This is a genomic window from Sphingobacterium sp. WM (assembly GCF_029542465.1).
In the GTDB taxonomy this organism is placed as follows: Bacteria; Bacteroidota; Bacteroidia; order Sphingobacteriales; family Sphingobacteriaceae; genus Sphingobacterium; species Sphingobacterium cellulitidis.
This window is the reverse complement of record NZ_CP120709.1, coordinates 4,094,681-4,210,023: the sequence shown is the minus strand read 5'-3', so window position 1 is coordinate 4,210,023 and position 115,343 is coordinate 4,094,681. Positions and strand designations below refer to the sequence as shown.

Annotated in this window: 93 protein-coding genes, 1 tRNA gene and 2 pseudogenes (2 of these 96 running past the window's edge); 63 read left to right on the top strand and 33 right to left on the bottom strand. The window is 36.9% G+C overall.

Annotation, left to right across the window (positions count from 1 at the left end; genetic code table 11):
* The 4 genes from PZ892_RS17850 to PZ892_RS17835 form a co-directional block, all read left to right on the top strand.
* Positions 1-242: the 3' end of a calcineurin-like phosphoesterase C-terminal domain-containing protein gene (locus tag PZ892_RS17850; protein WP_277711774.1), read on the top strand. Its footprint begins 1,321 nt before the window's first position; the window shows 242 of its 1,563 coding nt (coding positions 1,322-1,563); its start codon lies off the left edge, out of view; its stop codon occupies positions 240-242.
* A 530-nt stretch (positions 243-772) separates the two neighbouring features.
* Complete coding sequence (locus PZ892_RS17845; protein WP_277711773.1) at positions 773-1,456, top strand: acyltransferase; 684 nt, start codon at positions 773-775, stop codon at positions 1,454-1,456.
* 156 nt (positions 1,457-1,612) lie between these two features.
* The gene (locus PZ892_RS17840) at positions 1,613-2,758 is read left to right on the top strand and encodes a S41 family peptidase (protein ID WP_277711772.1); all 1,146 of its coding nucleotides are present in this window, start codon (positions 1,613-1,615) and stop codon (positions 2,756-2,758) included.
* Positions 2,759-2,823: 65 nt separating this feature from the next.
* The gene (locus PZ892_RS17835; RefSeq protein WP_277711770.1) at positions 2,824-4,191 is read left to right on the top strand and encodes a Gfo/Idh/MocA family oxidoreductase; all 1,368 of its coding nucleotides are present in this window, start codon (positions 2,824-2,826) and stop codon (positions 4,189-4,191) included.
* Positions 4,192-4,203: 12 nt separating this feature from the next.
* Here the strand turns inward: PZ892_RS17835 and PZ892_RS17830 are convergent, their stop codons facing one another.
* On the bottom strand, positions 4,204-5,241 hold the full coding sequence (locus tag PZ892_RS17830; protein WP_182497734.1) for a hypothetical protein: 1,038 nt from the start codon (positions 5,239-5,241) through the stop codon (positions 4,204-4,206).
* 614 nt (positions 5,242-5,855) lie between these two features.
* Here PZ892_RS17830 and PZ892_RS17825 point away from each other — a divergent pair.
* From PZ892_RS17825 to PZ892_RS17815, 3 genes are all read left to right on the top strand, one after another.
* Positions 5,856-5,928: transfer RNA gene (locus PZ892_RS17825), tRNA-Lys, on the top strand.
* Between the two features lie 186 nt (positions 5,929-6,114).
* Positions 6,115-7,419, top strand: coding sequence for a site-specific integrase (locus PZ892_RS17820; RefSeq protein WP_094258361.1), 1,305 nt, complete (start codon positions 6,115-6,117; stop codon positions 7,417-7,419).
* A gap of 402 nt (positions 7,420-7,821) precedes the next feature.
* Positions 7,822-8,202 carry a hypothetical protein gene (locus PZ892_RS17815; protein WP_277711767.1) on the top strand — a complete coding sequence of 127 codons (381 nt, stop codon included), beginning with the start codon at positions 7,822-7,824 and terminating at the stop codon, positions 8,200-8,202.
* Positions 8,203-8,321: 119 nt separating this feature from the next.
* On the opposite strand, the gene PZ892_RS17810 is transcribed toward PZ892_RS17815, so the two are convergent.
* From PZ892_RS17810 to PZ892_RS17775, 8 genes and pseudogenes are all read right to left on the bottom strand, one after another.
* Positions 8,322-8,771 carry a PhzF family phenazine biosynthesis protein gene (locus tag PZ892_RS17810; RefSeq protein ID WP_256962586.1) on the bottom strand — a complete coding sequence of 150 codons (450 nt, stop codon included), beginning with the start codon at positions 8,769-8,771 and terminating at the stop codon, positions 8,322-8,324.
* 221 nt (positions 8,772-8,992) lie between these two features.
* Positions 8,993-10,786 (bottom strand): heavy metal translocating P-type ATPase, encoded by a 1,794-nt coding sequence (locus tag PZ892_RS17805; RefSeq protein ID WP_093099843.1) that lies wholly within the window; start codon positions 10,784-10,786, stop codon positions 8,993-8,995.
* Positions 10,787-10,796: 10 nt separating this feature from the next.
* Positions 10,797-11,558 (bottom strand): phosphatase PAP2 family protein, encoded by a 762-nt coding sequence (locus PZ892_RS17800; RefSeq protein ID WP_093099842.1) that lies wholly within the window; start codon positions 11,556-11,558, stop codon positions 10,797-10,799.
* Between the two features lie 11 nt (positions 11,559-11,569).
* Complete coding sequence (locus PZ892_RS17795) at positions 11,570-12,139, bottom strand: cytochrome b/b6 domain-containing protein (protein WP_094258358.1); 570 nt, start codon at positions 12,137-12,139, stop codon at positions 11,570-11,572.
* A 35-nt stretch (positions 12,140-12,174) separates the two neighbouring features.
* Entirely contained in the window at positions 12,175-13,332 is a 1,158-nt protein-coding gene (locus PZ892_RS17790) for an efflux RND transporter periplasmic adaptor subunit (RefSeq protein ID WP_086946604.1), read from the bottom strand.
* A 66-nt stretch (positions 13,333-13,398) separates the two neighbouring features.
* Positions 13,399-17,739 (bottom strand): CusA/CzcA family heavy metal efflux RND transporter, encoded by a 4,341-nt coding sequence (locus tag PZ892_RS17785; protein WP_094258357.1) that lies wholly within the window; start codon positions 17,737-17,739, stop codon positions 13,399-13,401.
* Between the two features lie 160 nt (positions 17,740-17,899).
* The gene (locus PZ892_RS17780) at positions 17,900-18,295 is read right to left on the bottom strand and encodes a hypothetical protein (RefSeq protein WP_066852706.1); all 396 of its coding nucleotides are present in this window, start codon (positions 18,293-18,295) and stop codon (positions 17,900-17,902) included.
* 87 nt (positions 18,296-18,382) lie between these two features.
* A pseudogene (locus tag PZ892_RS17775) lies at positions 18,383-19,027 on the bottom strand (TraM recognition domain-containing protein); the annotation flags it as partial.
* A gap of 14 nt (positions 19,028-19,041) precedes the next feature.
* Here PZ892_RS17775 and PZ892_RS17770 point away from each other — a divergent pair.
* Entirely contained in the window at positions 19,042-19,302 is a 261-nt protein-coding gene (locus tag PZ892_RS17770; protein ID WP_045754276.1) for a hypothetical protein, read from the top strand.
* A 445-nt stretch (positions 19,303-19,747) separates the two neighbouring features.
* Here the strand turns inward: PZ892_RS17770 and PZ892_RS17765 are convergent, their stop codons facing one another.
* Both PZ892_RS17765 and PZ892_RS17760 read right to left on the bottom strand, forming a co-directional pair.
* Positions 19,748-20,593 (bottom strand): AraC family transcriptional regulator, encoded by an 846-nt coding sequence (locus tag PZ892_RS17765; RefSeq protein ID WP_045754275.1) that lies wholly within the window; start codon positions 20,591-20,593, stop codon positions 19,748-19,750.
* 18 nt (positions 20,594-20,611) lie between these two features.
* Positions 20,612-21,136 (bottom strand): FUSC family protein, encoded by a 525-nt coding sequence (locus PZ892_RS17760; protein WP_045754274.1) that lies wholly within the window; start codon positions 21,134-21,136, stop codon positions 20,612-20,614.
* A 116-nt stretch (positions 21,137-21,252) separates the two neighbouring features.
* Between PZ892_RS17760 and PZ892_RS17755 the strand changes: the two genes are divergently transcribed.
* From PZ892_RS17755 to PZ892_RS17695, 13 genes are all read left to right on the top strand, one after another.
* Positions 21,253-22,167: an AEC family transporter gene (locus PZ892_RS17755; RefSeq protein ID WP_045754273.1), complete on the top strand. Its 915-nt coding sequence runs from the start codon at positions 21,253-21,255 to the stop codon at positions 22,165-22,167.
* 123 nt (positions 22,168-22,290) lie between these two features.
* The gene (locus PZ892_RS17750) at positions 22,291-23,070 is read left to right on the top strand and encodes an SDR family NAD(P)-dependent oxidoreductase (protein ID WP_093099832.1); all 780 of its coding nucleotides are present in this window, start codon (positions 22,291-22,293) and stop codon (positions 23,068-23,070) included.
* Between the two features lie 33 nt (positions 23,071-23,103).
* Positions 23,104-23,577, top strand: a complete 474-nt coding sequence (locus PZ892_RS17745; protein ID WP_093099830.1) for a DNA starvation/stationary phase protection protein — start codon at positions 23,104-23,106, stop codon at positions 23,575-23,577.
* Positions 23,578-24,678: 1,101 nt separating this feature from the next.
* Positions 24,679-25,005, top strand: coding sequence for a metalloregulator ArsR/SmtB family transcription factor (locus tag PZ892_RS17740; RefSeq protein WP_093099816.1), 327 nt, complete (start codon positions 24,679-24,681; stop codon positions 25,003-25,005).
* On the top strand, positions 25,005-25,574 hold the full coding sequence (locus PZ892_RS17735) for a hypothetical protein (RefSeq protein ID WP_139185507.1): 570 nt from the start codon (positions 25,005-25,007) through the stop codon (positions 25,572-25,574). The genes PZ892_RS17740 and PZ892_RS17735 overlap by 1 nt, the downstream gene beginning before the upstream one ends.
* 54 nt (positions 25,575-25,628) lie before the next feature.
* Positions 25,629-26,102 carry a DUF6428 family protein gene (locus PZ892_RS17730; protein WP_045754520.1) on the top strand — a complete coding sequence of 158 codons (474 nt, stop codon included), beginning with the start codon at positions 25,629-25,631 and terminating at the stop codon, positions 26,100-26,102.
* A 53-nt stretch (positions 26,103-26,155) separates the two neighbouring features.
* Positions 26,156-27,217, top strand: a complete 1,062-nt coding sequence (locus PZ892_RS17725) for an ArsO family NAD(P)H-dependent flavin-containing monooxygenase (RefSeq protein WP_093099813.1) — start codon at positions 26,156-26,158, stop codon at positions 27,215-27,217.
* A 143-nt stretch (positions 27,218-27,360) separates the two neighbouring features.
* Complete coding sequence (locus PZ892_RS17720) at positions 27,361-27,906, top strand: metallophosphoesterase family protein (RefSeq protein WP_229678254.1); 546 nt, start codon at positions 27,361-27,363, stop codon at positions 27,904-27,906.
* Positions 27,907-28,011: 105 nt separating this feature from the next.
* Positions 28,012-28,623, top strand: a complete 612-nt coding sequence (locus tag PZ892_RS17715; protein WP_093099812.1) for a protein-tyrosine-phosphatase — start codon at positions 28,012-28,014, stop codon at positions 28,621-28,623.
* Position 28,624: 1 nt separating this feature from the next.
* Positions 28,625-29,116: a GNAT family N-acetyltransferase gene (locus PZ892_RS17710; RefSeq protein ID WP_093099810.1), complete on the top strand. Its 492-nt coding sequence runs from the start codon at positions 28,625-28,627 to the stop codon at positions 29,114-29,116.
* A 6-nt stretch (positions 29,117-29,122) separates the two neighbouring features.
* A complete protein-coding gene (gene arsB / locus PZ892_RS17705; protein ID WP_093099809.1) occupies positions 29,123-30,154 on the top strand; it encodes an ACR3 family arsenite efflux transporter in 1,032 nt (343 codons plus the stop codon).
* 531 nt (positions 30,155-30,685) lie between these two features.
* Positions 30,686-32,857, top strand: a complete 2,172-nt coding sequence (locus PZ892_RS17700; RefSeq protein ID WP_277711758.1) for a TonB-dependent receptor — start codon at positions 30,686-30,688, stop codon at positions 32,855-32,857.
* A 4-nt stretch (positions 32,858-32,861) separates the two neighbouring features.
* Complete coding sequence (locus PZ892_RS17695) at positions 32,862-33,656, top strand: cation transporter (protein WP_093099804.1); 795 nt, start codon at positions 32,862-32,864, stop codon at positions 33,654-33,656.
* Positions 33,657-34,552: 896 nt separating this feature from the next.
* Here the strand turns inward: PZ892_RS17695 and PZ892_RS17690 are convergent.
* Both PZ892_RS17690 and PZ892_RS17685 read right to left on the bottom strand, forming a co-directional pair.
* Positions 34,553-34,840 (bottom strand): hypothetical protein, encoded by a 288-nt coding sequence (locus tag PZ892_RS17690; protein WP_277711757.1) that lies wholly within the window; start codon positions 34,838-34,840, stop codon positions 34,553-34,555.
* 93 nt (positions 34,841-34,933) lie between these two features.
* On the bottom strand, positions 34,934-35,824 hold the full coding sequence (locus PZ892_RS17685) for a DMT family transporter (protein WP_277711756.1): 891 nt from the start codon (positions 35,822-35,824) through the stop codon (positions 34,934-34,936).
* 92 nt (positions 35,825-35,916) lie between these two features.
* Here PZ892_RS17685 and PZ892_RS17680 point away from each other — a divergent pair, with 92 nt between their 5' ends.
* Positions 35,917-37,335 carry a PLP-dependent aminotransferase family protein gene (locus PZ892_RS17680; RefSeq protein ID WP_094258356.1) on the top strand — a complete coding sequence of 473 codons (1,419 nt, stop codon included), beginning with the start codon at positions 35,917-35,919 and terminating at the stop codon, positions 37,333-37,335.
* 996 nt (positions 37,336-38,331) lie between these two features.
* Here PZ892_RS17680 and PZ892_RS17675 read toward each other — a convergent pair.
* Both PZ892_RS17675 and map read right to left on the bottom strand, forming a co-directional pair.
* Positions 38,332-38,442: pseudogene (locus PZ892_RS17675) on the bottom strand (tetracycline regulation of excision, RteC); the annotation flags it as partial.
* 159 nt (positions 38,443-38,601) lie between these two features.
* Positions 38,602-39,366 (bottom strand): type I methionyl aminopeptidase, encoded by a 765-nt coding sequence (map, locus tag PZ892_RS17670; protein WP_094258355.1) that lies wholly within the window; start codon positions 39,364-39,366, stop codon positions 38,602-38,604.
* Between the two features lie 112 nt (positions 39,367-39,478).
* On the opposite strand from map, the gene PZ892_RS17665 reads away from it, so the two are divergent.
* Positions 39,479-40,321, top strand: a complete 843-nt coding sequence (locus tag PZ892_RS17665) for an AraC family transcriptional regulator (RefSeq protein ID WP_277711755.1) — start codon at positions 39,479-39,481, stop codon at positions 40,319-40,321.
* Positions 40,322-40,604: 283 nt separating this feature from the next.
* Here PZ892_RS17665 and PZ892_RS17660 read toward each other — a convergent pair whose 3' ends face one another.
* The 5 genes from PZ892_RS17660 to PZ892_RS17640 all read right to left on the bottom strand — a co-directional run bounded on the left by PZ892_RS17660 (position 40,605) and on the right by PZ892_RS17640 (position 45,631).
* Positions 40,605-41,000 carry a RidA family protein gene (locus tag PZ892_RS17660; RefSeq protein ID WP_094258353.1) on the bottom strand — a complete coding sequence of 132 codons (396 nt, stop codon included), beginning with the start codon at positions 40,998-41,000 and terminating at the stop codon, positions 40,605-40,607.
* 345 nt (positions 41,001-41,345) lie between these two features.
* On the bottom strand, positions 41,346-42,329 hold the full coding sequence (locus PZ892_RS17655; protein WP_182497696.1) for an arginine deiminase family protein: 984 nt from the start codon (positions 42,327-42,329) through the stop codon (positions 41,346-41,348).
* 50 nt (positions 42,330-42,379) lie between these two features.
* Positions 42,380-43,585 (bottom strand): MFS transporter, encoded by a 1,206-nt coding sequence (locus tag PZ892_RS17650; RefSeq protein ID WP_182497695.1) that lies wholly within the window; start codon positions 43,583-43,585, stop codon positions 42,380-42,382.
* An 88-nt stretch (positions 43,586-43,673) separates the two neighbouring features.
* Positions 43,674-44,471 (bottom strand): AraC family transcriptional regulator, encoded by a 798-nt coding sequence (locus PZ892_RS17645; protein ID WP_182497694.1) that lies wholly within the window; start codon positions 44,469-44,471, stop codon positions 43,674-43,676.
* 437 nt (positions 44,472-44,908) lie between these two features.
* A complete protein-coding gene (locus PZ892_RS17640; RefSeq protein WP_277711754.1) occupies positions 44,909-45,631 on the bottom strand; it encodes an SUMF1/EgtB/PvdO family nonheme iron enzyme in 723 nt (240 codons plus the stop codon).
* A 1,262-nt stretch (positions 45,632-46,893) separates the two neighbouring features.
* Between PZ892_RS17640 and PZ892_RS17635 the strand changes: the two genes are divergently transcribed.
* The 4 genes from PZ892_RS17635 to PZ892_RS17620 all read left to right on the top strand — a co-directional run bounded on the left by PZ892_RS17635 (position 46,894) and on the right by PZ892_RS17620 (position 51,905).
* On the top strand, positions 46,894-48,423 hold the full coding sequence (locus PZ892_RS17635) for a hypothetical protein (protein WP_094258349.1): 1,530 nt from the start codon (positions 46,894-46,896) through the stop codon (positions 48,421-48,423).
* A gap of 728 nt (positions 48,424-49,151) precedes the next feature.
* Complete coding sequence (locus PZ892_RS17630) at positions 49,152-49,559, top strand: DUF4345 domain-containing protein (protein ID WP_094258348.1); 408 nt, start codon at positions 49,152-49,154, stop codon at positions 49,557-49,559.
* A 1,125-nt stretch (positions 49,560-50,684) separates the two neighbouring features.
* Complete coding sequence (locus PZ892_RS17625) at positions 50,685-51,038, top strand: DUF3024 domain-containing protein (protein WP_277711752.1); 354 nt, start codon at positions 50,685-50,687, stop codon at positions 51,036-51,038.
* 558 nt (positions 51,039-51,596) lie between these two features.
* Positions 51,597-51,905, top strand: a complete 309-nt coding sequence (locus PZ892_RS17620; protein ID WP_182497691.1) for a hypothetical protein — start codon at positions 51,597-51,599, stop codon at positions 51,903-51,905.
* A gap of 223 nt (positions 51,906-52,128) precedes the next feature.
* On the opposite strand, the gene phnD is transcribed toward PZ892_RS17620, so the two are convergent.
* Positions 52,129-53,001: a phosphate/phosphite/phosphonate ABC transporter substrate-binding protein gene (gene phnD, locus PZ892_RS17615; protein WP_277711751.1), complete on the bottom strand. Its 873-nt coding sequence runs from the start codon at positions 52,999-53,001 to the stop codon at positions 52,129-52,131.
* A 404-nt stretch (positions 53,002-53,405) separates the two neighbouring features.
* On the opposite strand from phnD, the gene PZ892_RS17610 reads away from it, so the two are divergent.
* Positions 53,406-54,704, top strand: a complete 1,299-nt coding sequence (locus PZ892_RS17610; protein ID WP_182497690.1) for a hypothetical protein — start codon at positions 53,406-53,408, stop codon at positions 54,702-54,704.
* A gap of 52 nt (positions 54,705-54,756) precedes the next feature.
* Here PZ892_RS17610 and PZ892_RS17605 read toward each other — a convergent pair whose 3' ends face one another.
* Positions 54,757-55,458 (bottom strand): LytTR family DNA-binding domain-containing protein, encoded by a 702-nt coding sequence (locus PZ892_RS17605; RefSeq protein ID WP_277711750.1) that lies wholly within the window; start codon positions 55,456-55,458, stop codon positions 54,757-54,759.
* Positions 55,459-55,601: 143 nt separating this feature from the next.
* On the opposite strand from PZ892_RS17605, the gene PZ892_RS17600 reads away from it, so the two are divergent.
* Together PZ892_RS17600 and PZ892_RS17595 are read left to right on the top strand one after the other, a co-directional pair.
* Entirely contained in the window at positions 55,602-57,497 is a 1,896-nt protein-coding gene (locus tag PZ892_RS17600) for an ATP-binding protein (RefSeq protein ID WP_277711749.1), read from the top strand.
* Between the two features lie 100 nt (positions 57,498-57,597).
* Entirely contained in the window at positions 57,598-58,227 is a 630-nt protein-coding gene (locus PZ892_RS17595) for a response regulator transcription factor (RefSeq protein ID WP_277711748.1), read from the top strand.
* On the opposite strand, the gene PZ892_RS17590 is transcribed toward PZ892_RS17595, so the two are convergent.
* The gene (locus PZ892_RS17590) at positions 58,206-58,826 is read right to left on the bottom strand and encodes a cyclic nucleotide-binding domain-containing protein (protein WP_094258340.1); all 621 of its coding nucleotides are present in this window, start codon (positions 58,824-58,826) and stop codon (positions 58,206-58,208) included. The genes PZ892_RS17595 and PZ892_RS17590 overlap by 22 nt on opposite strands.
* Before the next feature lie 133 nt (positions 58,827-58,959).
* Between PZ892_RS17590 and PZ892_RS17585 the strand changes: the two genes are divergently transcribed.
* Both PZ892_RS17585 and PZ892_RS17580 read left to right on the top strand, forming a co-directional pair.
* The gene (locus tag PZ892_RS17585; RefSeq protein WP_094258339.1) at positions 58,960-59,679 is read left to right on the top strand and encodes a LytTR family DNA-binding domain-containing protein; all 720 of its coding nucleotides are present in this window, start codon (positions 58,960-58,962) and stop codon (positions 59,677-59,679) included.
* A gap of 122 nt (positions 59,680-59,801) precedes the next feature.
* Positions 59,802-60,596: a hypothetical protein gene (locus PZ892_RS17580; protein ID WP_094258338.1), complete on the top strand. Its 795-nt coding sequence runs from the start codon at positions 59,802-59,804 to the stop codon at positions 60,594-60,596.
* Positions 60,597-60,756: 160 nt separating this feature from the next.
* Here PZ892_RS17580 and PZ892_RS17575 read toward each other — a convergent pair whose 3' ends face one another.
* From PZ892_RS17575 to PZ892_RS17565, 3 genes are all read right to left on the bottom strand, one after another.
* Positions 60,757-63,183 (bottom strand): outer membrane beta-barrel protein, encoded by a 2,427-nt coding sequence (locus PZ892_RS17575; protein ID WP_094258337.1) that lies wholly within the window; start codon positions 63,181-63,183, stop codon positions 60,757-60,759.
* Between the two features lie 131 nt (positions 63,184-63,314).
* Entirely contained in the window at positions 63,315-64,100 is a 786-nt protein-coding gene (locus tag PZ892_RS17570; protein ID WP_094258336.1) for a hypothetical protein, read from the bottom strand.
* Positions 64,097-64,666, bottom strand: coding sequence for a carboxypeptidase regulatory-like domain-containing protein (locus PZ892_RS17565; RefSeq protein ID WP_182497687.1), 570 nt, complete (start codon positions 64,664-64,666; stop codon positions 64,097-64,099). The genes PZ892_RS17570 and PZ892_RS17565 overlap by 4 nt, the downstream gene beginning before the upstream one ends.
* A gap of 386 nt (positions 64,667-65,052) precedes the next feature.
* On the opposite strand from PZ892_RS17565, the gene PZ892_RS17560 reads away from it, so the two are divergent.
* The 11 genes from PZ892_RS17560 to PZ892_RS17510 all read left to right on the top strand — a co-directional run bounded on the left by PZ892_RS17560 (position 65,053) and on the right by PZ892_RS17510 (position 75,944).
* A complete protein-coding gene (locus tag PZ892_RS17560; protein ID WP_141202140.1) occupies positions 65,053-65,559 on the top strand; it encodes a hypothetical protein in 507 nt (168 codons plus the stop codon).
* Between the two features lie 121 nt (positions 65,560-65,680).
* A complete protein-coding gene (locus PZ892_RS17555) occupies positions 65,681-66,997 on the top strand; it encodes an OmpA family protein (RefSeq protein ID WP_094258333.1) in 1,317 nt (438 codons plus the stop codon).
* Positions 66,978-68,135: a hypothetical protein gene (locus tag PZ892_RS17550; RefSeq protein ID WP_277711747.1), complete on the top strand. Its 1,158-nt coding sequence runs from the start codon at positions 66,978-66,980 to the stop codon at positions 68,133-68,135. Before PZ892_RS17555 ends, PZ892_RS17550 begins: the two co-directional genes overlap by 20 nt.
* Positions 68,136-68,145: 10 nt before the next feature.
* Positions 68,146-68,544 carry a nuclear transport factor 2 family protein gene (locus PZ892_RS17545; protein WP_094258331.1) on the top strand — a complete coding sequence of 133 codons (399 nt, stop codon included), beginning with the start codon at positions 68,146-68,148 and terminating at the stop codon, positions 68,542-68,544.
* 27 nt (positions 68,545-68,571) lie between these two features.
* Positions 68,572-70,971 (top strand): ABC transporter permease, encoded by a 2,400-nt coding sequence (locus PZ892_RS17540; RefSeq protein WP_094258330.1) that lies wholly within the window; start codon positions 68,572-68,574, stop codon positions 70,969-70,971.
* A gap of 554 nt (positions 70,972-71,525) precedes the next feature.
* Positions 71,526-71,879, top strand: coding sequence for a transposase (locus PZ892_RS17535; protein WP_094258934.1), 354 nt, complete (start codon positions 71,526-71,528; stop codon positions 71,877-71,879).
* Positions 71,872-72,855 carry a transposase gene (locus PZ892_RS17530; protein WP_233449869.1) on the top strand — a complete coding sequence of 328 codons (984 nt, stop codon included), beginning with the start codon at positions 71,872-71,874 and terminating at the stop codon, positions 72,853-72,855. Before PZ892_RS17535 ends, PZ892_RS17530 begins: the two co-directional genes overlap by 8 nt.
* Before the next feature lie 454 nt (positions 72,856-73,309).
* A complete protein-coding gene (locus tag PZ892_RS17525; RefSeq protein WP_277711745.1) occupies positions 73,310-73,546 on the top strand; it encodes a glycoside hydrolase family protein in 237 nt (78 codons plus the stop codon).
* Positions 73,547-73,687: 141 nt separating this feature from the next.
* The gene (locus PZ892_RS17520; protein WP_141202138.1) at positions 73,688-73,966 is read left to right on the top strand and encodes a hypothetical protein; all 279 of its coding nucleotides are present in this window, start codon (positions 73,688-73,690) and stop codon (positions 73,964-73,966) included.
* Between the two features lie 407 nt (positions 73,967-74,373).
* Positions 74,374-74,649: a hypothetical protein gene (locus PZ892_RS17515; RefSeq protein WP_182497685.1), complete on the top strand. Its 276-nt coding sequence runs from the start codon at positions 74,374-74,376 to the stop codon at positions 74,647-74,649.
* 1,118 nt (positions 74,650-75,767) lie between these two features.
* Positions 75,768-75,944 (top strand): hypothetical protein, encoded by a 177-nt coding sequence (locus PZ892_RS17510; protein WP_157739574.1) that lies wholly within the window; start codon positions 75,768-75,770, stop codon positions 75,942-75,944.
* Positions 75,945-79,179: 3,235 nt separating this feature from the next.
* On the opposite strand, the gene PZ892_RS17505 is transcribed toward PZ892_RS17510, so the two are convergent.
* Entirely contained in the window at positions 79,180-79,806 is a 627-nt protein-coding gene (locus PZ892_RS17505) for a hypothetical protein (RefSeq protein WP_182497684.1), read from the bottom strand.
* 536 nt (positions 79,807-80,342) lie between these two features.
* Between PZ892_RS17505 and PZ892_RS17500 the strand changes: the two genes are divergently transcribed.
* From PZ892_RS17500 to PZ892_RS17480, 4 genes are all read left to right on the top strand, one after another.
* The gene (locus tag PZ892_RS17500) at positions 80,343-80,792 is read left to right on the top strand and encodes a ferritin-like domain-containing protein (RefSeq protein ID WP_306427059.1); all 450 of its coding nucleotides are present in this window, start codon (positions 80,343-80,345) and stop codon (positions 80,790-80,792) included.
* A 2,029-nt stretch (positions 80,793-82,821) separates the two neighbouring features.
* Complete coding sequence (locus PZ892_RS17490) at positions 82,822-83,811, top strand: NAD(P)H-dependent glycerol-3-phosphate dehydrogenase (protein WP_277711740.1); 990 nt, start codon at positions 82,822-82,824, stop codon at positions 83,809-83,811.
* Positions 83,808-86,078, top strand: coding sequence for a glucosylglycerol-phosphate synthase (gene ggpS, locus PZ892_RS17485; protein WP_277711739.1), 2,271 nt, complete (start codon positions 83,808-83,810; stop codon positions 86,076-86,078). Before PZ892_RS17490 ends, ggpS begins: the two co-directional genes overlap by 4 nt.
* A 384-nt stretch (positions 86,079-86,462) precedes the next feature.
* Complete coding sequence (locus PZ892_RS17480; protein WP_256962580.1) at positions 86,463-86,786, top strand: BCCT family transporter; 324 nt, start codon at positions 86,463-86,465, stop codon at positions 86,784-86,786.
* Between the two features lie 413 nt (positions 86,787-87,199).
* On the opposite strand, the gene PZ892_RS17475 is transcribed toward PZ892_RS17480, so the two are convergent.
* Positions 87,200-87,397, bottom strand: coding sequence for a CsbD family protein (locus PZ892_RS17475; protein WP_094258696.1), 198 nt, complete (start codon positions 87,395-87,397; stop codon positions 87,200-87,202).
* Positions 87,398-88,038: 641 nt separating this feature from the next.
* On the opposite strand from PZ892_RS17475, the gene PZ892_RS17470 reads away from it, so the two are divergent.
* From PZ892_RS17470 to PZ892_RS17435, 8 genes are read left to right on the top strand one after another with little or no spacing between them, the layout of a single operon-like run.
* Positions 88,039-88,719, top strand: a complete 681-nt coding sequence (locus PZ892_RS17470; RefSeq protein ID WP_256962579.1) for a helix-turn-helix domain-containing protein — start codon at positions 88,039-88,041, stop codon at positions 88,717-88,719.
* The gene (gene crtI / locus PZ892_RS17465) at positions 88,716-90,188 is read left to right on the top strand and encodes a phytoene desaturase family protein (protein ID WP_277711735.1); all 1,473 of its coding nucleotides are present in this window, start codon (positions 88,716-88,718) and stop codon (positions 90,186-90,188) included. The genes PZ892_RS17470 and crtI overlap by 4 nt, the downstream gene beginning before the upstream one ends.
* 4 nt (positions 90,189-90,192) lie before the next feature.
* Positions 90,193-91,029 (top strand): phytoene/squalene synthase family protein, encoded by an 837-nt coding sequence (locus tag PZ892_RS17460; protein WP_277711733.1) that lies wholly within the window; start codon positions 90,193-90,195, stop codon positions 91,027-91,029.
* Complete coding sequence (locus PZ892_RS17455; RefSeq protein WP_094258700.1) at positions 91,026-91,484, top strand: hypothetical protein; 459 nt, start codon at positions 91,026-91,028, stop codon at positions 91,482-91,484. Before PZ892_RS17460 ends, PZ892_RS17455 begins: the two co-directional genes overlap by 4 nt.
* A gap of 3 nt (positions 91,485-91,487) precedes the next feature.
* Positions 91,488-91,955 (top strand): SRPBCC family protein, encoded by a 468-nt coding sequence (locus PZ892_RS17450; protein WP_277711732.1) that lies wholly within the window; start codon positions 91,488-91,490, stop codon positions 91,953-91,955.
* A 1-nt stretch (position 91,956) separates the two neighbouring features.
* Positions 91,957-92,415: a sterol desaturase family protein gene (locus PZ892_RS17445; RefSeq protein ID WP_094258702.1), complete on the top strand. Its 459-nt coding sequence runs from the start codon at positions 91,957-91,959 to the stop codon at positions 92,413-92,415.
* Positions 92,412-93,095 carry a lycopene cyclase domain-containing protein gene (locus tag PZ892_RS17440; RefSeq protein ID WP_094258703.1) on the top strand — a complete coding sequence of 228 codons (684 nt, stop codon included), beginning with the start codon at positions 92,412-92,414 and terminating at the stop codon, positions 93,093-93,095. The genes PZ892_RS17445 and PZ892_RS17440 overlap by 4 nt, the downstream gene beginning before the upstream one ends.
* Positions 93,095-93,658 (top strand): lipocalin family protein, encoded by a 564-nt coding sequence (locus PZ892_RS17435; RefSeq protein ID WP_277711730.1) that lies wholly within the window; start codon positions 93,095-93,097, stop codon positions 93,656-93,658. Before PZ892_RS17440 ends, PZ892_RS17435 begins: the two co-directional genes overlap by 1 nt.
* Positions 93,659-93,917: 259 nt before the next feature.
* Here the strand turns inward: PZ892_RS17435 and PZ892_RS17430 are convergent, their stop codons facing one another.
* The 3 genes from PZ892_RS17430 to PZ892_RS17420 form a co-directional block, all read right to left on the bottom strand.
* The gene (locus tag PZ892_RS17430) at positions 93,918-94,466 is read right to left on the bottom strand and encodes a biliverdin-producing heme oxygenase (RefSeq protein ID WP_277711729.1); all 549 of its coding nucleotides are present in this window, start codon (positions 94,464-94,466) and stop codon (positions 93,918-93,920) included.
* A 57-nt stretch (positions 94,467-94,523) separates the two neighbouring features.
* Positions 94,524-96,716 (bottom strand): ATP-binding protein, encoded by a 2,193-nt coding sequence (locus tag PZ892_RS17425; RefSeq protein WP_277711727.1) that lies wholly within the window; start codon positions 96,714-96,716, stop codon positions 94,524-94,526.
* Positions 96,717-97,311: 595 nt separating this feature from the next.
* Complete coding sequence (locus tag PZ892_RS17420) at positions 97,312-97,818, bottom strand: pyridoxamine 5'-phosphate oxidase family protein (protein ID WP_094258707.1); 507 nt, start codon at positions 97,816-97,818, stop codon at positions 97,312-97,314.
* A 150-nt stretch (positions 97,819-97,968) separates the two neighbouring features.
* On the opposite strand from PZ892_RS17420, the gene PZ892_RS17415 reads away from it, so the two are divergent.
* Positions 97,969-100,083 (top strand): catalase, encoded by a 2,115-nt coding sequence (locus tag PZ892_RS17415; RefSeq protein WP_277711725.1) that lies wholly within the window; start codon positions 97,969-97,971, stop codon positions 100,081-100,083.
* Between the two features lie 330 nt (positions 100,084-100,413).
* On the opposite strand, the gene PZ892_RS17410 is transcribed toward PZ892_RS17415, so the two are convergent.
* Entirely contained in the window at positions 100,414-100,989 is a 576-nt protein-coding gene (locus PZ892_RS17410) for a DUF417 family protein (RefSeq protein WP_094281925.1), read from the bottom strand.
* 73 nt (positions 100,990-101,062) lie between these two features.
* Positions 101,063-101,953 carry a helix-turn-helix domain-containing protein gene (locus PZ892_RS17405; protein WP_277711723.1) on the bottom strand — a complete coding sequence of 297 codons (891 nt, stop codon included), beginning with the start codon at positions 101,951-101,953 and terminating at the stop codon, positions 101,063-101,065.
* Positions 101,954-103,976: 2,023 nt separating this feature from the next.
* Between PZ892_RS17405 and PZ892_RS17400 the strand changes: the two genes are divergently transcribed.
* The 7 genes in view from PZ892_RS17400 to PZ892_RS17370 are tightly spaced (at most 18 nt apart) and all read left to right on the top strand, a layout consistent with a single transcriptional unit that may run on beyond the window.
* Positions 103,977-106,925 carry a SusC/RagA family TonB-linked outer membrane protein gene (locus tag PZ892_RS17400; protein WP_277711722.1) on the top strand — a complete coding sequence of 983 codons (2,949 nt, stop codon included), beginning with the start codon at positions 103,977-103,979 and terminating at the stop codon, positions 106,923-106,925.
* Positions 106,926-106,943: 18 nt separating this feature from the next.
* Positions 106,944-108,467: a RagB/SusD family nutrient uptake outer membrane protein gene (locus PZ892_RS17395; protein WP_094258713.1), complete on the top strand. Its 1,524-nt coding sequence runs from the start codon at positions 106,944-106,946 to the stop codon at positions 108,465-108,467.
* Positions 108,468-108,481: 14 nt separating this feature from the next.
* The gene (locus tag PZ892_RS17390; RefSeq protein WP_094258714.1) at positions 108,482-109,153 is read left to right on the top strand and encodes a fasciclin domain-containing protein; all 672 of its coding nucleotides are present in this window, start codon (positions 108,482-108,484) and stop codon (positions 109,151-109,153) included.
* Positions 109,154-109,167: 14 nt separating this feature from the next.
* Positions 109,168-110,211: a DUF5007 domain-containing protein gene (locus tag PZ892_RS17385; protein ID WP_094258715.1), complete on the top strand. Its 1,044-nt coding sequence runs from the start codon at positions 109,168-109,170 to the stop codon at positions 110,209-110,211.
* 17 nt (positions 110,212-110,228) lie between these two features.
* The gene (locus PZ892_RS17380) at positions 110,229-113,378 is read left to right on the top strand and encodes a SusC/RagA family TonB-linked outer membrane protein (RefSeq protein ID WP_229678260.1); all 3,150 of its coding nucleotides are present in this window, start codon (positions 110,229-110,231) and stop codon (positions 113,376-113,378) included.
* A gap of 10 nt (positions 113,379-113,388) precedes the next feature.
* Positions 113,389-114,888, top strand: coding sequence for a RagB/SusD family nutrient uptake outer membrane protein (locus PZ892_RS17375; RefSeq protein ID WP_229678261.1), 1,500 nt, complete (start codon positions 113,389-113,391; stop codon positions 114,886-114,888).
* 17 nt (positions 114,889-114,905) lie between these two features.
* Positions 114,906-115,343: the 5' portion of a fasciclin domain-containing protein gene (locus PZ892_RS17370; protein ID WP_094258717.1), read on the top strand. Its footprint extends 312 nt past the window's final position; only the first 438 of its 750 coding nucleotides appear in the window; the start codon lies at positions 114,906-114,908; the stop codon falls past the right edge of the window.

The following is a 115,343-nucleotide window of genomic DNA, read 5'->3' as shown; positions in this document are numbered from 1 at the left end:
ATTGGGTTATTATGGACAAGGTTGAAGGCGAGGATCCGGCTTATATGAAAGAATTATTGGCCTATGATGGTGCGAGCAGTTTAATTGCTGGTAGAAGACCAAGTGATCCGGTTCAATCGGCGCATTTATGGAAATTCAAACTTCCAAAACTTAAAGCAGGTAAACATCTTGTGGAGGTTGAAGCGGTAGATATGTTCGGTAGAACACATGCTGCGCAAAAAGAAATCGAAGTCGTTGAATAAGACGGATTTATAAGATGGCTAGATTGTAACAATTTGTTTTGCAGTATGTTCTGAAGTATGTTCCACGGGGAGCAAAATATGCAATGACCTAATATTTCATAAATAAACCTTAAAATATTGAGGCTGACAGGCCTTGATAATAATATTAGCCCTAATGCACTGTATTGGGGCTTTTTTTATGAATATGCTGAATTCAGGATAATTTATTTAGGGGAACCCCTTTATTATAGACTCTATTTGTTCTATTTTCGGTCTTAAATTGGGGGTGGGGGCTTTTATAAAGATTTGTCTGACTTGATTCTAAAAAGAATATTTTAGTTTTAATAGATATTAACTATAATTATCAAAACTGATTTTAAACTTGATATTAAGATATGCCGATAGAAGAATATTATTTAAACTGTAGTTCATACGAATTGACTTTTGAACGAAATAAAGGTAGCTTGGATACTTTTCTTATATCGAAGGAAATGGTTTACACTTTAGTTGCCATTTCTTTCCCATCAATCGTTTAATAATGTGAGATAATTATGAGAAATAAACTAAGAAATTTTGTTGGCAAGTTTCCAGTCCTGGAGCACAACCTAAAAGCAATAAAGAACTGGACGGAAAATAAAAACACAAAACCTAAGATGTCAATAGTTGGCGAGGCGAACAATATTGATGTAAATAGGACCTCCGTATTAATTGATTGTGAAATTGATATTGATGGAAATAATAATACTATTATAGTAGCGAGCGGGTGCGTATTACAGTCTGTATCATTTTACATTCGGGGAGACAACAATACGATAATTGTTGGTGAGAAAGTGAAATATAATGGGGTCTTATGGGAAACCTGCAATAATGGAAGGATAGAAATAGGTGATGGCACGACTACCGAAGTAAATGTGAATATGCAAATCTCTGAAGATTCGCTAGAAATTGTGGTTGGAAGTGATTGTATGTTCAGTAGTAATATTTTTATCTGGCCTCAAGACTGGCACCCTATATTTGATGAAAATGATCAACAGATCAATCCTGGAAAAAGTATCTATATTAAGGACCATGTTTGGGTTGGTTTTGATGCAAAGATTCTTAAATCAGTAACTATTGGATCCAATAATATCATCGGAACAAATGCCATTGTAACTAAGAGTATTTTAGAAGAAAATGTTGTTATAGCGGGTAATCCCGGAAAAATTGTCAAGCGAGGGGTTCATTGGAAACGATAAAGACTTCTGGCTGAAAATTTTGACGAACTAAAAAAAAATCCATAATTTAATTAAAGCATTACCAATTAGCCTGTTATGATAAAGAGCTTAGCTTTAATTCTTTTATTTTTTTTTTTTACTCCTACATTTTGCCAAAAAATCCAAACTCAAGAATATTTGGATGATCTTAAATTTATATATGAAAATTTAAAAAAATCAGCTTCATATCAAACACAAAAAGGTAGACATATTCAAGTTGAGGAAAAATATAATTTACTTCTCGAAGAGGCTGAAGATGACCTTTACCTAATTGAGGCTTTATCTAATTATTACAGCCTTATTGATATAATAAAGGATTATCACAATAGAATTTATTCTTTTGGCAATCCTTTTACCAAGGAAGATTTAACTGATAGTCTCAAAGTAAAAAGCTTGCTTCAAGAGAGCGAATACAATACTCCTCAAACAGTTTTGAATCTGGATAGTTTAGAAAATGCATTAAAGAAAAAGTCAGCTCTTGATTTGGAAGGAATTTATTTTAACTCCTTGGTTAGAGTCGCATTAGTACAGGCTGAGCCTAAACATATTGGTATTATTCTAGAATCCAAGATTGCTAGCTGGAAAAGAGGGGATGAAATTTTTTATTTATTTTCTAATGATGACAATCATAAGAGAATAATTATGGGAGAATGGTACAGTAAAAGATTAATTGGAGGAGTGGATTATTTCAAGGAAGGGAATTTCTTAGGCTATTCTTTATTAAAAGAGCATGCTGTCAAGCAGAACTTTAGTCAAAAACAAGAGAAAGGAAATTATGTGTTTAAGGAGATTTCACCCGAAGTTGATTATATCTCTATTTCAACTTTTTCAGGTTGGAATCCTATCTACCAAGAAGCTATTACCTTTTACAATGGAATTGATATGAAAGGATTAGCGAAAAGTCTGATCTTAGATTTACGAAATCATGTTGGTGGTGGGGATCGGAACTCACTTGTATTACTGAAGAAATTAAGAAAGTATAAAGGCAATATTTATGTTTTGGTGAATCATCAAACGGTAAGTAATGCTGAACAATTTGTTGTAAGATTGAAGAAATTTCCAAAGGTTAGGGTTCTTGGGGATCGTACTTATGGAGTATTAACCTATGGGATTAATTATGATAGACCATTGACTACTCCTTCAGGACGATTTAAGGTTGCTTTTACGGACTTAAAGGATAGTTGGAAGCAGTTTTTGCCGTATGAAGGAGTTGGAATTGAGCCTGATATCTATCTCAGAAATGATTCGGATTGGATAAGACAAGTGTTGGACCGATATAATTAATATTAAGATCAAAAAGCTTAACCCATAAAATTTCCTTATCTTAATACAACCAAAACCTCAAGATTATGAATAAACCTAGCTTCACATCACGCCGTAATTTTATTCGGACCATGACCACTGCGGCGATTACTGCGCCTTTTTTTATTGATAAAGCTTTTGCTGGTACTCCGGTCAAGAAGTTGAATCATGCTTGTATTGGTGTTGGAGGAATGGGAGCTTATGATCTTCAAAATTTCAAATCTCACCCCGATGTTGAAATTGTTGCATTATGTGATGTCGATGAGAACAATTTAAGGAAAGCAGCGGAGTTAATTCCTGGAGCAAGGTTGTATAGTGATTGGCGGGAACTTTTGGAAAAGGAGAAGAATCATATTGATTCCTTAAACGTTACTGTTCCAGATCATAATCATTTTGTTATTGCGATGTCAGCGATTCAATTGAAAAAACATGTGTATTGTCAAAAGCCGATGTGCCATGATGTTGCAGAGGTTCGGGAATTGACGGAGGCGGCAGTAAAAGCGGGATTGGTGACGCAATTAGGAACTCAGATTGCATCTTCAAAAGGGGATAGGACCGCAGTTCAATGGATCAAACAAGGCATTATTGGCAAAGTGAAGCATGCCTATTTATGTTCCAATCGCTCTGGTATTGCTGGATATCGATTGGAAGGGCCAAGACCCGAGAAAGCGGAGGAAATACCTACTACCTTGGATTGGGATAAATGGATTGGGACTGCTCCAATGCGTCCATTTATAAAAAGTATTTATCATCCGGGAATCTGGCGTGCATGGCAAGATTTCGGAACCGGTTGGTCAGGAGATATTGGCTGTCATATTTTTGATGCGGTTTGGAAGGGGTTGGGCCTGAAAGCTCCATTGACTGTTGTTGCGGAGGTTCAACATTCATGGCAAGATTCTAGCGAACGCAGAGCTGATACCTGGCCACAAGGGAATCATATCAGTTGGACTTTTCCAGGAAATGATAAGATAGAATCTGAGGTTCTGCCATTGGAGTGGTTCGATGGAGAATTTTATCCACCAGAAGAGGTTAGGGATTTATTTAATAATGGGGAAAAATATCCAGAGGAAGCCGCGATGTTGGTTGGTACTGAAGGGGCGCTGCTTATTCCACATGGAGGCACACCGGTGCTCCTGCCAGAAAGTAAATTCAAAGACTACAAATATCCTGATCTAGAGGAACGAAATCATTATCATCATTTTGTAGATGCCTGTTTGGAGAAAGCAAAAACGGAATCACATTTTGCTCAATCTGGTCCAATGACCGAAGCAATCCTACTGGGAACCGTGGCAATTCGGGTTCCTGGAATATTATTGCAATGGGATCCGGTTAATCTAAAGTTTCCGAATTATCCTAAGGCAGAAAAGTATCTGAAAAGGAAATATCGAAAAGGCTGGGATTTGGATGCAAAATAATTGTAAGAAGGGTTAGGCTTTAATAAATATGCTTTTTATGGATTTAATAAAATTAGGTTCCAGATTGATAATTTTTTCTCTGAATCCCCTAAAATCGCCAATAATTTGATCATAATCTAATAGCATTTGTTTTATTTTCGAGGCAATGAATTCTATATCATCTGCATCCTCGATTTTATATTTATCGGGAATGGCAATGTCGAATGAATTAACCGATGCATTTCTCTTGCCTACCAGAAGCATTGTCCCATTTAATACCGTTTCTTTAGGAAGACGTTCAGGACCACCAAAAAAGCCGAAGTCAATATATAATTTAGAATTCCTAAATAAATCCACGAGTTCAAAATCTTGGTAGCCTGAAATAGGCTTAAAAATAATATCGGTTCGTTTAAGTAATTTCTGTAGGGTCTTGGAGTTTTTTGAAGGATTATAGAGGACCGAATCTGACCTATTTTTACTGCTTAGATCAACATTATTTTCGCCGAGGAAGCCCAGTCCCAAAGGTTCGACCAATAGGGTTACATTTTTAAAATTTGATTTAGCAAATTCATAGGCAAACATGGACCCGCAGAGGATATTATCTTTTTTACTAACCAAATAAGGTTGCTTATCAAATTTTTGTTTAAAGAACGACTGTAGGATTTTCTGCCTTGTTTTTAGGAAAAAATTTGGTGTTAATTTTACGATTTTTGTTTTCAGCTGTAAGAACTTTGAATCGGATAAAGTTTCAAAGCCGTCATATAGTTGAACTCCTAAAAACCAGATACACTTCCTTATTTTACTGTAATTCTTTAAAATGCTGGTGTTAATTTCGGGAACAATGAGAATGTTATCGGGGCTATCTTGAATTTCAGCGATATCAATGACTTTAGGTTCATATATAAGAAACTGTGGATGTACAACAGGGTCTGAATAATAGCTGATTCTGCTTTTATATCCTAATGTGGTGAGGTAATAATGTAATTGATGGAGTGCTTCAGGACCTCCGGAAGGAACATTACCCGGAGCTAAAATGTATATTTTCGAAGATTTAGTTATGGTTATTCGCATTTATCTCTGGTCGTTGTATAGTGTTATTCCTAATAGGGTAATTTTTGTCTCTCAAAACTAATATTATTGTTAATAGTTTGAATTTTCATAAATAAAGTGCAAATATGATACCGAAGTGGACTATTTATGAGTGTTAAAATATTGAAAATATACCCTTCAAGGTTTGGCAATTAACCTATAGGCCGAGTAATAATCTTTAACATATGCTGAAGCGAAGAAAAATTAGGCTTTTAGTTGTTTGTGAATTATTCTATGAATGTCAGAACTATATTTTTTTCAGTACCCTATACCTAAATTTCTATTAAATTAGATTTAAGTTGACTAAAAAGGAAAACCAATTACCCGGATATTTTTATAGAAAGTAAAGTCTATTTCAAAATAAATTTTTATTTACATTTTGTATTTTTAGTTTTTTTGAATTAATGTTTAGGATTTTGTCTTAACTTGAATTTTAGTAAAAGAATTATTTTGGAACAAATTTAATTGTTTGTGTACTTTATAAAAAGTCTGGCTTTTCAACAACTTTAAAAGTTATTTAAATGTCAGGATCTCAAAAAAATCAATAATAATTATTTGATTTTTTTGAGATGACTATTAACTTTGATGTTTCAAAAGACTTCGTAGCTCAGTTGGTAGAGCAACAGACTCTTAATCTGTGGGTCCTGAGTTCGAGCCTCAGCGGGGTCACTATCTAAAAAAGCCGTTTTTACTTGCGTAAAACGGCTTTTTTGCTTTCCTTAGGGTGGTTTTGGAACATCCTCCCTACACGTTTTGAAAAACCTCAAAACGGTGTGTTTTGCATAGTTTTTTGTTGAACTTCACGTAAAACCGTCACAAATACGTCACAAAGGTTTTCGTGGTAATGAAAAGATTATGGCAACCGTAAGCGCAAAGGTTTATGAACACCACAAAAAAGCAGATGGAACCTACAATGTGAAAATTAGGGTCTATCACAAAGAGGAAAAAAAAATTATAGACACTCCTCATTTCCTTTCCCTAAAACAACTCACCAAGGTGAAAGGAAAAAAAGAATTTAGTATTAAAGATCCTTTTGTCCTTGAAATAGTTGACAAGAAACTAAAGGACTACCGTAAAACGATCAGCGAGCTCGAGGAGAAGCTTGACTTTTTCACCGCGGGTTCATTAAGGGATTATCTCAAAAATATAGATGAAGAAATTGATTTTATCAAGTTCTGTGCGAACTGTATTCAACAAGAGAAGGATGACGGTCGTGATGGTTCTGCCGCTAACCATCGATCAGTCCGTAACCACCTCATTGATTTTTTTAATCGGGAAACTGTCTCAATAAATGAAATACATTTTAATATGCTCGTTCAGTTTGAACGTTACTTGAAATCTGAACGGACAATAACAAGAATAAACCAGTTGGGAAAGCCCGTTTCTACTGTTTCAAAGCCTGTTTCGGATAATAGTTTATATAATTATATGAGAGATCTTCGTACATTATTTAATGAAGCGTTGAACCATTACAATAATGAAGATCTGGGCATTATATTGATTAAACACTATCCCTTCAAAAAATATAAGGTAGGTTCAGCTCCTCTTACCGAAAATAGAAATAATAATCTTGAAGAGGTTATTAGAATTCGAGATTGTAAAGTGTTACCTAACACTAGGGCTGAACTCGCTCGGGACTTATATATGCTCTCATTCTATTTGTGCGGGATGAATGCTGTTGATTTATTTAAAATATCTACTGACAATGTTCGAAATGGTCGGGTTGACTACAATCGATCTAAAACTAAGGGGAAACGAAAAGACAGAGCATTTATTAGTATAAGGATAATTGATGAAGCTAAACCTTTATTGGAGAAATATATTGGAAAGTTATCACAAAGACATTCAAGCCTGACCACTTTCAATTCCTCATTAAAACATGGAATGAAGAAACTCCGAGAACTTTCGGGTGTACAGGTAGTAACGCTTTATGGTGCGCGCCATACCTTCGCAAATACAGCTAGAAATGACTGTAGGATGAGTAAAGATGATGTTGCTTTAGCACTCAACCATGTCGATAATGGAAATCGTGTTACAGATATTTATATCGCCAAGGATTGGAGAATTATAGATGACGTCCAAAATAAAGTAATGCAGTTCTTGAGGAAATCAGAGCCTAAAATTTTGGAACTGATTAGGAAGAAAGAAATAAGCAGGTAAAGCTGCTTAACTTGATTTGTATCCAACGATTACAATTCGTTGGATACAGACTTAATTTTTTAATATTTAAACTTTTACTCATGAAAAATTTACTTTTATTCTTTTTAACGTGTTTCTTGTCAACAATCGGGTTCTTTGCTGCGATCAGCATGAAGTCTCCTTGGATCGGATTCAGTGTAGCTTTTGGTGTATGGTTCTTATTCCTTTGGATTACAACAAAACCCCATAGAAAACATTGATTTTTATGATGATTGTGTGGTTAAAAAAGTCAAAACATCCTCTGTAAACTTCGAAAAGTCATCCTCCGAATAAGCAATATGGCACATTCCTTGCGGCATTATACACTCAACGTGAGAATTTGACTATTAGTGATTTCGATTTTGACCAATGCTCCAATTCGTTATGAAAATAATAAAAATACTGTCTCTAATTACTGTACTATTTTTGATTACACCGGGATTAAAGAGCCAAGAGCGATCTGTTGAGGATATCCTTGATGTACTTGATATGAACTCCAGGTACTTGCCTTCCGCTGATTCAAAAGCAAAACTTTACGTAACATCCATTGGACATGGTGATACCGTGGTTTCCCTTCATGGTGGACCGGGAAACAACTTCTATTATCTTGTAGATGCATTTCGAAATAATACGCATTCGAATAGTTTTCTACTGTATGACCAGAGGGGAAGTCTGCTCTCGAGAGTGCCCGATTCGATTGCCAACACTTTGAATCTTATGGTACTAGTCGAGGATCTGGAACAGCTGAGAATAGAGACGGGATAAAACAAATTAACCTTGTTTGGGCATTCTTTTGGTTCAATGGTAGTTCTTTTTTATTATATCAAATATTCCATTTGCTTAAATGTTTTTTAGCTGATTCTATACTCATTCCACCATTTTTATCAGATGAATATTTCGCCTTTCAAATACAGTACGGCTGTTCCTCCCAGCTCAACTCTGTCACCCAATATCTTACAATGTACTTCGCCTGTTTTTTCTGAAAGTTGAAAAGCGAGTAATTCAGTTTTGCCTAATTGTCCAGCCCAATAAGGAGTGAGCGTTGTATGTGCAGAACCGCATACGGCATCTTCGTTAACGCCACATGCCGGAGCAAAAAAGCGGGAAACGAAATCATATTGATTACCTTTGGCGGTTACAATAATTCCTCGTGCATTTATTTTGGCAATTTTCGCTAAATCAGGGAGTAGAGAAGCAACATCCTCTTCCTTTTCAAATACCAGCATATAATCTGTCTTTCCTTTAAATGCGGCTATAGGTTTTTTGTCGGTAGCTGTTAACAGCTCGTCAGTCAATGATACTTCAGTGTACTCGTCTACTGGAAAATTTAGTATATAATTACCGTCCTGAACGGATACGGGCAGCTCTCCGCTGCGTGGCGAATAAAAAGGAATGACAATCCCCTTTTAAAATTGCTTAATTAGAAGCGATTCTTTTTAACAACCCTTTATGCCTTTCAACAGGTCATTATCGACCCTTCGGTCTTTATGGACGTTTTTATTTTGCTTGAACAGCGACCTTTGAAGGTTTTCCTGACAATTAACAAATGTTGTGGTTACGTTCTGTCCTTCAAAGCCCTTAATGCCGAGGTAATGGAAATCAGATCCACCACTTCCTGCAATCCTGCACCAATCAATGCCGGTAAAACACCGAAGGCTGCAATCAGCATAAGCACGGTACAAACGGCAATGCCAATGAAAACGGATTGACGGGCAATCTTCATCGTTTCTTTGGAAATGAGAATAGTATCACTCACTTTTTGCAGATTGTCTCTTAAAATCACCACATCAGCCGAATCGCTGGCGGCACTCGATCCTTTAGCACCCATCGCAATGCCTACATCGGCAACGGTTAACGACGGTGCATCGTTCACGCCATCACCCACCATTACAACCGGGCGAAATTCGTCGGGCATACTTTTCAGGATTTTCAGTTTGTCTTCCGGCAAACAGCCACCGTGCACTTCCGTAATGCCAATTTCTTTGGCAATGTTTTCAGAAATACTTTGCTTGTCGCCGGAAATCATCATAATTTTTTGGATACCCATTTTTATTAATTGGGCAATGGTTTGCCGGGCTTCGGGGCGCACTTCATCGGTAAAGGTGATTTCCCCTGCATATTTGTCATTCACCGAAACAAATAACGAGGTTTTTTCCGTTTTAATTGAAATGGGTTCGGTCGTTACAAAATTCAGTTTACCCACTTTCACCAGTTTGCCGTTTACTTTTCCTTCAATACCATTTCCTTCTATTTCCTTTAAATCTGTTGCCAGAGGAATCGGTTTATCCCCGATATATTTCATCACCGAAACCGCCAAAACGTGGGAAGACTGCTGTTCTACGCTGGCTACAAAATCAATCAGTTCGTCTTGCGAATAAGAATTTTCCGGGATGATGTCGTCCACAGTAAGATCGCCTTTGGTTAAGGTTCCGGTTTTATCGAAGGCGATGGCTTTCATTCTGTCCAGTTTTTCGATGACAGTCCCGGATTTTATCACCACCCCATTTCTGCTGGAACGGCTCATTCCGGCTATCAGGGCAATGGGAGCCGCCAGAATCAGCGGGCAGGGCGAAGCCACCACCAACACTTCGGCAATGCGGTTGGGATCTTTGGTAATCAAATAAGCAATTCCGGCAATTAAAAAAGCAACGATGGTAAAAGGCAAAGCGTACCGATCCGCCATTCGCACAAAATGTGCCGGCTCTTTTTCGGAATTATGCACCAATTGCACGAGTTGCTGGTACTGGCTGTCTTTGGCGAGTTTGGAAACCTGAATGGTAATGGCTCCCGAACCATTCACCGAACCCGACCATAAGCTGTTGCCTTTGGTTTTGTTGACGGGTTTGGATTCGCCCGTGAGCGAAGATTCGTCCAGCAGCACCTCTGCACTCAGTAAAATTCCGTCCACGGGAATAATTTCCTTGGGTTTTACGATGATGATGTCACCGATTTTAATATCCTCCACAGGAACATCATGTAAATCGTTTCCTGTTTTTTTATGAGCAATTCGGGGTGTATTATCAAGCAATGATTTTAAATCTTTCCGGGCTTTTTTCTGGGCATAATCTTCCAACGAATCACCTCCGGTAATCATAATGAGGATAATGAGTGCCGCCCAATAATTACCAACAGCTAAGGTTGCAGCAATGGCAGAAATCGCCAAAATATCCACGCCAAAATTCCCGGAACGAAGCACGTCGATCATTCCTTTCAGAAGAACAATGGACATCAAAATGCCGGTTGCCGTAATTAAGATTTTAGCATAATGCGGTTCTTTCAGGATAAATTCCAGAACAAGTGCCACTAAGGCAATGCTGAGAACGATAATGAATTTATATATATTTTTCATTTTTATAATTTTAAAAGTTTAAAGACAAACCTAATCCCATTGTTTTATTTTGATAAAACGGATATACAAGAGCACTATTTTTGCTATGATCTTTTGAAAATAATTGACTGACTTTTGGGAACAACCAATAGGCAACTTCTGTGGAGAGAATTCCAATACCGGCACCTGCAACCACATCACCCACCCAATGTTTATCATTCAAAATGCGATAAACTCCCGTAAAAACAGCAATTGGATAACCAGACAAACTTAACCAAATATTTTCATCCTGATATTCACGGAACATAAAATGTGCTGTTGTAAAAGCAGTTGTAGTATGTCCCGAAGGAAACGACAAATTATTAGAACCATCTGGTCGTTCTTCTCTCACCAAATGCTTGGTAGGTAATACGACAGCACTTGAAATCAGCAACGATGTGCCTAAAATAATACTTCGGTCTTTCAAATTATGTTTTCCTTTAAGTCCAATAGCATTTAATCCATAAACCAATATTGCAGGTACGTATTGGGTATAATTATCCAGTTTTATTTTATCCGGCTGATGCTCCCCAATTTCATATTGGGTGGAACGGTTCAGCTGTTTCAGATCATCAGACGTCAGGCTTAGGATTCCGTATCCGATAAAAACAGAAGGTACAATCAGCTTTTTATATTTAAATTGATAGGCGTGGTCAAATGATTGATCCATCTTTTGACCTGTTACCAAACTATCCGTTTGTGCTATTCCCAATTGATAAACGCACAATATGAGTATCAATAATAAATGTCTCATTCTTAAATTTATTAATCATCTCCGCCAATCATTTTGGAAACAATTCCCTTTTGAGCTGTTTTTTCTGCCAGCCAAATCCCGCCAAAATGCAAAATAATAAAAATCGGAAACCAGTAAATTGCCCATTTATGAATGGTTTCCATTGCATCTTTCAGGTCTCCATTCCACCATTTCAGGTAGGCTCCGGTGATGGATGAAACAATCACAAACAAGTAAAATAGCAGATAAATAAATCCCTGAAATTTTTCTTTTGCTGATGTATTTGCCGAAAAAGGATTTGGAAAACGAATGCCCTTTACCAACATATAAATGATGCGAACCGCAATGATTACAAAGAAAACATACGCTGCATATACGTGCCATTGCCACATAGGGTCCAGAATGCTTTTTACTGTTACGATGGTTTGTTCATTGGTTAAATCAATGCCTTGCATATTTTTTTCAATAGCTCCCAGAATGGCTTTTTTACCCATCCAGTTGATCCGAAGAAATCCGGTGATAAACAAAACCGTCATTAGTAGAGCTGTGCCCCAGTGTAAACCACGATGAAGCGGGGTAAATATTTTTGTTGAATTTCTCATTATTTTAAATTTTTATATCAGATTTTATCTGACTGTTATTCTTCATCTTCACTGGTATTTTTCAACTTCATCAATATGGTATAGGCGTTTTTGACCACGATTTTCTTACCTTGAAAATCAGCAAAGTTGAGGATTTCAACAAAGCCATTTTCGGAAATTCCCAATGTGACCGGGACCATCTTCCAGGTCTGTTTCCCGGTTTCTGTAAAGACATAACTTTTCCCTTCAAAATCCACCACGCTTTCTTCCGGAATAGCATTGGCAAAAGAATTTTCTGTTTTCACTTCGGCATTCATATACATTCCGGGAATGAGTGCAGGATCGTATTTTTCAAAATGACAATTAACCTCAGCCATGCCGCTTCCGTCCACGTCTTTACTCGTCAGCAAAATTTCACCGGCATATTTTTTTGAAGGATCTACATTGGTATAAGCCACAATCTGTTGCCCGGTTTTCAGCATTTCCAAATCCTTTTCATACACTTTTAAATTGAGGTGAATATCAGAAGGATTGATGAGTTTAAACAGCACATCCGAAGACGTTACATATTTGCCTACATTCACATTCACCTTGCTCACAAAACCGTTGATGGTACTATAGACAGGTACGCTCTGCTGAATATTTCCGGCAGATATCTTAGCCGGATTTATGTTGACCAACTTCAGTTGCTGGGCAATGGAATTCATCAGAATTTTCTGATCGCTCATAATGGATTGTGCCTGCTGCATCACTTTATCACTACTTGCCTGGCTTTGGTTGAGCTTAGTTTGTCGGTTATAATCCAGTTGGGCAAAGTGGTATTTGGATTTTGCCATCAGATAATCCTGCTGCAACTGTACAAACTGCGGATTTTCAATAACGGCAATTACCTGACCTTTAACTACTTTCATCCCTGGCAAAAGGCGGGTGCTTTTCAGATAGCCGCCCAGCGGTGTACTTACGGAAACCAGATTTTGCGGTGGTACATCAATTTTACCGTTGAGTTTCAATACGGTGGAAATATGCTGCATCGACAGTTCCGCGGTTTCAATGGGGGTATTGTGTAACTGTGCATCGGTGAAAATAACCGTGTTTTCGTCTTTCGGATTTGCAGTTTTGGTGGCGGTGGTTTCTTGTTTTTGTTGACATTGAACTGCGGAAAGCAGTACTATCAAGACCAAAAAATAAGAACCGTATAATTTTAATATTTTCATTTTCTTGTCTAATTATATATTGATTTGAAAAATTCTGTTTACTGTTTAAAATATCCTGTTCATCAACTACTGAATCGTGATATAATTCAGTTCAACCACGCTTTCGTTTAGTTTCAATAGGGCATCTGCATAATTGCTTTTGAGCAAAACTGCCTGATTGACGAGCATTACAAATTCCAGATAATTGATTTCTCCGTTAATGAATTGTTGCTGTGCTGTTTTGGTAATGATGTCTGCATTTTTCAGTTCATCAGTTTCGTAACGGTTGATGATTTCGAGATTCGTTTGATACATTTGCTTGAGCTGTTGCTGTTTTTTCTCTAATGCAAATTCCGTATTATGCCAATCGTTTTCCGCAATGCTTTCCGCCACTTTAGAAGCGTGAATTCTTGCCTTTTGTCCGCCTGAAAATATTGGAATGCCAACACCTACCATCACCGAATGAAACTGTGGTGTAGCAGAATACAGTTTATCATCAGGTCCCATACCTTTGAACGAATTGAGATTATAACCGATTTGCAAATCCGGAAGAAGTCTGGATTTTTCCACTTCGGTTTGTTTGCCGGCAACCGTTTTTTGCTGTTCCAATACATGTAACAAGGGATGCGAAGCATTTTCCTGAAGCAAAAGAACCGGTCTGGAATTTTCCAAAGGAAGATATTCCGTTTCGGAATTGAGCAACCAACTGAACTGCAACTGCAAGGTTTTTATTTCCTGCTGCACTTGTTTCAACTGAATCTCAATTGCCGATTTTTGGTTGGAAGCCGTTGTTTTTTCCAGAATATTGCTTTCTCCAGCTTTTAAACGCAAACTGGCTTTGTCTAAAAATTGGGTGTACAGTTGCAACGTTTCATTCAGCAATTTTTCCTTATCTTTCCAATACACCATCTGGAAATAACTTTGGCTGACGGCTTTTTTCAGTTCAAATTCTTTAAGCGAAACATTAAACTGGCTTTTTTTCCATTCTTCGGAATGCAAATTTTTCTGTTTCTGATACACAGTTGGAAAAGCGATGCTCTGTGAAATCCCGAATTTCATATCGTTGTATGCACTATTTATTTGTCCGTAATCTGCTGTAACTGCGGTTTGCGGAATATCGGCATTAGAAGTTTTAATCAATGCTTTGGCATAATCCGAACGCAGTTTTTCATTTTTCAGGTTGCGATTGTTTTGCAACGCTGTTTGCACGGCTTCATCTAAAGAAATTATGGTTTGTGCCTTCATTTTTATTCCTGAAAACAGCATAAAAATCAACAGAACAGAGGCGACATGTTTGGATTTTGGTTTTTTCATTTTAAATCCATTTTCGATATTGACATATAAAAGCGGTAGGACAAAAAGGGTGAGCAAAGTGGCCAATATCAGTCCGCCAATTACCACGGTCGCCAAAGGTCGCTGCACTTCTGCTCCAGCACCTGTGCTTATTGCCATCGGGATAAAGCCGAGGGAGGCAACGGCTGCGGTCATCAATACCGGACGCAATCGGCTTTCGCCGCCATCAATCACAATTCTGACGATATTTCTAATGCCGTTTTTATGCAGTCGGTTAAATTCTGAAATCAATACAATACCGTTCAAAACCGCTACGCCAAAAAGAGCGATAAAACCAACGGCAGCACTGATGCTGAAAGGCATTCCGCGTAAATTCAACATAAATACACCTCCGATGACCGACAACGGAATGGCGGTGTAAATCAGAAGACTTTCTTTAATCGACTTGAACGCCATAAACAACAGGACAAATATCAATGCCAATGCCAGCGGAACGGCAATCATCAACCGTTGTTTGGCGTTGTTCAGATTTTCAAAAGAACCGCCATACGTAATAGAATAGCCGGCCGGAAGTTTAATCTGTTTGTCCACTTTACCCTGCAATTCTTCCACAATGCTTTGCACATCACGGTCTTTGATGTTGAAGCCGACGACAATACGGCGTTGTGCATTTTCACGTTGAATTTGATTGGGACCTTCCACCACATCTACGGTTGCCAGCTGATTGAGCGGGATCTGATTGCCTGCAGGTGTTGGAACCAATAGATTTTGAATATCATTGATGTTTTTTCGGTCACTGGCATTCAGGCGTACTACCATATCAAAGCGTTTTTCGCCTTCAAAAACCAAACCTGTACTCTGTCCGGCAAATGCGGTATTAATCACCCGATTGACATCTGCAACAGAAAGATGATACTGAGCAATCACGGGACGATTGTATTTTACCACCACCTGCGGAAGCCCGGAAACCGGTTCTATATAAAGGTTTTGTGTACCTTTTACCGTTTCAATGATTTTACCGAGTTGGTTGGCATTTTGCACCAAAGAATCCAGATTATCGCCAAAGATTTTGATGACCACATCCTGTCTTGCACCAGTCATCAGTTCATTAAAACGCATCGCTACCGGATACTGAAAACCAACTGTAATACCGGGCACATCTTCCAGTGCTTTGCTCATTTTTTCTGATAATTCGGAAAACGTTTTGGCGGAAGTCCATTCTTTTTTGTCTTTCAGAATGACCATCATATCCGAAGCATCCATTGGCATCGGATCGGTAGGCACTTCTCCACTTCCTATCTTGGTGACCACTTTTTCCACTTCGGGGAAACGGGTTTTTAAGATATGGGCTGCTTTTTGCGTACTTTCAATCGTGGTGGTAAGGTTGCTGCCCGGTAAAACGCGGGTATCCACCGCAAAATCACCTTCTTCCAAAGACGGAATAAATTCGCCGCCCATTCTGCTTAGCAGAATTATTGCCGTGATGAACAATATCCCGATTATGGTAAAAATGGTTTTCGGAATGCGTAAAACTTTCAGCAAGGTTTTCAAATAAAGCGCTTCTACTTTCTTCATTACCCTGTCCGACCACGAAGGTTTTAAACTTCTTTTCTTCAACAAAACCGAACTCATCATCGGAATGTAGGTTAGGGAAAGCAGAAATGCACCTAATAATGCAAACGCCACCGTTTCTGCCATCGGGCGGAACATTTTCCCTTCAATCCCCTGCAATGTTAGGATCGGAATGTACACAATGAAGATGATAATTTGTCCGAAAACTGCACTGTTCATCATTCTTCCGGCAGATTCTGTAACTACACTATCCATATCATTGGACGGAATTTTCAGCAGGCTCTTGAACTTAGGATTGAGGGATAACTGATGCAGGACGGCTTCTACAATAATGACCGCTCCGTCGATGATTAATCCAAAATCCAGTGCACCCAAACTCATCAGATTGCCGCTCACCCCGAAAAGGTTCATCATACAAATGGCAAAAAGCATTGCTAGTGGAATCACCGAAGCCACGAGTAAGCCGGCTCTGAAATTTCCGAGAAATAAAACGAGGACAAATACCACGATTAAAGCACCTTCCATAAGGTTTCTCTCTACCGTGCTGATGGCATTATTCACCATTTTGGTACGGTCAAGAAAGGGTTCTATCACCACGCCTTCGGGCAGGGTTTTCTGGATTTGAGCCACTTTGGCTTTTACATCTTTGATGACCTGACTACTGTTGGCACCTTTCAGCATCATCACCACCGCACCCGAAACTTCGCCCTGATCGTTGTAAGTCATCGCTCCGTAACGGGTGGCAAAACCAATTTTGACATCAGCTACATCTTGGATAAACAGCGGTACATCGTTGTTTTTATTGGTAATGGAAATGTTTTGAATATCCTCAATATTGCCCACCAAACCTTCGCTCCGAATGTAGAGAACGGTTGGCCCTTTTTCGATATAAGCACCGCCGGTGTTCTGGTTATTGGCATTCAGTGCATCAAAAACATCATTGATGGTAATGCCGTAAGCATTAAGTCGGTCGGGATTCACGGCAATCTCGTATTGCTTCAATTTACCGCCAAAACTGCTGACTTCCGCTACGCCTTTGACCTGAAGTAGCTGTCGACGCACAATCCAATCCTGAATGGTACGGAGTTCCGTAACGTCGTATTTTTGTTCAAAACCTTCTTTAGGACGAACGACATATTGATAGATTTCGCCCAAACCGGTAGAAATCGGCCCTAATTGCGGTGTTCCGATACCTTGCGGAATTTCATTCTGAACCTGTTGCAGCCGCTCTGCCACTTGTTGTCTTGCCCAATACACATCAATACCATCATCAAAAACAATGGTAACCAAGGACAATCCGAAACGGGAGAAACTGCGGATTTCTTTGAGTCCGGAAATATTGGAGTTCGCCTGTTCAATTGGGAAAGTAACCAGACGTTCGATATCGGTTGCCCCAAAAGACGGAGCGATTGTAATAACCTGCACCTGATTATTGGTAATGTCCGGCACAGCATCAATCGGTAATTTGCTTACCTGATAAGAGCCAATGCCGATTAAACCAAGAACCAATAATGCTATAATGAGTTTGTTCTTTACAGAAAACTCAATGATTTTTGTAAGCATAATTTATTCTGTTAATCGTAAATGATAAATAAAGAGATTTGACGTTTCCAATACATGATCAATCCTACAGGCGGACACAAAATACACCGACTGCCCGAATGAAAGTATTATCAAACAGCAAATGCACGATGAAAGGATTCATCGTGGAAATCAAAAAAGATTAACAGAATTTCGGAGGTTGCCAGATGGCAGAACGGTAATTGTTATCAGAAAATGTATCGTCCAAAGGCAAGGTTTTGGGTTCTTTGCCTACAAGTTTTTTGGTTTCTATATCAAAACTAAAAGGGGGGACAAGTACAAAACTGATATTCAAAACATCGATATGTACGATAAACGGTAATTGTTTGTCTTGTTCATAATCGTCATCGTGTGGATGGTTTTCCAGATGGCTCCCGGCGTAATGAACTTCCAAAAATTGCAAAACAGTAACCTCCGGATTTTTTTCTTTGTGATCGAAATAATGCTCTATAAGTATAGGAAACTTCAATAACTGACCTAATTCAGTTGTCGAAATTAAATACACAGACAATAATAATATTGAAAACATTTTTTTCACTTAACAAAGTTAATAAAAAAGTCTGCTCTCTTTTATAAGACGCTGTAATTTAAAATATTTCAAAATAAATGATTTAAAAATTCAATATTATCCCTCCTGTATCAAATGCTGTAAATTCGGGTCGTTCTTTATACGCTCCATTTCACTTTCCACGATATGAACAATGTCTAATTTTATCTGACGATAATTGTTCTCAATATCCCGTTTCATATTATCTTCTCCCCTTTCATCGACAAAGGATAAAATTTCCGGTATCTTCTGGTACGCTTTTGTTTCGGCAGCAACTTTCTCGTTATCTACTACAATTTCTGCGTGAAATATCTTTTGTTCTATACGTTCGTCAAAGTTATCGGACACTGAACCGACAAACATACCTTGTGTAAGTGTACTGATTTTTGAAGCTGGAATAAGACTGTCTAATTGGGTAGAAATTGAAGTTGATTTGTCATTTCGGTTAATCGTCATACTTTGGCGTTTCTGTAATACTTTCCCAAAGCGTTCTGACAGGCTCTTTGCCGTTTCGCCCACGACCTGACCGCTAAAAATATTACCGACCGTGTTCTGAATTACCTTAGCTTCCTTATCTCCATAGTCACGAATTAATTGGGAAAAATCCTGAAAGCCTAAGCAAACCGCTACCTTATTACTTCTCGCCGTTGCAATAAGATTGTCCAAGCCTCTAAAATAAATTGTCGGTAACTCGTCTATAATGACAGGTGCTCTTTGGAGGCCATAACTATCTATATATGGAGCTGGAGTTGGCAAATTCATGGAAACAGGGCCTGGGATATGGCCTGGGGGGAGTCGGTGGAGCTGCCATTGCACAGAACGCCATAAAGGGAAAAGGCATCGTATGGAACATCCACGACAAGCAGTTCAATATTTTCAGGAGCTGTAAGGATTTCAATGAATTCATCTTAGAGAGATATCCCGAGGGCGTTCAGGAATGCATAGATAGACAGCCCGATCTTCAGCAGGTTCGAGCAGCTGTTGAAAAGATCAAGTAGACATTGACAATTCATTTTGTGTGTTATTTTGTTTTCATTCTCTATCGATTATCCCTAATTTTATTTTAGGGTCATATCGCTTTTTTATTAAAATCCTCATTGATAATGTAAAACGAACGTACCATACCGGTGCTATAAAATTCAAAAGGAAATTCATTATTATTGCACATTTGATTAGAGCATGGATGGTCACAGGATATTTTCCAGAGTTCTTTATTTTATGAACTGAAAACACTAATACAGTTTATCACAAATTTTTCTAGATTGTCTTTTTTTGGAGGGTTACAATTACTTCCATAATTGTTCTTCATTTTGCTGTGAACAGTGAATTTAATAAGGATAATTACTCTTATACTTTTGGCAGGTTTGTTTGGCTATGAGAAGTAGATTTTGACCGATTAATGAACTCATTTTGTAATAAAATTATTTTTTATAATTCCTTGTGTCATTTCTTTTTTTTAGAAAGATCATAAAGAGATGGACTGTGACCTGTGTTGTTCTTATAAAAATGAGAAAAATGGCTTTCATCATTAAATCCAAATTCTTCAGCAATTTGGCTCATGTTAAATTGTCCAGATTTCAGTCTTTTATTAATAAGCATCAAACGGTAATGATTAAGGTATTCTCGGTAATTTATATCAAAATTACGTTTGAAATAGGCACTGAAATACGTAGTGGCAATGTTGAAATGTGAAGCAATATTCTTTATTTTTACTTTGTCAGGAATGTAAATGTGCTGATGGATATATGAAATCAATTGTTCCCTTGCTGGAAAATGGTCATTTCCGTTAAGCGACATATCCTGCATAGCTTCCTTTATAATGCCGAAAACAGAAAGCACCTGATGAAAAACGACAGGTGATGTAACAACATTATGCGAGTTGTTGTAAAGAAGTATATTATCAATTGTATTTCGTAGTATTTGATGAATTTCCGGGCTAAATTCTAATTTAACTTCCTTCAAGATTTTGTTGTTCATAATGCTTTCAGGATTGTTATTCATATAATCTTGAAATTTCCAGTGCTCTTTACTGCTAAAATAGTCATCTGTAAATTTAATGCAGATGACCCTGGTTTTTGTATCCATTTTAAAATTATGCTCATCCTCCGGAGAAATCACAAATAAGTCTCCTGAACAATATGAAAGATGATTTTGATTAATCTGATGAATCCCCATTCCATCATAAATATACACCAGCTCAAAATAATTTTGACCGTGAATCGTAAGGTGAAACGAAGCTTCTTCAAAATCTAATATTTCTAACGGGAAAAACTGTTTTAGTTTAGTCATGCTTTGCTCTCTCAAAAATTACTTGTTCGTTTTTATTTTTATTTGCTCTATGACGATAGTAGCGACAAGAGAGAGAGTACATCCGGCAACAGATTCAAGAAAACGCATTAATCCTGACCGCCAGACAATTTCAAAAGCTTTGTCATGGGTGCTCAATCCAACAATAATAACAGTAATACATCCAATTTTTAACGCTCCTGTCCATTTAAAAACAGAAATAAAAATACAGGTACAGAACAATGCAATGCCAATTGACAAAAAAAGATTTGTAGTAAAGTAAACTATTATTGTTGTCAGCAAAACTCCTACAAATGTGCCCAAAAGTCGGTCTTTCATCAGACTTTTAGCATTTTTTGGGAGGTCATCAAAGACCACAATAGCGGATACGGCACACCATATACCACTTAAATAATCATCAGAAAGTTGTAGTAACTTATTAATCCCAAGACCTAAAAAATAAGAAATTAGGATAACAAGCGTAAGTAAAGAAGCTTTTACAACAATACCGGCATCTGGGGGGTCTTTAAAAATTTCAAATTTCACAAATTATTTTTCAGATAGGTTAATATAACACAAATATACAAACCTTTATTTATTTTATACATACATGGCGGTATTCCAATCTGCTAATTTTGCATAGTTAAAATATTATTGAAATTATGGTCAATTTTGTGATGATAGCATTCTGCATAATTGCCGGAATGATATTTCGAAAAGCAAAATTAATTCCGCAAGATGCACATAAGGGAATCAACACATGGATTTTATATCTGGCACTCCCTGCTGTTTCTTTTAAATATATTCCTAAGATTGAATGGAGCAGCCAAATGTTATTTCCTGCTCTTTCTCCTATATTGGTTTGGGCTGGATGCTGGATTTTTATGGAATTTTATTCCCGGTACAAAGGGTATGGTCAACGCTCCCGAAGTACACTTGAGCTTGCTGGAGGTTACAGCAATACGTCTTTTATAGGGTTTCCATTGATTATGGCATATTATGGCGAACAAGATTTAAGCATAGCCATCATTTGCGACCAAGTGATGTTTGTACTTTTATCCACTGTAGGTATAATTTCAGCAATTAAAGGAAACCGTTCAGATAAAGAAGGAATAAAAGCATCAGTTTTGGTTAAAAGATTGCTGACTTTTCCGCCCTTTATAGGTTGTATGGGTGCACTTATCTTATCTAAGGTGACAGATTTGAGCATAGCTGAACCTTTCTTTGATAAATTGGCAGCTACGGTAGGACCATTAGCTCTTTTTTCCGTAGGGTTACAATTGAAATTTAAGGGATGGAAACAGGAAATCTCCCAGATTTCAATGTCCATGTTATACAAATTAATGATTGCTCCGGCATTGGTTTTAATTGCTTCAATTTTGTTAGGAATTAAAGGAGATATTGCACGTATAAGCGTATTTGAAGCAGCAATGCCCACCCTTATTACTTCCAGTATTATTGCAGAACAATTCAGGCTTAATGCGAGGTTAATTAACCTGATTATCGGAGTTAGCATTTTAGTTGGTTTTATTACTACAGCATTCTGGAACAGCATTATGCAGTTATTGGTTATCTGACAGATTTTAGAATGATTAAATCTTTTCTACATCATTTTGTCATCGTTCTACAAATAGACTTGGCTGATAATAAAGTAAATTTGTAATATAAAGAACAGATAGCTAACCTTAGAAAGATGAAATATGGACAATTTCAAAGATAAAACAGTATTTGTAACCGGAGCAGGTGGCGGAATTGGAAAAGCAATTGCTTTGACTTTTGCTAAGAAAGGTGCCCATGTAGCTTTGGCAGATGTAAAAAAAGAATTCGTAGAAAAAGTGGCTAAAGAAATCAAATCAATTGGAGGTAAAGCTTTGGCCTTGGCTGTAGACGTAACAGATTATGCTTCCGTAAAAAGTGCAGTAAGTGAAACAATAAATACCTTTGGAAGTTTAGACGTAGCCGTAAATAACGCTGGTGTAGTGGGTATAGGAAGTATCGAGGAAATAGACGAACATGAATGGGACAGAGTACTTTCGGTAAATGCAAAAGGTGTTTTTATATGTACTAAAGCGGTGTTAGAAGTCATGAAACCACAAAAAAGCGGAGCCATTATCAATACGGCCTCTATAGCCGGCAAAATGGGTATGGCACATTTATCACACTATGTAGCTTCTAAATTTGCGGTGATTGGTTTTACCAATAGTATTGCAAAAGAGGTTGCCGAAACGGGAATTACCGTAAATGCTATTTGCCCTGGTATCATTGGTACAGGGATGTGGCGTGGTGAAGGTGGTATCGCAGACCGCTGGAAACAAGCCGGAGAAACCGAAAGTCAGTCATGGGAACGTAACAAGAAAACACTGATACCGCAAGGTGTGGATCAGAGTGCAGGGGATATTGCTGATGCGGTTTTATTCATCGCTTCTGCTCCCCATATCACAGGGCAAGCCATAGCTGTTGATGGTGGGATGACTATGTAAAAAAGTATTATTAATAAATAAATAAATCAAGAAATGAAAACGCAAATTGGAATTAAAAGCGAAAACAGACAGGCAGTAGCCGAAATTCTTTGTAAATTATTGGCAGATGAATTTGTATTGTACACCAAAACAAGAAATGCACACTGGAATGTTGAAGGACCTGACTTTCATTCTATGCACATTTTCTTCGAAGGTCAGTATCAACAATTGGCAGACTTGATGGATGGTGTAGCTGAACGTATCCGTACGATAGGTCATTATGCCCCCGGAACATTAAAAGAATTTTTGGAACTTACGCATCTTAGCGAAGTCTCTAACCAAAAAAATGACAGTGCTGGTTTTATAACAGAACTCTTGGCTGATCATGATACTATAATCGATTTTATCAGGGGTAGTATTGATGCGGTTCAGGAAAAATATAACGATGCCGGTACCAGCGATTACATCACCGGATTTATTGAAACCCACGAAAAAATGGCGTGGATGTTAAGAGCACATTTGAAGTAGTAATCTATTAAAATCTCTTATATTATTGAACAAATGCAACAAATGCAACGTTTAGTTAAACAAGTTGCATTTATTTATTATAGCTTATTAGGATAGATCTCAATTTCTATTTTTTAGTAAATTCTGATTTCGCCAAATGTTTTTAAAATTTAGCATTATTCCGCTTAATAACCTAATCTTGTTGTATACGTTAAAATCTTAGGTAGGTCTGAATATCAAGTTATTGTGGTTTCCATATGACAATTTCTTATAAATATTTGAAAAGAATTAATGAAATTTATTAGAATTAATCGATAAAAAGGTATAAATGAAGTAATTAACTTGCAATTTGGTTGATTTCCATAAATTGGTGGGAAAGTTTCCTAAACCCCATCTGTGATAAGTTTATCCAAAAACTCAAAGTAGTTTTAGGAAATTTTTTTGCTTCTTTTTGTATATTTCTTGTTCTGTTTTTTCAGTTGGTCCAACGTAAATATATGGTTTAGTAAATTTTCATTCAAGTATAAAATTTAATATTATGAATTAATACTTTAGCATGTAATGAACTTATCGACAATTAGACTCCCTAAAAACATTAATCAAAAATCCAACCTGTAATCCTTCATTATGGGAAATTAGAGGTCTCAAAGCTTTCTTGGAGGACCCTTTGAAATAACTTACTGTTTCCTTTAAATCAACCGTCACAAATACGTCACAGCTGTAAATTTTAAATAATAAAAAGAAGTTCATAAATTGTTATAGTAAACAGGAAACAAAGATTTTTAACTTTGTTGACGAACGCTGACCTGTGTACTCAAAATCTGTGGGTCCATGATAAACAAAATTGCCAAAATTGCACTTGCTTTCGATTCCTGTTGAATGCTGTATTAAAAGATGGTGAAAACGGCACAAAAACATTCACGGAAAAAAAGTAGAAAATAAACAGTATATATCTCGAAAACTCACGCATCAACTCATACAATTTTTTGACCCAAAGTGTCTTCCATTTTTTAACATTTTTCCCTATACGGCCTAGTTTTATGATCATGGCAAAATAAAATTGCATTTATTATTTTTTTGTTTCATTATTATATCGTAATATTGCAATATAATAATTTAAAAATGGGAGCAACAAAGACAGATCATTTTACGGACCGCCAAAACCAGATTGCGGTTATTGCTAAAGCATTGGGCCATCCTGCAAGGGTTGCTATTATAGAATATCTGCTAAAAGTCAATACCTGTATCACCGGAGATATTGTCAATGAGCTGCCACTAGCACAGCCAACCGTATCACAGCATTTGAGAGAATTAAAAAATGCGGGATTAATACAAGGGAGCATTGAGGGAACATCTGTATGCTACTGTATTGACGAAAATACTTTCAATATATTGAAAGAGTATTTTTCAAAAATAATTTCTACAGTAACCAATCAAAAATGTTGTTAATGATGGAAACTGCTTTCATTGTATCTTCGGTATTCCTGATCAGCTATTCATTATTGGCAGTATTTGATGGTGTATTTTTGCATCTTTACAAATATCGCCTCTATGAACATAAGGAAAGCCGTTTTGAACATCTTATTCATACGATGCGGGCCTTTTTATTTACAGGTATACTTGTCTCTTTATTTATAAATATCGAAAACAACAACCTGTTTGTATTCGGATGCCTTTTGATTGTTGCGGATATCATTACATTGGTGTTGGATGCTTATGTGGAAAAAGACAGCAGACAATTTATGGGTGGACTTCCCCGTTGGGAATATATTATCCATCTGCTGGTGAACGGCTTACATTTTGCCGCTATTGCCATATTTTTAGTGATCAAACTCGATTTTCAATCTAGCGGTATATCGTTAGTAAATAAGTTTAGCCATAGCGCAGGCTATGATACTTTCCAAATTATAGCTAAAAATCTACTGCCGGGAGCGATTATCATAAGCCTCTTACATGTGCTGCTTTACATTCCCAGATTCAGTAAGTATTTTAATAAATTACAGCTAAAGTGCTGTTAAAAAATTTGCTTGAATTTATCGCAATATTGCATTATAACTATAAAATATAAAACAATGAAATTATCAGAAATCAAAGAAATCCTTCCAACATTGAAGAATGTTGAATTTCAATTAGAAAACGGAACATTTGTACCAGAGCATTTCCATGTGACCGAAGTCGGCCAGATCAATAAAAGATTCATTGACTGCGGTGGTGTAATACGTGATGAAAAGGCCGTGAACTTTCAGCTATGGAACGCCGATGATTATGAACACCGATTAAAACCCGGAAAATTATTGCATATTATCAGCCTTTCGGAGGAAAAATTAGGCATGGAAGATGCCGAGATCGAAGTGGAATATCAAAGTGACACAATTGGGAAATATGATCTGGAATTCAATGGCAAAACTTTTATATTGAAAAGTAAGACTACTGCCTGTCTTGCACAGGATGCATGCGGGATACCTTCCGAAAAGCAAAAGATAAATCTTTCTGTAGTTACAGGTACTGAAAATAATTCGTGTACACCGGGTGGAGGATGTTGCTAATTCGCTGTAGAATGTCAGATGTCTTTTAAATAACATGTATTAAAGCTAAATCAATGGATGAGATCTTTGATGTTATTGTTATTGGCGGAGGCCAAAGTGCGCTAGCATGTGGATATTATCTAAGGCGGGCAAAACTGAAATATCTTATACTGGATAAACAGGATATTCCTGGTGGTGCCTGGCTCCATAGCTGGGATAGCCTGACCCTATTCTCTCCAGCAGATTACAGCTCTTTACCGGGATGGCTGATGCCAAAATCTGAGCATCGGTTTCCGCTCAGACAAGAAGCAATTGACTATTTGCGTAAGTACGAAGAGCATTATCAACTGAATGTGAGGAGGGGTGTTGAAGTTGTTGAAATTAAAAAGGATGGGATTGTTTTTAAGGTCCTTACCCATCAGGGGGCTTTAAAAGCTAAAACAGTTATTTCGGCAACTGGGACATGGGGCAATCCGGCTATTCCAAAGCTAGCAGGAATAGAAGATTTTAAGGGGCTTCAAATTCATTCAGGAAAGTATAAAAATCCAAAAGACTTTACTGGACGGAAAACGCTGGTGGTAGGCGAAGGTAACTCCGGTGCCCAGATTGTCGCAGAGGTCTCAAAAGTTACCGCTGTAAAATGGTCAACCAAAAAGGAACCTGAATTTTTGCCTGATGAAGTAGACGGATATTATCTGTTTAACGTAGCCTCGGCGCGATACAAGGCCGAAAAAGAAGGCAAACCCTTCGATGCATCGCAGTATAATCTAGGAAATATCGTCATGGTTCCATCTGTTAAAGAGGCCCAAAGCAGAGGCGTATTAGTGTCAAGCGGCACATTCGATAAGTTATATGATAAGGGGGTGATTTGGCATAGTGGGGACAAGGAGGAATTTGATGCTATTATTTGGTGTACAGGATTCGGTTATGATACTTCTTATCTGAAATCATTGATACACATAGACGAAAAGGGCGTTGCAAAGACCAGTGAAAGTAAATCATTAGAAATGCCCGGATTGTGGCTCGTCGGATACGGCAATTGGACCGGTTATGCATCCGCCACAATCATAGGTGTAAATAAAACAGCAAAACAAACAATACTTGAGATTGAAGAATTTTTAAAAAATAGTAACTAATATAGTATGAAAATTGCATTATTCAGCGATATACACGCCAATTTACCCGCTTTGTAAGCTTTCTTTGAAGATGTCGATAAAAGAAATCCAGATAGTATCTATTGTTTGGGTGACCTGGTAGGTTACAATAATGGCCAAACGAAGTGATTAACGAAATCCGTAAGCGGAAAATTCCAACCATTGCAGGAAATTACGACTTCGGTATCGGACGTATGAGCAATGAATGTGGCTGTGCCTATAAAACCAATAGTGAAAAAGACAATGGCAATATCTCCAATTCTTTTACAAATTCTATCATGAAGGACGACGAACGTGCCTATTTGCGCACGCTCCCTGCCCACATCAAAGTTGAGTTTCAGTTGAATGAAGATAAACTCAATTTGCTTCTGGTGCATGGCAGCCCAAGAAAGATTAATGAATATCTTTTTGAAGACCGTGAGGAAAAGAGTATGCTCAGGATTATGGAGCAGGCTGATGCAGATATTATGTGTTTCGGCCATACGCACAAACCTTACCACCGCATTTTAAATTCTGGATCCGAAGACCAGGCTCATTATCGTCATGCGGTCAATATCGGTTCGGTTGGTAAGCCCAAGGATACTGATGTCCGCGGTGCTTATGTCATGCTGACCATCAATGAAAACAGCTCTATACTGAACAAAGAAAGTATCGGTGTCGAGTTTATATGATTTGATTATGACGTTGGAAAAGCAGCTAAGGCAGTAGAAGAAAGCCCCCTGCCCAATGAATATGCAGAAAATCTAAGAAGAGGCTATTAATCTTAAACCATAAAAATGAACCACAAAATTATAACGACCATTGAGTCTATTTTAACAAATAGTATTTCAGAAGAAAGAAAAACAGTTTTACAGCCCCTGGCAGACTACATACAGAGGAAGGTAAGAGAGAACCAGACAATCCGGTTAAATTTCATCTGTACGCATAACAGCCGCCGGAGCCATTTATCACAGATCTGGGCCCAGACAATGGCCTATCATTTTGGAATTACTAATGTGTTTTGCTATTCAGGTGGTACTGAGGCAACAGCAATGTTTCCCAAAGTGGCAGAAACATTGAGCGATCAGGGGTTTCAGATTCAGAAGCTCAGCGGAACAGAAAACCCTGTCTATGCAATTAAATATGCCGAAAATGAGGCCGCGGTTATCTGCTTTTCCAAAGAGTATAACAGCGAATTTAATCCAAAAAATGAATTCGGTGCCATTATGACCTGTAACAATGCAGATGAAGGCTGTCCTTTGGTTTTCGGAGCAGAGGCAAGATTCCCGATAAAATACGATGATCCTAAAGTCTCAGATAACACTCCACAGCAAACAGAGGTGTACGCGGAAAGAAGCTTACAGATTGCAGCAGAAATGTTTTATGTTTTTTCACTGGTAAACAAATAGCATGGAAATAACAGCAATCGGTAAGGAGCATTATTCGAATATCTCCAGAATATACAAAGAAGGCATTGAAACAGGCCATGCCACTTTTGAAACAACAGCCCCAGCGTGGGAAGATTGGGATAAAAGTAAACTAAAACACAGCAGGTTTGCAGCAGTAGTTGATGGTATCATCGTTGGCTGGGCAGCCCTTTCGGCAGTGAGCGACCGTTGCGTTTACGGAGGTGTTGCAGAAGTAAGTATTTACGTTACTAATTCTCATAAAGGAAAAGGAGTCGGAAAGACTTTGATGGCCAAGCTAATTGAAGAAAGCGAAGCTTATGGAATTTGGATGCTTCAAAGTGGAATGTTTCCTGAAAATGAAGGAACAGTAGCGCTTCATCAGCGCTATGGTTTTAGAATAGTCGGTTTCCGTGAAAAAATAGGAAAACTGGGAGACACCTGGCGCGACACGATCATTATGGAAAGAAGAAGTAAAACAATAGGAATAAATTAAAATAATATGCAGCCAAAATTAAAATTTCTCGACAGATACTTAACACTTTGGATATTTCTCGCTATGGCAGTTGGCGTAGGCCTGGGCTTTTTATTTCCCGGCACTTCAAAAGTAATGGATTCACTATCTATAGGTACAACTAACATTCCATTAGCCATTGGACTAATCTTAATGATGTACCCGCCACTCGCTAAAGTTGATTATTCCCTTTTACCTACTGCTTTTAGGGATAAAAAGGTAATCAGTCTATCTCTATTATTGAATTGGGTCATAGGCCCTATTTTAATGTTTATCCTTGCCATTTTGTTTTTAAGAGATGAGCCGGATTATATGATCGGATTAATTCTTATTGGTTTGGCCAGATGTATTGCAATGGTGATTGTATGGAATGATCTCGCTAAAGGAAACCGTGAATACGCAGCCTTATTAGTCGCCTTAAACAGTATCTTTCAGGTATTTACTTATAGCTTCTTTGTATGGTTATTTATCAATGTACTGCCAGGTAAATTAGGACTAGCCAACTTCGATGTCAGTGTTTCAATGAAGGATGTCACAGAAAGTGTATTGATTTATTTGGGTATTCCTTTTCTTGCGGGCTTTTTGAGCCGATATATCTTAGTGAAGTCAAACGGGATAGAATGGTACAATAGAAAGTTTATTCCCACAATATCACCCATAACATTGTATGCCCTATTGTTCACGATTGTCTTAATGTTTAGCCTCAAGGGTGAAAAAATAGTGGAACTGCCGATGGATGTAGTAAAAGTAGCGATACCACTGATAATATATTTCGTACTGATGTTTTTTGTGAGTTTCTTTGTAAACAGATCAATGAAGGTTCCCTACGATAAAAATGCATCCATTGCATTTACGGCTACTGGAAACAATTTTGAGCTGGCAATTGCTGTCGCCATCGCAGTATTTGGCATCAATTCTCCTCAGGCATTTGTTGGTGTTATTGGTCCCTTAGTCGAGGTTCCTGTTTTAATACTTTTGGTTCGGGCCAGCCTTTGGTTAAAGAAAAAATACTATACCTAGAACATTCGGGGGCATAGTTTTAGTTCGATCACCTGAAATAATTTTGTGTCCCTGTTGTTCTATTACCTATGATTAAAAAAAGGCTTATTCCCCCTTATTTTTAATCAATTAATTCAACATAATTTAATAAATTTGCGCAATGAGGTATTTATCGTTCATCATGGCAATAATGGTCTTGGTCTTATCGGCCTCACCTTGCTTTATTGAGGATAAATGTCTTGAACAAACATGCATGTCAACAGAAGATCAACACCAAAATGACGATGATTGTGGAATGTCCTGTTGTTCTCCTTTTTCCAAGTGCAATACCTGTACAGGCTTTGTTGTAACTTCTTTTTGTTTTTCATTAGTTTCGCCCGGAAAATTACAGATAATAAAATTGGGTTCATTATCTGCTCCGACGATTTTAGATTTTCCCTACTCTACTTGGCATCCGCCACAGTTAGCTTAATATACCGTGCTCTGCACAAAAAGGTAGGAACAGCACTTTCCAACTATATTTCTCCTTTACAATAATATTAAGCATATTTCATGAAAAATATATTCATCGTGTCATTATTCATGACATTCAATCTTTGTGGTTACGCCCAAAGTATTTTTAAGGCCGTAGTTAAAGACGGTGAACACAAGGAAGTTTTAATTGGCGTTACTTCGGAGGTAGTAGGAACCGAAATTGCGGCAACTTCAGATCAAAGTGGGAAAATTACGTTGATCGATATTCCCGATGGATCGCAAACTATAAAGTTCAGCTATGTTGGTTTTAATGAGCGTATTGATACATTTCAATTTCCGTTAGAGGACACAAGCTTTATTGAGATCTTACTGGAGGAAGCCAGCGAAAAGTTGGAGGAAGTCGTAATTTCATCTACAAGAAGTACGAGGACCATACAAAATACGCCGACCCGTATTGAGGTTATCGGAAGTGAGGAACTGGACGAAAAGGGCAATATGAAAGCGGGGGATATCCGCATGCTTTTGAGTGAAAGCACAGGTATTCACGTACAAACAACTTCACCCATCAGTGCCAACGCAAGTATTCGTATTCAAGGGCTCGTCGGACGATATACACAAATTTTAAAAGACGGCTTCTCTCTTTATTCGGGTGCTTCAAGCGGATTGGGCTTGTTGCAAATTCCACCGCTTGACTTAAAGCAGGTCGAAGTTATCAAAGGTTCAACCTCTACCTTATATGGTGGCGGCGCAATAGCAGGTTTGGTAAATCTCATATCCAAAACACCAACGGAAGAACGGGATATGCGTTTTCACTTAAACGGTACGTCGGGCAGAGGATTGGACATTAACGGTTTTTATGGACAGAAGTTTAAGAAGATTGGAACAACCATTTTCGCTTCGCATAATCGCAACGGGGCTTATGATCCCGCAAAAATAGGACTTTCGGCAATCCCTAAGTTTGAAAGGTATGTACTGAACCCTAAGTTATTTGTTTACTTCAATGATAAAACAAAAATGAACTTTGGTATTAATACCACCATTGAAAACCGCTTGGGTGGCGATATGCTTTACATCAAAGGAAACGGAGATAACATCCATCAATATTTTGAAGAAAACAAAACACAGCGTTATTCTACTCAATTTGTTTTTGACCATACTGTAAACGAAAACAGTTCTGTAAAATTAAAAAACAGCGTAAGTTATTTTAACCGGAATACGGCTATTCCGAATTACGAATTTGAGGGAACGCAAACCGCTACTTTTACGGAAGCAAGCTATAGCCACTGCAAAGAAAAATCAGAGTGGGTAACAGGCTTTAATATTTGGACGGACAATTTTAAAGAAAAACAGATTACCCCATTTCCGTTGAGGGATTATAACCAAACCACATTCGGGGCTTTCGTTCAAAATTCTTTTAAGGTCACGGATTGGCTTCAATTGGAAACGGGCTTAAGGGCAGACTATGTTATAGATTATGGCGCTGTGTTCTTACCAAGAGTATCGGCATTGTTTAAGATTGCAAACGGATTGACTTCACGTGTCGGTGGTGGATTTGGCTACAAGACGCCAACCATTTTTACAGAAGAAATTGAACGCATACAATATCGCAAAGCAATGCCAATTGACGACGAGATCAATAAATTGGAAAAAAGTTATGGAGCAAATGCAGACATCAATTACCGCACTAATATTGGCGAGGATTGGACTTTCAGCATAAATCAATTGTTTTTTTATACTTATCTGGATAATCCTCTGTTGCTTCAAAATGCATTGCCAGATCTTTATCAGTTCGTCAATTCACCGGGTTACATCCATACAAAAGGGACCGAAACAAACGTAAAGATCGGCTATGATGATTTAAAGATGTTCTTGGGCTATACTTATACCGATACACGTTTGCTTGAAAACGGAAGAAATACAGATAATCCTCTGACACCAAAACACCGAATCAACTCTGTTTTGATGTATGAAGTAGAGGATAAATGGAAGATTGGCTTGGAAGCTTATTATTTCAGTCCCCAAATACTGAACGGCGGAACAACCGGAAAGGACTATTGGACCTGTGGCTTTATGGCTGAAAAGATCTGGGAACGGTTCTCCCTGTATCTTAATTTTGAGAACTTCCTTGACACAAGGCAGACACGTTTTGATACTATTTATACTGGTACAATTACAAATCCTGTCTTTAATGACATTTACGCACCATTGGACGGATTCGTGATCAACGGCGGTATAAAAGTTAAACTTTAAACTGATGAATAAAACAATATTTAATATCACTAAAATGGACTGCCCGAGCGAGGAGCAGTTAATCCGTATGAAGTTGCAGAACTTCGACATGGTAAAATCATTGGAATTTGATATTCCAAACAGAAAATTGAGTGTTTTTCACAATGGAGGCCCGGAACCTGTTTTCTCGGCTTTGGAAACCCTAAACCTGAATACCACATTGATTTCAACCGAGGAAACTGATGTAGTTAATGGAATAGATACTGGCAATAACCAACGGAAGCTATTATTCACAGTATTGGTTATTAATTTTCTCTTCTTTGGATTAGAAATGCTGTTCGGTATTTTTTCCAACTCAATGGGATTGATAGCAGATAGTCTGGATATGCTTGCAGATAGCATAGTTTATGCATTGGCTTTGTTTGCAGTTGGTGGCACGATTGTACGAAAAAACAACATTGCTAAATTTGCTGGTTACTTTCAAATCGTTTTAGCAGTTATCGGCTTTGTAGAAGTAGTCAGGCGTTTTGTTGGTTTGGGAGAAATGCCCGATTTTAAAACCATGATTATTGTTTCTGTGTTAGCACTGATGGCTAACGTACTTTGTCTTTATTTATTACAAAAGAATAAAAGCAAAGAAGCACATATGCAAGCGTCTATGATTTTTACGTCAAATGATGTAATAATAAACTCGGGAGTTATTGTCGCGGGATTATTAGTTAATTGGCTGGATTCAGGGTATCCTGACTTGATTATTGGTGCAATTGTATTTGTTATCGTAGCCAGAGGAGCATATCGTATTTTAAATATCGCGAAATAAATTTGTAAACTTCAGACGCAAATACTGACGAAAGATCTTTAGCGATATTCTCTTCAGAACTCAGAGTTGGTAACAATAGAATATTAAACTATCTGAAAACCGTCACAAATAAGTCACAGCGCTAAATTTTGATTACTGAAAAAAAACACATAAATTGCTCTAGCAAGCAGGAAACAAAGATTTTTAACCTTGTTGACGAATGCAGACCTATAGGCTCTTAATCTGTGGGTCCTGAGTTCGAGCCTCAGCGGGGTCACCTATAGGGACAAGTCTAAAAAAGAAAGACCTGTCCCATTTTTTTTGCTCTGTAACTTGCTGTTATTCAGATAAATAAGAGCAATCTTTGAATTTATCTTCGGGGTTCGATGTTGTGTCTGCAAAATGACAGGAATTTAGGGAACATCGAACCCGTTTTTACTTGTTCTTCTCTGATATCATTGTTTATCAGCTATTTGACAATTTTTATTAAAAAAATCGGTATGCTATTCGTTCCATTATCAATGCCAAAGGTAAATCAGTGTTTTTACGCTTTACAATGTCGAACCTTCGGTTTGCTAAAAAATCTCTAAGCTGCGGATATTATTTTTCGGTCAAAACCTTGTTTCAGCTAAACACTGACCTTCTTAGCCCATGAAACGAAACATAGCATACTCCGACCTTTGAACGAATAAATAAATGACCAATTAAAGGTAGTGATAGAGAGACGAAGCACCACCACCTCTCATTACCGAATAAATAAAAAGAAGTTGTCAGGTTGATATATTGAAAACCGTCACTCCCTCCGGTAATCTTGCTCTCTATTTATCAACGAAGTTGTATGGCTTGAACGCAAGTAAGCTCAATTGACAGCCATCTCAATGACTAAGAAAATTTCCTGTCCATCAGAACATAGCAAGTTATGTTTTGAGATGCTCGAAATTCATTCTGTGCCTCAAAACTACTTGTCTTTGCAGATGGATAAAAACACCCTCCGAAGTCGGTTGTGTAACTATTGTAGGATCCATTAAAATGACAGTTTTCTGATATTTGAAAAAACGGATTTCTTCATCAGTGTTCTTTAATCCCTCTTTTAGCACATACCCTTTTACGTTGGACAGGCATTCAAGAATGTGGTGGATAACTACTTCTATCCGTTGTGTGGAGTAATCAGCTTCAACCTCTAATTCGGAGATCGTTTTTTCCAATGTATGTAACGTCTCATTTATATATTTATTGATTCACTTTCTTTGAAATTTTGATGTTAGATTATTTCAATCATACTGTCTACCATTATGGAATTATCTTGAAAATTTCTTTGTTCCTACCACACACAGGATTACCCCGACAGTAACCGCTAACATTCCAGCACTTACTCTTTCGTTAAGCAAAAAAGAGGCTAATGCCAAACCAAAAAACGGCTGTAACAACTGTAATTGTCCTACGGTCGCTGTTCCGCCCTGTGCCAAACCTTTATACCAAAAAATGAAAGCAATGAACATACTGAACAATGAAACATAAGCCAAGCTAATCCAAGCCCCTGTACTAATGCCCTCAAAAGATGCCGGCATATAGATAAATGTAAGTGGCAAAATTACAGGCAGGGAAAGCACTAAAGACCAAGATATAACCTGCCAACCACCTAGCGTCTTTGTTAGTTTTGCTCCCTCTGCATAACCTAATCCACAAAGGATGACAGCCCCAAGCATTAGAATGTCACCCACAGGCGAGGCTGTAAGCCCTTGTGCTACCGCATATCCTACGACCAAAACACTACCAATAATTGAAAAAATCCAAAATATTGGTCGTGGGCGTTCGCCTCCACGAATGATACCAAATATAGCCGTTGCCACAGGTAATATCCCTATAAAAACAATGGAATGAGCCGAAGTAACGTATTTTAATGCCAAAGCACTTAATAAAGGAAAACCAACTACAACGCCAAGAGCTACAACAGCCAAAGGAAAAATCTGCTTTCGATTGGGGCGTTTTTCTTTAAAGAGCAATAAGGCAATAAGGGCAAGTATTCCTGCAATTGAAGCACGGGCAACCGTCAGGAAAACGGGGTTAAATTCTAAAACCGCTACTCTCGTTGCAGGTAACGAACCGCTGAATAATACCACACCTATAAAGCCGTTTAACCAACCCTGTGGTGTATTCTCTTTAACTTTATTCATACTCAATTCTGACATGATAAACTGTTTTGATGCAAAATTCGGTATTCGACACAAATAAACACAGTCACAGTTTTTGTTATTTCAATAGACACAGTTAGATTTGCAAAGTGAAGAAAGATTTTCTATATAATGAGATAGCGAGTAATATTGCCAATAAAATCAAAACAGGTGTTTTGAAAGCCGGAGAACGTTTGCCGTCTGTAAGAATATTAAGCAAAGAACACGGAATAAGTGTAAATACTGCTAAAAGGATTTTTCTTGAATTGGAAGCCCAATCGCTTGTGCAGTCGAAACCCCAATCGGGTTATTTTGTAAGTCCGTTGAATTATTTGAAACTTCCATTACCCGAAGTAAGTCAGCCCTTGCCTTTTGCTAATAATATAGAACCCGATGAGTTGATAAGCGGTGTTTATTCCACTATGGGGCGTAACGATTTAACGCTTTTTTCTATTGGCGTACCGTCTGGTAATCTTTTACCATTGGCAAAACTGAAAAAAGAAATTGTGCTTGCCACAAGGGAACTGAAAGAAGGTGGAACAGAATACGAACCTTTACCGGGTAATGTCAAACTCCGCAGAATGATATCGGCTCGTTCATTGGCTTGGGAAGGGCATTTAAAGGAAAGTGATGTGGTAACTACGAATGGTTGTATGAATGCTTTGGCATTGTGTCTCATGGCACTAACCAAACCGGGCGACACCATAGCCTTGGAAAGTCCCTGTTATCCGGGCATTCTGCAACTTGCTGTTAGTTTAGGTTTAAACGTATTGGAAATTGCAACACACCCTGTTACCGGAATAGATATTGATGCACTGAAGAAATTATTGCCTAAAATAAACGTCTGTCTTTTAGTACCTAATTTCAACACGCCTTTGGGATATTGTATGCCCGTTGAAAGTAAAAAAGCTGTGGTAACCCTTTTGTCAAAGCACAATATTCCGCTTATTGAGGATGATACTTATGGGGATATTCACTTCGGTGCTGAACGTCCTAAATGTTGTAAATCCTTTGATACAGACGGAAATGTTTTGTGGTGCGGTTCTGTATCTAAAACACTCGCCCCGGGCTATCGTGTAGGTTGGATTGCTCCGGGCAGGTACAAAGACCAAATATTAAAGTTGAAACTTGTACACGCATTGTCTGCTACCTCTGTAATCCACGAAGCCGTTGGCAATTTCCTGATGACAGGAAGATATGAAAATCATCTCCGTCATTTCCGCAAAACTTTGCAGGAAAACTATCAGCATTATGCACTTGCCATTGCGGATTATTTCCCTCAAGGAACTAAAATAAGCAGACCACAAGGTGGGCTTGCCTTGTGGGTAGAATTTCCGAAAGAAATTGACACAACAGAACTATACAATTATGCTCTTAAAAAACAAATAGGTATTGCTCCGGGCAGAATGTTTACTTTACAAAATCAATTTCAAAATTGTATGCGCCTTTGTATCGGTTTGCCGTGGTCTAACGAGTTGAGGCTAAAACTAAAACAGCTTGGAAGTCTTGCTAAGATGCTTGGACATTGATATACCTTTTGCCGTATCAAATGCCGTAAATTGGGGACATTCTTAATCCACTCCATCTCGCTTTATAAAATATGCACAACGTCCGCTTTGATCTGCCTGTAATTGGCTTCAATGACCTGTTTAATATTGTCATTGCCATGTTCATCAGTAAAGGAATAAGTGCGGTATCTTTTTAAGGCTTTGGTTTCTCTATATCCAAATTGTGCTTATATAGACAATCTTTTAAGTTAGTTCAATAATCATAAATTTTCCAAGAAAGAGTTTGAGTTCCGTACCAACAGGTTCACATCTTGGGACAAGTCTTAAAAAGTTAGACTTGTCCTATTTTTTTTTGCTCTGTAACTTATTGTTGTTCTTATAAATAAGAGAAATTGCGGAATTTAGTCTCGGAGTTTGATGTGTTGTTCCATTAAAATCTAAAAAATCAGGGAACATCGAACTCACTATCAGTCTTTTTTCCTTAATATCATTACCTCTTTATAGTTCTTTCTTAAAAGTCATACACTATTTGTTTCATTTTCAAGGGCAAAGGTAAATCTGTGTTTATTTTAGCTTAACAAGGTCAAGCCTTTGGTTTGCTGAAAAACCTCCAACCTTGTGGGTAGTTTTTTTCAGTCAAATACCTTGTTTCAGCTAAACACTGACCTTTTTAGCCCATGAAACGAAACATAGCATACTCCGAACCTTTGAACGAATAAATAAAAAAAAGTAATGAGGTCAGTCTGATATATTGAAAGCCGTCATGTCTTCCTGCAATCCTGTATTCTATCTTTCAAGACAGTTATGAGGTTAGAATGCAGTCAATCTCGACTACACATCCCAAATGAATATGATTCTTATATCTCTACAATACTTGCTGTTCATTAGAACTTGGCAAGTTGTGTTTTGAGGCACTTGAAACTCACTCCGTGTCTCAAAACTACTTGCCTTTAAAGGTAATAATAACGTCCTCCGAAGTTGGTTGTATAACTATTGTAAAATTTATTAAACCAAACTTTACTTCCCGTCTTGCTCGTCAGTTCTCCGTATAAGTTCCTCCCGAAGCGCATAAAGGAATTTAGTGCGGTTCATCTTTTGGTTTCTCAACTCCAAATAGTTCTGACAAAAATTTCCATAGGCATTTTTGTCTCGATTTTGAAAATGGTATTATAGTAAATGAATTTTGCTACAACGGCAGGTTTCTGATATCTAGCTACGTAGTGTTCCATTGTGAAAATTATCCATTAGAATAACACTAAATTTTTTTAGTATAAAACACCACATGTGTTATTCCCAAATCCCATTAATTTCTGTCAATATTATTGGTTCTTCGCCTGTTATAAGGATTGTATGTTCATGTTGTGCCATATAGCCTCCTCTGTCACCAACCATTGTCCAACCGTCACCAAGTTCTATTGCATAAGAAGAATTTGTTGAAATAAAAGTTTCAATAGCTATGACAGATTTTTTTTTAAACCGTCTTTGATCAAATCGGTTTCTATAATTCATTAACTCGTCTGGGTATTCGTGCAAACTTCTACCCACACCGTGTCCTCCAAGATTTTTAATCACCTTAAACCCTCTTTTTTTTGCTTCGGTTTCCATTATGTGTCCAATATCTGAAATCTTCACCCCACCTCTAATATTATAGATTGCTTTTTGTAAAATCTGTTTTGAAGCATCAATAAGTTTTTGGTGTTGGTGTACATCTTCCCCAAGTACAAACGAACAACCATTATCAGACCAAAACCCATTAACTTCGGCTGAAACATCTATATTGATTAGGTCGCCCTCTTGCAATATTCTACTTTCAGAGGGGATACCGTGACAAAATTCATTATTAACGCTGATACAAGTTGAACCGGGAAAACCATAAGTAAGGTTTGGTGCAGACCTTGCGCCAAACTTTGCAAGTATCTTTGCTCCGTAATCGTCTAATTGCTTTGTGGACATTCCTAACTTGACATAGTTTCTCATTTCTCTCAAGGTGTATGCAACGACCTCACTTGCCTTCTTAATTCCAATTATATCTTTTTCTTCAGATATTAACATAGCTATATTTACATTTATACAATATTAGGATTTAAATAAGGCTCGTAAAAGTAAAAAGCGGACACTTCAATAATATATTAGGCAGGTTTCTTTATATATTTGTTTTTTTGCTATGCCAATAAATTTTTTGCAAAATATTAAAATGTCAATGTCTACGAAATCAAAATTGATTACGGGACAAGAGGTGCTATATAATGAACTCAAAACAGCGAAAACATGGAGAATTCACGTTTTTTCTTGTAAGGATTTGAAGCCTAATCAGTCTTTATTCAATGATGGTTTGCCATCACTTATTTTCCTGCCTCAAAAATCAGATATCGTTCAGCTAAGTGATAAAGGAGAAACGGTAAAATTCAACTCTGCTTGGGTCTGTTGTGGGGAGATTAAAAACATATATTGGAAAATGCCCATCGATCTAGACTATATAATGGTGCTACGTTTCAAACCGTCTACTTTTTATTCTTTATTTAATGTTAACTCATCGGTTTTCCATTCCAATCCAATATGTAACTTGGAAGATATTATAAGCGAAAACTGGATGCGGATCTTTGATAAAATGTATGAAAAGAAAACAATATTCGAAAGGATTTCCTTTTTAGAAAAAGCTCTTTCTTCATTTCAACCCAACGATTGTTTTCCCCATATATTAAGTAATGCTATTGAATATATCGAATATAAAAAAGGAAATACTTCTGTGTCAGATGTGCTTAATCAGTTAGGCAAAAAAGTCAATCCAAAATGGTTACATAGGAATTTTGTAAAGTATATTGGGATTTCCCCAAAAAGATATATTTTACTCCAGCGATTTATTTATACCTACGGGCAGTGTAAAAAAAGCAACTTGGAAGATTTACTTGATATAGCAATGCTTTCGGGGTATTATGACTACAACCATTTCTTTAAAGATTTTAAAAGGTATATCGGTATTTCACCATCTCAATACGCTTGGGAGTAAATAATTCCAAACATAGGCTGAAAGATTACTCTTGTTGTATCAAATGCTGTAAATTGGAGTTTATTTTTAATAAGTTCCATTTCCGCCTTCTATTATCTGAATAACATACGATTTAATCGCCTCAAATCCTCCAATAAAAGGTTCGAGTTTTGTACCAATGGGCACAAGAAAGCTAGTCGAAAGACTGGCTTTCTTGTGTTTTTGGAGGGGAGGTGGACTAAGTACCTCGGATCAAACCCCGAGGCATAAAAATACTCTCATGATGCGACCAATCCTCTTGTTTTTATTTGCTAGCCCAAATTTCAATTTCAATTTTCAATTCAGGAAGCCCTAAAGCTGTTATATAAGCTATGGTCATTGAAGGATACTTTTTTCCAAATACATTCTCCCATTCGTTATCAAAAAAATCCCAGTCTATTTCTTCAGTTGCCCAAATGTTTACTTTTATAACATTATCCGCAACCAAATCTTGACTACTCAAAAGTTGTTGAATATTCTTAAATGTTAAAATGACCTGCTCATTAAAGTTATCAGGGACAATACCATTAATATCTATACCAATTTGACCTGAAAAAGTATATAGACTGGCATTTTTAGGGATTATTGTAACATGTGAATAGTTTCCGACAGGAGCAGGAACATTATCGGGGTTTAGTCTAATTATTTTATCGGTATCCATTTTACATTTTTCTTATTAAAGTTTTCTGACATATTTCGTTACTTTCCGTATCGCTTATTTAATTAAGCGTGAAAAGTCGAACAAAAACACGTTTAGCGGGAACAATTATCAATTAAATAGTTAGAAAAATGGCACTTTCTGCAAAAACAGTATATCATTACGAGTTGCTGTTAATCACTTTTTTTATGAGTGTATAAAATAAAAAGTTCGTTGTTGGCAAAACAGCATACGAAATTTCCAATTATTAAGGATAATTCGCGATCTAATTGATTTACCGACCTGATTAAAATAGTAATACTGAGCTTTTATTTAATAGTATAATAAGCAAAATTAGAGTTATTAGTATTACTCAAATCGCAACAAGGGCTGCGTGCTACAACGGAACGATCCGCCAAAGCTTCGTGTTATTTTAAAATCAACATACTCAACTTTTACGCCATATTGCTCAATCTGATCCCCAATGTGTTTAAATACCGGATCGGTGACGTAAACTTCGGTCGAAAGTGGTAAACCGTTTGTCGCCAAATTTCCTGCTTCTTCTAATGTTACGGGAATGGTATTCCAATTTTTGATTACGGATGGAATTCCATCTAAAAAAGCTTCTTCACAAACGACCATTAGGTTGGGTTTAATAAATCCTAGAGCACAATCCAAATGCAAAATATTAGGATGTAAACGCACTTGTTCTACAATATAACCCAAGGGTGTGATCAGTTTTGATAACCACTGAAAACCACGCTTATTTGATGCTAAGCCAGAACACCCCACCAGGACATGATTGTTCAATACCAATACATCGCCGCCCTCGATAAAGGGTCCAATTTCTAAGGTGAGATCATCGTCTGGAGCCACTTGTGGAAATGGAGCTGAAACGTAGGTGCAGTCGGCATTGTGAACCGCCTCCCACAGCAAATCGCGCAATGGCCAAACCTCGTGACGACGGTGTAAAAAGCGCATTGCCGCTTCGATAACATAATTTCCTACCACAAAAAACGGATCTCTGGTAAAAAAATTAGCGTATCCATCTTTCGGATTAACCTGTTTTTCAGCCTCAGTCAATTTACGGGCTTCTACCACTTCCACACCGTGTTTTTCGAGTGTTTTTTTGAAATTAGAGCGTTCCATTTCCCATTGTGCCTGAATGTCAGGGTGCGCTGCACTATAATCCTTTCCACGATTGATCTCAGAGTCAACGACAGAAGATTCGCCCAAAAAACGAAGATCTTCTACTCGTACCTCCATGGGGTATCCAAATTCAGAAGCCGCCAAAACCACTTTCTTTAAAGGAGCGAATTCGTTCTGAACAAATATACTATTTGAAGTTGTCATTATTTTATCTTATTAAATAGAATATTTTTCTATTCTATAATTGCTTGAATTTAATGTTTTTTCCCGAATCGGATGTGTGCAAACAACACCAAAAAGGTACAAAAGAATCCTAGGCCAACCACTCCTTCCCACTGAAAATATTTCGAGGCTTGTGAAGCAATGTAAGTACCAAAAGAACCGCCGACAAAGTAACTGAACATATAAACTGTATTCAATCGATTGGTAGCCCCAATATTTAAGGCAAAAAACGAGGATTGGTTACTAATATGAGAGGATTGTAACCCTAAATCTAATAAAATAACGCCAATAGTTAATCCTATATAAGTGTAACCCGCAATAAAGAAAATAATCCAACTGATGATCATCATATAAATGGATATTGAAATTACGTTGTGAAGAGGAATTCTTTTTTGAACTTTACTTACCATCGACGCTGCTAAAGCACCCGCGGCACCTACTACTCCGAAGGCTCCGGCAACAGATGCTCCTGCATTAAAAGGTTCTTTTTCTAAGTGAAAGACCAAAGCAATCCATAATCCACTAAAGCCTGCAAAAGCCATTGCGCCACGAAAGGCAGCTAGTCTTAAAACAGGTTGTGTACGTACAAAATGCGCTATAGACCTCATTAATTGTCCGTAACTCCCTGTAAAGTTAGGTTTTACATCAGGGAGCTTAATCGCCATTAAAGTCATTAAAATGAACATGGCGGCAATAGCCATATAATAGATCATTTTCCAACCCCACAACTCACCAATGAAGCCTGCTATGACACGAGATAGTAAAATTCCTAAAAGTAATCCACTCATGACCACTCCAATGGCAGCGCTTCGCTTTTCGTCTGTTGCTAATTCAGCTGTTAAAGGCACAAACATTTGTGGTACCACCGAACTAAAACCTATCAAAAAACTTGCAACATAAAGTAAAGGTAAATTAGGGGCTAAGACCATTCCGAAAAGCGATAAAATCATTGCTACAAAAATGTAAAGGATTAACTTTTTTCGTCGAACCATGTCACCTAATGGTACGATAAATAGCAGGCCTAATGCAAAACCAATTTGTGTCAACATAGCAATCATACTGATTTGCGTTGCAGTAACGGCAAAATCCTTAGCCATTAATCCAAGCAGCGGTTGATTGTAATAATTATTTCCAACTACAATACCAGTCGTGATGGTCATTAACCAAAGTAAACCACGGGTTAATGTTGGTTTTGACTCTGTTTCGATTGATTGTTCAATTTCTATGTCTAACTTCATTTTCTATTCTTAAATTATTTTGCAAAAATAGAATATAAGCCAGTTCAGAATATTGGGACATTGACGCATTCAGTTGTAAATTCCGTCATTATGATCTGAAATCGCTGGGATTCATTCCCGTATTCTTCTTGAAAAAGTTAGTGAAATACGGTGCGTCCGCAAAACCTAATTGAAAGGCAATTTCTTTGATCGACTGGTCAGTTGATTTTAATAAACGTTTTGCTTCGAGTACAAGTCGTTGATGGATGAGCTGTGCAGGGGAAGCTGAAAGGTATTTGCGACAGATTTTGGATAGCTGACTCGCAAAAATATGCAGTTCATCAGCGTAAAATTCAACTTTTTTTTCTTCCCGAAAATAGATTTCTAACAACTCTTGAAGTTGAATCAGCCTTAAACTATAAGGGTTATTATCTTCGTTCAGCATGTTTATTTCAACCTCTTTGCTCAGTATTGAAGCAATAACCGAGACTCTAGAATGTATCAAATCAGCAAGTCCGTTGCTGTCATTTAATTCTTCCTGAATAGCTTTGAACTCATACCTTAATTTTCTTAATACTTTAGGTGAAAGTGAGATTACGGGATGTTGTTGGTAGTAGGCAAAGGAATGCCTAAAGTGCAGCGAAAGTTTTTCGAAAAACACTTTGTCTATCATCAGATGGTAAGCCTTACTAGGAATTTCTATATTCCATGTATGCACCTGATTGGGAAATAAAACATGAATCTGATTATCAGAAATAGGGTAGGTTTTAAAATCGATCGTATGCTCGCCACTTCCTTTTTCAAAAAGCACTAGTAAGAAAAAAAAAGTGCTGATGCGGTTTATCGATACGATGTGCTCCATACAAATCCGAAAATAAAAATCCGTTTTTACATACTGATTTTTCATCCACAAAATGCTGTATGTCGATAATTGGAAAGTCTGTCATTATCTTTTTATGCTAATGTATGATTTTGGATAAAAGTCTACTACATACCTTTTTTATTTTTAGATTGAGTATTATTTTCCACGAATGGATCAGATTGATAATAAATGCCTTTAATTTGATTTATTCGTCTCAAATCTTATAAAAAAGAGTTCAAGTTCTATACTTCGGAGTTCACTTCGAAAACCGATCTAGGCAAAATTAACAGATTTTATTTTTTTACCGCCATTATTGCCGCTTTGACCTGCAATTGAATAAAATATTGGATTATCGCAAAACATGAAGCTATTTCTTGAAATCTAGAATTATTAAAAAAATTAAATAATACCAAATCCACCCAGAACACTGCATCATTTTAACGAAGGAATTTCTCTGTCTTAAAAGGGATGATTCCACTTTTTTATTTTAGTTTGTCACGTATTGATTTAGTCTTGCTTCTAGCAATTCTAAACCCGAGATCATCAATTTTAAAGCTAGAAGGGTGACTTCTTCTACGAGTAGTTGCCATCACGCTTCTTTCTTCATCACACCAACCTCCTCCTCTAAAAATACGGTATGAACCATACACTTCAGTATCGTATAAATCTGAGCACCACTCCCAAACATTGCCCAACATGTCGAATAGTCCCCAAGCATTCGGCTCTTTTTTTCCTACACGATGGGTTGTATCCCCTGAATTATTCTTATACCAAGCAATCGAGTCTAATTCCCCATATCTAATAGCTGATGTGCCTGCTTTACAAGCATACTCCCATTCTGCCTCGGTTGGTAATCGATAGCCGTTAGCAGCTGGATCGAAATCCACATCTTCTTGATTTTGACATAAAACATAACAAGGTGTTAATTTCAATTTTATAGATAAGGAATTACAAAAGATCACCGCTTCCTTCCAGCTAACTGTTTCAACAGGTCGTTGGCCACCATGATGAGTACTGGGTGTTTGTCCTGTAATCTGAAAATATAAATCTTGAGTTACAGCATATTTTGAAAGTAAAAACGCATCAATATTCACCGTCCATTTTTCTTTCTTTCGATCATCTCGTAACCCTATCTTACCTTTTGGGATCTCTACCAGAAGGTTATTTATAATAGTCTCGAATTTAGTCTCGCTCATGGGCATCATCATATTTTCTTCAGTGAATTTTCGTACTTAACCCTAATCATTTCTAGTATGATCATGCTAAAGATAACAAACATATCAAAAGTGTTCACAAACCTATACATGCTTGCCTAAAACTCTGTATTATTGATCTTGCAATCGGTGTTAGATTTGTACTGCGGTTTTACACTGATAAACCATTAAAGCTAAATCTTCTTATTATTATTTCTCTAAAATAGCTTTATAAAATACCCTAACTTTGAAATATTAGAACTATTAATTAATTAGTATAATAGTGTGTTTGATTAACTTCCTATCAGTGGAATAAACAGCGATTATCCAAAATTTACTTATCCTAAGTTTAAATAATATTACTAAAAAATCATTTGATAATTACTAAAGAATACTAACCATAAATGCCTTTCATGAAGCATAAATGTTAAATATGCTGATCCGACTGTCTAACTCTGACATTATTAAGCTTATTTCTAACAAAAAAATATTCAACAACACTCTAAAGATTCCTATGTGTACAATTTTGATGTCGCATTTAATCCTGCTTGTTTATGGAAAATTCAGAAACTAAACAATCATTAATGCTTGATTCGAGTTGAGAGATTTTCAAGCCCCTGATGATTTCTCTTGAACCTTTTTTATTGGGATTATTAATTGATTACAAAAACTATATTCTTATTGTTTTAAATGGCAATTGAAGAATTGCTAGAAATTATTAATAAATGAAAAACAATCATACTCTTTAAAGGAGGATCCGTGCTCTGATTTGAGTGGAGAATAATTCGATCGAAGAGGAATAGGATTTTTCAAAGGTATTTAGATGGTTGTAAAATTAACTTTTGGATGAAATATTATTAACTGTCCAAGCCCTCACAATACTTTTCCGGAGAAAAATTGTCGACATGGAAGCCGCCATTTATTTCAATGTGCCTTTAAAACTATAAAAAAAATGTTTGATTTCAGATGGTCCTATTATATGGAAATCACTGATGTATTGGTATGTATTCTCCTCAAAACATATAAGTTAACTTGGAAATTTCAATCAAATAAATTTAAGATGGAAATTAACGGACAGCCGGTTAAGGAGAGGATTAATGATTTCTTGAAGAATAAAATTTAACTACATTATTGATAAATTATCTACGGATTTATTAATAATGGTTTTACCTTTCCTCTATTATTACGCTCTTTATCGATTTATATGGAGGTTGGTAGAAAAAAAAGTATTCAAACTGCAACTACGTATTACATTTGTCGAAATTTAATTAGTTATGATTAAAATTAATGCTGTTTATAATAGACATGCAACTCAAAATCATGCAAACAGAAAAGCTTCATACATTTCATACGAATATACTTCGATTTCTACTCAAATGGGAAAAGGAAAACAAAGGATTATAAAGGCGATTATCTTCGTGATTATGTTATCATTAGCACACAAAAATAGTTTGGCCCAACCACAAGATACAATCCATGCATATCCCTTGCAGTTGGATTTACCACTATTGGATTATCCGTACTTAAAAGAATCTAGTAGAACAAGGCAGTTTTTTAATAGTTTTTCTATGGAACAGTCCCTGGCTATTACCCATGACCTTCATAGAGTAAATTATTATTTAAACAACCGTCTTTGGCATAAGATCATCCCACCAGATACTAAGCGAGGCAAGGTTTTTAATCGTATTGCTTCAAATGCAACTTCGGGATTATTAGATTATGTTTTTACTTATTATGGAGTTGTTTTTTCTGTCCAATGGTTACATGAGGAGTATCATCGTAATGGATTAACTATCAGGGGTATTCCATCTTATAACGAAACATACAATATTTTTAATGGGGGGGATGCCAATGGTTCTGTCAGTAAAGTTAGGGACGAAGATTTGATTCGATTAAAAAGGGAATCACCACAAGAATTAATTAGGAGTTTTTCGGCAGGGATAGAGAGTGAGTTATTGCTTTTAAGAGGTTTGCAAAAAGATAATTTCTATAGAGGATCTCAATATGCGAATATCTTATTGAATGTATTAATAACTAAACATACTATTGACTATGTCAATCAGTTTAAAAGAGACGATTATAATGCGAGCATTGATAGCATGAATACACACGGTCAAGCAATTCATGAGAGAGATTTTGTGGGTTGGGATTTTACACCGTGGGTCTATGATCTACACCGACCAAAGGAACCTTATGAAGAAAGAGGACTTCACCCAAGTGGGTTGGGGATTGATCGAGCTATTAAAACCACATCCCTTAGTCCTCAGGAGTATAGATATCTAAAAAAAATGGGCAATATGCAATATTTAAATTTCATTTCTCCTTTTATGGTAGGAATTAACCGTATAAATATAAATAAACACATGGATTTCAACTTTGCTATAAGGCATTATCTTAACTCTTTTGGATATGATATAACAACCGATTTTTTTATTAATTTCAGGGGCAAGAGCTATTTGCTTGCTTTACATGGATATAGTAATAAAAATTTGTTCCTGCCTGGCGTTGAAGCGGAGTTGCCAGCATTTGAAATAAAAAAGAAAGCAAATAATAATTATTGGACATTGCACCCTAGTGCGATGTTATGGATGCAACCTGATAATTTTTATTCAACAGCAGGCGAACTTGGCGGATTGATTAGACTTCGTACCTCCTATTCTTTGAATAGTAAATGGAAAGTTTTCGCTTCATGGGAAACAAAAACGAAAGGTTGGGTCGCGGGACAACCTTATTTGGAACCTTATTTTGGAATTAAAGGAGGAGTTTATGCCCAATTTGGTAATTTTATTAATAAACAAAACTAAAGCAATCGAGAAATAGCTGATATCGATCTATTAATCAATCAAAATTAAATGATCATTTTAATCTATAAAAGGTAATTAATTACATTCCTTGATATAATATCTAGGATACTTTGGGTGAAACAAATAATTTTGTTTTTTCTTGATAAATTCTATTAAGATGTTAACCTTTTAAGGTAAATGTACAATTAATTCATATAAATCAATTGGCAGTAATTTATTCTCTATGCTTTTTAATTACGAAAAAGCATGAATAAGATTTTTTATCAAATGTTTAAGTCCAAGTATACTCTATGACAACTATAAATTGAGTATTGTGATCAACTGAAATCTCCTACTGTGGTTTACCGTTTTGAACTAGGATTATATAAGGTACAATACTGCTATAACCTTTCGCTGAGAAACTGCCTTTCTTTTGAATTAAAACTTAAATATTTTTCTATGGCAAACTCTAAAGATTCATTTTAAAAGGGATTAAAAAGTAATCTTTGAAATTATTTTAAGGAACTTTTACAGCAGAATGACCCTTTTAGAAATAAAGTTCATCCCTAAAAAGATTAGTTTGTCTACTTAATATATTCTTCGGTCGAAAAAAAATATTTCTGTTCCCTTTATTTAAGAATTTTGATTCTGTTTGATGGTAATTAGTTATGAGATGTTCATTGTTGAAGATCAATTGGACATTTGACATGCTTTCTCTTTCTATTTAACAATGAAAAATTTAATAAATAATGAAAACAATAAAATTTCTTGGGTACCTCATTGTGTGCTTATCCTTATTGAGTTTAATGTATGTATCTTGCTTAGCTTGGATTGATCCTAGTGCGGTTATGCAACTTGTAGGAGTAGAACTCAATAACAACGATGCATTAAGTTCCATTCGCGGTGTTTATGGTGGAGTAGGCTTTACGTTGATTGCTGTTATTATTTTTTTTACGTTAAAAAACTTGAGACATAGCTTACTTTTACTAGCTGGATTCTGGATAATGTATGCTTTATCTCGATTGATTACAATAGGAATAGATGGAAGGCTAGGAGATTTTGGTACCAAATGGCTTACAATAGAATTGTTGTTTTTTGGAATTTCATTAGCACTTTATCTTCTTCTTTCCAAAAATCTAAAAATTATTAAGGCATAATTTATATAATTGACCAAGTGATTACGATATGAGTACGGATCTATGAATACTTTGTTTTTCGAAGGGGTTTTGTGAAAATGGTCCTATCCTCAACTTTGTTATGAGAACCATCTCCAATGATTATGCAGAATTGAACTCAGTTTTAATTCCCTTAATTAACATGTGTAGTTTCGAAAATCTAAAGCTCACTGAAGCTAAATTAGATCGTTTGTCAGAATATTTGCGAGACTGAAACAGCGCCTCTTGCTGGTGTCAAACTATCCACAGTTTATGCCTGTAAAACAAGTGGCGCTATGCCTATATGTGGATTGAATTTTCCTTATATATCGGCTTGCTGAGCTTATCGAATCTCTGACTAACAGCAGGTGGTTTGCTGAAGGAGTCATCAAATTAAAAATGGGTTCAGATTTAAATAGATAAGGGTTTAGGAGAATTAAACATTCCTAGCGGCTTAGAGGTACTTGGTCAGTTCAAAATTTGTCGATTTGTCCATTAAGTTTTAAAAAATCTAAGAAGAATTACAATATCTTAAAGCAGTACGCTCATCAATAAGTTATCGAAGCATTGTTGTTTAAGATTACTATTTTTATCTAACCAAAACGATAGTTTGCGGTATTTCTTTTAATAATTTACGATCAAGATAAATAGATATTTTTTCATGTCGATTTTTATGGCAGAAAATCATGACTTCTTCTTTGAACAGGACGATTCTGATGAAATATCCTTTATAAACCCAGATAGATTCGTTTATATGAATGATTATTTTGGGAAAATATATGGTATCATATATTGAGGATCACATATTACTCAGTAGTTCAACATTTGGGCTTTTAACGCTATTGGCGGAACAAGATCAAAAAGTAATGGGCTTTGATTTCTTGTATTACTGATATTTTGATTATACATGGTCCTTCTTTGGGTATTTGAATGAAACAAGTTTTGTTAATCTGACAGGAAGTGAAGAATTGTTTTGGCATATTTGTTTTTTCAAGCCCAAGTTTTATATTTTAGACAAATACACGAAGATTTTGGTAATTTCACGTAGGAAGAAACAACATTTATTAATTCAAGGGTGCTGGCTGATTGGTGCAAGTTGAAAAATAAGGCGTTAGTTTTAGATTTTTAATGATGACAGATAAAAAAGAACCTATTTCTATAGTTGAAGTTCAGTTAAAGAATTTTATTAATTCTAAGCGACCCAAAGATGAAGAGGTGCGCAAACAATTGGATTTTGGTTATTCTTGGGATGAGCAAACGGTTTTATTGTTTGAAATTAGACCACAATGGAATGATCCAAAGAATATTATAAATTTGCCATTTGCAAAGCTTCGGTTTATGAAAGCATCTAAAATTTGGAAGCTCTATTGGATGCGAGGATCGGGCAAATGGGAGGCTTATGAACCGAAACCCGAGAGTACTAATCTGCAATTATTGTTGAATGAAATCAATGATGATGAATATGGATGTTTTTTCGGATAATAAACTCTAGGAAAAACATTTCCTTCGCTTTTTGTCATGTTTTTCTGTTTCAGCAATAAAAATTCCGAATATTTCACTTTTTATGAATGATCCAAGCATCACGGTGTTATTATTAATTTAAAAAAATGTGGGAATGCAAAGATAGGTTTGCTGATTTCTAATAAATTTCATTCAAAAAAATTAATCTCAAATATTATTTTTTCAGTAACAAATCGTCTTTTAAGTTATTAAAGATTAGCGATTTTTTGCGACCGCAAACTGCTAAAAAATAAAATTATTAGCAAGTGTTTTAGATCGCCTCGTTGTGAGTTGTTGTTCGCTGATAACTTAAAGAGTTTTGGTACACCAAAAAATATCTGACTGGTACTTTTCTGTGCAGAGGATGATGGTCTTTTTGTAAGATTGGCTCATGGTAACTATATCAAACCAAATATATATCCATTGCTGGGCATGCGATATCCTAATTATCGAGGAGGACGCAAAATTATCAAATCAGATAAAGCTCGAATTGCTCCAGCAGGTCCGATGGAATAGTAATTACTAAGGCTAACGGCACAAGTGCAATATGAAGAGAAAATAGGAAATGGAACCAACAAATTTGATCGAACTGTTCCTGGTATCTTTGCTTTAAAAGATGACCTAATGCATCTTGTTGTACAGGTTTTTTTAAGGAGAAGGAGGAGACAAAAGATTATTAAAGGAATTTTAGAAACCGACAAGAAAACTGTAAAAAACCTAGTTGAAATAGTGATGAAAAATCAAGCAGTCTATACCCCCGTATATATTCAGAAAACACATCAAAATACTTTATCAGCCTTGACCTATATGTATAAAAGTAAGAGATGGGCAAATGCTTCAAGTTATTGAAATTCAATGTGTATGATTTTTTTATCTTATATTCGACAACAGATGTTTTAGTTCACAATAAAAAAGGTAGATAATAGTGTTTAATTTTTTATTTTCTCGCCATCATTCTAGCAAGATAAGTTGAACCATTAAAATTAATTTTTATTGAATTCTTACAATAAAAAATATTTGATTTAGCTGAATAAGTAGTATTCATTATCTATAATTCAAACATAATCTATTTTCATTCTTTGAATTGATCTTTGCCAATTTCTTGGGAATCTTTTGAGTTTCCAAGAAATCCTTGATAGTAAGATAAATTTACTGGGACAAATCTTTGCGCGCCGATTGCTTCGATCCAACCTTTCTTAATCTTTGAAAAAACGATTGGATTCTCGATATGGAGCGATGTCAATAACTGTTTCAGCATCTCTTGAAAATCTTTATCAAGTGATTTATTAAACAGTACGGGTCCTAGGGGGATCGGATCGGACATCTGGATAAGTCTTATTTTACTGTTATTACCATTTTTTTCTATATAATCAGTATATTCTGAACTTCCAAACGCCGCCATTTCAGCACGACCATCAATCACATGTTCTAGTGCTGACCTGTGAGACCCCGCATAATATACCTTACCAAAATGAGATTCAACTGTTTTAATTCCTTTTTTGCCCAAAACTGATCTTGGGATCAAATTTCCCGAGGTAGACTCTGGATTGACCAATGCAAGGCTAATTCCTTTATACATATTAATATCTGTTAAGGAAACAATCTTGGAACCAAGGGGAACAACAAAAGCGGTCCTGTACTTCACAGAAGAATTTTCTGTCGAAAGAGTTAGGACTTCCATCATGTGGTGCTTATGGAGCCCATTATTCAGCAGTAAGTTTCCCATAGTGCTAATGAATGATATATCGACGCTATCTTGGGAAATAGCTACAATAAGATCATTTATATTTTTATAACTTATGAGCTGAACCTTCCTGCCAAATTTTGTTTCAATAAGGTCGGCCAAAGGACGTAGGTTTTCTATTCTCGAGTTTTCCCCATAGGTATAAGTTGCTATTCTGATTGGTTCAGATATTTGATTGCTTGCCAAAACTTTTAAAGTCATGAAAGAGATCAAAAGGTACAGAAAAATTATTTTGTATTTAGTCCCGATCTGATTTGAACAAAAATTCATATTGCTAATTTTTGTTTTAAAGATCACCGAATTTTTGACAGTTAAATCATTAAATCGACAAACGGTCCGATTTGATAGATTAAACAATCTTTTGGACCAACGACTAGCTCTGGCAAGTTATTCGGACATATTGTGCAAAGAATTTCTCTTTTTGAAAATAGGGTACTTAATATCACTTTTCTGACAATTTTAGACTTTGGGGAAGCCTTTCATAAATGCTCGGGCTTCACTTTGTCTGGCTCCTATTGACTTTGTCGCCCTAATTGGTCCGTTGGTCGAAAGTAGGTTTTAAGAATGAGCTTTGAAATTTATAATTGTGTAAAAATCATTAAGCAATGAAGTATTTATCCTTCTTACTTATTTTTCTTGTTCTTTCATGTACGAAAGAAAAGGATCCTTCTAGGGAAGAACCTGTACCAATTGTTTCAGATCCCATAAAGCGGGAAAAAGGAACCGTTTTAGGAGACGGCGTCACTAAGAACATCGGAGCAACAGGAGGATTTCTGGAACTGGGGGGACAGGTACATCTTGAGGTGCCACCAGGGGCTGTAGAGGAACCAACACAATTTAGTATACAACCCATTAGCAATACCCATGACGAACTTTCTGAAAAGCCTGCCTTTAGACTTTTACCTGAAGGTCAAATTTTTAAGAAGCCTGTCAAGATAACCTTTAACCACGATCCTCTAGGTTTTGGCAATCCAATTTCCAGAATGATCGCTTTCCAAAGTAATGATGGTGTTTGGTGCGGGGTTTCAACAGCTCTTGATAGTAAGACCAAAAACGTCAGTACGACTACCACTCATTTCAGTGACTGGGTATGGTTTGATCAGGTCACACTTCGAAAGGACAAAGAATCTGTGGGAAGTGGGGGAGAAGTTAAACTGAAACTGATGGAGCAGATACTTGGGGCATTGAATGCGAACAACCACATCGACAGTGTTCCTCTAGCTGCATTGGAGGATATCGGTAGATCAAAGGATATTCTGGTGAAGAACTGGAAAATTATTTCAGGTGCCGGAATGCTTTCCCCTAAGATCAATTCCAGTATGGTCCTGGGAGATGCGATTTATTATGCGCCCCATAATATAGTCAAAACTGAAGATGTCGAAATCCAGGTGGAAGTAGAAAGTAAAAATGGATATATCAGGGATCCAAAAGCACCTAATGGCAAACGGAAATTCGGGAAATTAATTTTATTGACCAAGATCCGTCTGGAGAAGGAAACGTATTTCTATCTAAATATTGGAGGTAAGCTTCTAGATCTTTCTGAAGGATTGAGTGGCGCGGTCATGGGCGGACAGATATCAGTGGGGTCCCAGGACGAAAAAGGAAATCATCAGGTGACATTGTTCTGCTTTGGTACAGAGACAGGAAGTTATCCTGGTGGAAACGCAGCAGGTCAATCATTTCTTGGAGTTTCTATTTTAGAAGGCGGAACACCAAAGATGTTTACCAATGTGTACTTGGAATGTGGCACCGGGGAACATAAATACGGAGGAAACACGCGGATAACCAGCACGAGAGGGTTTATCACGGGCACCTATAACGGACCTGTGTACTATAGCAACAAGGGGTGTGGGATTACCGAAAGAAGGGATGTAATGATCGATTTCAAAATAAAATCCATCTGATAATGAGGTAAATGTCGCCTTGGTTCGGATGATGTGGATTAATCCATACTGGTTAGAGAATAAAAGGTTTGATTCTTGGAAGGTACGACCTCCCTATGATAATCTCAGGTCCATCTTCCATAAAAAGAGAGGTGCTGGATCCTGTCTTCACTAAGCGTTCGATTTTCGAGAGGTTGACAATAAAGGACCTATGTACTCGTAAGAAAAGGAAGGGGTCAAGTTTCTGAATGATCTTGCTGATTCCTAAAGAACTGATCCACTCCCGATCTTCTGTATATAGTACCGTATAGTCCCGGGCGGCCTTGATGTACCGGATCTGGGAACTTTCTATTCGGGAGAATCCGTTTGCGCAAGGCACAAAAAGATAAGGATGTTGTGGAACAGAATCCTTTTCGCCAGGTAGATGTAAATCGATGAGCTTTCTGATGGTCCGTTCCAAACGTTCCTTCTCCATGGGTTTGCACAGAAAGTCCAAGGCGTCGAGGTCATATGCGTCTTGGGCATGTAATCTGTTGGATGAGGTAATAATTATCTGCGGAGAATTATATCTATCCTTGCGCATTTCAAAAGGATTAGATCCCCAGAGATTAAGATCGAGAAAGATGACATCGGGTAATATGCTGTCTATCAATATGGTGGTTTCCCTCCAGCAGGCGGTTTCTACAATATTATTTATTCCAGGGACCTGGGCTAACCTCTCTCGGACCATTATTTTTGTAGAAGGATCAGGATCTGCAATAAGGATTGTGTACATAAAAAAATAATAAGTTCAATTAACAAATATATCCCAAGTTAACGATGCATATCCTCGAACAAATGCCTAGATCTGCAGATTACGTACAATCACGTAGAAACCATTTATAACATTGCTGGACGAACCATTTTACCTTGTTTGAAATGATACTTAGTAAACCTTTATTCATTTTTATGACCTTAATGATGATGTTATCACAAGGCAGTGTCTTCGCCAGGGATACCACTGCGGTATTGAATTTTATTGATCAGGCAAAAGAAATGCAGAGGGTTGGAAGGACGGATTCAGCTGAATATTATTTCAACCAGGCAAACAAGCTTTCCAAGCTAATAAATTATGATACTGGCAGGCTATTGGCTTTGGGTAATTACAGCGTCTTTTTGTATGAACAACTTCGCTATATTGAAGCGTTATCTTTTGCCCAACAATCGCTAGGTTTAAGCTTGAAAATGAAGAACAAGGCAAGGGCTGCGGCAGCCTATAACAACATTTCTCTGCAGTATCAGGCAATGGGGAAATTGGAAAATGCAGCTGAAAACTTGGTAAAGGGATTAGAAATATCCTCTGGAATCAAACATCCAAGCCATCGGGACTTATCCGATCGTCGGAAATATTATAACAACCTAAGTTCTCTTATGCTTGATCTGAATGATGTTAAAAAGGGGCTTGAATATGCTTGGGAATCACATAAGCTCGCTCAAAAGTTAAATGACACATTAGCTATGGGCAGGAGTCTGGTCAACATCGTGGTGGCCGAGGCAATGTCCAGGGATTTTGATTCTGCAGAGCGGCATGCCCTTCGATTAATGGAAATCGCGTTGAAACATGGTGATATACAGATGGAGATTAAAGCCCATAATAATCTTGGTGATATCTACCGTATGCAGAAAAAGTATAATAAATCTTTGCAGAGTTTCAGGAAAGCGGGAGCCCTTTTGTCCAATGAATTTCCAGGAAATGAGGTTTATGTTCTGTCAGGAATGTCCTTGGTCAACAAAGACATGGGAAATTTCGCCCTAGCGGAAAGCTATTATCACAAAGCAATAGAACTTGGCAAGGAACAATTACCTAAATCACAGCTCCTTGAGCTTTACCTTTCAGGTTCTGAAATCAAAGAAGGAATAGGGAAATTTAGAGAGGCACTTGAATTGCTCAAGATGTACCGATCCTTGGCCGATTCCCTCAAGGATAGGGAGACTCATCGCTCGATTCAGGAACTTGAACTGAAATACAGAACCATGGAAAACCGTAAGATTATTGCCGAAAGGGATCTTGTGATTGCTAAGCAAAATACGGTTATTGAGCGAAATAGCAAGTGGGTTACTATTTCCATTTCTATAGCTGTTTTACTTTCCTGGGGCTTAATATTTATGCGCTTAGTGGGAATCCAAAAGCGAAAGAGGTTGAAATTAAATTACGAGAGACATCTGCTGGAAGCACAGCTTAATGGCGAGGAAATGGAGAGGGAACGAACCGCAAAGGAATTACATGATGGAGTTGCCAGTATACTTTCCGCGACGAAAATAAAGGTTCACAATGCGAACGTAACTGGCCAGGAGAAAAGGGCACTGTTTGAAATCGGTGAGCTGATAGAAGTGGCCGTCCGGGAGATCAGAAACATATCCCACAATCTCGCACCCGAATTTCTACTTAGAGAAGGACTTGCTTGTGCAATAGAATCTTTCTGCCAACGAGTAAAAGGCGGTGAACTTTCCATAGATTTTTATCTTATTGGCGATGTTCCCAAGTTTGACCGAACCGTAGAATTGACGCTGTATAGAACTGTTCAAGAGGCTGTCACCAATATTATCAAACATTCAGGAGCAACCGAAGGGATTGTGCAGCTTGAGGGAAGCAGCAATATCTTGAGGATAACGGTTGAGGACAATGGCATAGGTTTTAACAAAAATACGCTCTCGGGGAAGGGATTGGGATTAAGCGGCCTTACGTGCAGGGTTTCAAACGTTGGCGGAACAATTGAAATCCATTCTTCGCCTGGTCAGGGTACAACAATCTATATTGAGATCACTTCCCAATAATATATATGGAATGAGGTAACATACGGTAATTTCTTTTCTGGGTAGAAGTACGGTATAAAGAAATTTGGAAGATAATTTACTTTGTAGAAAAATAAAATATATGACAACAATTGGAATTGTGGATGACCACCCCCTAATCATAGAAGGTCTTGTGCAGATGTTGGACACATTCGGGCAGTTTGAGGTTGTGCTAAAAGCCCATAATGGAGAAGACCTTCTTTCTGCATTGGGAACAACCGTTCCAGATGTACTTTTGCTCGATATTGAGCTCCCTGACATCGAAGGTACAGCACTCTGTTCAAGTGTGCTTGAGAAATGTCCTGAGTTACCTATTATTGCCCTTACAAATCATGACGAGGTCCTTTACGTAAGGAAGATGATGAGGAATGGTGCAATGGGCTATCTTTTGAAGGGAACTGATCAGCAGGGGCTTGTTGAAGCAATTAATAGCGTAATATCCGGCAAACAGTTTATTGATAGGGAGATCGAGCGATCAATAATAAATCTAGCTATTACGGGAAGGAATGCTGCGTTGAACGTGAAGCTAACAAACCGCGAATGTGAAATATTAGCACTGATCGCTCACGAACATTCCAATCAGGAAATCGCTGACAGGCTCTTTCTCAGTGTGCGTACTGTAGAGTCACACCGTCATAGCCTGAACCAAAAGCTCAACATCAAAACTGCTGCAGGATTGGTCAGGGAGGCCTACTTGAGGGGGCTTATCTGATCTGACCCTCTTTGCCCAAGTCCCTTCCTTATACGGCTCAGACTGTCCTGATGGATGCCCAAAAGGGAAGCTATGTATTTCTGGGGTACACATTGGATCACTTTTGGTTGAGTTTCCATCAATTTGTAGTAGCGCTCTTCGGCGGTCATACACCTTGATTCTACCTGATTGTCTTGGAGCCAATTTAGGAGGCGGTCCATGATGGCCATTTCCATGGCTATCATTCTGGGGATTTCTTCCTTGAGTAACGTAACGCTGGTTAGATCCCAGACAAGGACTTCCATTTCGCTGAGTGATTCTAGGGCACATGTGGATTCTTGTCCATTCTGTAGTAGAAGTGGGGTGGAGAGAAAATAATTGGTCGATTCGATTCCCAGAGTATGGTCCACACCATCTTGGACACGGAAAAGACGGGCAATGCCCTTGATCATGAAATACATTTTTTTAACTAATTTTCCTTGTTCCATCAAGACAGTGTGAGGTGGAAATACCATGTGTTGTGTGTTTTTCCTAATGATTTCAAACTCATCACGGGTGAAGGAAATGTTATATTGCTGTGCAAAATAACATGCTTGATTGAAATGTTTTCTGTCAACCATATTGTTAGTAATATCAAAGAGAAAATAATAATACAATATAACAAAAATGCTCAAGCCGGCCAATTCCTGACATTTGTCAGGTCCATACGCCTATTATGTTCACTACTTTTATAGTTTATTAAAGCTTAGAATAATGGTAAAGCAATCAGTACTCATCGCAGATAGGGATGTCTCATTTAGGCAGGAGCTTCGCAAAATGATCGTTTCTTTGGATTATCCTGCTATATTTCATGAAACTTGCAATGGTCTGGAATCTGTACGATTTATTGACTGTTTACAGCCTTCGGTTGTATTCATCAATGCATCACTACCCGGTTTAGCAGGATTCGATGTTCTTAAGAAGATCAATCACGATCCAATTTCTGTAATAATTTCTGACAATCCAGAGGATGCCGTCAGGGCAATTGATCATGGGGCCTCGGGGTACCTTCACCGACCTATCTGTACTGAAAATCTTAAACGGACTTTGGTTCGTATTGGTTCTTCCGAAGTGGCAAGACCAATTTCTTCGGGCAATGGAAATGGATACCCGGGGAGCATATTTTTGGAAAAAGGTGGCAGATTAAAAAAAGTGAATGTATCTGAAATCACCTATTTGCGAGCGGACCGAGACTATACCTGGATCTATACTGCCGACGATAACGCTTATCTCAGTAACCATGGTATTGGTGTTCTAAGTCAAAAGCTTGATCCGGATAAGTTTTTGAGGGTTCACCGATCCTATATGGTTAATCTGGAACATGTGAATGAACTTTATAAGGATATTCGGAGATTATATCTCTTAGTGACCGGCGAGATCGAGATTGGGGTAGGCAAACAGTATATCCCAAGGGTCCGTGAGCTCATTTTCTGATAAAGTCAAATGTACAACATACATAATATCCGTAGTTTTACGCATTATAAATTTGTGGTAGATCAACGGTAAAGAGTTCCATCCAATTGTGGGAAATTTGGGTAGAATTTTTTCACCTAAACATGACAAAACTAAAATTGCTCGTTATTCTGGGTAGCCTGATCCTGGTATTTGAATCTTGTCGCACGGATCTTCCTACCCTTTCCTATTTTCAATCTCTGCCAAATGGTTATACTATTTTCGAAAAAGGAGATACCTCCTCTTTTGGTGTGAAATATGATCTTCTAAATAGGGTCGTATCCTACAGTTCTCCTACTGAACAAGAATTTATCAACTTTATTTACGATTTTTTTGGAAGGCTTTATGAGATTGAAATTATAGAAGAAGACAAAACTCAGAAGATGGAAATAAAATATTCCAAAAATGATGAACCAGTCAGTGCTGTTGTTTCCATATCAAAAAAGGGGGAAAACAGTGTCTCAGCAAGGAAGTTCATTGATTATGAATTGAAGGATGGAAAGGTGGTGGGTATGAAAGTTCTTGAAACAGGGGGCTCTGCTCACGAAGTTCGTTTGGACTATGCTGGCGATGATCTTGTAAGGGTGACTTCAATCGGAAACGCTGGATTCGTATCTCATGAATTTGAACTTGGAAGGAAAAGGTCTCCTTTTGCATCGGCCAGGTTCAGACATGTCCTTAATGCTGAGCTGCCTCCCATTTTTTATTCCACTAAAGAATATACGGGCCATACGATATTACTCTCCGAGGGATTGACCATATCATCAAAGATTGAAAACCATACTGATCCAAAGGGAACCTTCCTCTGGATAAGGGATTCTATCGAAATACTTAGAAGAAACGCCTTCACACCTCTGGGTCCGGGTCAAACCATAAAGGATCCACTATTTAACCTTTGATAGTATTTGGAATCTTATTTTCATTGAAAATGAAATCGTAAAGAGATATTGTTTTTGCCCTTTCCTTATGGAGCGCTGCCGTGACCAGGCATCAGTGTCTGACCCCCATTTATAATACTTTGGCAGGTCAGACAAAGCTGTCCTGTATTGAACTTTTTATCTATGTTCGCTGCTGCTCGCTCTTGGCTCCGCCACCCTGATAACTACGGTCGTTCTTGTCACCTTTTGTAAAACGGTATCTAAAAGAAAGGCTTAGGGTCCTTGAATCGCGCAGAGTAGAGAAGGTCGCATAGGTTCCTGCAAGATAGCCTATTTCGCCAGTGTTGATTTCACTGTGGAAAATATCATTTAGAGCGAGATTAAAGGAACATCCGGCATTCATTTTGAAATTGATGGCAGAATTTACTCTGGTGCGTTTCTTCATGGAAAACTGGGCGAATTCCTGACTTCCCTGATGTTCTCCGTCCACCTGGAAGGTCCATTTTTCGGAAGGTTTATAGCTAAGTGATGGCCTGATCAACATAAATGTTCCTTTGCTATCCAGGTGCTGTCCAAAGATTTGACTTTTGGTATGGAGCAGATGTATTGCAGTATGTCCGATAAGGGTGAACTTTTCTATCGGGCTATAAGTAATATTGAGCGTGGCGCTCAATGTCGTCAAGGTTCCCAGATTGCCCTGCTGACTGTAATAGATTCCATCCTCGATACGAATGGTTTCGCTCATAAGGTCCTTAACATTTGCATAGGCGAGCGTGAAATCGACAAGTGGCTGAAAATTATAGGAAAGCTCTGTCTGATTTATGAAGGAGGGCCTTAGGTAAGGTGTACCTAGGTAATAGGTATATTTGTCAAATGGGGTCACGAATGGATTCAACCAGGCATAATGTGGACGATCTATCCGTCTTCCATAATTCAGGCTTATGGTATGTTTGCTCTCATCTGATGGCCTGTACTGGAGGTATAAGGTGGGGAAAAAGTCAAAGTGCCTTCTGTTGAACGAAGAATCTGGCTTAGTTCCATTGCCCAGTAGGAGGCCACTTGAGATGGTTCCTTCAAATCGCAAGCCGGCCTGATAACTCCATTTCCCAAATTTTCCATCAATACTCGTGAAGGCTGAGTGGATAGATTCCTTGAACCGGAAATGGTTCGTCTTTTCTATGTCGACAATCATGTCGTCTTGGAATACTCTATAAAAGTTCGCGTCGTTATCGGTGAGTGTACTGCTGGTTTTGAGTCCTGATGACATATGTATGGTCTTGCCAAAGGGATGGACGTAATCTGCCTTTGCAGAATAGATTCGGATATCGTTAGGTACCCTTCCCAGCTGTGATTCGAAGGCGGTTGCTTCACCTCCGGGGAGATAGGTGGAATTATCGAAATGCTGCTTGTTGTTACCCGAATATTTAAGGAAATCAAGGTCAATGGTAAGTTTTTGCCCGGATCCATGTTTTTTATAACGGTAATTGATATTTGCTCCTAGGTTCGAAAATGTACGGTCTTCGATGTTGTTGGCGATTAAGGTTGAGTCAGGGTTTTGGGGATTTGACATAAATCGGCTTTCTCCTAAGGATTTCAGTTCGAGCGGAGAGGATCTCAGGTTCAAGTTGACACCTATGGTGCTCTTGTCATCCATAAAATAATCCGCTCCCAGCCGGCCAGATAGGGAAGTCCCTTTTCTCCTTATCCAGGTATCCTGCGAAAATATGGGAGAGGTGAGGGCTTGTCCACCCTCGAATTTACGAAGAATATCCAGATCGGTATAGGTGTTCGTTGTCGAAAATGAAGTAGTGGCCGACATTGCCCATTTGTCAGTATTGAATGCGAAATCGCCATTATTGATTGTCTGTCCATATTTACCTTGCTGATAGGCAATGCTCACCCCTCCATGTAAACCTTTAGATCGATATCTTTTGGTATGGATTGCGATGATTCCCCCACTTCCCGCAGCGTCATAGTTTGCCGGTGGATTTGTCATCAGTTCAATTCGGTCGATCTGGGCTACCGGAACAGTACGTAGAAATTCTCGTAGCTGCTCACCGACAAGGTTGGTTGGTCGGTCATCAATATATACGGTAACACCTGATTTTCCCGACAGACGGATGTTTCCGCTCTGATCGAGCTGTACACCGGGTGATTTTTCGAGTGCCTCCAGGGCTGAGCCACCGGTACTGGACAACATGATATCTGGATTTACTACCGTTCTGTCGTGACGTTTTTCGATATAAGCCCTATCTGCGGTTACAGTCACCTCAGCTAAATTGCTGGAGCTGGGCTCCATCGCGATGTTCAGTTCTGTAGTTGTGGTTTTTTTTATCAGGATAGAATCTTTAGACCAGGGATGAAACCCCATCATCTTACTTCTAACCTGGTAATATATTCCAGCAGCCAGCTTTCCGAAAACAAAATGGCCGGAGGAGTCTGAACTTACAGTGGTAATATGGTTTCCATTTTCCTGTTGGAAGATTTCGATTGTTGCCGCTTGTATTGGAACTTTCTGCAAATCGGTAACCCGACCCTGGATCTGCTGTCCGAGAACCCAAGTTGAAAACAAAGTGAATATGGCTAATAATGGGTATATTTTTTTCATGAATATTGTGAGGATTTTTGTTCTAGGCAAAAGATATAAAAATGGGAAAATTCACTTTAAGTAAGTTTGACAAACGGCGGAAATTATCGATAAATCTGAATTTTTCCACCCGAACCATTCATTTATTGGTGTTACCTATACGGTTTTAAGTTTTGCATTAGCTCGGTCATCTTACCTAGGGTAAGCCCAAATCCGTCCGTGATATCCCAGATAACGTCCTGGATCTGGTTATGTATCTTCATCCATTGGGGAACTACGTAATCTTCCTCGTGCGCAGCTACAGGATCCCAATGCGCATTGACCTTAAGTCCAGGATGCCCTTTCAGCAAGTCAAGAAGTTTGAGCAAGCTAGGGTCTGAGGTAACGATAAATTTAGGATAATTGTTTCTTGATATGGGAAATACCTGTTCGGGTCCGATGTTATCATACCAGGGCATGGATCTGTTTTTGTTCACACATGCCATTCCAATATAGACTGTGGTTGTATCCCGGCCCCCACCGTACCGTTCGGTTGGCGGGACGGTGATCAGGTATTTTTCTATACTGAGTCCGTTCTGCTTGTCGTGGATCCTGCTTACCCCGATCAGCCCGGCAGGGAGTTCTACGGTGACTGGAGGAGTGCCCGGCATCCTGTCGTTTACGAAATTGATGTCCACATAGAAAAAATTGGCATGAGCATAAAGTTTGCGCAGGTCGGGGTCAAAAGGATGGTATTTGCGTTCTACGATCCGGATTCCTTGCGGTAGCGTTAGTGCCGCACCCAAAGGTTCCTCCTGGCTGTCTCCAAGTCCAGGGTTTCCATTAGAAGGGGAAATAACGATTTTTTGGTCATGCTGTTCCGGCGCAAAGGGATCGTCTTTTTCGCATGATGTCAACAACAAAAATAATGCTGCCGGGTACAATAAATTTTTTATCATGGTTTTGTATTATATTCTAACTTAAAACAATTGTCGCATTGAGCGGGAATCTGCGGCTCAAAGTCAAGGATTAGTTCGGTTGCAAAGCTATCCTCGGTGTTCCATCTGCGGAGTTTCAGGGTTTGGCTATTATAGCGGGCGGTGATCTTATATCGGCCGATGGGGACATCTAGAATTTGATGTCCGTCTGTAGCGTACCTTTCCAAGATCTGTCCCTGTGAACCATCAATTAGGTTGCCCTGTGGTGTAAGGGTAAACTTGATCTTGTCAGTTTCCAGATAGATTCCCGGAAAGTTATCGATGGTTACCGTTCCCCCATAATTTCCAGTTAAAGGAGCTGCTTTCTGACCGGAGAGCTTCCATGTGAAATTACGGACAGCACCCTCTGGTCCAAACCCCGTTGGTTCCTGGGGATGTAAATAGCATTGATAGATCTTTCCGTTAAACTGTATTTTGTGGATTGCAAATGCATACCAGCTTCCGGTTTTTGGTAGGGGCAGAGTATAGTTCCCTTCAGGTGTCGTTTTTGTGGACAAGTTGCTGTTGAAAAATATACTATTGTCCACGATGATCTGTACCCCCGGTATCGTTGAACCAGCCTGGTCCCTTACTGTTCCACTGACCTTTCCGGTATTTTCGGGGGCTATGTCCCTTTTGCCGCACCCCAGAGCGGAGGCCAAAAATAATAGATAGAAGATTCTCATAATAACAAAAGTAGACTTACTAATACTTGATTTTTAGAGTAGTATTTCTTAAAAAACAGACCTCAGTAGTAACACTTAAATGAAATGAATTCAATGAGGATCGGTCATAGGCTACGTAAATTTCATGTTAGGTAGTAGTACTTAATTATTGCGGTCTGAATCACGATAAATTTGCAAAGTCAACTTGGGTAATCCCTTTGCTGAAGAGTGAAATTTAAATCTTAAATAATTAATAAAATATGAATAAAATGAAAACAATCGGAGCGGCTGCAATTTTCCTGCTGCTGGGTGGTAGCAATTCTTTTGCGCAGTCTTTTAATAAAGGCGACAAGTTATTAAATGCCGGTGTGGGCATTGGAGGAGGCTTGGGTATCCCTGTAGGGGTTAGTTATGAGCATGCTGTCTCTAACCGAATTAGTGTTGGAGGATATCTTGCCTACGCTAGAAAGAAGGAAAGCTATAACGAATCTGGTGAATGGAAATATAGCTATATCTTGGCTGCTGGAAGAGGATCCTACCACCTGAAGGTAAATTCAGAAAGGTTCGATCCGTATGGTGGTGTGATGCTAGGTTATAACGTGGCATCTGTGAAGTGGTCGGGAGATGGATCTCAGCCCGTTTCCGCATCCGCTGGAGGATTTATGTGGGGCGTTCATATCGGAACTAGATATTGGGCTTCGCAAAAGGTAGGCGCATTTGCTGAGCTTGGTTATGGTGTTACGGTGCTGAACGTGGGAGTTGCATTTAAATTATAATCATGTTGGTCTCCCTGAGAGTACATTTATTGGAAAATTAGAGCCGTTGATCGAAAAGGTTGTTTGTCCAACCAGATCCATTATATTTTTGTCTTCTAAGGACCATTAATATCATAATCATATGAAAATTCCAATATCAAAACCATTTATAGTATCAATGACTTGGATCAGTATACTCGCTTGCCTATCCATGGAAGCAAGTGCCCAGTCCATATTAAAAAAAATAAAAGGTAAGGTAGAGAATACGGCAACTCGGAAAGTACTTGAGCAGACCGAGAAGGCATTGGAAAAGGGCATGGACAAGGTAGTCGAATCTGCGGTAAAAGGCAGATCCAAAAATGGAGAGGAGGATTCAGGGGAATCTATGAATAAGACTGAAGAAGTAGCCAAGCGCATAGGGTCGTTCAGTAAGTACGATTTCATCCCCGGCGATACCGTCTTATATGCCAACGACTTTGGATCCGAAGCTCTAGGCGAGCTTCCCTCAGGATGGAACAGCAACAGGAGCTCGGTAATCGTATCTCTGGACGGAATTCCTGGAAAATGGCTTAGGTTGGCTCAGAACAGCGTGTCCTTAACTGATAATGAAAACTCTTTAGGAATTGATTTTACAGTCGAGTTTGATTTAGTGCTGGACATCGACTTCAAGGGGTGGCTGCCACCATCGTTCCAGTTTGGTCTTCTTGCATCAGGGAAAGATTCGCCGGTTTCAAACAAACTGCTAATCGATCCCAAAGGGACAAAATCGTTCTATATGGAGATCTCGCCTCTCTCGGACGCGGGGAATATCAATCTGGAGAGCCATGTTGGGTATGTTCGTCATTTCCACAGCGCTCCCGAGAGGAATTCTGCCGTAAAGAGTTGGTATGGCAGGCCGGTCCATGTAGCGATCCAGGGTCAAAAGGAGCGTTTGCGTATCTGGGTCGATGGCCAAAAGATTTATGATGTCCCTAAAGGGATAGCCAAGGATGGAACCATGAATCAGCTGTTCTTGCGCTTGGGCAGCAGTCCCTATAAGGATGAGCAGGTCGGTGTTTTTATAGGTAATATAAAGATTGCAAAGGGCATGGCCGATCCCAGACAAAAACTCCTTAATGAAGGTAGATTTGTTACCACGGGTATTTTGTTCGAAAGCGGTTCGGCTTCCATAAAACCAGAATCTGCTGGGATATTGAGATCAATTGCTGCCTTTCTAGAGCAGGAAGCAGAGATCCATCTCAATATTGTGGGTCACACCGATGCTGCTGGAGATGAGACGAGCAATTTCGTGCTTAGTCAAAAGCGTGCAGAAGCGGTAAAAGATTGGATTGTGACAACTTCCGCAATTAATGGAGAAAGGCTGATTACCTCTGGTAAAGGGGAGACAGAACCGGTCTCCGAAAATGCGACGGCATCTGGTCGGGCCCAGAACAGAAGGGTTGAATTTATTAAGAAATGAGATGTTCAGGAATGTAATATTTATTTTTTATGTAGTCATACTTTTTGGATGTAGTCGACCGGATCATAAACCTTCAAAGGAGGAAGATTTAAAGATCGATGTTCTAGGGGCAGCGAGCACCAAAACAACTTCTAATGGAATTCCCACCATTTGGATGGCTGAAGGTGGAAGTAAAACGACATTTATTCCGTTCAATCATGATAAGATCTGGCTTAGTGGCGCCCATGCTCTCCACACCGTCGGTGGCCGCAATATGGTCTATTTTGGCACTGAGCTAATAGATGGAAGGACAAGGGTAGTTTTATTTACTTATGATGGGAAAAAAATACTTTCCGATGTAGTGCGCCTTACGCTGATGACAGATCGAGAGGAATACCTGTATGCTTATCATACCGATGCCCACGGCAACCTCTATCTTTACGCTTCCTCCAAGACAACGGGGAATCGAAACATCAGTTACATATATAAGATTGATAATTTGTTGGGGATTGAGATGGTGAAGATGCCCACGGATATATCATTTGCAATTTTCAAAACCCCAACGGGATTGGTATCGCTCAAGGCCACATACCTACACGGCGCCATAGAAGTTAGTCTTTCCCACCAGTATCGTGGCATTGAGAAGATAATGGTCGATCTGACCGGGTATGGGGAGCTGTACGTCCATTCGGCTTACTATAACCAGATGGGAAGGTTGGTGCTGTTAGTGAGTGCTGTTGGGAATGATGATAAAAAGCCTTCGTACGTATTATTTAGCCTAGACCCTGAGACAAGAAAAGTTTTACGCCATGTACTAAATCTACCTAGCGAAAGATATAGTTTTGGAAAGGGATTGATGGAGGGTAATATACTTTTTGTACCTGGTTGGGAAAGAAGTGCCAACCGAGCCTTTTATTTCCGGATCGATACGCAGAGTGACCTGGGGGAAATACCCGTTAACAGGACTGAACTAGAAACAGATCCACAGCTGTCATTCACCAAGGCTTCTTTTCTACAACGGATAAATGGGGATATTTACGTAGGAGGTGAACAGTTCGGAAAAGGTTGTTATTGGAAGAATGGTAAAATGATCCATCTCGAAAGCGATCCAATTATCATCCGTTCCTATCCGATCCAGTTCTTGCCATATAAAAATTGATTAAAACGGAATGAAACAAAAAAATATAGCTCTTGTCAGGGAACTCTACAGTTCTTTTAACGATGGAAACGATAGCCACATTATTCAATTGTTATCTCAAGATATTCAGTGGAACCAGATGGACGGATTTCCCGGAAGTCGCAGATGTCTCGGAATCTCCGAAGTGCTCGGACATGTTTTTGCGGACCTGCGCTCTGAATGGATGGACTGGCAGTCTGTTGCCAACGAGTTTTTTGCTGATGGTGATACGGTTTTTGTGAAAGGGTATTATTCCGGGATTCATAGGTTGACCCAGAAGGCTTTCAAAGTGCCGTTTATTGGTGAATACAAAATCCATGAAGGAAGAATTTCCGAATTCAATCAATTTACGGATACTTACTGGATTGCTCAGGCCATGGTTGCAGACTGATCTTTTAAGAACTGATAAATTACTGAAATGGTAAATTTAAGGTTTATTTTACGAAGCATACTAAAACGTGGAATGGTGAGCGTCGTTCACCTTGTGGGAATGTCGGTGGCATTTGCGACGGCTATATTACTTTTCTTGACAGCCAGGTTTGAAATGTCCTACGATAGCTTTCATGAAGACGCGAATCGTATTGGATGGTTATATAGTAAGAGTTACGATAAGAATGGCGTAAAATATAATTCTTCGATGGCAGCTCCCTTGGCCCCTGCTCTTAAGGCTGAGATAACCGGAATTGAATACATCAGCCGGATTGCCAGCGGAAGCATTCTTTTAAAGAATGGAGACAAGGAATTGGTGTCTACTAGCAGGTATGTTGACGATGAATTCTTGTCCATATTTTCCTTTCCTGTAATTGCAGGGGATAAAAATGCATTGATTGATATTGGGAATATAGTGCTAGAGGAAACCATGGCACGTAACCTGTTTGGATCTGTCGAGGTACTTGGAAGGGTGGTTAACGTCAACATTAACGGAACTTGGGAGCAGAAGGTCATTTCAGCTGTCCTTGGCGAAATTCCGCAAAATTCGAGTATTCGCTTCAGTTCACTCCTAAGGTTTGAACTTAAACCAGATTATATCGCGGAAAGGGATAATTGGGCTGCACAAAACCATGATGTTATCGTAAAGCTTCGGAATAGAACCGTAATGGATAGTGATTTTGCTAGAGATACCAGAGCGTTCACCGAACTTCATTACAAGGATGAGATCGTTAGGCTGAAGAACTCAGGAGGAAATCCGGATGAACTGGGTAACCCGTTTTCTCTCAATATGATTTCCATAAGGGACTATCATCTCAACAGTTACGGTATTTCGGGTGGTCCCCCATCCTTTTATCCCTGGATCTTGCTTATTGTGGCGGGGCTCATCATGATATCTGCTTGTATGAATTTCGTCAGTCTTACCCTTTCTGGATCCCTTCAACGCAGCAGGGAGATCGGTACTCGAAAGATTCTGGGAGCAACTCCCAAAAATATAGCAATCCAATTATGGTTTGAAACGTTTTTTGTATGCGTCCTATCTTTGACCTTCGGTCTATTTTTTGCTTGGCTGATCCTTCCTGAATACAATGCAATTTTAAACTACCGGCTCAGACTATTGGATTTGTTATCTCCCCAAACCCTAATCTTGTTTACCGGTGTTTTTATGTCGGTCACCCTGCTGGCTAGCGGTTATCCTGGAATCAAAATTGCTGGGTTGAATGCGAAAGAATCTTTAAGGGGAGAGGTTAACCATAAATCATCCAGGCTTCAGAGGGTACTGACTATATTTCAATTTTCCATATCAGTACTATTTATTATCTCTGCAATTGTTGTCAGTTCACAGGTTGAATATCTTTCAAGCCATTCCCTAGGCTACAATACATCAGAGGTGATCAGCATTCCGATAGGTAAGGGAATTGACAAAGAACAGGCATTGGAGAGGATGCGCGCGGAGCTCTCCAGGTATACTTGGGTAAAAGCTGTGAGTGCATCAGATGCTAACTTGGGACTGGGCAGCGATGGGACCTTGAGAAGTAGCATTTTAAAGTTTTCACATGAAAATAAGGATTACAGCACCAATTTTATGCGTGTAGATTACGATTTTCTCAAAACTCTAGAAATAAAGTTACTTGCGGGGCGTGATTTCGAACGTAACATGTCAACAGATACTTCTTCTATAATTATTAATAGAAAGATGGCAGAGCAGATGGGCGGTATTAAGCGAATTTTAGGAAAAAATATTGCGCTAAATAAAGGGAGTAAGGTTATAGGAGTAGTCGATGACTTTCACTTTCAGCACCTCCGGAAGAAAGTTGAGCCATTGAGCCTTTCCATTAATCGAAATGTATCTGATATTGAGTACCTTTTTGTCAAGGTGGATACGGACTTTCTTCCAAAATCGATGGAGATTATTTGGAAGATATGGAAAGAGGTGAATCCAACTGCGGACATTCCCGCATCTTATCTTGATGAGAATGCAAATAATTTATATAGAAAGGACCGGACATTTTCAAAGATCGTAATGATAGGCACTGGTATTGCCATCGTCATTTCTTGTATGGGGCTTTTTGCATTGGCATTGTCTGCCACTGCCAGGAGGGCTAAGGAGATTGGAATCCGAAAGGTCTTGGGTGCATCGGTCTGGCGCGTGATAAGACTCATTTCGTCGGATTTCATTAAGTTGGTCGTCTTGGCATTTGCAATTTCTGCCCCCTTGGCCTGGATACTCCTGAACTCTTGGTTGCAGATTTATGCATATAGGATACAAATAGAATGGTGGATGATGGGAATTGCTGCAATAATCGTATTTCTGATAGCATTCTTCACCATTTTCTGGCAAACCTTTCGTGCAGCTACTGCAAATCCTGTTGAATGTTTGAGAATTTGATTATGCTATTAATTTTGGAGCAAAGCCCTAAATAAACTAAGAAATGGGATCCCTGTTCTGTGTGTGGGCTCGAAACAATCAAGATAATTTATTATTAAAAGCAATTGCTTTTAATAATCTTTAAGGTTATCGAATATTAACTCTACTTTTTTTCTGGAAATTTACTTAAATAATGAAGTGGAATTGCTGCTCCAGATAAACCGGGTACTTCGTCAGATGATGCGCGAGCCCAGGCATGCCCAGAACTACGAACTGTTACGGTCGGTCCTAGGGATTGGACCTGTGACTGCCAAGAGTCTACTGGTCGAACTGGAGGACATCATGTATCAAGAATTTTAAGCACTTATGATGTTTAATCAAACAAGCCACTATCTCGAAAGGGGCATAATAAACCCGATGTCATATATACTCCACCGGGCTAAATCAAATTATTACCTTTTAAATCTTAGATAAATATGTGGAAATAAAATATATCAACTGTTATGGGATCAAGCTGAATTCTTGGGGGGAGTGTTAGAAATTTCTTAGTTTAGCGTCTTTAATACAGATATCCCTTGCAAGAAGCCGAACGTAAATTACTATCCTTATTGATGCCCGAAGGGCTTTTGGAATACTTCCAGATCTTAGAAGTCGATCAGGTCGACAATCAACTCCATATTTATTTAGATGAACTTAATATTGCTCCGACAGGTTATGAGAACAGCAAGTTGGAGTCAAAGGGTTTTATGCCTTCCACCGAGATTTCAGACTTTCCCATTCGAGGCCAGAAAGTTACGCTACATATCCGTCGCCGTCGCTGGACGGTACTGGATACCGGAGATATCATCACAAGAGATTGGAACCTAGTGCGTGAGGGCGCTCGAATGACTACGGAATTCGGGCTTTTTTTAAAGAAGATATTTGGATAGCTATCCTGTAAGCGCCCAATTGGTAGGTCTGTTCTTCCAGATGGACGGCAAGCAACTACAGGATCAATACAAGAATCACCTCAGTGATTTCCATGATTGGGACCAAAAGCCGCATGCAGAGAGCTGGACATTGTTCCCTGAAAACATCTCGGAACACCTGAGCATCGATGAGACCAGCTTTAGCAACGGTGAATTATATACCATTGTTAGCAGTAAATCGGCAAAAGGGCGTAAAGGAACGATCCTAGCAACTATTAAAGGCACAAAGGCTGAGGATATCATAGCTGTTCTTGAGCGAATACCCTTGCGATCAAGGAATAAGGTAAAGGAGGTGACCATGGATATGGCTCCCAACATGGCCAAGGCTATCCGTAGATGTTTCAGGAACGCTAGACGTGTGGTCGATCGGTTCCATGTCCAAAAGTTAGCCTATGATGCCGTACAGGAACTCCGTATCAAATATCGTTGGGAGGTGTTGGATGCAGAAAGCAAGAAGATAATGGAGTCGCGAAAGCGAGGAATCCCATATGAACCGGAATTATTGCCTAATGGTGATACGCTCAAACAGCTGTTGGCTAGATCCAGATACCTTTTGTTCAAGCATCCCAGCCGATGGTCAGAAAGCCAAAAAAACCGGGCTGAATTGCTGTTCATGCGGTTTCCTAAGCTAAAACAGGCTTATGATCTTGGAATTGCCTTAGGAGACATCTTCAACAAATGCCGGGACAAAAAGGTCGCATTTACCAAACTAGGCCTGTGGCATAATCAGGTTGAGAATGCGGGCATTGCTTCCTTTGAGAGCGTAGCAAGATCAATTGCAGCTCATCATCAATACATTCTCCATTACTTCGACAACAGAAGTACTAATGCATCGGCAGAATCATTCAATGCAAAACTCAAAGCTTTCAGGAGCGTCTTCCGTGGCGTTAGGGACACAACATTCTTCCTGTACAGAGTGATGAAATTGTATGCTTAAAAATCTTAACCCCCCAAACTTTCGGTATGATCCCTGTTATGAACTGTCAGGCAATTAAAAAGCCCAATGAATACCGGAAACCATTGGGCCAAATGTTAGCTAGTTTAAATATAATGATGTTATGAAGTTAAATAAAATAACAATAAAGACAAATAACCCGATGGAATCAGAATTACCATCGGGTTAAACAAAGATACAAAGTGTGTTTGAATGAATTATTTGAAGATAATTAATCTTTTAGATATAGGGAAATAAAAAGCCCAACAGCATGGACACCATTGGGCTATAACCAATTTTTGTAATGATAAACTACAAGGATTTAAAGATAGGAAATTAAAATGAAAACAAGAGAAAAGGGATTGGCATTGACCCAAACCCGTACAGTGATCCGATTGGTATTCCTACCATTGGATATGGTTTCACATACTATCTGCCCGATAAGTGAAAGGTAACGATGCAAGACAGACCATTGACCGAACATCGGGCTACATGTATGCTGAAGGATATCCTGAAGGGATATGAGAATGATGTAAACAGGCTCGTCCGTGTGCAGTTGACACAGAACCAGTTCGATGCCTTGGTGAGCTTTTCCTTTAATCAGGGAGCGAAAAACCTTGGCAAGTCTACATTATTGAAGATGCTCAAAATAAACCCAAACGATCCTTCCATCGTTGAGGAATTCGGGAATTGAATAAGGCCGGGAGAAAGGTGTTTGCAGGATTGGTAAGAAGGAGAAAAGCAGAAGCGGATTTATAATTCAGTAAGTTAGGAGATGAATGAGTTAGAAAAAGAGCAATAGGCACAACCAAAAGGTAGCAAACAGCCAACTTTCATGCAAATAGTTAGCCATCCTGTTACCTATGCATTGATGGTTGTGGTGTCTGTATTCTGGTTTGTCCTCTATTGGGTAACCGATAGGGGCGACAGCCAGAACGTCAAGATGATCCAGAGCCAGGACGGGCTTTACCAGCAGATGATCGAGGAAGTAAGGAAGCATGTCACGCCTGCAGTTGACAGGATAAATGAAGCCGCTACCAAAGTGGACAGTGCTGCAATTCGTGTTGATAGTGTTGTTCAACAGCAGAAACTAAGGAAAAGTGCAAAGAAATGAGTTGGTTTGTATTAGTGTTCTTTGTGATAAGCGTGAGCTATCATCCAAAGAGCGAACCAAGCAAAAGGAATGGACTGGCTGAGACTATTGAAACATTGTTATCAAACTCGACACGATTTCTAATAAGCTAGATAGAATTTCACAGATGATCGAACAGTTATGAGATTAATTTTAATGGCAATGGTCTGCGCTCTACTGACTGGGTACGGACTTTTCAAGAAGTCAAAGATAGTGATAAAACCCTAGCTATCATAGAGATGAGTAAAGATATCAAGGGCAGTGCGGACACCAAATAGGAGCATGTGGACTGATCCAAAACTGATGTAAAATCAAGCGTCCAAAGCGATGAAAGCACAAAGGTTTATCCAACTAAGTGGACCGAGATTAAAATCAATCCTGATGGCTCTATGACGTATCAAGCTTACAGTATAATTCAAAAGGCAAGAAGGAACAGCAATGAAGCTAAGAATATTGCTAATGATATAAAGAATACTTTGGATCAGAAGGCAGACAGTGTCGCTGAAGAAAAAGGAAATAAAGAAGAAAAGAAGCAGTCCGAGGAAAGGACCAGTACACCGGATAAAGGGGCAATATTCGTCAATAAAATTGGATGGGTAGTAGCAATACTCATTGTGTTGATTGTGGGTGCGTGGTGGTTCTTTGGTATTGGGAGGAGGAAGTGAGATTTTGGAACGAATATTGCAAATTATGTTTATATAGCACAACTATTTTTAATACCTGTTAGAATTTTACATAAGACAGTACTAGCAGTTAAGCCACTGTAAAAGGTGGCTTTTTCATAAAAAATCCCCAATCTAAACATAAGACCGGGGATCTTGATAAGAAATTTTATGGAAAAACTAATTAGCAGCCCTTTTTAAATTTTCCCTGATACATGGAAACAGGGAGTAGGATATATGTTTATTGATAGGGCTATGTATTTCCAAATTTAAAAAGGTAAGGATTTCAAGTCAAGGGTTTTAAGAATTTTTAACAGTTCCATAGAACAGCATCAACCGATCATAGCTTGGGCATTTTTCAATTTCCTTTTTCCAGTTGTCACAGTCTCTGAATTGTGTAGCTAAAAACCTCTCTGCATTACATACCACCATGTGCGTAGCGATCCGTATATTATCCTCATATTGCCTGTTCAGCAATTCTCTCCTTAATTCATCTAATGTCATCTGGCAAAAATAAAAAATCCCCAATCCATTTGCTATGTCGAAAACAAATTAGACCAGGGATAAACAATAGATATAAACTCTAAATCAATATTAAAAAACCCTGCGTTGATCTGCAGGGTTCACTTAACAAAACAATCCCTTTTCTGTCTTAGGGATTACACTCAAATGCATGAACAGATTTGAGTGACGACTGACTGAGAAAGTAAGCCGTCAGAATCGTGAATGAGACGATGCTGACTTTGGTAATGTAGTCATTAAATCAATCGCCTGTATAAACATTCGGATATATTCCTAAATTATAAATATCCTCTCCAATTTTGATTAGCCACTGTTTGCCATCCCACGGTGTACATGGTCCACATTTCGCCATCAATATTTTCTATTTCAGCTTCTTTAGAATAAAATAACTCACCACTGAATGTAACAGGGAAAGTAATATTTTTCCTGTTAGACTCTATTCCCCCCGCGCAATAAACTTTTCGCAGTTGAGAGTATGGTATCTATTGGAATCTTTTTCATGTATGATAAACAATTAATTAAGGTATTTGTGTCGAAATAAATTAATTTAAAATAAATCGAAACAATTTTATCTTATATTGTTCTATATAATAAAGGAAATGAATGAATATTCAAAATTAGATGTAAGGGCTTTTGTAAGTAGGTATGCTGTTTGGATAGCAAGGACAAGGTCTAAAGAAGAAGCTATCGAATACGCTGAAAAGGTACTAAAGGATAATCCAATAATCCTAAACCTCGTTTTAGGGGATATCCAGGAAGTGGTAGATAAGAAATAGGATTTATTTTACAGATTCATCTAATTCGGTTGCTAAAAATATTGGTAATTTTGTTACATGTCAGCACTAGCATGGATTAACACCAGCATGGATTAACAGGAGCAAGCAAACGTCCGTATCCCCCCGACCAAGCAATATGTACTTGGTCGGGCGATACTTATATACGTTGACGAATGCAAAAATATGATCTTTTGTTAGCTGGTCGATCTTGATATAATCTAAATCTTTTATCAGCCAAAAATACCTTAAAAATGTTTAACCTGTCCTCCTATGGATTGTAGGTATTTTTCTTAAGAGTACTTTTTGTGAATACAAGATATTCATCAAAACAATGACATACATTATATTTTTCATGATTTGAATGATCAGAGTATTTGAATTGTTCTTAAGGACTGAATCCAAGCTCTAGAAGTTCTTTTGTGGATTCCTTTAAAAGCCTAAGTTGTTTTAACCTCTCTTTTTTATTATTCATGGAATTTATGGTATTGAAGACTTTAAATCTTTCATACTTTTTTCCACCGGGTTTTTGATTTCTTAAAAGATTAGATAATGGATAATGAACAGACCATTCTTTGGCGAATTACATTTTAAGTAATAATAAAATAGAAATTATAGAAATGGTTGACTTTATGACAGAGCAAATTAGGTGCTAAAATTTATTTTGCATAATTCTGGAGCGATTGGCTAAAATAAAATATAGGAAAACAGCTAAAAACAGCCTTAACCTATACGGTTATTTTGTTGGCAAATGCTGCATATGCACAGGAATTTTCAAACAATAAAAAAAGTTATTAAGGAAAATACATTACAAGAAAAACAGAAAGAAATGCATGGAGCTATTTTAAAAAAGTCGATTAGGCGAATTTGATAACGAATATTATGGACTATATTCAGAAAATGTTAAACTGTACTTCCCAAAGTTTGGTTTTGGAAAGGGTAAGGATTGTATTAAGCAATTTGGAATGACAATGACTGGTTTTCTTCAAGGTCTTATCCACGATGTTGAAAATTTTAATTACATCCCTTCCGATAATATGGTGGTTGTTGAACGTAGTGAACAAGGAATTAAAATGTACGTTAAGGAGTGATAGGACGATGTTACGGCCTTAGTTGCGGAGTTCTTCCAGATTCATTCAAGAAAAAACAAGGAATTCTGGCTGATCTCTTTGCAGATTTGGTGGATTTTGATTTAGCAGGAAATGAAGAGAAATTTCCATGGATGGGCGTTAGAAGGGATTACACGAATAAATCCTGGAACGGTATAAGACCAATTCGAGTTCCATATGACCTGGAGAATATGAATCAGGATTTTAATAAGAGGTTAATTAGAAAAAATCCGTGTTTCAAAAGGTGAGGAGATGAAAAGTCGTCTAAATGACGGTTATTAGCAACAAAAGGCAACAAACAAAGTGTGAAACCATAGCCTAAAGTGCTGTATTCCACAATTTGTCTTGGCCATTGACAGGCTTACTTGCAGCTAGAAGACAATTGTATGAATAATCCTTAGCTAATGCCAAAGTCCCATGTGCATCGATGTCCTTCAGAGCCAATTAGAAATGGAACTCTGTTGTTTCGATAATGTTTGGGTTCTCTTAAAGTCTTTGACCACCGAATTTTTTAAAATCAGATCCACAATTACATAGTATAGCTCCACATACACGGTATTTGAAATCATCTTCGCCCTTTATACTTCCAAATTCGTTGGCCTTTTTGGATTTCCCAAATCATACACACGTTCAGTTAATTCTTATAGATTACCAACTAAACGGTTAGCTTCAGCTACAGCTACCTTTGGTGAATATTTACCCACTTCAAAAATCTGCATGATCCTTTATCCAATATCATTCGTATTCTCAATACCAATTGTAAAGCCTCCCTTTTCATAGTGGATCTGGATAAAGAAAGGCCCCGTTTGGGCAATGGTATTTTCAAGGTTCCTCGTAAATTTAGGTAGGGGTTCCTAGCCTATAGATCCATCTGGATTAGCCCATACTAATCGATATAAATTCTTTATTCTCTCTATCCTTTTCATGGCAATCAACTTTCTCGTGTTTTCATTTTTCTTTATTATATTTATATCTCTACACACATCCATTCTCAATTAATGGCCCAATGGCATTTTTGCTGTTGGGTTTTTGTTTTATAATATTATTGATTAATTTCAACAGATTCATTCAAATATGCTTTGTATTTTTGTTTAACCCAATGGAATTGGTAGGGCCATTGGTTTTTTTATCAGTATCTTTATTAAAAATTAATTCTATAATTTTTGATTCTAACCCGATGGCACCCAATGCTGTTGGGTTTTTTAATAGAATTAATTACCTTTACCATAAGTTTATGTCGTACATAGTGAGCGTTATCAAATGTTCCCAATGGATATTATTCCATTGGGTTTTTTGTTTTAATAATTGAAACATTTTAATTACTTTTAAGCGATTCGATTTTTACATAATAATCAAATAAGGCTACCCAAGAGCGTTTACGAATTTGGGTATTTTTATTTCCGGATTGCACAGGATGGTCATTGAATATTATATTATTATCTTTATAAAACAATATCAACATATTTAATCACTGACCCGGTGGCCTCTCCATTACCACCGGGTTTTTATTTAGACATATCCTTTTTGTAATGCAAATTCTATTATTTTTTCACTATATTTAAATATCAAAAACAATCATTTGGCAGTGTCGTTTTTGATTTCAATGGATTTGTTCATCCCATTGGGTTTTGTTTTAAATATTAATTTGTTAACTTCATGATATTATTACATCGTTACAAATAAACTAGCTATCGATAAGCCCAATGTCACCTTATTCATTGGGCTTTTTTTACTCATAGCTAAATGGCGGCTTGTTAATTAATTAAACTTACCGATGATTTAATTAGACTCACATTCAACATAGGTAGCATTAACATAAAAGCCATTAGTATACAAATCTGGTTTAAGAACTGTATTTTGATAATCCACAATCTCAATGTTTTTACCTGACAAATCGAAATCACTCCAATTTGATATTATCTACCATCGAACTTGAGTAATCAAAATATACCATAAAACCATAGTTTACAGGAACCATAAATACGCTCAATATAATCCCAACTGTTGTTTTGGTTAAATCAGTGTAAATAAGATAGAAAGGTTAAAGTTCGGTTTTATAAAACTTATAGCATAAAGAAATCCCCAACCAATTAAGGAAGGGGCTCAAAATTCAACAAATAAATTCAACATTAGATCTTATTAAGATAAAGCTTGAATTTACCTTTTACTACATCAAATCCCTCGTTTACCGCAACTGATGGAATTGTGAATTCAAAAGTGCCTTCAATATCCTCAGCTCCATTTTCTTTCTTCGTTATTTTGGTAAAATAGACCTTACCATCTCCAAAAATGTATTGAGAGTAATTTAAGTATGGATTATATCTTATAAATGAAAAATCCTCCCTTTCGTAAATTGAAATATAATCATCCATCTTGTTAATTATCTGTTTACCTGGGAGGGATTTGATAACATACTCATGGTTAAGTAGGATCTCGTCACCGACAGGAATCTTTATAAGGATAGTATGTAAGGGTGATTCTTTTAAGCCCTTCTTATTCATAGAAGCATTTAATGTTATATACCCAACTCCCTTCGCATAGTGGGGAAGGTTATGATAATTGTAATCAAAGTTAGGACCCTGACGCTGGTTGAAAGTAAACAATCTTCCTTGCTGAATAAAGGTTTCTCCATTATAGGTTATTTCGACATACTTATCATCTGGAAGTGGGTATCCCTCTTTGTCGCAGCTATAGAAAAGTGAGCTTGATAGAAATAATAAAAATAGTGTAAAAGTGGTTAAGGCTCTCTTTTTCATTTTAGATTTGGTTTATGTATGAAACGCATTCCATTGTTCGATCGCTACACTGTAAAATTGTTGTTTTGAATTACATTAAACAGCCTCTACCTATTAAGGAAGGGGCTATTAAAACGGATGTGTGAATTAAAAAGTTACAATAAGGTTGGCCAAATTTCACCGCCATGGATAACTTTATAAACTTTCTTCAATAAACCTAAAGTTTTTTCAATTTATCCATCAAATTCCACTTATGCTTTGATTATATTCATTTTGATCAACCAAGAAGTAAACCTACCCAAAATCGATCCTGATATTTCTACAAAATTTTGGCCTGGTCGTCTTTCTGGCACACGACATATTCAAATGCTGCTATTCTAATACGACCAGCTCCTTAAATCTTCAGAGCAATATTTTTAAGAACTATTATTGGTTGAGTTTGTTATTATATTAAACAATCTAAAATTGATGGCAACTACAAAATCAACAAGCTCAGAAACCAAAATTAAGTCAAAAAGTAATGCTGCTAAGGATTAAAGGACCTTTTTGAGGACTCTTTGAAGGATATTTACTGGGCTGAAAAGGAATTGGTAAAATCGTTACCAAAAATGGAGAAAAATGCAACCTCGAAAAAACTAAAAACAGCAATATCGTCTCATTTGGAAGAAACTAAACAACATGTAAGTCGGCTTGAAGATATATTTAGGTCAATCGGGGTTAAAGCTAAAGCGGAGAAATGTAATGCGATGGCAGGATTGTTAAAAGAGGGAAAAAGTATAATGGAAGAAACTGAGGCTGGAGCTATCCGTGACGCCGGAATAATTGCCGCTTCACAGAAAGTTGAACATTATGAAATCGCTACCTATGGTACCTTGGCTGCTTTCGCGAAGGTGCTTGATCATAAAGACGCATTAAAATTGCTGTTGGAAACTTTAAAAGAAGAAAAATCCTGCGATGAAAAATTAACGTCTATTGCAGATACTAATTTAAATTCCAAAGCTGAATAAATATTTTTTTAAAGTATTAAACAAAATGCCAAACTACATAGTTTGGCATTTTGTTTTTATTACCACAAACTAAATACAATTCTGCATATAAATTTACCTTAAAATGCTTAAAATTTGTTCATTTCCAGTTAGGGTATTTATTATCGGATCATTTGTCACATATTAATAATCTAAAATATTTAAGCCTTCGATTTCCCATAAACTATGGCTTTTTGGAATAATAATTATTTTCAAAAAAGATATTATTAATATGGATCATTTTCGGTAAAACCAAGAATTTACGGAGACAATATTCTCCCAAAGTGATATAGTTTTTTTGTAGAAAACAATGGCCAACTACTTATAGATTATTACCAAGAGGTAAACATCCTATATACCAAAAGAAATTGAAGGGAATTAAGAAAAGGTTTTGGTTTATCAGTTCAGAAAAATTTTTGGGCATTTCAATGATAAAAAACAAATTTGCCTAGTAGTTTTTTGAAATTAATTGAAGGAGATCAATAAAATAGGATAAAGTTTTTTATTAAATCTTAAATGGCTTCCAGGAGGAATAAAGAGGAAAGCCTAACTAAATAAGTCAGGCTCTCTAATTCTAAACTGTTATTTATACATCTTTATCTAAATCATTTAACCAAGATTTTACCTCTTCACGGCTCTTACCCATTTTTCTTGCAGTTTTCCAAATAATTCATCCTCTTTTCCTTCAACATAAAGAAGGTCCTCCTCTGTTAAATCTGTTTATTTCTGTTTAAGTTTTCCTTTAAGAATGATCCATTACCCTTTTAAATCTAAAGAATTCACATATTTTGAATAAGTGTATTCTTAGAACAATTATTATTAAATTAGGTTTTAAGCTAGTTTAAATTTGATAGGATAGTTTTCCAGCATTGTATTGTTTACCTTGTGTTATGTTGATAAATGGTGTTTGAATTTATTTCAGTCAATTTGCAGGTCGAAGGATTTTCATCAAAGATTTATTGTTTTAATTAATAACAAACCCTTATTCTAAATCTGATTTGATATCCTGTTTATTATCCCTCACTTTTTTTTCAATGCGAGTCTTCAGTATTTTATGGAGGAAAGATAAGCATAAACATAGAACAATGGGCAACACTTAAATAAGTGTATTCTTTACTTGCAGGCCCCCCGGTATATTAAAAATTAAGATAAATATATAGCACTATATTCTAGTTTGTAATAAAAAGGCTATAGGGGTTAATTAAATAGGGCCAAAAGCTTGGGATTAATATTTAGGCCTAATATAAAAATAATAACTAATACTGAGATGACTAGTAATAAAATGGTTTTGTCTTTATTGCTCATTACTCAAATCTAAATAAAAAGGTTTTCCAATGAAAACCTATAAACGATATATTGCTATATATGAAATACTTTCCCACATGAACAGATGTGCCGATTGGCTCTAAGAATGATATTAAACATCTATTATGCTATTTTGTTTTATGACCATTATCATTTGTATATTGGAAAAGCGATTTAAATACCATGCAATATGTGGAAAATGTTCCATCAATAAATAAAGAACGGAATAATAAAGTTTTAAAATTTTATGTTTTTTTTTAACTAAAGTTTCATCCAGACTGTCCAGATGATACATATTTAAAGGCTTTAAATTCTGTTGGGTTTACAGAATAATAATTATTACCAAGTAAATTACTTTTCGTTGATTATCTAAACTTATTATTTGGAAAGTTTCCTATTGAATTGTTGGAAATATTTAATTTACAGTATCTATATTAAACAATGCAATTTCCAAAATAATGAAGGACTTGAAATTAAAGAAATTCCTTTGAAGAGAAGCATGGAAAGATTATCATAGTTACCTATCAAACTGATTCTCAATTACGAAACAGGCAGGGGAAGGGCTTTAGGAACCATTACAATTTTTAAATTACCCAAGGATCTATCGGTAAATTTGCTTATTAGTTTATTTTTTCTTATATTTGTTTCTCATAAATTATTAAACAGCAGAATCTAAACCAATATTCTGCAAATAAATCCCAAAAGTTTGATTGAAGTAAGTGTTGTGGGTGGTGGAAGTTGGGCTACTGCTTTAGTAAAAATATTAACCGAAAATAAGATCCCAACATATTGGTACTTGCGAAGGAAAGAACAGGTAAACCATATTAAGGAAAAAGGAAACAATCCTAGTTATCTTCAGCAAATTCAGCTCAATCCATTATTTGTTTTTCCAAGTAGCAACCTGCAGGATGTGGTAGCTCAATCAAGGATAATTATTTTTGCTGTACCAAGTGCCTCCCTGGAACAGATCTGTTATAGCTTTGATTGTTCACTTTTTGATAAAAAGATTGTTTTAACCGCTATGAAAGGTACTGTTGGGGATAATAATGAAGGTCCGAGCAGTTTTTTGTGCGAAAAATTAAAAATACCAGAGTCCCAAATCGTGACCATTGCAGGACCATGTCATTCAGAAGAAATTGCAGAAAGCAAACCAACTTATCTGACCTTGTCCTGTTCAAACCAAGATACTATTGATAAGATAGATGTGTTGTTTAGAAGACCTTATGTCAAAGTGCGTAGCAACAACGATCCAATGGGGGTTGGCTATGCTTCTATTTATAAAAACGTATTAGGTATAGCCTGTGGTATGGCCAAAGGTTTAGGTTATGGCGATAATTTCCTAGCAGTGCTCGTTAGCAATGCTCTTTTCGAAATGCAAAATATTCTAAGGCTTAAAACTAATGTGCAAAGAGAGATCTTTAATTCTTCTTACGCTGGTGATTTGCTAGTGACTGGATATTCTCACAAGAGCCGAAATCGTCGGTTTGGAGAATTTATTGCCCAAGGGCATTCGGCAGAAGGAGCACTGAATGAATTAGGAATGATAGCTGAGGGTTACTGGGCAGCTAAAGGACTTTTTTGCTATGCGAAAAAACATGGGTTGGGCTTACCCATTCTTGAATGTATTTATGAAATATTATATAGAAATCATTCCGTGCGATCAAAATTTGCGGAATTGGAAGGGAAATTAAGATGATGCTTTTAGCTACGGACTTAGACGGAACATTTTTAGGAGGATCAATGGAAGATCGTCTAAAACTCTATCAGATTATTAAAGAAAATAAGAATATTAAATTGGTGTTCGTTACAGGGCGAGGCTTAGAGTCCGTTATCCCATTATTGAACGATCCAACAATCCCGAGACCTCATTTTATTATTGCTGATGTTGGGGCTACTATATGCGACGGAGCTACGCTTATCCCAGTTGACCCCATTCAACATGAAATTGAAAGCAATTGGCCTTCGGTGTATGAGCTTCAAGAGGATTTTTCAGATATCCCTGGTTTGGAATATCAACGAGTACCCCAACAGCGGCGCTGTTCCTATTTCTACGATTTAAGGACAGATCTTGCTGAGGTTCGTGCTATTGCTGAACTTAGAAAATGTGAGGTGGTGACCTCCTTGGGGAAATATTTGGATATTCTTCCAAAAGGTGTTAATAAAGGAAGTACACTGAAAAAACTGGTGGATCATTTGGGATTTCCTGAAAGCAAGGTTTTAGTCGCAGGAGATACATTAAACGACCTTTCTCTGTTTCATGCTGGATTTCAAGGTGTTGCCGTTGGAAGGTCAGAAATAGCACTTTTAGAAGCTACTGAAAGTCTTTTGAATGTATACCAGGCACATCGTCCTGGAGCTGGAGGTATACTTGAATGTATGGAGGAATATTCAAATTTTTCCAACTTCGTGAATAATTTTACTGAAGAATCACTTCCTCGACAATCTTCCAAAGACCGACAGCTAGTAATGGTTTACCATCGACTTCCCTATGACCGGATCATGGTCGAAGGTAAACTTCAGCAGATATCTCCGAAAAGTCCTAATGGAATAATTCCATCCTTATTAGGGCTCTTTGAAAAGGGTAGACCCGGCATTTGGATTGGAGAGGAAGTAGATTTGGGGGATGGAAATAAGGATATGAGAAAAAAAGTTGATGCCAATAAATTTCCTAACCTTGATGTATCAGCTATCTCACTTTCCCAAAAAGACATCGATAAATTTTATAGGGTATTCTCCAAGGAGGCATTTTGGCCAACAATTTTTTCCTTTGTCGATAAGGCTAAATTTAATCATCTGGATTGGGAGCATTATTTGAAAATCAATAAGTTATTTGCTCAGCGGATAGCGAGAGATGCCGAACCTGAAGCGCTGGTTTGGATACACGAATACAATCTTTGGATGGTTCCTTCCTTCTTGAAAATGATGCGTCCGGATCTCAAAATAGGTTTTTTTCACCACACTGCTTTCCCTGCAGCGGATATTTTTAATACAATTCCTTGGCGACGGGAAATCATAGGAAGCTTGCTGATGTGTGATTTTATCAGTTTTCATATTCCGCGATATGTCGAGAATTTTATCGATGTACTGCGCAGCCATACTCCTTTTAGGCGAATTAAGACAGTAAATGTTTCCAAACAATTTCTTACTTATAGCATGGCATTGGGTGTTGAAGAGATGACTAAATTAATTTCAGTTGAGGGACGGACGATTCGATTAGGTGCACAACCTGTTGGTGTTAATTATGAGTTGATTGAGAATTTGATAACTAAAGATGGGATTGCGCAGAGGATTGAGAAATACAGATCGGAGGTAGCAAGTAAAGATATCAAACGAATTGTATCAATTGAACGGATGGATTATGTGAAGGGACCTTTGGAAAAGGTATTGGCCTTCGGAGAATTTCTGAAGGAATATCCTGAATTTCGAGGAAGGGTCGAACTGATAAACGTTTGTACCCCGCCATCAAAAGGCATGCGCATCTATGACAAGATCAGGGATCAGGTCAATCAGGCTGTGGGAGAAATCAATGGTAGGTACGCTACTCTGGACTGGACTCCAATTCAATATTTCTTCCAAGCCCTTCCATTCGAAGAAGTCCTTATCCAATATGCTCTGGCAGATGTGGCCTGGATAACACCTTTGCGAGATGGTCTGAACCTTGTTTCCAAGGAATTTGTCGCAACGCAGGGGATTTTGAACCAATCGGGTGTTTTGGTACTTTCTGAATTTGCTGGTGCATCTGTCGAACTCCCATATTGTGTACCAACAAATCCCTATGATCGCCGAAGCATGATCGAGTCCTTACACCAGGCTCTTACTATGCCGGAGGAGGAAGCGCTTTTGCGGATCAAGAGGTCTTTACAACAAATTAAACATTATGATGTTCAGTACTGGGGAGAGGATTTTGTCAGGGAACTTGAAAAGAGCAATTACACTAACCAAGTAAATGATCAAAACAAATGAATGAATTTAGAAAATGTAGAACGCAAGATCAATAAATTTATTGACAGGACAATTCCTTATGCTCCATTTTTAATCGGTTAATTGGTTTCAAATGCATTGGTGTTTTTTTTAGGGTAATGGCTGTTCCAAATGATTCGAAAACTAGTTGATGGTACGTTAGTTTTTCAGTAGGCCTGACAATAGGGAAGTCTACAGCTGGCATTGACCAATTTTATTGAGGGGTTGTTGATTTTTTTTAGTACGCTTTTTCTATTGCTAACTATATCTCCTCGCCCAATGGAGTGTGCTGCATGGTTAAGATAGTTATATATTTATTGCTATTTTCTTGACGGGGCGGAATCAGTTGGTAGTGTATGTTTGGTATCGGCTCTCTTCCCAGGAACAGTGAACGAGATCCTAAATGATGTTAAGACCTTTATTTTTGTTAACCTGAATTGGATTTACGTCTGGTCTGTTACCATTTTTGTTCTTTTCCTTATATTTTTGATGGTCAGTAAATTTGGCGACATCAAACTGGGTAGAAACGACAGCTCTCCGGATTATTCATTTTTTTCATGGATCTCTATGCTCTTTGCAGCAGGCATGGGAATAGGGTTGATGTATTTTAGTGTTTCAGAATCTATGCAACATTATACCAATGAGATCTTTGCCAAGAACAGTTATGTCAATGCGGCAAAAAATGCCCAACTGTATACATTTTTCCATTGAGGTATCCACGGGCTATTTATGGGCTTGTCGGTCTAGCGCTGTCCTACTTTGCCTATAGATAAAAGCTTCCCCTATCCCTAAGAAGTTGTCTGTATCCACTATTGAAGGATGGGATTCAGGGCAAGTGGGAAACCACAATAAAATTTCAATCGTAAATATACATTAGGAATGCTTCCAAATAATTTTCCATGATGTAGTTTCCCGATTGGTTTGAGTATCTAATCTACTTAACTGTTGGTTTTTTTTAAGAAATCCAAATCTTTAGAAAAAATGTATTCGAAGAGCATTTGTTATTAGTGGCAGGATATCGATCAAATAAATCTAGGTATATTATTAAATCTTGAACCAAATCAAGTAGGGTTTATGAAGAAAGCCTAACTGATTAGGTTAGGCTCCCAGATTCTAACTGTTATCTATGCTTCCTTATCCAAATCATTTATCCAGGATTTTACCTCTTCACGGGTCTTGCCTGTTTTTTCCTGCAGCCTTCCATAGAGTTCATCTTCTTTTCCTTCAACATAAAGAAGATCGTCATCTGTTAAATCTGCATACTTTTGTTTAACCTTACCTTTTATGATGTTCCATTTTCCTTTTAAATCTAAAGAATCCATATATTTTTAATTAAGTATATACTAAGTAACACAGCCAATTAAATAAGGTTTTCGAAAAAAAATACTTTTTAAACCACTTTTTATTACGAATATGATTAATTTTTTCAATTTACTTCACTACATTTTAAAGGTTGGGAATCCTTTGTCACCATTCTGTATATCATATTTCAGGTATCCTAGTGCAATTACAGCTAGTTTGTAAGTACCTTCACATTACATGAATTTCCCGATTGTTTCCGATAATCTTTTTAGTTCAAGTTATTTATGCTTCTGGTTTCAAGGGTTAAGTTTTCTTGTGTTCAAATCTAAAATGCAGGCGGTAATTAATCCGAATTTATGTAAAGCTATTGAGCGGAGATAGCATAATAACATAATCAAACAAGCATTTCACTACTTTGTTTGAATTATAAGACTGCAGAATCAAGAATAGGATTTAGTGATAAAAAACGACACCTGATACGAATGCCCAATGGTAAGGTGCAAAAGCCGTATTTGGATGGATCTGTAAAAGGAGTAGAAGAGGTTTGATTGGGATGAGATTAAGTAAGGTGAAAAGGATAAGCAATACATTTATCAGCCAATTTAAAATCAAAATTTAAAAAAGTATAAAAATATACTTTTTTAAAATAAAAATAGTATAATTGTATAACAAAACAAAAATGAAGTACGATATTTTAAAAAGTGTTATCGATCTAGTTGAAGAATTTGAGATAGAAAATTCGGTCGAAAACATATATCCTGATGATATCGAAGGCTTTAAAAGATGGATTAACATCAAATATAACAGCCAGGAAATGGATAACGATCCTTATTGGGAAGGAAAAGAAAATGGGCGAAGTGCAGAAAGTGTAATTAGTACTTTAATTGTCCATATGAACAGATATGCTAAAAGCTACTCTAAATCAGCTATATACGGTTCTGATTTCTCTTCACAAGAAGACTTTATATACCTGATTAACTTAAAGGCGTTTGGCGAAATGACCAAAATGGATTTGATAAAAAAGAACGTTCACGAAAAACCCGCCGGAATGCAAATTATCAATCGTCTGATTTCTCAAGGTTGGGTCAATCAAACGGATTCTGAAATTGACAAAAGAAGTAAAGTTTTAAAAATCAGCAAAAAAGGATTGAATGTTTTAGAAAACCAAATGGATAGAATCAGGAAAGCGACTGAAATAGTTACAGGAGACTTAAAACATTCCGAAAAAATGGAGCTGATCAAATTGCTCAATAAACTCAATGAGTTCCATCAACTTATTTATAACAAGAATATTGAAACAGAATATTTATTGAATGAAGCTTTAAAGGATAAAAGGCGATGAAGAAGAAAATAGCCGTTATAGGGTCAGGATTCTCGGGTCTATCTGCAAGTGCCTACCTGGCAAAGGCTGGTAATGAAGTTCACGTGTTTGAAAAACATGACCGGCCGGGAGGTAGAGCACGACAGTTTTCAACCGATGATGGATATGTTTTCGATATGGGTCCCAGCTGGTACTGGATGCCAGATATTATGGATAGTTTTTTTGCTGATTTCGGTTGTCAAACTTCTGATTTCTTTGAGTTGATATCGCTGAACCCACAGTTTGAAGTAGTTTTTTCAGAAGGAAAAATCAGTATTCCTGAAAGTTTAGAAGAGCTTAAATTCTTGTTTGAAAGAATCGAAAAAGGAGCCGGATTGCAATTGGAAAAATTCATGCAAGCTGCAAAATTCAAGTATGAAGTAGGAATGCAGGATTTTATCAATAAACCCTGTCACAATTGGAGTGAATTTCTATCTTTTAAAATAGTCAAAAGTGCGATTAAATTGGATTTGTTGACGGGCTTCAGGGCTTATGTTGCTAAATATTTTAAAAGTGAAAAGCTAAGGACCTTAATGGAATTTCCCGTAATTTTCCTGGGTGCTTCTCCAAAGGATATCCCTGCATTGTATAGTCTAATGAATTACGGTGGTTATGCTTTGGGGACACATTATCCTATGGGCGGATTTTATCAATTGGTTTTGGCAATGAAAAAAGTAGCCGAAAATCAAGGGGTCTATTTCCATTTCAACAAAACCGTTGAAAGTATAAACACAGGTAGCGAAAAGGTTAGCTCTTTAACCATAAATGGCAAAATCCATGAATTTGACGCTGTCATTGCTTCGTCGGATTACCATCATACAGAAACCCTATTAAGTAAAGAGAACAGAAATTATTCTGAAGAATTCTGGCAAAATAGAACCTTTGCACCCTCCAGTCTAATTTATTATTTAGGGATCAATCAAAACATCCCCAACCTCGAACATCATACACTTTTTTTTGAGAATGATCTTGATGAACATATTGATTCTATATATGAGGAAAAAAAATGGCCAGAAAGGCCTCTCTTTTATTCCTGTTGCCCTTCCAAAACAGACAGTTCATTAGCTCCCCTGGGCAAAGAGAACTTATTCCTTCTGATGCCGTTGGCAATCGGAATTGACGATGGAGAAGCTACACGCGAACTATATTTGAACAACATGCTTTCTAGGATAGAAAGGCATACAGGGATAAAAGATCTACGATCAAAGATCGAATACAAAAGAAGCTACTGTGTCAGCGATTTTATTTCGGATTATAATGCCTATGGTGGGAATGCCTATGGCTTGGCTAATACGCTAGGTCAGACTGCAGTCCTAAAGCCCAAAATAAGAAATAAAGGATTGAAAAATTTATTCTACACAGGTCAATTGACCGTTCCTGGACCTGGAATCCCTCCATCCATTATTTCGGGTAAAATAGTAGCAAACGAATTAATCAAACTAAAAAATTAAAACCATGAAACAGCTGTTTGACGAACTTTCATACTCGGTTAGCAAGATAACAACCCAGAAATATAGCACTAGTTTTTCCTTGGGAATCCTATCGCTGAAACCATCGATTCGATCTGCAATATATGCAATATATGGATACGTGAGATTAGCCGATGAAATCGTGGATAGTTTTCATGGATATGATAAAGAGAAGCTTTTGAGCCGGTTAAAGGCAGAAACCTATTTGGCAATTCACGAGGGGATATCCCTTAATCCAATCCTTCAATCCTTTCAGGAAACGGTAAACCTGTTTAAAATAGACCTAATCCTAATTGAAAAGTTTCTGCATAGTATGGAAATGGATCTGCGGAAACTAGACTACAATTCAGAGCTATATGAAGAATATATTTTTGGTTCTGCGGAAGTAGTTGGGTTGATGTGCCTGCAAGTTTTTTCGGATGGCCACGCCGAAAAGTATAAAGAATTGGAACCTTATGCAATGAAATTAGGTTCCGCATTTCAAAAAGTTAATTTTTTAAGAGATTTGAGGGATGATTATCAGGTTTTGGGCAGGACCTATTTTCCAAATATTGATATGTGCATATTTGATAATTTCGTGAAATGTCAGATTGAAAAGGAAATAGAAGAAGAGTTTAAAATTGCTTTTGTCGGAATTAAGAAACTGCCCAGTTCAGCTAGGTTCGGGGTATATTTAGCTTATAGGTACTATTTGTCATTGTTCCAAAAAATAAAAAGAAGATCCTCCAAAGAGATATTGAATAATAGGATTCGGGTTCCCAATGCTGAAAAGGCATATGTGGCATTCAAAAGTTATGTACGATATAAAACGGCTTTTTTATGATCAAGATTACTGGTTTGCTCATTTGTTCAATATTATATTTTAAGAGTTTTAATCCAATTGCTGTAGAAGAAGTGAGGTCTAATTATAGCATGTTGGTATCAAACCGGACATTGTGCGAAAGAATGATTGAAGAATTGATGGAGTCTAAAAACAAATCGGCTACTCATCTTGGATATTTAGGTGGATTGCAAACTATTTGGGCAAATCATGTTTTTAGTCCGATTAGCAAACTCAAAACATTCAGAGAAGGAAAGAAAAACATCGAGCAAGCAATCAAAAAAGAACCTAATAATGTTGAATTAAGGTTTATCCGGCTTTCTGTTCAAAAAAATGCTCCCTTCTTTTTAGGGTACAACTCAAACATAAATGAGGATTTTGCATTTATTAAGGCAAACAGTCCCCAAATCAGGTCAGAGATTCTTCTTAAGATGATAGGTACACTTTTAAAGGATTAAGTTATGATAAATCGGCTATACAGAGAGCAACAATTGAACTGTGATATCGAAGAAGCCTGGCGTTTCTTCTCTTCCCCCAAGAACCTTTCCAAGATTACACCTAAAGATATGGGTTTTACAGTGCTGTCGGAATATACCGCTGAGGAGATTGCTGAGGGTATGATCATCGACTATATCGTTTCTCCGTTGCTGAAAATCCCGTTGAAGTGGAGGACAAGAATCACCCATATTGAACACAATAAATGCTTTATTGATTTACAGGAGAAAGGACCTTATAAGTACTGGAGGCATTTTCATGAATTCATCCCCAATAAAGATGGGGTCTTGATGAAGGATACGGTAGATTACGAACTGCCTTTCGGTCTTGTTGGAGAGATTGCACATTTGCTGTTAGTGAAAAGGAAATTGAGGGAGATTTTCGATTTCCGGCGCGACACTTTAGAAAAACTCTTTAACCCAATTAATAACTGATATGGCCTTTTTAATCGTATTGATCACATTTACATTGATGGAAGGGGCAACCTGGATTATCCATAAATATGTCATGCACGGTTTCCTTTGGTTCTTGCACAGAGACCATCACGACCACAGCAGTGAGGGCGCTCTTGAAAAGAACGACTTCTTCTTTGTCTTATTTTCCATACCAACGATAGCTTTGATGTATTTCGGGTCGGTAGAAAATTTCAACTATCTGTTTCATATCGGATTAGGTATTTTGCTGTACGGAATGGCTTATTTTTTTGTGCACGATATTTTTATCCATCAAAGGGTAAAATTTCTGTCCCAGACCCAAAACCCATATTTTTTGGCACTCCGCAGGGCACACAAGCAACATCACAGGCATATCGGGAAAGAAGACGGTGAATGTTTTGGATTTCTTTTTGTTCCATTCAAATATTTTAAAATGTACTTTAACTCTGGGAAAAAATGATGGCTTATACCTATTCCGCAATATTGTTCTTTACGGTCATCATATGTTTCATTGCCTCATACGATAAACGAATTCACTTTAATCGTCATTTTGGCGTGTTTTTAAAATCTGCAATTATTGTTGCCATCCCTTTCATTGCTTGGGATATTTGGTTTACGGCAAAAGGTGTTTGGTGGTTCAATACAGATTATACGCTCGGAATAGTATTGGCCGGGCTACCGATTGAGGAATGGCTGTTTTTTATATGTATTCCGTTTTCATGTATATTTACCTATTTCTGTTTTGAAAAGTTCTTCAGGTTGGAATGGCTATCGGGGTTTAATAACCTGATTGTTTTTATCAGTGTGATTGTCTGTTCGGTTATGGCATTGTTGCATTATGATAAAATATACACACTTATCACGGCTATCGCTACCCTAACAACCTTAATCTACCTACATTTTATTGTCCGGGCAGAATGGATCGGAAAAGCATCGCTTGTTTTTACAGTTTTAATGTTGGGTTTTCTTCCAGTAAACGGCGTGCTGACCGGGACGGGATTGGATTCGCCCATAGTGAACTACAACTCCCGGGACTTTCTGGGGGTACGCATATTAACGATACCAATTGAGGATGCCGTCTATGGATATACGCAATTTCTTTTGGTGCTTTATTTTTTTAAATTATTTAAAAAAATATAATGGTCATAGAAAATAGGATTTTGGTAACCGCATGTTCTGTGGTTCTATTTACATACCTAAATTCCTGTGCATCCATTCCCAAGGGAGCTGGAGGGGTAAAAAACTTTGAAATAGATCGTTACTTGGGAACTTGGTATGAAATTGCTCGTTTTGATTTCAGTTTTGAAAAGGATCTGGACAATGTATCCGCCCAATATAGCTTGAATGAAGATGGCCATGTTATGGTATTTAACAGCGGTTACAACTACAAGAAGGGAAAATGGGAAAAAGCCATAGGTTTAGCAAAAATTAGGGGGAATAAGGATATTGCTGAATTAAAAGTAAGTTTTTTCGGCCCCATTTATTCTGGATACAATGTCATTGCTTTGGACGAAAATTACCGATATGCGATGGTTGCCGGGAAAAATTTGAAATATTTATGGATTTTATCAAGGACAAAGCATATTCCCGATGAGATTAAAACAAGCTTTCTAAACAGTGCACAAAGGATTGGTTATGATACCTCTAAACTGATCTGGCTAAAGCACGATAGTACCGATAATCCATTCCTAAAAGAGGAATAGCTTTTCTATTCCTGAAATTTCCTGAGTGTTAAGTCAATTTTTCAGAACAATGAAATTTGACAATTAATACATCTGTTTTAGGTGGGTAGATTCTTTCTAAAGAAATTTGGGTAAAATGCTAAATAATGAATGCTTAGGAATAAGGAGAGCCGATAAAGTCTAGTGATGGTTTTAATTCTGGAGGTCAATATATTTAGATCTGCCGGGTCCTCTATAAAATAAAGTCAAAAAACACAAATTACTCTCTTACTAAAACATTTCAATCCCTAAATAAGTCTATCAAAAATTTAAATGTCAAATTTGCCCAAGAAACAGCTTGATCTCTATTTTCTATTGGAATATTGGAATTTAGTATTGATTTAAAACGATTCCAGTCCTGAGGACCTATATCTGAAATTTCGTTAAAATAATGGTTAGTTGAAACGAAATCTAGTTTATTAAGGATTTTAGCAATATATGGTCTTCCCAAGGACGATCCTTGCAGAACATAATGTATACTGAGTGCATGTAGGTCATTGTGGAGATTTTTGAAAATTTCCCTTTGCTTCATATTAGGTAAATCTAGGTTTAAGGCAACAAAATCCTGATTGATTTTTACTAATCCCTGGAAGAAAGGATAATCTCCGGAAAATTGTTGTACATATAAATTCGTAAACTGATGTATCTCTTTGTTAAATACATAGAACTTTGTCAGTAATCTAATATAGTCTTCTTTTGAAGCCATATTTCGGATATATTTAATCACCAATGCTTCGGAAATTTGATGTAATTCTTTAGTTTCTTGTTTTAAAAAATCAGAAATTTTCATAAAAAAGGATAATAATTCATGGCCCGCCTTTGTTCAGGGCAAGTTTAAATTTGATAATTAGTTAGGCTGAAACATCAGTTTTACACAAGTTCCCTTTCCAAGTTTACTTTTAATTGTGATATCAATCCCTAATTTATCAGCGATCCTTTTTACAATGGACATTCCGATTCCTGAACCTTCATAACCTGAAGAGTTAGACATGCGCTTAAACATTTCATAAATGGACTTAAGTTCTTCTTCTTCAATACCGATTCCATTGTCTGAAATGGTATAAATAATACCATTATCGGTAATAAAAGAGTCTACAGTGACAAAAGATGATTCAACTTTTGACGAATATTTTATTGCATTACCAATTATGTTCAAAAATAGTTGATAGAGCAAAGTTTTCTCACCGAGGACAGGGAGTAAATTATTGACGGTCACCTGCACATTGTTGGAGCCGAATCTATTTTTGCTCATATTGATAATTTCAGGCACAAAGTTTTCAGGCTCAACCATTTCTTTTTCAAAATTAAACGAGTTTGCTTTTGAGAATTGATGGATTTTATCAAGCATATTCATAATGATGTGTACAGAATCCAGAATATTTGAGGTCATTTTCTTTAAGAGTTGAGGATTAACATCGTGCCGATATTGAAGAAATTCAGTAGAAACTTTAATTGCAGAAAGTGGATTCTTTAAATCATGGCTAATGGTATATGCGTATGTGTCCAAAGCATTGTTCATTTCAATCAACTGGGTATTCAATGAGTCAATTTCAGCGGCTTTATTTAACATTGAATCTCTGAGGATTTCTCTGATTCGTGTGATAAAATGTAGGTGTTTGGAATTCCATTTCCTGGATGTTCCATTTACTTGTTCACACCAAAGATTAAAGGAGGTTCTTGGTGAAGGTTTGAAAATTCCCGCAACTTTATCTTCTTCGTAAAATTTTTCTGGTTTTCCTGCCCAATCTTTATTTAAGGGGATTTCTTTTCTAAACCAAATTATAAAAAAATCCTTTTTATTGTCAATACTTGCAAAAGTTAATCCTGCAATTGATTTTCCAAAGGCTTCATATATATTGTTTTGAGACGATAACGCGTGAGTGGTAAATATGTGATTTTTGGACAATTCTGATAGTTTGGGTATTTGTGATCTCAGCGTTTCCTTCTCTGGATGTAAACCATCCAAGAAAATAGAGTCTTTAAATCCAATGGCGATTCCATCAGCCTCCAACATTTGAATAAGGGTTTTTGAGAAATCCTTTAATTCAAGAAAAATATTGCTTTTTAATAATACCTTTTCCTTAAGTTGAAGTTCAAGTTCCTGAACCTCTTTAAGATAATTGATTATTTCATTATCTTCCAATTGTTGAAATTTATTTGCTGCAAAATTTGTTGCCAGTAAAGAGAAATTTCGAATACTTAGATCCACATGTTTTGGTGATTCATTTTGGCAACAAACCAGCCCCCATAGTTCGCCTTTGATCATTATGGAAAAACTTATGCTGGATCGAAAACCTGCATTTTTTAAATATTGTAAATGAATAGGCGATAACCTTCTAATGGACACATCTTGAAGGTTTATTTCTTTCCCTTCTAGAGAACTGATAATTGAACCTTCATCATGTGTATCGACAACAAATCTGCAATGTTTTGTTCTATAAAGTTCTCGAGCTTGTTTTGGAATATCAAATTCAGGATAATTCAAGCCTAAATAAGAATTTAGTTCAGGCTTCTTTAAAGTTTCAGCAATAACAACCCCACTTCTATCTTCATTGAATTGGTAGACCATCACTCTATCTACCTCTAAATTTTCTGAAAGTACCTCCGATAAATTATTCCAAATGTCCCCTTCGACCATTTGAAGTTCTAACAATTTATTGTTGATAAAATTGTTTTTGTTATAATTTTGAATGGTTGAGTACTCAAATTCTAAACTTATTGTACTCAAGCAATTAGAAATGCTTAAATAAAATGAACTATCTTCAACCTCAATTAATTTTGTATACCTCTTGTAATCAGGACAATTACCTAATTCTTTAATGCTATTTGATATAAATTCCTTTTCTGCAATATTTCCAATAAATGAATCAGATAATGCTTGACCGATAAGCTTTTTAGAGGATGTTTTTGGTAAATACTTTTGAATATTGTCACTAACTGCTTCAATAATTGAGGACTGACTAACAAAAATCACAAATCCTATATCTTGAACTTTGCCTAGAAATTGGATTCTTTCATCCTCACAATTTATCTTTTCCATTTATGTTCACCTGTTTGTGTACCAAAACTCTTTATAACGACTTTAGAAAATCAGTTGCAAGCAAAGTAAGAAGAATAATTTTAAAAAGTGATTAAAAATATCCGTTAGTAACATTATTCCAATGACAAATTATCCATTCGACATTTATGCCATTGTTTTATTGAAATTCAATAGTTTTTAAATAGTGGGATAGAACAGTAAGTTCATAGTTCCTGTTTTTTCACCTTATAATTTAAGTTTGTAACTCAGTTAAGGGTTTTAACGTAAAAGTACTTTGCACTTTCGATATCAAATCTAATAAATGCAAAGAGATTAAATTTCAAGGATTGACCTCAACTATGAAAAGAAAGGAATTATTTGACTCAATTATAATTTTAAATAAAGATGCTCCTAAAATTGTTATTGACCTGGGTTATTAAAAAAGTACATTGTTATGGTGGTAGAATTAGTGTATAATCTTTGAAAAATAATTACATCAAAAAGGCGAAAGGTTTTTGTTATTATTTTAATAAGTAAAATTGATGGGCAACTGATCCAGGTAAGTGATAAAAAAAATAAATTCCAGAAAGGATTTTTTTGCTAACTTTATGGTGAATTAGATTTTTAATTCACCTTCTTCACCAATATCTTCGTTACTTCCTGTAAGGGCATTTTTCAACATGGCAAATAAATTTACAATCTTATTGGACCCGGATTCCCAATAGTGAGCTTCACTTGGTGTAACCTTAATTAATTTAATATTGGGATCGTCCTTCCCTTTTTCAAACCAACTTTCCATCATCTTATTCCAATATCTATCAATTCTAACTTGGTCTCTGCTTAGTATTGCAGTTCCATTAATGCTTAAAAATCTATAGTTTTTAGGATCGGCATAAAAGATGGAAATTTTGTCATCGATTTCTAAATTTTTGTGAGTTTCACTTTCTGAAGAACAGATATACCATATATTTCCTGCTTCATCCACTTCTTGTCTGCTCATAGGTACACCATGAGGATAGGGAGAAAGTGGAGTGAAAGTGCAAATTGTACCGATGTCAATTTGATCAACAATGGATTTTAATTTGATTTGTGCTTCTTGGTCTCTAATAAATTTCTCTGCCATAATTTAATCTTTTTATTTAAACACTAAATAGTCGACAATTGTTTAGTTAAAATTATCAGAACATTTATTTGTTTTTTTTGTTCAACAAATGAAAGCATTCTCCATATTTTTTTAATAAAATGGATCATTGAAAACCATAAAATTTACTCTATGAAAGAAGAAAAGAAACCTTTTATATCTCATATTGACAATCATGTTGTTGATAATATGAACAAGGTAATGACAACAAATGATGGAGTTCCTGTGTATGATAACAATAATACGCTAAAAGTTGGTGACCGGGGACCATCCTTACAACAAGATCATATATTCTTTGATAAGTTAATGCATTTTGATAGGGAGAGAATTCCCGAACGTGTTGTCCACGCCAGAGGTTCAGGAGCGCATGGAGTCTTTGAGGCTACTGCGGATATTTCTGAATATACATCAGCTGACTTCCTTAAGAAAGGCACAAGTACCCCGGTTTTTGCTCGTTTTTCCACTGTTGCTGGATTTAAGGGATCAACGGACCTTGCCAGAGATGTACGTGGTTTTTCAGTTAAATTTTATACTAAGGAAGGAAATTATGATTTCGTAGGCAACAATATTCCAGTTTTTTTTATTCAGGATGCAATGAATTTCCCGGATGTTATCCATGCTGTTAAGCCTGAACCAAACAATGAAATTCCCCAAGCTGCCTCAGCACATGATACATTTTGGGATTTTATATCCTTAATGCCTGAGGCTGCTCATATGTCCCTTTGGGTGATGTCTGATCGTGCAATTCCCAGGAGTCTCAGGATGATGGAGGGTTTTGGAGTTCATACCTTTAAATTCATAAATGCTGAGGGAAAATCAACATTTGTTAAATTCCATTGGAAACCCAGACTGGGAGTACATTCCGTTGCGTGGAATGAAGCGCAGAAAATTTCAGGATTTGATGCCGACTTCCATAGAAGGGACCTTTGGGAAGCTATCGAAAATGGTGAATATCCTCAATGGGATCTTGGAGTTCAATTGATACCGGAGGAAGATGAAATGAAATTTTCATTTGATATTTTAGATCCAACCAAAATTATTCCTGAAGAACTTGTTCCAGTAATGATTATCGGAACGATGACGCTGAATCGTAATCCGGAGAATTTCTTTGCAGAAACAGAACAAGCTGCATTTGATCCAGGAAGGGTAGTTCCGGGAATTGATTTTTCTGATGATCCACTACTCCAAGGAAGGATTTTTTCCTACATGGACACACAAAATTATAGGCTTGGCGGTCCAAATTTTCATGAATTACCGATCAATAAACCCATCGATGGCAAGTTCAACAATCAAAAAGATGGGTTTGCAAGAATGGATATCTTGAAAGGAAACACCAGTTATTTTCCAAATAGCCAAGGAAATGGCTGTCCTTACCAAGCTATGCTGAAAGGAGAAACGGGGTACCAAACGGGGAAACAACAGGTTGACGGGAAAAAAGTGAGAGCAAGGTCGAGTTCATTTGCAGATCACTTTACCCAAGCTAGATTATTTTTTAATTCTTTAAGCCCTGAAGAGCAAAGTCATGTTATCAATGCTTTTAGTTTTGAGTTGTCAAAAGTAAATAATGTAGACATCAGAAAACGTGAATTGGCAATATTAAATCAAGTTGACAAAGCTTTGGCAGAAGCTATAGGAAAAAATTTGGGCTTGACACCAATGAAATCTCTGGATCCCCTTACTCTACAATTTGCACAGCAGAATCATCCAAATTATCCTATTGAGCCCAATGAACCTGAGATCGAAAAATCTGAATTCTTGAGTATGAAAGTTAAAGGTGAAGAGGGAAATATTCGAAGCCGAAAAATTGCCTTTCTGGTGGATGACGGTGTAAGTAAATCCTCAGTTGATAAAATGAAAAAAGTTCTTGAGAAAGAAGGTGCTTTGGCTGTGCTGATTTCTTCGCATGTTGGAAATTTAAAATATAAAGAAGGAGGTGAAGAACTGGTTCAGCATAGTTATTTGACTGATGTATCGGTTTGTTTTGACGGATTTTATACCCCTGATGGCGATTCTCCATCCAAATTAGCCAAAAATCCAGATTATCTTCAATTTATTAATGAAGGTTTTCGACATTGCAAAGCCCTTGCATTTGCCAAAGGAGCGGAACAATTAGCAACAAAATCTTTTATAGAAAAAGATCAGGGGGTAATATTTGAGTCAGATACTAATTGGATAGATGATTTTGTTAATACACTTAAAAAGCACAGAGTATGGGAGAGAGAAAGCTTCAGAAAAGTTCCTTCATAATTTAAAATGTAGATTTAGTTAATAAACTTTATTCTATAAGTTAGGCAAAACTTATAGGGTAAAGTTTATTGAAAATAATATGACATGGAGCGAAGATTAGTTTTAAATTCTTGATGTTCAACTTATCAGATATCAGATTGCCTGGATGATCAGCTGCAAATATAAGCATATTAGGACCTTGTTTACCTAGCATGAGGCTAAAGAGGAATATTAAGCAGCCCATGATTTCTTATGTCCATTAAGATCATTTTTTACTAAAATAAAAGTAAAGTACGGCTTGGAAAATCTCGCTCATATAAAAAAGGAAAAGAAAAGTTGGCCCAAGATATATTAGGAGTTTTTTAAGATTATTTTTTTAGCAGAATCAGAGCATATAAGAAGAGAACTACTCATCATTATTATATCTTTTAAAACTAGACGTCCTGCTCCTGATAAATAAGGGAAACCATGATTTGGAGTGGGGAAATCCCCTCCGAGGTTGGGAACATATACTTCTGGCGTTGTGATTAGAAATGTGAGTGTAACCAATGACATCCCAAAGGTCATAAGTCCTCCAACAAGTCCAATTTTTGGCAACCATATACCAAAAAGTGTAAGAGTTCCTATACTGACAATAATTGATCCTAATACGTAAGAAAAAATGTAAGTATTGTTTGTTCTATGCCAACTTATATTTTTATATACGGTTTTACCTTCCGGGTTTCTATATTGTTGATATTCAGGTGAATTTTTACTGTAAAAAAAACTCATGAATGGACTGTTAGCAACAAATGGGACAATCCCATCTGCCTCATACTGGAATGCCTTTAGTCCACCAATCCAAACCATTACAATGAAGATAGAAACACGAAGGCAGTGAGTAAAAAATGTGTTGGAATTCGAGAATAATTTAAGAATTTTTTTCATAAGCAATTAACTTTTAGCAAAAGTATTTACTAATATTCTGGTTCACCATGTAAACTTCGGTTAATTACATGGATTATTTTGCCACAATGGATATCCCTGTCTTTTCTCGGAAATATTTGGGTGATACTCCTACCTCTTTCTTGAAGAATCTACTGAAATAAAATTCATCCTTAAACCCTAAATCGAAGGCGATTTCTTTAATTGAGGCAAAAGTTAGGTGCAGTTTCTTTTTGGCTTCCAAAATTATTCTTTCTTTAATAAGCTTTGATGGAGGTTTATAAAAAACAGCTTTCACCTTTTTGTTAAAGGCTGAGGATGATAAGCAGAACTTCTGAGCATAATAAGCTACAGGTTTGTACTGAATAAAGTTTTCTTCCAACATTTTTTTAAAATTATAAGCAACATTCTGTGTTTCTTTTTTTAGCATAACTTCATGTATTTTATGCTTTTCCTTACTACATAAGGCTAGTATTAATTGTAGGTAGCTTCTTGAAATAGAAATATCATTTTTTAGGATAGAGTTGGAATAGGATCTTAATTTGTTAAGATTGTAGATGATGTCTTGATATAATGATTTATCAATTGGAAAGAAAGGCTTTTCGTATATATTATTAAATAAAACTCCATTACAAGAAACCTCTTCATTATGATATTCTATACAATAAAAATCGCTGTGAAACTTAATTATGGTAATATCCTCACCTTCAGCGGAGTGACATTTTAAAAGTTGGAAAGGTGATAAGAAAAGAATGTTTAAACCATTTAATTGATAGTCAGTAAAATCGATTGTTAATTTTGCTTTTTTATTTATTAGGATGATAAGATAATATGGATCATTAAAAGTAAATGGAATGGAATGAGAGGGTATGTTATCAATTATGATCAAATTGTTCAAATGATTTGAAGTTTTATTAATTTGTATTAATAATGTAATATACCAATTATCTATCTGTTTTTTATACAATTTTTGGTACCTACTCTAAAATTTATTATCAAGTTTTCAAAATGAAATCTATATGTATGTTAGGTAAAATAACTTTAAAATTTTTACTAAAATTCTGAAAATATTAGTATAAGGGGTTATTTTCTTTAAAGCTTGTGTTATTCAGATGAAGTTGCTTTTTTGTTAAAAACACCTATTATTTAGTGGGGCACAAACGAGATTTTTATTGTAAAAAAACAATAATGGAAAGTAAAGTTGCATTGTCTGCTTGAATAAATAATCCCCGACTTTACGACAATGCCGGGGATTTGGATATTATCCCAATGAATCATTAATTGCTGCGAGTAATCCATTATTTTGTTGTAACAATTAGACTTAAAAATTGTTCTGATAATTTTTGTTTTTATTTTAAGATGGATTATGGAAAAAACATTTTCAAAAACCATGAGATATTTTAACAGTTTGATATTCTAGTTAAGAAGTTTCATTAAACAAATTATGTTGGAGAATAATAGCTTGAATTGAATATGATTTATTTTAGTTTTATTGTGCCAATCATTTTAATTTTATCTTTAAAAGTTTGATAAAACTTGAATAAGGATATGGGAGTAAATATAATATAAATAAAGCGCCGGTTTGTGGTATATCTACTTAGATAACTAAAAACGTCAAATTTGGACTGATTTAGGGTACAGCAGTTTATACCAAGTGGTATAATAACGCGATATGCTGTATGGGCTAATTTTTAAACAGCATATCGCTTTTGATTTTCTTAGTCGGGAAAAATTAAATAATTAGTTGATTTTAAGGATCTTTATGCTTAACGACACAAATATACTCAATTAAAAATAAAAATTGTGTTTTTTGGGGAATTTTAATTCTTAAATGCTGTTTCTAATTATTTAATCATATCAAATATTTATTCGGAGATTAATAGAGGTTTTATAAGTTAAATTGTTTTCTTTCTTATAAGTGAATGGATAGGTTTTGATTTCACTTTAATTAATAAATGCTTTAGGATGTTATGAACTTTAAAATGTTTGAAGATCAAAATCAAGTTTTAAAAAAATTATGTTTAAACTCTGATTATAATACCATTTGTATTCTTGTAGGATTGTGAATTAAATTTTAAGACCTGTTCATAGGAAACTAATTTTTTTGTTTGTCGATAAGAAAATACCCAATCTTGGGTATTTTGCTATTTTAAATTGAGTTATATTTTTGTGATGATCAAATATTCTATTCTTTAGAATAGGATATTTTTTATTTACCTAAATATGAAGTATTATCAAAAGCTTATTATCAAATTAAATATCAATTTAAGGTTTATCAAAGAATACATGTGGATTGCTGGTCATGAGGTGGATGCTAGTAATAGGATTGTACGTTTGTTTTTTTACGGTTTTGTTTCATTTACTTTTTTTTCAATAATGACTATGGTTTTCCTATTAATGAGTTAATTTTATCGTTATAATAAGCCTTAAAAGCGGTTAATGAGGCTTAAAGCCAGCGCATAAAAAAGACCTTTAAATAATTTATTTCATATTTTATTCCTTGAGGGTTAATAATGGAATCAATTTTCTCAAAGAGTTCACTATCTCCAATATACTTGCTTATAATTTGTAGATGGAGGATTATTAATCTTTGCAGTTCCCGGAACTATTTTATTGTCTATTATATACTTATTTACCAAGAAAGTTTATCGATTGCAAGCTAACTTCTATTAATATTTATTATTATAAAACGTTTCAATATCAACTAAATATATTGTGAATCTATTTATATTGATTGAAAATTTATCTCAACTTAAAAACTGAAATCTTAATTCATTTCCAAGTTTAGGGTTTGTCATTATTATAATTATTATCTTTTAATTGAATCAATTTTTTATTCTTTCAGGTAAAATTATGCATCTTAAACAAACGTTTGCGTTAATTTGCGCAAACGTTTTCGTTTAATTTTCATTTGATTCATAACCCATTTATTGGATATCTTGGTGTAACCTAAGTGTATAAGCACTGACCAAATACCAATTTTATCAATTATGAATAACAAGATTAAACTCTCTTATTTAATAATTTTCTTCTTGCTTGGCGCAAGCCTGCCAGGTATGTCTTCGACCTATTCATTATATCGTTTTGCATTTCAGCAGGAACTAATAGATACTACTGAATTATCTGAAAAAGAGGTGTCCGATTTTAACAGACAAAGGTCAATTGTTGGAGTCTCAGATAGCATCAATGTTATAGAGCTCAAAAAAGCACCATTTACTAGCCTTGCCGATATTGTAAAAGGAAACCTTTCAGGTGTAAATGTTCAACAGCCTTCAGGAGAACCTGGCAGTTATCAGAACTTGGTTTTCCGTGGAATAAAAAACAAAATGTTTAGCAATGTTGATTTAAATGCAAATCGCATGGCTGTTTTTGTTAATGGGATCCCGATTACCCAAGACCATAGTTTCGCTTATGAAATCCAAAAATATGATATCAATCGTATTGGCCCAGGAACGGACTTGTTAAATACGATAGATATTAGATCCATTGAGTCCATTGAGTTGATTAAAGATCCATTAAAGTTGGCTGAAATTGGTCCATTAGCTGCTAATGGTGCAATTTGGATTACGACTACTGGAGGAAAAAGTGGTTTTAGAGAAATATCTATCGATGCCTATACTGGAATTAATAGTATTCAATCCATTACTCCAATTAATGCCCAATATGAAAACCTATTCCGTCAACCTTTTTACAGTTTATATGGTAACACTGACCTGAGACAGAAGTATCCAGGGTACTTGGCCGATTCAACGAATCTCAATTACTATGGTCCATCCAACTGGAAAGATGGTTATTATAAAGTAGCCTTGCTACATAATGTAAATATGGGGCTAAGAGGAGGAACCGATCGGGCGAACTTTGGATTTTATGGAGCTTATACTGGGGACGCGAACTCATCTGATGAGACCGGTTTACAAAGGTATAACGCTCTATTTAATATCAATATGCTGCCATTCAAATGGTTCAAAATTTCAGCAAATATTAATGCAATAAGAACTGAACGAGATAGAAACAAGAATATTAGAGATCGTTATGCTGAAATGGCTTATCTACCTGATCTTTCAACACCGATTTCTCCAAGTAATAACTTATACAGTCAGTTTGCTAATCATTACGATGCTGCGGTTGATGATAATGTCACAAATACCGTAAGAGGTGGATTAGATCTTCAATTTGATATTTTAAAAAATCTTCAATTCAACTCTAATTTTTCAATTGATTATTCAGAAGGAATCAGAGATGTATTCTACCCTTCGGAATTGATGGAAACGATCAATTTTGTCTCCAACTATTTTGGTTATTCTCAGAGGTATATTTTCTCCAATGAATTATTGTATAAAAAGCAAGTGAATGAAGATCATTTGTTTAGTGCAAAAGGAGGGATAAAATATCAGGATGATCTATACAGATATAACTATGCGAGAGCCTACGATGGTCCCAATGACTTCATCAAGATCAATGTTGTAAGTGGAGATTCCCAGAGAGAAGATTATTTGAAGCCAATTGGAGGGATTCAGGTTTATAGAATTAACAACAGGGAGATTTATAGAATGTTCTCTGTTTTTGGAAAATTTGGTTACCAATATAAGGACTTCGTAAATATTGATGGATTAATCAGATGGGATGCCTCGTCTAATGCGCAGCCAAATTCTCGTTGGTTGTTTACACCTTCCTTGAGGGCCAATTGGAATGTAAAAAATCAATTAGAATTGGAGAATCAATTTTCAGTTCGTGCAAGCTTTGCTAAGATTGGAATTCCAGAATGGAACTCACGATATGCAATGGGTCCACAATATTCAGTTCAAATGGGCTGGAAGAATGAACCATCATTGGTTTCCTATTTTGGTCAAGCTGGATTTTCAAGACCTTACCAAACAGGTTGGATCGGATATAATTTAGATTGGGCTTATACTAATCAAGCAGATTTAACTTTAGAAAACGGATTTTTAAATGATAGAATCCAAACTAATCTTTCCCTTTATTATCAAGAAAACAAGAATCAATTAATGTTGGTGCCAGTACCACAGGAATATGGCTACCAAGGGATTTATAAAAATGGGATGGATGTAAGAAATACTGGGGTTGACATTTCAGTTTCTGCACAGGTTATGCCAAAAGAATCTGATTTTCAATGGAGACCAAGTATTAATCTAAACTTTAATAAAAACGAGCTTACCGCATTACCAGGGGGATTAAAAGAACTAGAAGTTGGTGACAGGTTATTGCGGGTAGGTGAGGCAGTTGATAAGTTCTGGTTGTTAAATAACGAAGGAATCTATGACAATAATTCTCAAATTCCAACAGGAGAGAATGGTAAGAAACTGAATTACCAAGGCGTAGAGCTTCAAGCTGGTGATCCAAAGTGGAAAGATTTAAATGGAGATAATGTCATCAATAAATCGGATAGATCATTGATGGGAAATAGTTCTCCAAAATTATACGGAGGATTTACCAACAATTTCAAATACAAAAACTTTGACCTAACAGTTCAGGCGTACTTCGCATTAGGTCAAAAAGCCCTAAATCAACGTGCATCGAATCGATATGATTTTATCAATACCGAATCGAGTAGAGACATCAACGCTGTTAAAGAAATTTTCCATTGGCAACAGGATGTTGATATTTCTAAATACCCATTGTATAATGTTTGGAGCAGCGTAGTTCCTTACAGATTGAATCAGGATTTATTTTTAGAAGATGCATCCTTCTTGAAGATCAGGACAGTTTCGGTGGGATATGATTTCTCCAACACAGAATTTCTGAAAAACAATGTCAAGACATTACGAAGAGCATATTTATATGTCATGGGGAACAACTTATTGACTGTGACAAAATTCTCAGGCTCAGATCCGGAGTTGATCAATTTCAATGGGATATATGACGGATCGGGGCTTGCGTTAGCACCAACCTATACACTTGGATTAAAACTAGATTTTTAACTAAAAAAACCATAAATAATGATGATTAAAATTAAAAGAAATGCGATAGTATATCTCTTGCTTTCCTTTTTCATTATTTGCAATACCTCTTGCGAGAAACAATTAGATGAATTTAGCGGATCAAATGCCGGAGAGGAACTTCAGTGGGATAAAATATCCGATACAAGGTCGGCCTTAATGGGATCCTATGGTCTTCTGCGTGCTGCTTTATTTGAAAACAATGCACATTGGGTTTATGGAGAATTGCGCTCTGGGGATTTGATTTCCTACACCCGTAGTGATCTAAAAGCGATGAACAATCAAGAACTAAATGCATCGTATCCATTGATTCAAGATTTGACAAACTGGAGGAATTTTTATGCAGTTATCAACTCGGCTTCCTTATTTATTGAAAGAGCACCTGAGGTTCTAGAAAAGGATTCACGATATACACCTTTAAATTTAAGGTTGGATATTGCCCAAGCGAGAGTAATTCGTGCCTTTGCTTATTTCTATATGTGCAGAGTTTGGGGTGATGTGCCATTGATTACCAAGTCATATGATGACGAAAGTTTCATTGAAAGACCAAGAACAGATTATCGTTCGGTATTGGCTTATGCTGAGAACGAACTTCTGACTGCAGTTAAAGACCTACCTTATTTATATGGAGTAAGTCCACAATCCTATTACGAGCAGAATAGTGGCGCCTGGAGAAAAGTCTTATTCAATAAATTAACGGCTTATTCGCTTTTAGCTCACATTGCAGCATGGCAAGGAAATTATATCAATGTAGATGTATACACTCAATTTATCCTTGATCACTACAATGAAATAGGAATCACCTATTTGGCTTCGATTTCTAATTTGAGTGGAACTGCCGGAATATTTTCAAACAATTATGGAGCAGGACAATTGTTGTCAATCAGTTCAGCGTTCAGTAATGGAGAAGCTTCAGCTTCAGGGCATATTGAAGAATTAACCTTAGCAAATCCTTTGGTTTCTAAACAATATCCGGACCTATATGTTCCTAAGGATTCTATCGTGAACATATTTAAGGATCCTAATGATACCCGATTTGGTATTGATACGATCTCAGGACTTACGAGAACCAACTATTTTACCAATTACTCTGGAGAAACACCAATCTTCAGTAAAATCAAGATCATTCGCGATGGTTCTTCAAATGGAAACTATGCCATTTTTGGATCGAACCTTATTTTCACGAGGATGGAAGAAATCACGCTACTTCGTGCTGAGGCATTAACTGTTTTAGGAAATGAAGATCAGGCTATTACCTTATTAAATAGAGTTAAAACACAACGGAATGTTCGGAATTATTCTACCATATCACCGACACCGTTAATCATTGAAATTTTTAATGAGCGTAGAAGAGAGTTAATGGGCGAAGGTTGGAGATGGTATGATCAAGTTCGATTAAACAAAATTCTAAAAGTAAATCCAAAGATTTCAGAAATGATAGATAAAGGGGGGATTTATTGGCCATTGTCTGATGATGTCCTTAGCAAGAACGGTCTGTTGACCCAAAACGATTATTGGAAATAAAAAATTGGCAAACCATGAAATTACTTAAATTATCGACACTTAATATAATAGCACTTGCAGTTTTCTGTTTAGCATCCTGCAAGAAGGGGAATGACTATTATTATAATTATAATGATGAAGCCTCAGTTTATGATGGAACAATTCTAAAGTATTTAGAGAGTAAACCAGAAACATACGATTCTCTATTACTGGTTTTGGATAGATTTCCTTCAATTCGTCAGGCTCTAGATTCAGATGAAACATTTACCTTGTTTGCTCCGACGAATCGCAGCTTCGAAATTGCTGTAGATGCCTTAAACACAACCAGGGCCTTGACCAATAAACAACCTTTATATCTTGAAGATGTACCTGGCAATGATTTGGACTCATTGGTAAGTAGATACATTTTCGAATCCGAATTAGACATTGATGAGCTTAAGCCATTTATTGACGGTTTAAATATTGATAGCTATAAGTATGGGTATCGGATGCACGCTCAGTATAACGTATTAAGTGCATCAGGATTGATAAATGGAGGGCAGCAACAGATTATTTTCTCCGATGTAAATAATTCGATCTTCCAAAGATATTGGCAAAACATCAATACCAGTGCTGTTAATATTAAAACAAAGAATGGCGTTATCCATGTTTTAGCATCTGGTCATGATTTTGGCTTTAATAAATTCACCTCAAAATTCTCGCAATAGCATAACCTAAAATTATGAAAGTTTTATATACCTATCGGCAACTTCTAGTGTTTGCAATGGCAATATTATGCTTATACCCATCATGTACTTCGAATCTTCCTGAAGATTTAGATGCGTTGGGTGATGATGTGAACTACAGCCAAACCTTATTTGAACCTACATTAGGACGAAATACTGAATATCAAAATCCTGTAGTTACTGGAAATTCATCCACCCTACCCTTGACTTTCAAAATTGTTAATCCGCGGACAGTGACTGGTCAACCAGCAACGGAGCTTACAGATAAGTTTGCGGTTAAGACTTGGAAGTCCATCTACACAGGAGAGGAGAAGTCATTAGAAGAAATTGAAAAGAAAAGAACGACTGAATACCGACCAATGTTGGAAATTCAAGAAAAGTCTGGTAATATATTTTTCTGGGATTCGGGGAATTCAGGGTTTGTAAAAACTCAACCAGACTCAGGTTATATTTTCGATGTTGAGATTTCAAACTCAGGAGGTCGTCGTTTTGCAAGAAACCTAAAATTAAAACCTATGAAGGAACGTCCGTATGAGCCTTCAATTTATAGTCAAATAACGGGGATAGCTACAAATTCATCAACCTATCCTTATCGCTTAGAAAACTTAGAAGGGGAAAGGACCGGAAACTTTATCTTCTTTACTGATGTTAAAGTGTTTTTCCATAAAAACCTTGATAATAAGAATCCTGGTAGCAGTTTAACCTTCAGCATGTTGGATTCACTGAACAAGGTGATCGATATAAAGAAGTTTGATAAAACAGATTGGAATAACCTGGTTCATGGTTTTAATCCAACCTTCAAAAATGGTAAGGTTACTTATGATGTTGCTTATCCTATTCCTTTAGTAAATCTAAGGACCAGATATACAGATATTTCAGGCACCTCTGCGGTTTCAAACTTTGTGTTTGACCGGAAAGGAAGAAGTGGTTTGGTTGAGCGTAATATCGTTGGGCTACAATATTCGATTTATGAGCCTGGGCATTGGGAAATTCAGGTTCGGTTTACCGGAGAGACACCTCAATTTGAAGATGATAAATAACCTATAAAATAAAAATCATGCGAAACCAATATAGCATTTTATGCATAACCTTAATTTTCATCCTTCAGGGAATGGTGGCACTTGGTCAAGTTGCCATTACAGGAACTGTAAAGGATGGATCTAATAATCCTATCAATGGGGCGACATTAACTTTATTATCCACCGGGAAACATTTGACTTCGACCAATAGTTCTGGGGGCTTCTCAATCAATGTTCCTTCCGGATCGATAATCGCAGTAAAAAGCATCGGTCATGAAACCAACAGATTTACTGTTCAATCAGGCAAGACTGTTTATAATGTTGTGCTAGAAGAAGTGAATAATGCCATTGAAGAAACGGTTGTAGTAGGTTATCAGGCACGTGATAAGAAAACATTGACAGGATCTGCAATTGTCATTACTGCAGATGATATCAAAGATATACCGGCAGCAAACTTTACTGACTTATTACAAGGAAAAGTTGCCGGATTAAATATTCAGTTAAATAATGGTACGCCCGGAATGCGTGGAAATATTGCATTACGTGGTATTTCAAATATTAATATCCAAGGTTCAGGGGATCAGGCATTCTTAACTCCTACATCACCTTTATTCGTTATTGATGGGGTTCCATTGGATGAGAACAATAATTTCGAATATGGATTTCAAACCGCAGGTCCTGGTATTAGTCCGCTTTCATTGATTCCTGTTGAAGATATTGAATCTGTTACTACTTTAAAAGATGCCCAGGCAACTGCATTATATGGTTCAAGAGGAGCATATGGAGTAATTTTAGTAACAACAAAAAGAGGTAGTTCTAAGATTCCTATTATCAGTTATACTTCCAATTTCTTCGTAAATACGCCCCCTTCGCTTCGCCAAGTAATTGGAGGGGTTGAAGAAAGAAGGACTCGTATTCAGCAGATTATGAGATATGATACTACTTATGCAAGTGCATTAAGATTGATCAATGATTCACCAATGCTTGCCGATTCGTTGAACGCATATTACAATAATAGCACTGATTGGCAATCTTATTTTTACAGATCGACTTTCAACCAAACTCATAATTTCAATATTTCCGGTGGTGATCAACAATTTAACTACAAGATTTCGCCAAGTTATTATAATGAAAAAGGTATTGTAGAGAATACAGGATTTACAAGATATTCCTTAATGATGAATATGCAATATATGCCAAGTACTCGGTTCAAGATGAGTGGATATATGAATGGTTCATTAGGAAAAAATAGTACAGGTAGTGGAAATGCTTTTGGACAATCGGGGGTAGCTAACTCGGCTAATACATCTTCTTTATTACCTCCACCATCTCTGTTCTCAGGTAGTATTGGTGCATTAACCGCCTTGGAAATGATCAATGAGAACAAAACTGGAAATATCAATAGCCAGGTTGAACTCCAATGGGAACCCATTCAGGGAATTCGGGGGACAAGTACCTTTAGTTATAATTATGTTGCCGCAACGCAGGATAGATTTTTACCTGAAGCCTTAAATGCCAATTCCAATGAGATCTATTCCTATAATGATCGCCAAAACACATTATATAATCGAAACATGGTTTCCTATACAAAAACCTTAAATGGTGCTCATACCATTTCTGCATATGCATTTAATGAATTGCAGATTAAACATTATAGAGCAGATGTGATGCAATTGACAGGTACTCCAAGTGATCAGATTACCTCTGGTCTAGGATATAAGCCATCTGCTGCTTTGGGTGGTACATTGGACAACCTTTCCGAGGTTAGGACTTTAGGATATGCGGGAAATGCTTCCTATAATTTTATGTCTAAATATATTTTGGAATTGACTTATAGGTTGGATGGATCAAGCACTACTGGGACTTCTAATCCTTGGGCGCATTTGCCTTCGGTTGGATTACGTTGGAACCTGAAAAACGAAAAATTCTTGGAGAATATTTCATGGTTAGATTATTTGAATTTACGTGGAACTTGGGGTAAAAATATCGTTCCTACAGGAAATATCTTTGATGTTTACGGAAGATATGTTGCTAACCCAACAACTTATAACAATCAAACTTCAGTGAGTTTGAACATGAACTTTATTCCTAATATTTCTCTTGAACCATCTGTAACTACGCAGTTAAATGGAGCTATTGAAATCGGTTTGTTCAATAACTTACTATCATTTACTTATGAGAATTATTATAGACAAACTGATCAGATTCTTCGTGAAAAGGAAATCTCAAATATCAATGCTTTCGGAAATGTAAAAACGAATGAAACATCTTTAGTGAATATGGGTCATGAATTTATGGTCGGTATTCGTCCTAAGTTCAGCAATTCGGATTGGTCATTGAACATTAATTTGAATGGGGCATTGAATAGGGATTATGCTGCGGCATTGCCTGATGATGTGAGGCAGTTATTGATTGAAGATAATACAATTTACAAGCAGTCAATTCTTTATAGGCTTGGTATTAACTCTTTATCAAATGTGTTACTACATTATAACGGAGTCTATAAGACAGATGCAGATGTGCCAATTAATCCAAATACAGGTCTACGCTACAGAATGGGAGGAGTATTTTCAGAAGAGAAGTTCTTCCGTGCTGGGGATCCAATTTGGACAGACTTAAATGGCGACTATATTTTAGATGAAAAGGATTATGTAATTGTAGGTAACTCTCAACCAGTTTTTACCGGTGGTGTGAATGTTTTCCTTCAGTATAAAAACTGGGCATTAAACACGCAATGGTATGCGACAATTAAGCGTGATATCATGAATAATGCTTTAGCGGACAGATTTAAAAACTACTCAAACCCAGTAGGACAAGGAGCATTAGTTCCATTGTCCGAGTTAAATTATTGGACGCCAGATCATGTTGATGCTTACTATCCGAATCCATTTGATTTTAGAAGATTTGGTTTCTATGATCCATTCCGTTATGACCAGACCTTATTTCAAGAGGATGGTTCTTATTTAAAGTTCCAAACAGCTACGCTGTCATATAACTTCGATAGAGACTATGTTCGCAGATTATTGGGTATTACATCAGCTAGATTATTCTTAACAGCAAATAATATTTACACATTCAGTAAATACTCTGGTCCGGATCCAGAATTAGTTTCTGCCTTAGGAAGAGACTCTTCGCAAGGATATCCAAATCGCAGAAGTTACACTTTTGGTATTAACGTTCAATTTTAAACCAACTATTATGAAAAAAATATTTATATCAATCTGTTGTTGCGCCATTCTAATGGTTAGTTCTTGTGGGAAGGATTTTTTAAATGTTACCCCAATCGATGATTTATCGGGGAATAATTATTGGAAAACTGAACGTGACGCAGAGCAATTTTTAATTGGAATTTATTCCACATTTCGGGATGCAACCATGGGGAGAATTTTCTTTCCAGCAACAGGAGATTTAAGGTGTGCTCCCATCAATAGAACATCTGCTACCAGTGGTGAAGGTAGAGATTATTTAACGTATTTGAAATTCAATCTTTTGAATGCTACACTAGGTCCACGATTCGAATATTTTGGATTTGATGGTATTACAAAGTGGAATACATTCTATAAAATGGTTCAGCTATCAAATATCGTAATCTACGAAATGGATCAGTTGGAGCCGGGGATATTATCAGAAGCAAAGAAAAAGCAGTTCCAAGCAGAAGCCTCTTTTTTACGCAATCTAGCTTATTTCTTCATGGTTAGACTTTATGGAGATATCCCTTATTATACCGAAGCTTATCACAGCCAGGCAATTGGAAGAACGGATATGGTTGAAGTTCTACAAAAGTGTATTGAGGACATGAAACTACATTATAAAGATCTTCCATGGACCTATGAAGATCCATCATTAATAGGAAATCGCACGATGAGAGGTTCTGCAATTGCTTTGATGATGCACATGAATATGTGGATTGCTGGATTTACCGATGCGGATAAGAATCCATACTACCGTGATGTTGAGGCTTTAGGGAAAGAAATCATGGAAGAAAATGGTGGAGCATATGAATTACTTCCATTAGAAAGAACCAAAGAAATATTTAAAGGAAGAACCAAAGAAGGTTTGTTTGAAATAACTCAAAATCTAAACTACGGGGAAACCTTCCACCTTTCGGCACCTTTTTCAGATTATGTTTTGCGCTTTCCGAATAAAGTTACAACCAGATCTTATATCTATTATGACACGAAATTCATGGAAGAACTTTATCCAATGAGCGCGAAGGATAGCCGTAAGGATATCTGGTTTGATGAGAATATTTACAATACAACAGGGTTAATGCAGATGCTTAAGTTTTCCAATATTTTCATGGAGGAAGGAGAGGATTATAACCCAGATGATAATCAAGTTGTTTTTCGCTATGCAGATGCAATTTTGTTACGTGCTGAGGCATTGGCAGAATTAGGATTAGATGGCCAAGCTCGTCAAATGGTTAATATCATTAGAGATAGAGCGAAAGCAGATCCAGCGATAAGTGAGGCTGGTGATGAATTGAAGGATTTTATTTGGTGGGAAAGAACAAGAGAGTTAATGGGTGAGGGACATTTCTTTTATGACTTAGTGAGGACAAAAAAAGTTATTAATTCTAAGTATACCTCATCTCCAATTAATGTAGAAGCATTCAACAAAGGAGCTTGGACTTGGCCAATTGATAGAAGTGCCTTAAAAAACAACCCTTACATGACCTTGAACACCTATTGGAACTAATTATGACTGAGAATATTATGAAAACAAATAAATACTCCTGGATCATGCTGTTTTTGATGGCCATTATATTTGTGTCATCATGTAATAAAAAAGACTATTTGGATTCAGGTATCCACGATCCAATTTATAATGGAACGACTATGCAGTTTCTTGAAAGTCGGCCAGAATTGTTTGATTCATTGATTAGAATTATAAAAATTGCGGATTTAGAGCAGGTCATTAATAAACCTGAAATGACATTTTTTGCACCTGCCAATGTGACGATTAATAAATCCATTTATCAGTTAAATCGTCAATTATATCTGTTGGGTCAAGATACAGTGAAAGACCTAAGTCAGGTTGATCCTAAAGTATGGAAAAAATTCTTATCCCGGTATATCCTAGACGGTAAATACCTGTTAAAGGATTTTCCACAGCTGGATACTTTGAATCTAGATATCTATCCTGGTCAGGGT

Excerpts from the sequence above, each read along its gene's own strand:
- PZ892_RS17845 (WP_277711773.1), top strand. The coding sequence starts at position 773 with ATGAGAAATAAACTAAGAAATTTTGTTGGCAAGTTTCCAGTCCTGGAG.
- PZ892_RS17835 (WP_277711770.1), top strand. The coding sequence starts at position 2,824 with ATGAATAAACCTAGCTTCACATCACGCCGTAATTTTATTCGGACCATG.
- PZ892_RS17830 (WP_182497734.1), bottom strand. The coding sequence starts at position 5,241 with ATGCGAATAACCATAACTAAATCTTCGAAAATATACATTTTAGCTCCG.
- PZ892_RS17820 (WP_094258361.1), top strand. The coding sequence starts at position 6,115 with ATGGCAACCGTAAGCGCAAAGGTTTATGAACACCACAAAAAAGCAGAT.
- PZ892_RS17815 (WP_277711767.1), top strand. The coding sequence starts at position 7,822 with ATGAAAATAATAAAAATACTGTCTCTAATTACTGTACTATTTTTGATT.
- PZ892_RS17805 (WP_093099843.1), bottom strand. The coding sequence starts at position 10,786 with ATGAAAAATATATATAAATTCATTATCGTTCTCAGCATTGCCTTAGTG.
- PZ892_RS17800 (WP_093099842.1), bottom strand. The coding sequence starts at position 11,558 with ATGAGACATTTATTATTGATACTCATATTGTGCGTTTATCAATTGGGA.
- PZ892_RS17795 (WP_094258358.1), bottom strand. The coding sequence starts at position 12,139 with ATGAGAAATTCAACAAAAATATTTACCCCGCTTCATCGTGGTTTACAC.
- PZ892_RS17790 (WP_086946604.1), bottom strand. The coding sequence starts at position 13,332 with ATGAAAATATTAAAATTATACGGTTCTTATTTTTTGGTCTTGATAGTA.
- PZ892_RS17785 (WP_094258357.1), bottom strand. The coding sequence starts at position 17,739 with ATGCTTACAAAAATCATTGAGTTTTCTGTAAAGAACAAACTCATTATA.
- PZ892_RS17770 (WP_045754276.1), top strand. The coding sequence starts at position 19,042 with ATGGAGCTGGAGTTGGCAAATTCATGGAAACAGGGCCTGGGATATGGC.
- PZ892_RS17765 (WP_045754275.1), bottom strand. The coding sequence starts at position 20,593 with ATGACTAAACTAAAACAGTTTTTCCCGTTAGAAATATTAGATTTTGAA.
- PZ892_RS17755 (WP_045754273.1), top strand. The coding sequence starts at position 21,253 with ATGGTCAATTTTGTGATGATAGCATTCTGCATAATTGCCGGAATGATA.
- PZ892_RS17750 (WP_093099832.1), top strand. The coding sequence starts at position 22,291 with ATGGACAATTTCAAAGATAAAACAGTATTTGTAACCGGAGCAGGTGGC.
- PZ892_RS17745 (WP_093099830.1), top strand. The coding sequence starts at position 23,104 with ATGAAAACGCAAATTGGAATTAAAAGCGAAAACAGACAGGCAGTAGCC.
- PZ892_RS17740 (WP_093099816.1), top strand. The coding sequence starts at position 24,679 with ATGGGAGCAACAAAGACAGATCATTTTACGGACCGCCAAAACCAGATT.
- PZ892_RS17735 (WP_139185507.1), top strand. The coding sequence starts at position 25,005 with ATGATGGAAACTGCTTTCATTGTATCTTCGGTATTCCTGATCAGCTAT.
- PZ892_RS17730 (WP_045754520.1), top strand. The coding sequence starts at position 25,629 with ATGAAATTATCAGAAATCAAAGAAATCCTTCCAACATTGAAGAATGTT.
- PZ892_RS17725 (WP_093099813.1), top strand. The coding sequence starts at position 26,156 with ATGGATGAGATCTTTGATGTTATTGTTATTGGCGGAGGCCAAAGTGCG.
- PZ892_RS17715 (WP_093099812.1), top strand. The coding sequence starts at position 28,012 with ATGAACCACAAAATTATAACGACCATTGAGTCTATTTTAACAAATAGT.
- PZ892_RS17710 (WP_093099810.1), top strand. The coding sequence starts at position 28,625 with ATGGAAATAACAGCAATCGGTAAGGAGCATTATTCGAATATCTCCAGA.
- arsB (WP_093099809.1), top strand. The coding sequence starts at position 29,123 with ATGCAGCCAAAATTAAAATTTCTCGACAGATACTTAACACTTTGGATA.
- PZ892_RS17700 (WP_277711758.1), top strand. The coding sequence starts at position 30,686 with ATGAAAAATATATTCATCGTGTCATTATTCATGACATTCAATCTTTGT.
- PZ892_RS17695 (WP_093099804.1), top strand. The coding sequence starts at position 32,862 with ATGAATAAAACAATATTTAATATCACTAAAATGGACTGCCCGAGCGAG.
- PZ892_RS17685 (WP_277711756.1), bottom strand. The coding sequence starts at position 35,824 with ATGTCAGAATTGAGTATGAATAAAGTTAAAGAGAATACACCACAGGGT.
- map (WP_094258355.1), bottom strand. The coding sequence starts at position 39,366 with ATGTTAATATCTGAAGAAAAAGATATAATTGGAATTAAGAAGGCAAGT.
- PZ892_RS17665 (WP_277711755.1), top strand. The coding sequence starts at position 39,479 with ATGCCAATAAATTTTTTGCAAAATATTAAAATGTCAATGTCTACGAAA.
- PZ892_RS17660 (WP_094258353.1), bottom strand. The coding sequence starts at position 41,000 with ATGGATACCGATAAAATAATTAGACTAAACCCCGATAATGTTCCTGCT.
- PZ892_RS17655 (WP_182497696.1), bottom strand. The coding sequence starts at position 42,329 with ATGACAACTTCAAATAGTATATTTGTTCAGAACGAATTCGCTCCTTTA.
- PZ892_RS17650 (WP_182497695.1), bottom strand. The coding sequence starts at position 43,585 with ATGAAGTTAGACATAGAAATTGAACAATCAATCGAAACAGAGTCAAAA.
- PZ892_RS17645 (WP_182497694.1), bottom strand. The coding sequence starts at position 44,471 with ATGAAAAATCAGTATGTAAAAACGGATTTTTATTTTCGGATTTGTATG.
- PZ892_RS17640 (WP_277711754.1), bottom strand. The coding sequence starts at position 45,631 with ATGATGCCCATGAGCGAGACTAAATTCGAGACTATTATAAATAACCTT.
- PZ892_RS17635 (WP_094258349.1), top strand. The coding sequence starts at position 46,894 with ATGATTAAAATTAATGCTGTTTATAATAGACATGCAACTCAAAATCAT.
- PZ892_RS17630 (WP_094258348.1), top strand. The coding sequence starts at position 49,152 with ATGAAAACAATAAAATTTCTTGGGTACCTCATTGTGTGCTTATCCTTA.
- PZ892_RS17625 (WP_277711752.1), top strand. The coding sequence starts at position 50,685 with ATGATGACAGATAAAAAAGAACCTATTTCTATAGTTGAAGTTCAGTTA.
- phnD (WP_277711751.1), bottom strand. The coding sequence starts at position 53,001 with ATGACTTTAAAAGTTTTGGCAAGCAATCAAATATCTGAACCAATCAGA.
- PZ892_RS17610 (WP_182497690.1), top strand. The coding sequence starts at position 53,406 with ATGAAGTATTTATCCTTCTTACTTATTTTTCTTGTTCTTTCATGTACG.
- PZ892_RS17605 (WP_277711750.1), bottom strand. The coding sequence starts at position 55,458 with ATGTACACAATCCTTATTGCAGATCCTGATCCTTCTACAAAAATAATG.
- PZ892_RS17600 (WP_277711749.1), top strand. The coding sequence starts at position 55,602 with ATGATACTTAGTAAACCTTTATTCATTTTTATGACCTTAATGATGATG.
- PZ892_RS17595 (WP_277711748.1), top strand. The coding sequence starts at position 57,598 with ATGACAACAATTGGAATTGTGGATGACCACCCCCTAATCATAGAAGGT.
- PZ892_RS17590 (WP_094258340.1), bottom strand. The coding sequence starts at position 58,826 with ATGGTTGACAGAAAACATTTCAATCAAGCATGTTATTTTGCACAGCAA.
- PZ892_RS17585 (WP_094258339.1), top strand. The coding sequence starts at position 58,960 with ATGGTAAAGCAATCAGTACTCATCGCAGATAGGGATGTCTCATTTAGG.
- PZ892_RS17580 (WP_094258338.1), top strand. The coding sequence starts at position 59,802 with ATGACAAAACTAAAATTGCTCGTTATTCTGGGTAGCCTGATCCTGGTA.
- PZ892_RS17575 (WP_094258337.1), bottom strand. The coding sequence starts at position 63,183 with ATGAAAAAAATATACCCATTATTAGCCATATTCACTTTGTTTTCAACT.
- PZ892_RS17570 (WP_094258336.1), bottom strand. The coding sequence starts at position 64,100 with ATGATAAAAAATTTATTGTACCCGGCAGCATTATTTTTGTTGTTGACA.
- PZ892_RS17560 (WP_141202140.1), top strand. The coding sequence starts at position 65,053 with ATGAAAACAATCGGAGCGGCTGCAATTTTCCTGCTGCTGGGTGGTAGC.
- PZ892_RS17555 (WP_094258333.1), top strand. The coding sequence starts at position 65,681 with ATGAAAATTCCAATATCAAAACCATTTATAGTATCAATGACTTGGATC.
- PZ892_RS17545 (WP_094258331.1), top strand. The coding sequence starts at position 68,146 with ATGAAACAAAAAAATATAGCTCTTGTCAGGGAACTCTACAGTTCTTTT.
- PZ892_RS17540 (WP_094258330.1), top strand. The coding sequence starts at position 68,572 with ATGGTAAATTTAAGGTTTATTTTACGAAGCATACTAAAACGTGGAATG.
- PZ892_RS17525 (WP_277711745.1), top strand. The coding sequence starts at position 73,310 with ATGCAAGACAGACCATTGACCGAACATCGGGCTACATGTATGCTGAAG.
- PZ892_RS17520 (WP_141202138.1), top strand. The coding sequence starts at position 73,688 with ATGCAAATAGTTAGCCATCCTGTTACCTATGCATTGATGGTTGTGGTG.
- PZ892_RS17515 (WP_182497685.1), top strand. The coding sequence starts at position 74,374 with ATGACGTATCAAGCTTACAGTATAATTCAAAAGGCAAGAAGGAACAGC.
- PZ892_RS17510 (WP_157739574.1), top strand. The coding sequence starts at position 75,768 with ATGAATGAATATTCAAAATTAGATGTAAGGGCTTTTGTAAGTAGGTAT.
- PZ892_RS17505 (WP_182497684.1), bottom strand. The coding sequence starts at position 79,806 with ATGAAAAAGAGAGCCTTAACCACTTTTACACTATTTTTATTATTTCTA.
- ggpS (WP_277711739.1), top strand. The coding sequence starts at position 83,808 with ATGATGCTTTTAGCTACGGACTTAGACGGAACATTTTTAGGAGGATCA.
- PZ892_RS17475 (WP_094258696.1), bottom strand. The coding sequence starts at position 87,397 with ATGGATTCTTTAGATTTAAAAGGAAAATGGAACATCATAAAAGGTAAG.
- crtI (WP_277711735.1), top strand. The coding sequence starts at position 88,716 with ATGAAGAAGAAAATAGCCGTTATAGGGTCAGGATTCTCGGGTCTATCT.
- PZ892_RS17460 (WP_277711733.1), top strand. The coding sequence starts at position 90,193 with ATGAAACAGCTGTTTGACGAACTTTCATACTCGGTTAGCAAGATAACA.
- PZ892_RS17455 (WP_094258700.1), top strand. The coding sequence starts at position 91,026 with ATGATCAAGATTACTGGTTTGCTCATTTGTTCAATATTATATTTTAAG.
- PZ892_RS17450 (WP_277711732.1), top strand. The coding sequence starts at position 91,488 with ATGATAAATCGGCTATACAGAGAGCAACAATTGAACTGTGATATCGAA.
- PZ892_RS17445 (WP_094258702.1), top strand. The coding sequence starts at position 91,957 with ATGGCCTTTTTAATCGTATTGATCACATTTACATTGATGGAAGGGGCA.
- PZ892_RS17440 (WP_094258703.1), top strand. The coding sequence starts at position 92,412 with ATGATGGCTTATACCTATTCCGCAATATTGTTCTTTACGGTCATCATA.
- PZ892_RS17435 (WP_277711730.1), top strand. The coding sequence starts at position 93,095 with ATGGTCATAGAAAATAGGATTTTGGTAACCGCATGTTCTGTGGTTCTA.
- PZ892_RS17430 (WP_277711729.1), bottom strand. The coding sequence starts at position 94,466 with ATGAAAATTTCTGATTTTTTAAAACAAGAAACTAAAGAATTACATCAA.
- PZ892_RS17425 (WP_277711727.1), bottom strand. The coding sequence starts at position 96,716 with ATGGAAAAGATAAATTGTGAGGATGAAAGAATCCAATTTCTAGGCAAA.
- PZ892_RS17420 (WP_094258707.1), bottom strand. The coding sequence starts at position 97,818 with ATGGCAGAGAAATTTATTAGAGACCAAGAAGCACAAATCAAATTAAAA.
- PZ892_RS17415 (WP_277711725.1), top strand. The coding sequence starts at position 97,969 with ATGAAAGAAGAAAAGAAACCTTTTATATCTCATATTGACAATCATGTT.
- PZ892_RS17410 (WP_094281925.1), bottom strand. The coding sequence starts at position 100,989 with ATGAAAAAAATTCTTAAATTATTCTCGAATTCCAACACATTTTTTACT.
- PZ892_RS17400 (WP_277711722.1), top strand. The coding sequence starts at position 103,977 with ATGAATAACAAGATTAAACTCTCTTATTTAATAATTTTCTTCTTGCTT.
- PZ892_RS17395 (WP_094258713.1), top strand. The coding sequence starts at position 106,944 with ATGATGATTAAAATTAAAAGAAATGCGATAGTATATCTCTTGCTTTCC.
- PZ892_RS17390 (WP_094258714.1), top strand. The coding sequence starts at position 108,482 with ATGAAATTACTTAAATTATCGACACTTAATATAATAGCACTTGCAGTT.
- PZ892_RS17385 (WP_094258715.1), top strand. The coding sequence starts at position 109,168 with ATGAAAGTTTTATATACCTATCGGCAACTTCTAGTGTTTGCAATGGCA.
- PZ892_RS17380 (WP_229678260.1), top strand. The coding sequence starts at position 110,229 with ATGCGAAACCAATATAGCATTTTATGCATAACCTTAATTTTCATCCTT.
- PZ892_RS17375 (WP_229678261.1), top strand. The coding sequence starts at position 113,389 with ATGAAAAAAATATTTATATCAATCTGTTGTTGCGCCATTCTAATGGTT.